Raw genomic sequence first — 114,094 nt, 5'->3', positions numbered from 1 at the left:
CTCGTTCTTGCCGATATCGACGTAATGCGGCTCGTAAGGCAGGCCGATCTCCTCCAGCGCGATCGAGATCTTCACGCCGTTGGGCGTCGCAGAGGAATAGAGCTGCAGGCGGTCGGGGTGCTTGGCCGGCCAGCGCTTGGCGATCGGAAAGGCGGACAGGTCGGTCATCGGGGGCTCCGGATGCGGATTGGCGCCGGACGGCGCAGTGGCGGGTGCGCAAGAATTAGGACCGTGACCCTTCAGGATCAATATGCCGGCAACCGCCCTGCCGTGCACGGACGGTCAACCAAAGCAATCCGCTTGAGCAGTTCCAGGAAAAGTGCATAGCGGTTTTCCGCCCGGAATTGCGTGAAAAAACTTAGAGCGGTGCGGCGGTTCCATCAAAGGCTGAACCCGCTCTAAGACTGAAGCGCGTTCCGGCGGATTGCGGTGTCCGTGTCAGATTGCCTGCGTCAGATCGCTTTGAAGGCCAGCACCGCATTGGTGCCGCCGAAGGCGAAACTGTTGCTGAGCGCGGCGCGCACCTTGCGCTCGCGCGCCACGTTCGGCGTCACGTCGAGATCGCATTCCGGGTCGGGCTCGCGGTAATTGGCGGTCGGCGGCACGATGCCGTCGCGGATCGCCATCACGCAGGCGATCATCTCCAGCCCGCCCGACGCGCCGAGGCAATGCGCGTGCATCGACTTGGTCGAGGAGACCGAGAGCGCGCGCGCATGCTCGCCGAAGACGCGCTTGATCGCCGCCGTCTCGATCTGGTCGTTGGCCTTGGTGCCGGTGCCGTGCGCGTTGAGATAGTCGACGTCCTCGGGATTGAGTCCGGCATCGACCAGGCAGAAGCGCATCGCCGCTTCCGGCCCCTCGACCGTAGGAGCGACGATGTCGGAGGCGTCGGCGGAAAGCCCGGCGCCGGCGATCTCGGCGAGGATGGTGGCGCCGCGCGCCATGGCATGGTCGTAGCTTTCCAGCACCGCCATGCCGGCGCCTTCGCCGAGCGACAGGCCCTGGCGATCGGCCGAGAACGGCCGGCAGGTGTCGGGCGAAAGCACCCTCAACGCTTCCCAGCCCTTGAGCACGCCCCATACCAGCGGCGCTTCGGCGCCGCCGGCGATCATGACGTCGGCGCGGCCGAGCCGGATCTGGTCGGCCGCCGAGGCTATGGCGTGATTGGCCGACGCGCAGGCCGAGGTAGCACCAAACACCGGGCCGCGCAGGCCGAGATTCATGCTGACCTGGCCGGCGGCCGCACCCGGCATCACCTTCGGCACGGTGAAGATGGCGGCGCGGTTGCGTCCCTCGATCAGGATCGCGCGGTAATTTTCCTCGATCGTTTCGAAGCCGGCGACGCCGACGCCGACGACAGCGCCCATGCGGTAGGTGTTGTCGGCATGGGCGACCAGCCCGGACTGTTGCATCGCCTCCCGCGCCGCGATCACCGCCAGCAGGCTGTAACGGTCCATCGATACGACTTGCTTGCGGTCGATGCCGTGATCGGGCAACGCCTTGATTTCGCAGCCGACCTTGACCTTCAGATCATGCAGGGAGGGATTCTCGATCGGCCCGATTCCCGAGCGGCCCTCGCGCATGGCGCTCCATATGGCCGGCACATCGTTGCCGAGCCCGCATATCCCGCCAATGCCGGTGATGACGACGCGCTTCAGCATGCAATCAGGCTTTTTTCGCGATCAATTCGCGAACCGCCTCGACCATGTCGCCGACGTTCTTGAGGTTGCTCCAGGCGTCGACCGTGTTCATCTCGATCTCGATGCCGTACTTTTCCTCGAGATCGAAGATGATCTCAGTCAGCTCCAGCGAGTGGATGCCAAGCGTGTTGAGATCGGTGCTGGTGGTGATTTCCTCACCGCCAGTCTCGGCATGGGCCTTGATCTTTTCGATGATTTCGGTCGTCAGCTGGTCAGCCATTCGGTTCCTTCCCCTGTCGTTTTCCGACGCCAACTGATCAGCGCCCCTTCGTCCCCGGATTCGCAAACGCCGTCATCCTTACCTCTCCAGGCATCGCGTGACCGCTCCAAGGTGGCTCCCTCTATAGAAACCGAAACGATGTCAAGCAACAAGCTATATATCGACAAAGCCACCGGAGTGCTTAACGTTGGCGCCGTGGACATGATCGACGATACCCTGGTTCCCCCGCCTGCCGCCCAACGTGTTGCCGGGCGAGGCAGGCTTTTCTGCGGCAAAAGCGGTGGCCGGACCCGCCTCCGGCGCCTCTATCAGGACGGATCGGCCAAGATTCGCATGCCGGCAGTGCATGGCGATCCGCTCGAGGCCGTGCTGATCAACACTGCCGGCGGTTTGACCGGCGGCGACCGGCTCGGCTGGGAGATCGAGGTCGGCGAGGGCGCCTCGGCCTCGATCACCACCCAGGCCTGCGAGAAAATCTATCGCGCCGCCTCCGATCGCGCCGAGACGACAGTCAGCCTGGATGTCGGCGCGGGCGGCCGGATCGCCTGGCTGCCGCAGGAAACCATCGTTTTCGACCAGGCCGCCTTTGCAAGGACGCTCGATGTGACGATTGCCGGGAGCGCCGAGGCGCTTTTGCTGGAAGCTACGCTGTTCGGCCGGCTGGCGATGGGCGAACGGACGGTCCGGGGCAATTTCCACGACCGCTGGCGGGTTTGGCAGGACGGCAGGCTTATCCATGCCGAGGATTTTCGCGTCGGGCCGGATATCGCAGCCGGCCTCCGGCGCCCGGCTGTGGCCGGCGGCTCAAGCGCAGTTGCAACCATGCTTCTCGTCTCTCCGCGTGCGGAAACCCTGCTGGAGCCGGCACGAGCGATCATCGGCGACCCGATGATCGGTGGTCCCGCTGTCAGTCACCGGGGCGGCGTCAGTTTCTGGAGCGTCGGGCAATCTGGCAAGCTTCTTGCGAGGCTCACCGCCGGCGACGGCTACCAGCTCCGCAAGCGGCTGGTTCCGCTCGTCGAACTGCTCAACGGGCAGGCTGGTCTGCCCAAATTATGGTCACTCTGACCTTCGAATACTTCGATCATGGATACTGGGAAGCCGCATGAATCTGACGCCGCGTGAAAAAGACAAGCTGCTGATCGCCATGGCGGCGATGGTGGCGCGCAAGCGGCTGGAGCGCGGCGTCAAGCTCAATCACCCCGAGGCGATCGCTTTAATCACCGACTTCGTTGTCGAAGGCGCCCGCGACGGCCGCTCGGTGGCCGAGTTGATGGAGGCCGGAGCGCATGTCGTCACCCGCGCTGAGGTCATGGACGGCATTGCCGAGATGATCCACGACGTCCAGGTCGAGGCGACGTTTCCCGACGGCACCAAGCTGGTGACCGTGCACGAACCGATCAGGTGAGGCCCATAAGGCGAAGAGAGGACCGATGCTGGAACTCAGGCCCAATTGCGAATGCTGCGACAAGGATCTGCCGCCGGAGGCGGCGGATGCCCGGATATGCACGTTCGAATGCACCTTCTGCGCCGACTGCGCGGAAAACGTGCTCGACGGCGTCTGCCCGAACTGCGGCGGCAATTTTGCGCCGCGGCCGATCCGGCCGGCGGCAAGGCTGGAGAAATACCCGGCATCGACCAACCGTGTGCTCAAGGCCGAGGGCTGCGGCCCCCGCAAGGCCGCGTAACCATTGCTAGATTGGAAGGCAGACCCATGATCTCCGCATCCACGAAACGCAACACACTCGCCGCGATCCTTTTTCTGGCCGCCGCGATGCCGGCCTATGCCCATGTCGGGGCCGGCACGACCTCTTCCTTCACGGCCGGCTTCATGCACCCGCTGTCCGGCCTCGATCATATGACGGTGATGATCGCGGTCGGTCTGTGGGCGGCGATGAAAGGCGGCAGGGCGGTGTGGGCATGGCCGCTCGCCTTCGTCGGCGTGATGCTGGCTGGCGCAGCTTTTGGCATGCTGCATGTGCCGGTGCCCTTCGTCGAGCCGGGTATCCTCGCTTCGGTCGTGGCGCTCGGCCTGCTGGTCGCGCTGGCGGTCGATCTGCCGGTCTCGGCGGGCGTCGCCATCATCGGCCTGTTCGCCCTGTTCCATGGCCATGCGCATGGCACCGAAGTGCCGGAGAATGCCGGCGGGCTCGAATATATGGCGGGTTTCGCCGTCGCCACGGCCCTTCTTCATACCGTCGGCATCGCGGTTGCGCTTGGGCTTGGGCTGCGCTTCCGGAGCATGATACGCGCCGCAGGCGCCGCCTGCGCGGCGGTCGGCGTCGGCCTTGCCTTCGGCATGCTGTGAGGCCGCGATGATGCCGGGCGAAATCATCACGGCCAAGGGCGAGATCGAGCTGAACGAGGGCCTGCCGACCGTCACGCTCAAGGTCGCCAACAGCGGCGACCGTCCGATCCAGGTCGGCAGCCATTATCATTTCTTCGAGACCAACGAGGCTCTGAAATTCGACCGCGAGCGCGCCCGCGGCATGCGGCTCGACATCGCCGCCGGCACGGCCATGCGCTTCGAGCCGGGCCAGGAACGCGACGTCACGCTGGTGCCGCTCGGCGGCAAGCGCGAGGTCTATGGGTTCCAGCAGAAGGTGATGGGCACGCTGTGAGGTCCGGCAAGCTGTGAGCTCTGGGGCGCTCAAATCACTTCGGAGGCTTGGCGGCCGCGTAGATGACGACCTTCCCCGGATTGTCGAACTCGACGGCGAGCACGTCCTCGGCTTGCACGCGCCGCGAATCGATGGCGTTGAAGAGCAGCGCGTTCGCTTCGATCTCCTGCCGCAGTTCCGCGACGTCGTCCTGATGCTGTTTCACCTTGTTCTCGATCGCCGGCGGCGGTCCGCCCTCGCTGCGCGCGGCATCCGTCAGGAAGACGATATCGACGGTGTCGAGCCTGGTCGTCTTGCGCACGGTGCCGATGTTCTCGCGCGTGCGGTCGATCGCGGTGATGACTTTGCCGGCTTCCGTCTTCGACAGCGCCTCTTCCTGCCGGACGTCGGAATCGACGATCGTCGAAGCCGGCTTGCTGCTGTCCAGCGGCTGCGCCGGAAGCGCCGCGCGCGGCAACGCGGCCGCGAGAAGCATGGCTATTGCCATAGCTGGAAACGCGCTTTTGACGCTCGCCGCCATCGCTCGCTCCTGACTGCGTTTCTGCTGGGGCGAAAAAAGCGAAACGTCCCTTGCTGGTCGGAGGTTCCCTCCGGCTCGCCGCCAGCGGACCCGGTGCCGGCCCGCCGGCGCTTGCCGAGCGGCTCTTCTTGGTCAGCTTGCCTTCTTGGTGATCAGGGTCAGCGCGCCATTGGGCTGCAGGCTGGCGGCGATCACCTGCGCCGAGCTTATCCCCTTGGCTTCGAGCGCGGACTTCACCTTGGGCGTCGCGTCGATCGATTTGCGCAAGGTCTGCAGGCCGGCGTCGCCGCGTTGCGCCACGATCTGGTTGACCTGCGTTTGCGTGTCCTTCGGCAGTTCGGTGATGTCGACGATGCTGACGCTCTCGATGGTCGGCGGTTTGGGCGCGGCGGGAGCAGGGGCTGCCGGCGCCGGGCTTGGCTGCGGCGCGGGCTGCTGCTGGGCGCTTGCGGCGCCCACCGTCATCAAGGCGGCGGCGGCAGCGAAAAATATCGTCTTGCGCATGGATATTCCTTCCATCGGTTTGGCAAACGGTCGTTTTGGGCTGACTCGGCCACCTCAACCGCCAAATGGGATCGGAAGGTGTCGCCCAGCGGGTCATTGCGTGACCATTGGATGGCGACAATGTGCGGCCGGCCTTCAATCAACTTTCATTTCGGGAGCAATCGCTGATGGCTAGAATTTCACGCGCCGCCTATGCGCAGATGTATGGTCCGACCGTCGGCGACAAGGTGCGGCTGGCCGACACCGAGCTCTTCATCGAGGTCGAGAAGGATTTCACCGTCCATGGCGAGGAAGTGAAGTTCGGCGGCGGCAAGGTCATCCGCGACGGCATGGGCCAGAGCCAGGTTTCTCGCGCGCAAGGCGCCGTCGACACGGTCATCACCAACGCGCTGGTCGTCGATGCGCTGACTGGCATCGTCAAGGCCGATATCGGCCTGAAGGACGGCCGCATCGCGGCCATAGGCAAGGCCGGCAATCCCGACACGCAGGATGGCGTCACCATCATCATCGGGCCGGGAACCGAGATCATCGCCGGCGAGGGCAAGATCCTGACTGCCGGCGGCTTCGACGCGCATATCCACTTCATCTGCCCGCAGCAGATCGAGGAAGCGCTGATGAGCGGCATCACCACCATGCTCGGCGGCGGCACCGGTCCGGCCCACGGCACTTTGGCCACCACCTGCACGCCCGGCCCCTGGCACATGGCGCGCATGATCCAGTCCTTCGACGCCTTCCCGATGAATATCGGCTTGTCCGGCAAGGGCAACGCCTCGCGGCCGGCAGCGCTGGAGGAGATGGTGCTTGCTGGCGCCTGCTCGCTGAAACTGCATGAGGACTGGGGCACGACGCCGGCCGCGATCGACTGCTGCCTGTCGGTCGCCGACGATTACGACGTGCAGGTGATGATCCACACCGACACGCTGAACGAGTCCGGCTTCGTCGAGAACACGGTGGCAGCCATCAAGGGTCGCACCATCCATGCCTTCCACACCGAGGGCGCCGGCGGCGGCCACGCGCCCGACATCATCAAGGTCTGCGGCCTGCCCAACGTCATCCCGTCATCGACCAACCCGACGCGGCCATACACCGTCAACACGCTGTCCGAGCATCTCGACATGCTGATGGTCTGCCATCATCTGTCGCCGTCGATCCCCGAGGACATCGCCTTTGCCGAAAGCCGTATCCGCAAGGAGACGATCGCGGCCGAGGACATCCTCCACGACATCGGCGCCTTCTCGATCATCTCCTCCGACAGCCAGGCCATGGGCCGCGTCGGCGAGGTGGCGATCCGCTGTTGGCAGACGGCCGACAAGATGAAGCGCCAGCGCGGCGCGCTGCCGCAGGAAACCGGCGACAACGACAATTTCCGCGTCCGCCGCTACATCGCCAAATACACGATCAATCCGGCCATCGCGCACGGCCTGTCGAAGGAGATCGGCTCGGTGACGGTCGGCAAGCGCGCCGATCTGGTACTGTGGAACCCGGCCTTCTTTGGCGTCAAGCCGGAGATGGTGCTGGTTGGCGGCTCGATCGCCGCCGCCCCGATGGGCGATCCCAACGCCTCGATCCCGACGCCGCAGCCGATGCACTACCGGCCGATGTTCGGCGCCTATGGCAAGGCGCTGACCAACTCCTCGGTCACCTTCGTCTCGAAGGCCGCCTTCGAGACCGGCCTGCAAGGCAGGCTTGGCGTGGAAAAGGCCATGGTCGCGGTCGAGAACACGCGCGGCGGCATCGGCAAGCATTCCATGGTGCTCAACGACGCCACGCCGCATGTCGAGGTCGACCCGGAAACCTATGAGGTCCGCGCCGACGGCGAGCTGCTGACCTGCGAGCCGGCGACCGTGCTGCCGATGGCGCAAAGGTATTTTCTGTTTTAGGGCCAAATCGGGCCTTCCGGTGAGCAGGCAAAATCCGTTGCGGCTGGAGTTTGGACCCTGCACTATGCGGTTGAGCAACTGCATAGCGGACAACCATGCCCACCGAAATCGCCTCTCCCCACGATATCTTCCCGCATATCCGCATCGTCATGGGCATGGTGATCGGCCTTGGCGTCACCCGGCTGTTGTCGGGAACGGCCCGCATCGTCCAGCATCCCGGCCAATACAAGCTCTATCCCGTCCATCTCGCCTGGGTCGGCTCGGTGCTCCTGATGCTGGTGCATTTCTGGTGGTGGGAGTTCGGTCTCTACGCCATCGAAAACTGGACCTTCGGCAAGTATCTTTTCATCATCTTCTACGCCATCATGCTGTTCCTGCTCTGCGCGCTGCTGTTTCCGGATTCGATGCTCGATTACACCAGCTACGAGGACTATTTCTATTCGCGCCGCGCCTGGTTCTTCGGCCTGCTTGGCGCGACCTATCTGCTCGACGTGATCGACACGCTGCTCAAGGGGCCGGAGCATTTCGCCCGCTTCGGCAGCGAATATCTGTTCCGCACGCCGGTCTTCGTCGCGCTCTGCATCGCGGCAATATTGGTCCGAGACCGCCGCTTCCACATCGCCTTCGTCGCGGCCGCGCTGATCTATCAGATATCCTTCATCCTGCGGCTCTTCGACACCATCGTCTGAGCGCCATTGGGCTTGACGTGGCGATGGGCTAGGGTTTCGGGAAAGGCAGGGTTCAACCATGTACAAGGCCGTCGGATCGCGAGGTTCCCGGGTCAGCCGCGTGCTCTGGATGCTCGAGGAGCTCGGGCAGCCCTATGAGTTCGTCGAGGTCAAGCTGCGCTCGCCGGAGGCTTATGCGCTGAATCCCTCCGGCAAGGTGCCGATCTTGATCGACGGCGCGCTGAAAATCACGGACTCGGCGGCGATCTGCGTCTATCTGGCGGACAAGCATGCCGATAAGGGCATGGGCGCCGATCCGGGCCTCGCCGGCCGCGCCGAGATGGATTCCTGGATGCATTTCGCCCAGAGCGAGCTCGAAGCGCCGCTGTGGAACAAGCTGCGCCACCGCTTCCTGCTACCCAAGGAGCTGCGGGTCGATGTCGGCCCTGCCGCCGCGCATGATTTCGCTTCCGAGGTGAAGGCGCTGGACCGACGGCTCGGCGACAAGCCCTTTGCGCTCGGCGACCGTTTTTCCGCGGTCGACGTCCTGCTCGGCGACATGGCCGGCTGGGCGCGCGCCGGCAGGTTCCCGATCGATTCCGATCGGGTCAATGCCTATTTCGATCGTGTTTTGCAGCGCCCGGCCCGAGCCCGCGCGCAGGCGAATGGAGGAGCCTTCACATGAAGCTCAACATCAATACCGACTTCACCAAGTTTCCGCGCGCCGTCTCGGTTCTCCCTGCCGGCGACGCATCGGTAGCCGCAGCCTACGACAAGGCAGTGCTGGCCCATGACGAACGGCATCTGCGCCGCCGTGCCATCGAGACGGCGGCAGGCGGCAGGGTGCTGGTCGACCTGCCCGAGCCGCTGGCGCTCGGCAATGGTGACCGGCTGGTGCTGGAAGATGGCCGGCAGCTCGAGATCGTCGCCGCCCCGGAAGAGGTCTACGACATCCGCGCCCGCGACGCCGTGCACCTCGCCGAGCTTGCCTGGCATATCGGCAACCGCCATCTCGCGGCGGCGATCGAGGCGGACCGCATCCTCATCCTGCGCGACCATGTCATCAAGGCGATGCTGGAAGGGCTGGGCGCCACCGTGAGCGAGGTTTTGATGCCGTTCAACCCTGTACGCGGCGCCTATTCCGGACATGGGCACGACCATAGCCATGATCACCATGGCCACGATCATCATGATCATAGCCACTCGCATGACCATCACCACCACGACGACCATCATCATCACCACCATGACTGACCAGCCGTCGCCCATAGCGCTGCTGCGGCTGATGGCCTGGCTGTCGCCGTCCTTTCCGGTCGGCGGTTTTTCCTACAGCCATGGCCTCGAACGCGCCGTGCATGACGGACTGATCGCTGATCGCCAGGATCTCGCCGACTGGCTGGAGACGCTGGTCGAGATGGGTTCCGGCTGGAACGATGCCGTGCTGTTCGCCGAAAGCTGGCGGCGCTCGCGTGACGGCGGCGATCTGACGGAAGTCGCAGCACTCGCCGAGGCGCTTGCCGGGTCGCAGGAGCGGCACATGGAAACCATGCTGCAGGGCGCGGCCTTCCTCAAGGCGGCTTCCGCCTGGCCGTGTCCCGCGCTGGAGCGCTTGCCGGCCGACTGCGCCTACTGCGTTGCCGTCGGCGCCGTTGCCGGGAGCAACGGCATCGGCCTCGCCGAGGCGCTGTCCGCCTTCCTGCAGGCCTTCTTCTCCAACCTCGTGCAGGCCGCGATCCGCCTCGGTGTGGTAGGGCAAGTCGACGCAATGGCACTGTTAGCCGGCTTTGAGTCTTTGGCTCTTGCGACGGCCGACCGCGCCGCGAATTCTTCGCTCGACGATCTCGGCGGCGCAGCCTTGATGTCCGACATCACGGCGATGAAGCACGAAACCCAATATTCGCGTCTGTTCCGTTCATGATCATCCTTGCCTTCATTCTCTCTTTCGTCCTGCTCCTGATCACCGCGCTGCATGTTTATTGGGGCATCGGCGGCATCTGGCCGGGCACGGATGCAAAATCCTGCGCTCACGCCGTCGTTGGTTTTCGCGGCGTCGACGAAATGCCCTCGCCGGTCGCGAGCTTGGCCGTCGCTGCGTGCCTGGCTCTCGCTACGTTGTGGCCGCTGGCGCTTGAAGGCGTCTTCGCGGCGCCGTTTCCCAAGGAAGGACTGGCAGCCACCGCATTGCTCATCGGCCTCGTCTTCCTTGGCCGCGGCGTCGCCGGCTTCACGCCCTGGTGGCGCAGGCTGGCGCCGGAGCAGCCTTTCGCTCGGCTCGACCAGCGCCTCTATTCGCCGCTCTGCCTGCTGATCGGGCTGGGCTTCGCAATCCTTGCAATCTCGGAGTTCCCGGCATGACTCAAGCCAACGGTCCCCTTCGCATCGGTATCGGCGGCCCCGTCGGCTCCGGCAAGACGACGCTCACCGAAAAGCTCTGCAAGGCGCTGCGCGATCAATTCTCGGTCGCTGTCGTCACCAACGACATCTACACCAAGGAAGACGCCATGATGCTGGCCCGCCTGCAGGCGTTGCCGGAGGAGCGCATCGTCGGCGTCGAGACCGGCGGCTGCCCGCACACGGCCATCCGAGAAGACGCCTCGATCAATTTGCGGGCGATTGCCGAGCTGAACAGGAAGTTTCCCGACCTCGACATCGTCTTCATCGAATCCGGCGGCGACAACCTCGCCGCCACCTTCTCGCCGGACCTCGCCGACCTGACGCTCTATGTCATATCGGTCTGCCAGGGCGAGGAAATACCGAGGAAGGGCGGCCCGGCCATCACCCGCTCGGATTTCCTGATCATCAACAAGAGCGATCTCGCGCCCTATGTGAACGTCAACCTCGACGTGATGGAGGCGGACGCCGCCCACATGCGCGGCAAGCGGCCGTTCGGCTTCACTGACCTGTCGCGCGGCAAGGGCCTCAAGGAGGTGATCGACTTCATCGTCGAGCATGGGGGGCTGCAATCCGCGCGGCCCGCCGCCTGACCGATCGTTTGGCCTGACCCACCAGTTTACGGTTGCTGGCCACGGCCATGCACGGCATTCTGGAGCAATTCCAGGAAAAGTGCGTAGCGGTTTTCCGTCCGGAATCGCTTAACGGCAGAACCGCCAAAACCGGAGGATTTTCGATGAGCGTCGCCCGCTTGCAGAAGGAAACCCTGACCAATCTTCCTTACTATGAGGAGCGGGTCGATCTCGCCGCCGCCTTCCGCTGGACGGCGCGGCTCAACATGCACGAGGCGGTGGCCAATCACTTTTCGCTGTCGGTCAACGAGGACGGCACCAAATTCCTGATGAACCCCAACCAGGTGCATTTCTCGCGCATCAAGGCGAGCGACTTGCTTTTGATCGACGCCAACGATCCCGAGACGCTCTCCGGCCCCAACGCGCCCGACCCGACTGCCTGGGGCCTGCACGGCGCCATCCACCGCAACGTGCCGCATGCGCGCTGCGCCATGCATGTGCATTCCATCCACGCCACCGTGCTTGCCTCGCTGGCGGACTCGACGTTGCCGCCGATCGACCAGAACTCGGCCATGTTCTTCAACCGCCATGTGGTGGATGCCAATTACGGTGGGTTGGCGTTCGAGGAAGAGGGCGAGCGCTGCTCGCAGCTTCTGACCGACCCCAAGGTCAAGGTGATGGTCATGGGCAATCACGGCGTGATGGTTATCGGCGACACCGTCGCCGACACTTTCAACCGCATGTTCTATTTCGAGCGCGCCGCCGAAACTTACATCAAGGCGCTGTGGACCGGCCGCCCGCTGCGCACGCTCTCCGATGCGATTGCCGAAAAGGCGGCAAGCGAGATGGACGACTATCCCGGCCAGGCCGAGCGCCATCTTTCCGAACTGAAGGCGATCCTCGACGAGGAAGAGCCTGTCTATAGGAACTGATGCTGGACTCCTTCCCTCTCCCCCGTTTTACGGGGAGAAGGTGCCGGCAGGCGGATGAGGGGCAGCGCCGGCGTTGGTCAATTCGCTCAGAGCCCCAATTGCGCTCGCAGCTCATCCGCGCTGTTGATCACGATCGCGCCGGGCGGTCCCTCCATCGGCGCTTCCGGCCAGAAGATCGTCTTCATGCCAGCAGCCAGTCCGGCCATGGCGCCGGTGCGGCTGTCGTCGACAGCGACCGCGTCGGCCGGATCGACGCCGGCGAGATAGGCGGCGCGCAGGAACGGTTCCGCATGCGGCTTGCCCAAGCGCACGTCGTTGCGGCTGACCGTGTGCATGCCGGGATAGACCAGACCGACCGCGCCGAGATTTGCGTCGACGATCAGCCGGTCGGAATTGGACACCACCGCCTGCTCGACGCCCAACGCGCGCAGTTCGTTGAACACCTCGATCGCGCCGGGCCGCGGCTTCAGCGTTTCGGCCATCGGCAGATAGTGGTCGTATTTGCGCACGATCCAGTCGTCGAAAGGCAGGTCGAGGCCGAACTGGTCGCGCAGCATTTCGTAGACCGGCCATGCCGCGATACCGAGCACCCGTTCGTGCAGATCGGTCGGCGGCGCGATGCCGACGCTGCGCAGCGCGGCCACGAGGGCGGCTTCGTGCAGCGGCTCGCTGTCGACCAGCGTTCCGTCCATGTCCCAGAAAACCGCTTTCGGCGTCATACAAGGCTCCTTTTGCCGATCCCCTTAATGCGTTTGCACGCCGAGATAAACCGTCCGGCCGGCAAATGGTTGAAGCAAGGGCGAATTGGTTCGTCCGTGACAGTTGCTTTGCGGCAAGCAATTGCTCTTTCGATAGACAATTGCGCATAGCCGCTTTCGCTGTAATCTATAGCGCCCGCTCACGTGCGGGCTGGGGAGGCAGGATGTGAACTCGCGACAGGAAACCGGCAACACCAGGTTGGACGACGCCGCGCGCGCCGGCTGGCTCTATTACGTCGCCGGCAACACCCAGGACCAGATCGCCGCCAAATTAGGCATTTCCAGGCAGACGGCGCAGCGGCTCGTGTCGCTGGCGATGTCGGAAGGCCTGATCAAGGTGCGCGTCGATCATCCGATCGCCAATTGCCTCGACCTTGCCGCGCGGCTGAAGTCGCGCTTCGCGCTCGATCTGGTCGAAGTGGTGCCGAGCGATCCGACCTCGTCCTCGACGACGACCGGCGTCGCCGAGGCGGCGGCGGCCGAGATCGAACGACGGCTGCGTTCGGCCGCGCCCATCGTCATGGCGATCGGCACCGGGCGCACGCTGAAGGCGGCGATCGAGCAGCTTCCGCCGATGGAGTGCCCGCAGCATAAGGTGGTGTCCTTGACCGGCAACATCTCGCCCGACGGCTCGGCCGCCTTCTACAACGTCATCTTCACCATGGCAGACCGCGTCAAGGCGCGCTCCTTCCCAATGCCGCTGCCCGTCATCGCCTCCTCGCCGGAAGAGCGCGACATGCTGCTCAGCCAACCGATGATCCAGCCGACGCTGGAGCTCGCCGCGGAAGCCGACGTCACTTTCGTCGGCATCGGCGATCTCGGCCCCAAGGCGCCGCTCTACGAGGACGGCTTCATTTCGGAAGCGGAGCTGAAGGCACTGCAAAAGGCCGGCGGCGTCGCCGAGATCGTCGGCTGGGTGTTCGACCGCGAAGGCCGCATGATCGAAGGCATCACCAACGACCGCGTGTCGTCCGCCGCCTTGCCGTCGCGCGAAAAATCGCTGGTCATCGCGCTGGCCATGGGCGAGCGCAAGCTGCCTGGCATCCTCGCCGCCGTGAACCGGCGGCTGGTCAACGGCCTCATCACCGATGAACGGACGGCCGCGGCATTGCTTGCTGGCGCATGAATTCGAGCCCCAGCTTCATCATGCAGCATCCGCCAAACGATGATTGTTGATAAAAAGAACCGCCTATCGGGAAGGACCGCGCGGATCGTTACCGTCGAGGAGGCCCATGTCGCGCTGTAGATGCGGCGACAGGTCTCGAACATCGACATAACCGCGCCTGCGGCTGGCGAACCATGAAAACTCCCGCGCCAGCAGCGAAATCCAGTTGGGTGCCGGGGTCGAAACGACTTTTTCCTGTATCGTGGTCATGATCGTCAGCCTTCGCCAAGCTTGAACTGGGTTGATCGTCGACCCCACATATCGGTCTGATCGGCCAGTGCTTCCAATCAAACGTCGATCATGACCCATAAAGAGGCCTTATGCCCGATCTCAGCGCCCGACAGTTTGCCCAACTTCCGCCGCTGCAGGCGATCCGCGTGTTCGAGGCCGTGGCCAGGCACCTTTCCTTCACCAAGGCCGCCGAGGAACTCGGCATGACGCAAGCCGCCGCGAGCTATCAGATCAAGCTGCTCGAGGAACGCATCGGCGCGCCCTTGTTCCTGCGCAGGCCCAAGCAGATCGAGCTGACCGAGCCCGGCCAGCGCCTGGCGCCGGCCGTCAGCGAGGCGTTTTCCCTGCTGAGCGGCGCCTACTCGGCCGCCCGCGCCGGCGCCGACGGCGTGCTTTGCGTTTCGACCCTGCTCACTTTCGCTTCGAACTGGCTGGCACAGCACCTGGGCTCCTTCCAGGTCGCGCATCCGTCGCTTGCCGTGCGCGTCGATACCTCGAACCGTGTCGTCGATTTCGCCCGCGAGGATATCGACATCGCCATCCGTTCCGGCGGCGGCAAATGGCCGGGCGTGGAAACGCATATGCTGTTCAAGGCCGACTTCACCCCGGTGCTGAGCCCCAGGCTCGCGGCGAGCATAGGCGGCGTCAAGGAGCCCGCCGACCTGCTCAAGCTCCCCATCCTCGATCCGGGCGATATCTGGTGGCAGGAATGGTTTGCGCTCGCGGGTCTGCCGGCCGAGGAACTCGCCAGCCGCCCCGGCACCAGCATGGGCGCGCAGGCCTACGAGGCCAATGCCGCCATGGCCGGCCACGGCGTGGCGATCCTGACCAGGGCGCTGTTCAAGAACGAGCTCGCCGACGGCCGGCTGGTCCAGCCCTTCGATCTGGTCGGCGACGACGGTCACGCCTACTGGCTGGTCTATCCCACGGCCCGACGCAACGTGCCGAAGATCCGCGCCTTCCGCGACTGGATCCTCGCCGAAATCGCCTGCCAGTAGACCGGCGTCCCTCAATCTTCGTTCCGAATGATCTGACCGCGTTCCCCGACAGGGTCACGTTGCGTCATTTCTGCTGCGCTGCAGCATCGATTCCGGCTTGACACAATTCACGCTAAGTGAGTAATTGCCCACAGCCAAGGCAAATGCTCATCTTGGTTTATGGGAGGAATTGATGAAACTTCGCACGCTCACCCTGGGCCTGTTGTCGGCCAGCGCCCTTGCTTTCGCCGCGCATGCCGAATCCATCACCATCGCCACCGTCAACAATGGCGACATGGTCCGCATGCAGAAGCTGACGGACGACTTCACCAAGGCTAACCCCGACATCCAGCTCAACTGGGTCACGCTTGAAGAGAACGTGCTGCGCGAGCGCGTCACCACCGACATCGCCACCAAAGGCGGCCAGTACGACGTCATGACCATCGGCACCTATGAGGTTCCGATCTGGGCCAAGCAGAGCTGGCTGCTGCCGCTCGACAAGCTCGGCGACGATTACGACGTCAAGGACATCATCCCGGCCATCGCCGGCGGCCTTTCGGTCGACGGCAAGCTCTATGCCGCGCCCTTCTACGGCGAGAGCTCCTTCGTCATGTACCGCAAGGACCTGATGGAGAAGGCCGGCCTCAAGATGCCCGACGCGCCGACCTGGGACTTCATCAAGCAGGCGGCCGACAAGATGACCGACCGCGCCAACGGCGTGAACGGCGTATGCCTGCGCGGCAAGGCCGGCTGGGGTGAGAACATGGCCTTCCTGACCGCCATGTCGAACTCCTTCGGCGCCCGCTGGTTCGACGAGAACTGGAAGCCGCAATTCGATCAGCCGGAATGGAAGAACACGCTGCAATTCTATGTCGACCTGATGAAGGCCGACGGTCCCGAGGGCGCTTCGTCCAACGGCTTCAACGAGAATCTGGCGCTGTTCCAGCAGGGCAAGTGCGGCATGTGGATCGACGCCACCGTCGCCGCGTCCTTCGTCTCCGATCCGAAGGCTTCGCAGGTCGCCGACAAGGTCGGCTATGCACTGGCGCCCGACACCGGCCTCGGCAAGCGCGGCAACTGGCTGTGGGCCTGGTCGCTGGCCATCCCCGCCGGCACCAAGAAGGCGGACGCCGCCGAGAAGTTCGTGTCCTGGGCAACCAGCAAGCACTATGCCGAGCTGGTGGCGTCGAAGGAAGGCTGGGCCAACGTTCCGCCCGGAACGCGCACCTCGCTCTACGCCAACCCTGAGTACCAGAAGGCCGCTCCCTTCGCGAAGATGACGCTGGACTCCATCAACGCCGCCGACCCGACGCATCCGACCGTCAAGCCGGTGCCCTATGTCGGCGTGCAATTCGTGGCCATTCCTGAATTCCAGGGCCTCGGCACCACCGTCGGCCAGCTCTTCTCGGCTGCCCTTGCAGGCCAGTCGAGCGTCGACGACGCGCTGAAGCAGGCCCAGGACGCGGCGACCGCCGCGATGACCGAAGGCGGCTATATCCAGTAAGGCTCCTCCCGGTGCCGAACGCCGGTAGCGCATCATGACCGGCATTGGCCGCCCGAAACCCAGTTCGGGCGGCCACCTTTGCAATCAGGAAATTTGGCACGACTCTGAAATCCGGCCGACTATTGGAGGGTGACCGTCATGGCTACTCAGCAAACCCGTTCGCTTGCCCGTTTCATGATGGCGCCATCGGTGATCCTGCTGTTCATCTGGATGATCGTGCCGCTGGTCTTTACGATCTGGTTCTCGTTCCTCCAGTACAACCCGCTCAATCCGATCCGCGACGGGTTCGTCTGGTTCTCCAACTACAAGCTCTTCTACTCCAATCCCGCCTTCCTGCAGTCGATCCTGAACACGCTGACCATCGTCGTCAGCGTGCTGGTCATCACGGTGATCGGCGGCATCCTTTTGGCGCTGCTCCTCGACCAGCCGATCTGGGGCCAGGGGTTCGTGCGCATTCTCGTCATCTCGCCGTTCTTCGTCATGCCGCCGGTCGCGGCACTGGTGTGGAAGAACATGATCATGCACCCGCAATACGGCGTCTTCGCCGATATTGCCCGCTTCTTCGGCGCCAACCCCATCGACTGGTTCGGGCAGCACCCGCTGACGGCGGTCATCCTCATCGTCGCCTGGCAGTGGCTGCCCTTCGCGACGCTGATCCTGCTCACCTCCCTGCAATCGCTCGACGGCGAGCAGAAAGAGGCGGCCGAGATGGACGGCGCCGGCTTCCTCAGCCGCTTCTGGTATCTGACGCTGCCGCACATGTCGCGCGCCATCACCGTCGTCATCCTGATCCAGACGATCTTCCTGCTCTCGATCTATGCCGAGATCCTGGTCACCACCAACGGCGGCCCGGGCTATGCCTCAACCAACCTGCCTTTCCTCGTCTACCAGAAGGCGCTGCTGGAGTTCAAAATCGGCCAGGCATCCGCCGGTGGCGTCATCGCGGTCATTCTCGCCAACATCGTCGCCTTCTTCGTCATGCGCGCCGTCGGCAAGAACCTGGACAAGTAAGGGGGAGACGATGCCACTTGCGCTGAACCACCCCCACTCCGCCCCGCTGCGCGGGACACCTCTCCCCGTGGCAGGGGGAGAGGAAAGGCCTGCATCGAAGCTGCGCCCTTCCTCTACCCCGTCGATCGGGGGAGAGGTGGTTTGCGCAGCGAACCGGAGTGGGGGTCGACCCTGCCGCCAACATCGCCGATACGGGAGGACCTGACTATGGCACGCGCAGTCACCACCCAGCACAAGACGATCGCCACCGCTGCGGCCTGGATCGTCGCGCTTTTGATCTTCTTCCCGATCCTTTACACGATCATCACCTCGTTCAAGTCAGAGCAGGAGGCGATCCAGGGCTTCGCCCTGATCCCGTCGGGCACCACGGAAAGCTATGCCGAAGTGCAGGCGCAGAGCGGCTATTTCAAGTTCTTCCTGAATTCGGTGATCCTGTCGGTCGGCTCGACCATCCTGGCTCTCGTCGTCGCGATACCGGCGGCGTGGTCGATGGCCTTCTCGCCGACCAAGCGCACCAAGGACATCCTGATGTGGATGCTCTCCACCAAGATGATGCCGGCCGTCGCCGTGCTGTTCCCGATCTACCTGATCTTCCGCGACACCGGCCTGCTCGATAGCCGCATCGGCCTCACCGTGATGCTGATGCTGATCAACCTGCCGATCGTGATCTGGATGCTCTACACCTACTTTCGCGAGATCCCGGGTGAGATCCTCGAAGCGGCGCGCATGGACGGCGCCTCGCTGTGGAACGAGATCATCTATGTGCTGACGCCGATGGCGGTCCCGGGCATTGCCTCGACCATGCTGTTGAACATCATCCTGGCCTGGAACGAAGCGTTCTGGACGATCCGGCTGACCACCACCGACGCAGCGCCGCTGACGGCCTTCATCAGTTCCTTCTCCAGCCCGCAAGGCCTGTTCTGGGCCAAGCTCTCGGCCGCCTCGACACTGGCGATCGCGCCGATCCTGATCATGGGCTGGTTCAGCCAGAAGCAGCTGGTGCGCGGCCTGACCTTTGGCGCCGTGAAGTAAGAGCCGCAAGCGGCGGACGACGAAATCCCCGGGAGGAAACCATGGGAAACATCACGCTCAAGAACGTCTCCAAGTCCTTCGGGTCGACGACGATCATTCCGAACATCGACCTCAATATCGAGGACGGCGAGTTCGTCGTGTTCGTCGGCCCGTCGGGTTGCGGCAAGTCCACGCTGCTCAGGCTGATCGCCGGCCTCGAGGACACCAGCGGCGGCACAATCAGCATCGACGGCCGCGACGTCACCCAGGAAGCGCCGGCCAAGCGCAAGCTTGCCATGGTTTTCCAGTCCTATGCGCTTTATCCGCACATGACGGTCGCCAAGAACATCGCCTTCCCGCTGAAGATGGCCGGCGAGGACCAGGCGACCATCGACAAGAAGGTCAAGGACGCCGCGCGCGTCTTGAACCTCACCAACTATCTCGAGCGTCGTCCGGGCCAGCTCTCCGGCGGCCAGCGCCAGCGCGTCGCCATCGGCCGCGCCATCGTACGCCAGCCTTCGGCCTTCCTGTTCGACGAGCCGCTGTCGAACCTCGACGCAGCGCTTCGCGGCACCATGCGGCTGGAGATCAGCGAGCTGCACCATCAGCTGAAGACGACGATGGTCTACGTCACCCACGACCAGGTCGAGGCCATGACCATGGCCGACAAGATCGTCGTGCTCAACGCCGGTAACATCGAGCAGGTCGGCTCGCCGATGGAGCTCTACCGCACGCCGAAGAACCTCTTCGTCGCCGGCTTCATCGGCTCGCCCAAGATGAACCTGATCGAAGGCGCGCCGGCCGACAAATACGGCGCCAAGACCATCGGCATCCGGCCCGAGCACATCAACATCTCGACCACGGCGGGCGACTGGAAGGCGACGGTCGGCGTTGCCGAGCATCTCGGTTCCGACACCTTCCTGCATGTCCAGACGGACGGCATCGGCACGATCAACGTGCGCGCCGACGGCGAGGTCGCGGTCAAGCATGGCGACACCGTCTATCTGACGCCCGACAAGAGCAAGCTCCATCGCTTCGGCGCCGACGGCAAGGCGCTGGCCCAGTGAGGACGGGACAGTGAGGCTGAAGGGCAAATCGGCGCTGATCACCGGATCGGCGCGCGGCATCGGCAGGGCCTTCGCCGAAGCCTATGCGCGCGAAGGCGCCACGGTGGCGATCGCCGACATCAACCTCGAAGCGGCGGAGGCGACGGCGAGGGATATCGGCTCAGCCGCCTACGCCGTCCGGCTCGACGTCACCGACCTGTCCTCGATCGAGGCCGCGGTGAAAGCGGTCGAGGCGAAGGCCGGCGGCTTGGACATCCTGATCAACAACGCCGCCCTGTTCGATCTGGCGCCGATCGTCGAGATCAGCCGGGCGAGCTACGACAAGCTGTTCTCCGTCAATGTCGCCGGCACGCTGTTCATGCTACAGGCCGCCGCGCGATCGATGATCGCGCGCGGGAAGGGCGGCAGGATCATCAACATGGCGAGCCAGGCCGGGCGCCGCGGCGAGCCGCTGGTCGCGGTCTATTGCGCCACCAAGGCCGCCGTCATTTCGCTGACCCAGTCGGCCGGGCTCGACCTGATCAGGCACCGCATCAACGTCAACGCCATCGCGCCGGGCGTCGTCGACGGCGAGCATTGGGATCACGTCGATGCGCTGTTCGCCAAATACGAGAACCGGCCGAAGGGCGAGAAGAAGCGCCTGGTCGGCGAGAGCGTGCCCTACGGCCGCATGGGCCGGGCGGAAGACCTGACCGGCATGGCGGTTTTCCTCGCCAGCGACGAGGCCGAATACATTGTCGCCCAGACCTACAATGTCGATGGCGGCCAATGGATGAGTTGAGGGGGAAGGCGCGTCTCCCTTCCTCCGGGAGCATGCGCCGAGGGGCAGGTGAGGGGCGGCACGGAGCAGCCGGCGCCGTCCCTCACCGCTCTCGCCGGGCGCGGGAAAAGACGGAATTGTCGGGCCGCGTATCGGCCAAAGGGTAAAGCAGATGACCGTGAAACTCTCTTCCTCGAACCTCGCAAAGCTCCCCGCCAAGGTTTCCGGCCCGAAATACGACCGCTCCTCTTTGAAAGCCGGCATCGTGCATTTCGGTGTCGGCAACTTCCACCGCTCTCACCAGGCCGTCTATCTCGACGACCTGTTCAATTCCGGGCTCGGCCATGACTGGGCGCTGATCGGCGCCGGCGTGTTCGAGGGCGAAAAAGTCGGGCGCTCGAAGCTGGAGGAGCAGGACTGGCTGACCACGGTGGTCGAGCAGGATTCTGGCCATATGAGCGCCCGCGTCACCGGCGCCATGATCGACTTCCTGATGCCAGGCCATGCTGAGGCGATCATCGAGCAGCTCGCCGACCCGGCGATCAAGATCGTGTCGCTGACTATCACCGAAGGCGGCTATTTCATCGACCCGGCTTCGGGCAAGTTCAACCCGGCCCATCCCGACATCGTCGCCGACGCGCAGGCTGGCGCTGCGCCGAAAACGGTGTTCGGCATCATCCTCGCCGGGCTGGTGCGCCGGCGCGCCGACGGCATCGTGCCGTTCACCGTCATGTCCTGCGACAACATACCCCACAATGGTCACGTCACCTCCGATGGCGTCATCGGCCTTGCGCGGTTGATCGAGGAGGATCTGGCCAACTGGGTGAGGGACAATGTCGCTTTCCCGAACGGCATGGTCGACCGCATCACGCCGGCCACCACCGACCGCGAGCGTGGTATCCTGGCGAGCGATTTCGGGCTTGAGGACAACTGGCCGGTCTTCTGCGAGCCGTTCAAGCAATGGGTGCTGGAGGATCATTTCACCGCCGGCCGGCCGCCGCTCGAAAAGGCCGGCGTGCAGTTCGTCAAGGATGTCTCGCCTTACGAGCTGATGAAGATCCGCATCCTCAATGGCGGCCATGCAGCAATCGCCTATCCCGCCGGGTTGATGGATATCCATTTCGTCCATGAGGCGATGCAGGAGCCGCTCGTGCGCGGCTTCCTCGCCAAGCTGGAGCGCGACGAGATCATCCCGACCGTGCCGCCGGTGCCGGACACCGTGCTGGAGGACTACTACCAGCTCATCGAGCGCCGCTTCTCCAATCCGAAGATCGGCGACACCATCCGCCGGCTTTGCCTCGACGGCTCCAACCGGCAGCCGAAATTCATCATCCCGACCATTGCCGACCGGCTGAAGGCGGGGGAGGGCGTCACAGGCTTGGCGCTGGAATCCGCGCTCTGGTGCCGCTACTGCTTCGGCACCACCGACAGCGGCGCCGTCATCGAGCCGAACGATCCGAGCTGGGACCGCATGCAGGCGACCGCGAAAGCGGCAAAGGACAAGCCCGGCGCCTGGCTTGCCATGGACGACATCTATGGTGATGTCGGCCGCTCGCCGGTTTTCACGCAAGCCTTTGCCCATGCGCTCGACGTGCTGTGGACGAATGGCGCGCGCGAGACCTTGACGCGCTATCTCGCCGGCAAGCTCTGAAGCCCCTGAAACCGGCATGACGCCCGAACTGGTCATCTTCGACTGCGACGGCGTCCTGGTCGACAGCGAGGCGCTCTCGGTCTCGGCGCTGCTCGGCATGATCGAGCTTGCCGGCGGAACGGTCAGCGAGGACGCGGCCTACGAGCACTTCCTCGGCAAGAGCATGAAAAGCGTGCGTGAGATCCTCGGCCGCGATTTCGGACTCGAGATCAGCGACCAGCATCTCACCGCCATGCGTGTCGAGCTGATGCGCAAGTTCCGCGAGGAGTTGAAGCCGATCCCCGGCATCAAGGAGGTTCTGCCGAGGCTCGACCTGCCCTGTTGCGTCGCCTCCTCCGGCACGCTGGAGCGCATCCGCTACGCGCTCGAGGTCACCGGCCTGCTGGGCTTGCTGGAGCCCAACCTGTTCAGCGCCGCCATGGTGAAGCGTGGCAAGCCGGCGCCGGATCTCTTCCTCCATGCCGCCGCCACCATGCGCGCAAAACCGCGCAAATGCCTGGTCATCGAGGACAGTCCGGCCGGTATCGCCGCGGCGCGGGCGGCGGGCATGCGCGTCTTTGCCTTCACCGGCGGCTCGCACGCGAACAACCCCGCTCTCAAGGCGCGGCTTGCGTCGACCGAACCGGACTTTATATTCGCTGACATGCTGCAATTGCCCGATCTGATTGCAGGCCTGGGAGCGAGAGTAAAAGCATCTTGACGACGAGTTTCGTTTGCGCGGTCGATGTCACCCGCTCTTTGCTCGGCCGACCGTCACCTCGACGAAATTCATATTGGGCGTGCCGATGAAGCCCGCCACGAACATGTTTTTGGGCTGGCGATAGATCTCGGCAGGCGAGCCGATCTGCTCGATCACGCCGTCCTTCAAGAGCACGATGCGGTCGGCGAGCGTCATCGCTTCGAGCTGGTCGTGCGTGACGTAGACGGTCGTGGTCTTCAGCGATTGGTGCAGCCTGGCGATCTCGACGCGCATATGGTTGCGCAGCTTGGCATCGAGATTGGACAGCGGCTCGTCGAACAGGAACACTTTCGGTGTCTTGATCATGGCGCGCGCGATCGCCACGCGCTGCTGCTGGCCGCCGGAAAGCTCGGTCGGCTTACGGCCGAGATAGGGCTCGAGCCCGAGCGTCCCGGAAACCGCCTCGACCCGTTTCTTGATCTGGCCAGCCGGCACCTTCTGCCGCTTGAGCCCGAAGGCGATGTTGTCGAAGATCGTCATATGCGGATAGAGCGCATAGTTTTGGAACACCATGGCGATGCCGCGGTCGCCTGGCTCGAGATCGTTCACCACCTTGCCGCCGATCGAAACCTCGCCGCCGCTGATGTCCTCCAGCCCGGCGAGCATCCTGAGCAAGGTCGACTTGCCGCAGCCGGACGGGCCTAGGAACACGACGAACTCATGCTCCTCGATCGCAAGGTTGAGGTCGCGGATGACGGTTGTGGCGCCATAGGCCTTGTCGACGTGGGAGCAAACGATCGCGGACATGGGTCAGCCCTTTTCGCCGGTGAGCAGGATTTGCAGCTTGACGTCTTGCGGGTTGCCCTTGGCCGCTCGCTCGAACGCCTTGATGCTGTCCGGGAAATCATAGGTGCCGGTGATCAGCGGCTTGAGGTCGACCTTGCCCGAGGCGATGAGCTGCAGGGCGCGGTCGAAGATGTTGGCGTAGCGGAACACGGTCTCGATGCGCACTTCCTTGGAAATCGCCGCCGGCACGTCGAGGCTGACCGGCTCGACTGGCAGCCCGACCAGCACCAGCGCGCCGCCGGGCCTCACGAGATCGAAAAGATTGGCGAAGGCCTTAGGGCTGCCGCTCGCCTCGAAGACGATGTCGGCGCCCCAGCCGTCGGTGGCTGTCCGCACCGCATCGACCAGCGACTGCTCGCCGATATTGACCGGCACGATGCCCGGATACTGCGCGGCGATCTTCAGCTTGGGTGCGGAGAAGTCGGAAATCAGCACTTTCGAGCAGCCGCCGGCGAGTGCAGCCAGCGCGATCATGATGCCGATCGGGCCGCAGCCGACGACGACGGCGACGTCGCCGGGCACAATGCGGGCACGCGCCGCCGCCTGCATGCCGATGGCGAAGGGCTCGACCATCGCGCCCTCGGCGAAGGAGACATTGTCCGGCAGTTTGTAGGTGAAGGCCGCCGGATGCACGGCGTAGGGCGCCAACACGCCATGCACCGGCGGCGTCGCCCAGAAGCGGACATCCGGGTCGACATTGTAGATGCCGAGTTTCGTTGCGCGCGACGCAAGGTTCGGCACGCCCGGCTCCATGCAGACGCGGTCGCCGACCTTCAGGCTCGTGACATTGGCGCCGATCTCGACGATCGTGCCTGACGCCTCGTGGCCGAGCACCATCGGCTGGCGAACGATATAGCTGCCGATCGCGCCATGCGTGTAATAATGCACGTCGCTGCCGCAGACGCCGACGGTGTGGATGGCGATCCTGACATCGTCCGGTCCGACATCCAGCGGCAGCGCGATCTCGCGCAGCGACAGTTCACCCTTTTTCTCAAGTACCAGTGCCTGCATCGGCTAATCCTCGCATCAAGTCTTTTTTTGCCGGAAAACGGAATTCAGGAAGCCGCTTAGCACGCCGAGGAACAGCAGCGGCGGCAGCGAGAGCAGCACGACCGAAGCGTTGAGGATGCCCCACGGCACGTTCATGCCTTGCTGCGACAGCTCCGAGGCGACGATCGGCAGGGTCTTGGCGTTGGAGCTCGACAGCATCAGCGCGATCAGGAACTCGTTCCAGACCAGCACGAAGCTGAAGGCGATGGCGCCGGCGAGCGAGCGCGCCGCGACGGGAAGCGCAATCCGCCAGAACACCGAATAGGCGCCGTAGCCGTCGACGAAGGCGGCTTCCTCGACCTCCTTGGGCACGCCCTGGAAGGCGGGGATCGCCAGCCACATGATCACCGAGATGGTGAGCAGCGAATAGGTGACGATGAGCGCCGGCAAAGTGTCGTAGAGACCGACCTGCAGCCAGATCACCATCAACGGGATGGCCACCGCCACTGGCGGCAGGAAGCGCAGCGACAGCACGAAGAACTGGATGTCGCCCGCCCAGCGGTTGGGATAGCGCGCCACAGCATAGGCCGCCGGCAGGCCGAGCGCGACGCCGATCAGCACGGCCGAGCCGCAGGCGACCACCGAGTTGTAGAGCCCGGTCATCACGCTGTCGCGGCCGAGGATGTAGGAGATGTTGGCAAGCGTCGGCGTGAACACCAGGCGCGGGACCCGCGTGATGATGTCGACATTGTTCTTCAGCGCGTTGAGCGCCGTCCAAACGAGCGGGAACACGGCCAGGAATCCGGCCAGCGCCAGTATGGCCTTGGCGATCAGGCGGCCCGGTCTCATCCGGTACTGCCTCATGCCTGCACCCGCTTCCACAGGAAGGTGAAGGTGATGACCGTCGCAATCATCATCAGCACGGCCATGGCCGAGGCGTAGGAGACCTTGCCGGACTCGATGAAGCCCTGCGAGAACGCGTACATGTCGAGCGTCTCGGTCGCCACGCCCGGCCCGCCGCGCGTCATCACATAGATGAGGTCGAAGGAGCGCAGCGACTCGATCATCTTGACGAACATCAGGCTGATCAGCGGCGCCTTGAGCATCGGCAAGGTGACATAGGCGTGGATCTGCCAGCGCTTCGCATGGTCGAGCCGCGCCGCCTCGATCGGCTGCGGCGGCAACGTCTCCAGGAGCTTCAGCACGATGACGGCGAAGAACAGGCCCCATTGCCAGACATCGACCGAGGAGACGGCGAAAAGCGCCGTCGAGGCCTTTGACAGCGGGTCGAAGATCAGCCCGCCGGTGACGAGCCGGTAGGGATAGGTGGCGATGCCGTAGAGCGGGTGATAGGCGAATTTCCACACGAAGGCCGCCGAGACGCGCGGCAGCAGCACCGGAATGATGAACAGCAGGCAGTAGACATTGCGCAGGCGTGGGCCGGCGACCTCGAACATCAGCACGCCGAGCCCTATCGCCACCGCCATCGTCGCCACGACGGTGACGATCTCCCATTTCACCGAAACCCAGACGGCGTTGAGGAAGCGGCGGTCGAGGAAGAGATCGGCGAAGTTCGACAACCAGATCCAGGAATAGCCCGACGCGCTCAGCTCGCGGTTCTGCAGGGCAATGACGATGGCATAGAGCGTCGGCACCATCGACAGCACGAGCAGGATGGCGAGCGTCGGAACGAGAAAGGTGACGGGCAGGGAAGAGCGTCGGCGCATTGCCTATCCTCGGGAATATCGCGGATACATTGGAATCGCTGGCGTGAGCCCGCGGCGCACGGGTCCCGGCATTCCGACGAATGCCGGCGACCGCGCGCCACGGGCGGGAGGATTACTTCTTCTTCACCAACTCGTTGGCGTAGGCATCGAGCTCGTTGAGGCCGCCCTTGATGTCGGTGCGGGTGCCGGTGACCAGCTCCTCGAGGATGATGCCCCAGCGGTCGCCGAGATCGGGCCAGCGCGGATCCTGCCAGAAGTTCACCGCCGTAACCTTGCCGGTGTCGGCCAGCGCCTGTCCGAGATCGGCGCCGTAGATGTCGGCGAATTCCTTGCTGGAGAGGATGCTGGTTCGATTGAGCTCGCCGAACTGGTGCGCGTCGAGCCTGCGCTTCTCGTTCTCCTTCGACGTTGCCCAGGCGATGAACAGGCCGGCGCATTTCTTCGAGGCGTCGTCTTGATTGGCCTTGGTGCCGATGGCGAGCCCATGGCCGTAGCCGCCGCCGGGCAGCGGCGATGGCGGCGGCAGGAAGCCGACCTTGCCGACGACCTGCGAGGTCTTCGGATCGACCGCCATGCCCGACAGCGGCGTCGATTCGACGAGGATGGCGACCTGGCCGGAGAGGAAGGCGCCGGTCGATTCATCCCAACTGCCGGTCTGCGTGCCGGGGGCCGAGTCCTTGAACAGCTTGAGATAGGTTTCGGTCGCCTTCACGGCGGCGTCCGAGTTGAAAGCCGGCTTGTCGCCGTCGAACCATTTGCCGCCATAGGCCTTGAAGAAGGGCATCCAGCGCCAGACATTGGCGCCCGAGCCGCGCGCGCCGCGCAGCGCGATGCCGTACATACCCTTGTCGGGATCGTTCAGCTTCGCAACATCGGCGATCAGCTCGTCCAACGTCTTCGGCGGCTGGATGCCGGCGGCCTCCAGCACGTCCTTGCGGTAGACCATCAGGTCGCCGCCGCCGGTCAGCGGCGCGAACCAGACCTTGCCGTCATAGGTGGCGACCTTCTGGCGGCCCGGATCGAAATCGGCGAAGTCGTACTCGGCCGGATAATAATCGGTCAGCGGCGCGATCCAGCCGGACGAGGCGAACAGCGCGACATTGGCTTCGTCGACATAGTAGACGTTGTAATTGCCTACGGTAGAGGCGTCGGCGCGCGACTTGGCCCGCCGGTCGTTCTCGTTCAGGTAGTCGATCTGGAAGCCGGCGCCGGAGAGCTTCTTGAACTCGTCCTTGGAGTCTTCCAGAAGCGTCAGCCCATCGCGCGGCTGCGCCAGCACCTTGACCGGCGCCGAGCAGATCGGCGCCTGCGCCAGCGCTGCGGTTGATACGGATGCGGTAAGCACGAACGCTGCGCCGAGGCTGGCAGCGAGCCGATTTGATTGCATTGATTTTTCTCCTCCAGAAACACTCGCAGGAAGCGGAGGTCCTCGGACTAAGCGACCCTCACCATCGCCCGGGCGACCTGCCACCCGTCGCCAAAATGAGGAGTTGGACAGGGCGAGACTAGAAGTCTTGTTGCGGCAAACCTGTACTTTTATGCATTGTGCGGCGCAAAAACTAGCGCAGACAGAGTCTGTCTGTCACACGAGTATCAGTGCCGTCGGGAGCAGCCGATTTCGACCTGATCAGGCCCGCAGCGCCAGCCGCTGCCGCGACAGCTTGCGATAGGATGACGGCGTCATCTTGTGCTTGCGCAGGAAGGCGCGGTTGAAGTTGGAGATGTTCATGTAGCCGACCTGGAAACAGATGTCGGTGATCGGGATGTCGGTATCGGCGAGCAGCTTGCAGGCCTGCCAAAGTCTCAGCTTGGCAAGGTGGTCGCTGAAGGAGTTGCCGGTGTTCTTCTGGAAGAAGCGCGAGAACGTGCTTTCGCTCATCCCGGCCAATGCGGCCACGTCCGGCAGCTTCAGGTCCTCGGCGAAATGCTGGAACAGATAGGTCAGCGAACGCTGGATGATGTCCAGCGACTCCGCGTCGAGAAGCGGTGAAAAGTCCGGCGACGACAAAAGCTGGTATTCGTCGGTCGTGGCCAGCAGGTCCAGCAGTTCGAGGAACAGGCGAAACCTTGCCAGCCCATGCACCTCTCCCATTCGTTCCATCAGTTCGGCGCCGTCGAGCGCCGTCTGGCCATGGAAGACCATGCCGCGCAGCGAGCGTTCGAGGAATGGCTCAAGCTCGCGCAGTTCCGGCAGCAGTCCGGCGGACCCGCGCAGCCGCTCGGGATCGAATTGCAGCACGATATCGCGGCCCTCGATCAGCTCGCCCGGCTGCACCGCCGTCACCCAGTCATGCGGCAGGCCGCCGCCGACGATCGTCAGATAGCCCGGTCCGAATTCGCCGATATGGTCGCCGACCAGCGCGACGCCGGACGATTTCCGCAACAGATGGATTTCGTATTCGGGATGGAAATTCCAGACATTGCGCTCCCAGGGATAGTCGTCCAGCCGCCACAGAAAACTGTCGCTCGCCTCGGTGACGATATGCTCGAAAGCGGGCACCGTTCTCGGTATCGCGGCCGTGTTCTTTCTGCGCCTGAACGGCATCCATTCCTCCGGGTTCGTTCCGCCGGCTCCGTGTCTTTGGGTAATCCGTAGCAGCCCTCGGCCGGCAAGTGAACGCGGGCGTCGGAGGCCGCAGCCGCCCGCTGGATCAATGGCTCGCCGCTCCTCCTCCCTTGCCAATATGTCGCATTTCGTTCACAAGACGACGCAAACGGCGCGAAACCGAAGGTTGCGCCGTTTTGCCGTGCGGCTTCCGGGATTGGTCCCGACGCGCCGCGATCTGAAAGAGCGGAAAATGTCTGCGATCGAAGCCGGCGCTCGCGCGCCGGAAAATCTTTGGCGTCAGGAAATCAGGACGACGCTGGCGCTCGCCTGGCCGATGGTGCTGACCAATCTCGGCCAGACCGCCATGACCGCGACCGACGTCATGATGATGGGCAGGCTGGGACCCGACACGCTGGCCGCCGGCGCGCTCGGTTCCAACCTCTATTTCATGCCGCTGATCTTCGGGCTCGGCTTGATGCTGGCGACATCGCCGATGATGGCGACCGAGCTCGGCCGTCGCCGCCATTCCGTGCGCGACCTGCGCCGCACCGTGCGCCAGGGCCTGTGGCTGGCGGTGCTCGTGTCGATCCCGATCTGGCTGTTCCTCTGGCACGGCGAAGAGGTGCTTTTGGCCATGGGTCAGAAGCCGGAGCTCGCGCATCAGGCCGGCATCTACCTGCACTGGCTGCAATGGGCGGTGCTGCCCTTCTACGGCTATATCGTGCTGCGCTCCTTCATCTCGGCGCTGGAGCGGCCGGGCTGGGCGCTGATCATCGTGTTCGTCGCGGTAGCCTGCAACGCCTTCTTCAACTGGGTGTTCATGTTCGGCAATCTCGGCGTATCGGCCATGGGCATCGCCGGATCGGGCCTTGCCACCTCGCTATCGAGCACCCTGATGTTTGCCGGCTTGGCGGCCGTCGTAGTGTTGGAGAAGAAGTTTCGTCGCTATCGCCTGTTCGGTCGCTTCTGGCGCTCCGACTGGCCGCGTTTCCGCGGCCTGCTCAGGCTCGGCCTGCCGATCGCCGGCATACTTGCCTTCGAGGTGACGATCTTCAACGCGGCAGCACTGCTGATGGGCCTGATCGACGCGGATTCGCTTGCCGCGCATGCCATCGCCATCCAAATCGCCTCGATCTCTTTCATGGTGCCGCTCGGCCTCAACCAGGCCGTGACCGTGCGGGTCGGCCTTGCGCATGGCGCCGGCAATCCGGAAGGCGTCTCGCGCGCCGGCTGGACCGCCTTTGTCATCGGCGTCTCCTTCATGGCGCTGATGGGCCTGGTGATGATCCTCTGGCCGCATGTCCTGATCAGCGCCTTCATCGACCTTGCCGATCCGGCCAACGCCAGAGTGATCACGCTTGCGGTGTCGTTCCTGGCGTTTGCGGCGTTGTTCCAGATTTTCGACGGCGCGCAGGCGGTGGCCGCCGGCATGCTGCGCGGCCTGCACGACACCAAGGTGCCGATGATCTATGCCGCGATCGGCTATTGGGGCGTCGGCCTGCCGCTCGGCGTGCTGCTCGCCTTCCATTTCGGCTTCCACGGCGTCGGCATCTGGATCGGCCTGGCGTCGGGCCTGGCCGTGGTGGCGGCGCTACTGCTCGCGCGCTGGCTGCGGCGCGATCGCATCGCGCCGGCGCTGTCGTTCAGTCATTAGACCCCAGCACAGGGATTTTGACCGGTCGGCTCTGTTTGCATTGGCAGGTGGCATGCCTTGGAGATTGGCCGAAACGCCCATCGCGATAGTCATTCTAGGGCGGAGCAGGAGCGAAGCTCCGTCGCGAAGACCCTAGAATCCATGCCGTTACCTTCGCCAAGGAGTGCAACGGAGCAAAAATTCTGCACCGTGGTGGCGCTTCCAAGTCACGGCATGGATTCTATGGTCTGCGCCGCGTCGCTTCGCTCCTTGCTCCGCCATAGAATGACGAGGTTGGGGCGGCTTCAATCAATCCCCGGCATTTGCGCTGATTTCACGGAAATGAACGGGGGGCCAATTGTGAACATTGCTGGCCACTTCGGTGACGGCCGCCCGCGCGGCCGCCGCGTCGGGTTGCCTGCTTCAGCCCTTCTTGATGGCCGGGCTGAACACCATCAGGCTCAGAATCTCGAACAGGACCTGGGCGCCGACATGAGCGGTGTTGGTGGTCGCGTCGTACTGCGGCGCCACCTCGACCACGTCCCCGCCAACGATGTTCAAGCCTTTCAGGCCGCGCAGCAGCTCGAGCACCTCGCGCGTCGTCAGCCCGCCGACCTCCGGCGTGCCGGTGCCAGGCGCGAAGGCCGGGTCGATGCTGTCGACGTCGAAAGAAATGTAGGTCGGACCGTCGCCGACTATTTTTCGCGCCTTTTCGATGACGGCGGGAATGCCGAGGCCGGTCACTTCCTCGGCATGGACCACCGTCATGCCGGATTCGTAGGTGAACTCCCACAGATATTCAGCCGAGCCGCGAATGCCGATCTGGATCGTGCGGGTGGGGTCGAGCACGCCGTCCAGCACCGCGTTGCGGAACGGTCCGCCGTGGTGGAACTTGGTCATGTCGAACAGGCCGCTGGTGTCGCAATGGGCGTCGATATGGATCATGCCGACCGGCGCCTTTTTGCCGACCGCCTTCAGGATCGGATGGCTGATCGAGTGGTCGCCGCCGACCGACAGCGGAATGACGCCGGCATCGACGATCTGGTTGGTGCGCTTTTCGATGTCCTCGTGGCTGATCTCCAGCCGGTAGCGGCTGCGGAACGGCGTGTCTCCGATATCGGCGACGCGAAGCTCATGCGTCGGCGCGCATTCCAGCACATGGTTGTAGGGGCCGATGCGCTCTATCGTGCGCAATGCGCGTGGCCCGAAGCGCGCGCCGGGCCGGTTGGTGACGCCGAGGTCCATCGGCACGCCGATCATCGCCACCTGCAGGTCGCCGAAATCCGGATTGTCGGCCGCTATCTGCCGGTAGGGCGCGGCAAGGAAGGTCGGGACGCCGGCATAGGGCGCCAGCCGGGTGCCGCTCTTCGAAAAGATCTTGTCGGCGACCTTGCGGAATTTCGGATCGAACATCTCGCCGCCATGGCTCTCGCCATATTTGCGGCGCAACGCTTCGAGCTTGCCGCGATCGTAACCCATGTCCGGATACTCCTGTCTCTTCTCTGCCGGAAGTGTCCGGTAGCCTATGCGAAAAATCAATCGCGTTCGGACCGCGGCGCTTGCCGCAGGCCGCCTCTTTTTGTCGGGCCAGCTTGCAAACCGGGCAGCGCTTGCAAAAATTCAATGCTATGAGGCAATCGGCTTAATGCATGTCGCCCAAAAGTGTGCAGCGGTTTTGGGAGAACGACATGCATCAAGGCAAGGACCAAAGCCCGGAAGAATGTCGCCTGAAGCGGTTTCCGCGCGACCCTTTCGGAGCAAGCAGCGAAGGCGGCAGCAGTATGGCAAAAACCGATATAGCCCGGCGCGTCTACAACCACACCTGGAAGCTCGACCCGATCGTCCGCAGCCTGTTGGACACCGACTTCTACAAGCTTCTGATGTTGCAGATGATCTGGGGCATGTATCCCAAGGTCGACGCCACCTTTACGCTGATCAACCGCACGACCTCGGTGCGCCTTGCCGACGAGATCGACGAAGGGGAACTCCGCGAGCAGCTCGACCATGCCCGCACCTTGCGCTTCTCCAAGAAGGAGATGATCTGGCTGGGCGGCAACACCTTCTATGGCCGCAAGCAGATCTTCGAGCCGGAATTCCTTGCTTGGCTGGAGGATTTCCGGCTGCCCGAATACGAGCTTGCCAGGCGCGACGGCCAGTTCGAACTCTCCTTCAGCGGCCCCTGGATGTATACGACGCTCTGGGAAATCCCGGCTTTGGCCATCATCAACGAATTGCGCTCCCGCGCCGCCCTGCGCTCCTTCGGCCCGTTCGCGCTCGACGTGCTCTACGCCCGCGCCAAGGCCAAGATGTGGGACAAGACCGAGCGGCTGAAGGCGTTGCCCGGCATCCGCATCTCCGATTTCGGCACGCGCCGCCGCCACTCCTTCCTGTGGCAGCGCTGGTGCGTCGAGGCGCTGAAGGAAGGCATCGGCGACGCCTTCACCGGCACCTCCAACGTGCTTTTGGCCATGGACAACGACCTCGAGGCGCTCGGCACCAACGCGCATGAATTGCCGATGGTGTTTGCGGCGCTCGCCAATTCCGAAAAGGAACTAAGAGAAGCGCCCTACAAGGTGCTGCAGGACTGGCAGCGCTACTATGGCGGCAATTTGTTGATCGTGCTGCCCGATACCTTCGGCACGGCTGCGTTCCTGCGCGACGCGCCGGACTGGATCGCCGACTGGACCGGCTTTCGCCCCGACAGCGCGCCGCCGATCGAAGGCGGCGAGAAGATCCTCTCCTGGTGGCGCGAGAAGGGCAAGGACCCGAAACAGAAGCTGCTCATCTTCTCCGACGGGCTCGAGGTCGAGACCATCGAGGAGACCTATCGTCACTTCAAGGGCAAAGTGCGCATGTCCTTCGGCTGGGGCACCAACCTCACGAACGATTTCGAAGGCTGCGCGCCGACCGAAACCAAGAGCCTCGACGCCATCTCGCTGGTCTGCAAGGTCAGCGAAGCCAATGGCCGGCCTGCGGTGAAGCTGTCGGACAACCCCGCCAAGGCGACGGGGGATGAGAAGGAGATCAAAAGGTATCTCAGGATTTTCGGCGAGAAGGATAGGGTGAGGCAGCTGGTCAAGGTGTGAAGGTCGCCACCAGTGACCTGTGCTGATCCGGCTTCGTCAATCGAGAAAGCGAGCCTGGATACGCCGAGTTCCTTCGCGCCCCCCTCTGTCCTGCCGGACATCTCCCCCTCAAGGGGGGAGATCATCTTGTCGTTTCCGCCTTCGCTAATCTCCGGCGTTGTAAGAGAGGCGCCGTCAGCGGAACTGCCAATCTCCCCCCTTGAGGGGGAGATGTCCGGCAGGACAGAGGGGGGCGCCGTAGAGCGCCAGCCTTCCAGGTTGGCTTTCTTAGCCACCGCCCTGGTCCTTCTCCCCACCCCCGCCGTCGCCCATGCCTCCGACCGAGGCCACGTGCTGCTTCTCCCGACCGGCTACTACATCGCCGGCGGCGCGCTTGCCGTGGCCGTCAGCTTCCTCGTCCTCGCGTTGCTCCCGCCCGCCGCCCTCGAGCGGGTCTGGCGCAGGCGTCTTTCCCTGTTCGCTTTCGGCGACAGCCCGCGCACCGTCGTCAGCCTGCTTTCCTTTGCCGGCTTCGCGCTTCTCGTCGCCGCTGGCCTGTTCGGCAGCCGCGACCCGCTCTCCAACCCGTTGCCGCTGGTGATCTGGACGCTGCTCTGGGCCGGTTTCACCTTATTGCAGGGCATATTCGGCGACCTCTGGTCCTGGTTCAATCCCTGGTATGGGCCTTGTCGCGTCGTAAGCCGGCTTGTCGGTAAACGCGGGGGCGAAACCCAGCCCTCGCGCCTGCCGCCACGGCTCGGTTTCTGGCCGGCCTTCGTGCTGTTCTTCGCCTTCGCCTGGTTCGAGCTGATCGACGCGGCGCCCGACGATCCGTCCCGCCTGGCCTATGCCGCCGGCGCCTATTGGCTGGTCAGCTTCATCGCCATCCTGCTCGTCGGTTACAGCGACTGGAGCCGGCGCGGCGAGTTCCTGACCATCTTCTTCTCCATGGTTGCCCGCTTCGCGCCTCTCCAGCGCGAAGAAGGCCGGCTCAGCCTTTGCTGGCCGGGCGCGAAGCTGCTCGCAGCCGAGCCGTTGCCGCTGAGCGGCATTGCTTTTCTCCTGCTGGCGCTGTCCTCGGTGTCCTTCGACGGCCTGTCGAAAACCTTCTTCTGGCTGGGCCTGTTCGGCCTCAACCCGCTGGAATTTCCCGGCCGCACCGCGTTGATCGGCATCGGCAGCTTCGGCCTCGTGCTGACGTTCTTTCTGCTCGTGGCCGTGTTCGCGCTTGCCGTCCTTCTCGGCCAGCGCCTTGCCGGCGATGCACAGCCGTTCGAAAAAGCCGCCGGCCTGCTGGTGTGGTCGATCGTGCCGATCGCGCTCGCCTATCACATCGCGCACTACCTCACCGCGCTGCTCGTCGACGGCCAATACGCGCTGGTCGTGCTATCCGATCCGTTCGCGCTTGGCTGGAACCTGTTCGGCACCGCCGACATGGAAGTCGAGGCGGGCGTCGTCGCCGGCGCCGAGTCCGCCTGGTGGCTGTGGAATTGCCAAGCCGGCGTCATCATTGTCGGCCATGTGCTGGCGGTGCTTGTCGCGCACGGCCTCGCCTGGCGGATGCATCCGCAAGCCTCTCGCGCGGCGCTCAGCCAGTTGCCGCTGACGCTTCTGATGATCGCCTACACGATCTTCGGCCTCTGGCTTCTTGCCACGCCGACGGCCGGGTGAGAGTGTCCAAGCGAAGCTCGCTTGCCAGGCCATGGCTTTGGTGATTTAGTTTGTACACATGCAATTTTCGCATCCTCCGATCAGGGAGGATCGAGCCGCCTTATCGCTGGTCAAGACTGAAAAAAACAGGGGAACGGACATGGCTGACAAGAACGGATTTTTCGACCTCTCCAAGACCACGCTTTCACGCCGCACCGCGCTGAAGGGCATGGCCGCCGGCGCCGGCCTCGCGCTGGCGCCGGGCTTCGTCCGCTACAGCCAGGCACAGAGCTCGGCGCCGATCAAGATCGGCTTCCAGCTGCACCGCACCGGCATCGGCGCCGCGTATGGCCGCTGGTACGAGAAGACGAGCGCCGCCGCCGTCAAGGCGATCAACGATGCCGGCGGCATCGGCGGCCGCAAGGTCGAGCTGGTGATCGAGGATGACGGCACCGATCCGGCGCGCGGCGCCGAGGTGGTCGGCAAGTTCGCCAAGCAGCACAAGACCGACATCGTCTTCGGCACGCTGTTCTCGCATGTCGTGATCGGCTCGGCGCCCGCCGCCGGCGAGAACAAGATCCCCTATTTCGTGGTCAGCGAAGGCCACCACGTCGCCTCGACCAAGCTCAACCGCTACGTCCTCCAGCCCGGCATCACCGACGTGAAGAGCCAGATCCAGTCGATGGCGCCGTGGATCGCGGCGAATGCCGGCAAGAAGGTAACGCAGATCTTCCCGGACTTCGCCTTCGGCTACGACCATCGCGACTACCTGCCGCCGGCGCTGAAGGCCCAAGGCGCCGACGTGATCGCACAGATCGCCATCCCGCCGACGGAGTCGTCCTTCACCAAATACTTCCCGCAGATCCCGGCCGAGACGGAAGTGATCTACCACGTCATGGTCGGTCCGGCGGTGCTCACCTTCGTCAAGGAGCTCGGCGAGTTCTATGGCTCGCAACGGCCGCAGCTCTTCGGCTTCATCGACTCGCTCGAAGCCGTCGACATCAACAGCCCCGGCCTCGAATTCCTCGACGGCAGCCATTTCTGGGAAGGCTCGCCGCGCTATGTGCAGCCTGACGATTCCGCCGCGCAAAAAGCCTACCGCGCCGCCGTCGGCATCGACGACAACGGCGCCGCCGTCGGTGATCCCAAGGACGTCTCCACCGCCGCCCACATGTTCGGCTGCTGGGAAACGCTCTATGTCGTCAAGAAGGCGATGGAGGATGCCGGCTACAAGGGACCGGAAGACCGCGCCAAGCTGGTCGAGGCCACCGAGGCGCTGAAGGAATTCGCCGAAGGCCCGGAGCATCCGCAGGGCCCAAAGACCTTCAATGGCAAGATCCACCAGTGTTTTGGCATCCAGAACATCTCCAAGGTCGAAGGCGGCAAGCTCAAGGTCGTCCACAAGACCAAGATCGAGGACGGCCTCTACGAGCCGGAAGGGGATTACACGACGCAGGCGCTGTGAGCGTCGCCATTTCAGCAAGCGTGAGCGCCAAGCCACCCCCCTCTGGCCTGCCGGCCATCTCCCCCTCAAGGGGGGAGATTGGACGTCGCCTCGGGTTTCGCCAATCGCAAAAGTCGCCGACAGGTGGGCACCGCCACACGAACTGCCAATCTCCCCCCTTGAGGGGGAGATGCCCGGCAGGGCAGAGGGGGGTGCTCTTGGCGCCAACCTGTGTGTAGTCCATGCACTTCGGACCCCACCTCCTCCTCGCCGCCCTCGAAGGCCTCGTCACGTCTGCCGTGCTGGCGCTGACGGCGCTTGGGCTGTCACTGGTGTTCGGCGTCATGCGCATCGTCAACGTCGCCCATGGCGAGTTCTTCATGCTGGGCGCGGTGCTTGCCTGGGCGATCTCGACGGCGATTTCGGGCCATCCGGCGATCGGTTTCGTCGCGGCGCTTGTGGTCGCGCCTTTGCTGGTCGGTCTGGTCGCGTTTCTTGCTGAATGGCTGGTGCTGCGCCGGCTCAACTACAATCCCGAAAGCACCATCGTCGCCACCATCGGCATGCTCTACATCATCCAGCAGCTGGCGCTGACCTTCTACGGTCCGGAGGCGCGCCCGGTCGAGCCGCCCTTCAACTACCGCATCCTCCTGCCGTGGTTCGGCTATTCCGGCTACAAGCTGTCGGTCGTTGCCGCCTCCGCCGTTCTGCTGGTGATCACACGGCTGGTGCTCACCCGCACTAAGATCGGCCTGATCATGCGCGCGACCCAATATGACCGCGAGACGGCGCAGGCCTTCGGCATTCCGGTCGAGCGCGTCTATGCCGGCGTGTTCGCCATCGGCGCCATGCTGGCGGCGATCGCCGCGGTGCTGATCGTGCCGATCAGCCAGGCGCATTACCTGATGGGGCAGGATCCGCTGCTCTTATCCTTCATCGTCGTCATCATCGGCGGCCTCGGCTCGCTGCGCGGCACCGTGGTTGCAGCCATCCTGATCGGCCTCTCCGACGGCATCATCTCGGTGTTCTTCTCGCCGACCTTGGCCAAGATCATCGCCACGCTGGTCGTCGCCATGGTGCTGGTGTTCAGGCCTCAAGGGTTGTTCGGGACGACGGCGCGATGACGGATGCTTCGCCGGCAAAGACCTACGCGCTGCATATCGGCGTCATCGCGCTTCTGTTCGTGCTGAACTTCGTCCTGCCAGACTATCATCAGGGGCTGTTCGCCCGCATCATGGCGCTGGCCGTCTTCGCCATGGGCTACAATCTGCTCTTCGGCTATGTCGGCCTGCTCAGCCTCGGCCACGCCATGTTCTTCTCCGCCGGTCTCTATGGTGCCGGGCTCACCGTCTACCATCTCGGCTGGGGCGTGCCGGAAGCCTTCGTCGCCGGCGTCGCCTGCGGCGCGCTGCTCGCTCTGGTCGTCGGCCTGCTCGCGTTGCGCACCTCGGGTGTGGCCTTCATGATCGTCACCATGATGTTCGCGCAGGTTTTTTACCTGCTGATCCTCTATTTCGCGGCCTGGACCGGAGGCGACCAGGGCCTCGTCATCCAGCAGGCGGCGCGCACCTTGAATCTCGGCGGCGCCGCGCTCGACCTGACCGACCCGACCGTGCGCTACATGAGCGCGCTGGCGCTGTCTCGTCTCGCTCACCGCTTGCCATCGTCCGCTCCCGCTTCGGCCGCGTGCTGGTCGCCATTCGCGAGAATGAGGAGCGCACCAAGATGCTGGGCTACGACACTGTCGCCAACAAGCTCGCTGCCGTCGTTGCCTCCGGCGCCATCTGCGCTGCGTCGGGTGCTGCCTATGCGCTGCTGTTCGGCTATATCGGATCGAGCTTCGCTTCGGTGCAGTATTCGATCCTGCCCTTGCTCTGGGTGCTGCTCGGCGGCGCCGCAACAGCGCTCGGGCCGCTCATCGGCACGCTGTTCATGTACTATGTCACCGACATCACCAGCGGCTTCACCTCCGCCTATCTTTTGATCGTCGGTATCGCGCTCATCCTGCTGGTGCTGTTTGCCCCGAAGGGTATTCTGGGGAGCATCCGCCAGCGCTGGCTCGGGTGGCTGCCGTGATGCCGCTGCTCACCACCAAGGGCCTGTCCCGAAACTTCGGTGGCCTGCGCGCCGTCGACGGCGTCGACTTCGCGCTGATGCCGGGCGAGATCCGCGCCATCATCGGCCCCAACGGCGCCGGCAAGACCACCTTCGTCAGCCTGCTCAGCGGCCGTATCCGTCCGTCTGCGGGCATGGTCGTCTTCGACGGCGCCGACATCACGACGATGCCCGCCTATCGAAGGGTGCGCCTGGGAGTCGCCTATACGTTCCAGATCACCAGCGTCTTCGCCAATCTCACCGCTTTCGACAATGTCGCGCTGCCGGTGCAGCGGACGCTGACCGACGGCCGCTCGAAGGGGCAGGTGAGAGCCGGTGTCATGGAAGCGTTGGAACGCACCGGCCTCGCCGATCGCGCCGGCACGCTGGCCGGGCAGTTGTCCTACGGCCACCAGCGCCTGCTCGAAGTCGCAATGGGTCTGGCGCTGAAGCCACGCCTGCTTATCCTCGACGAGCCGACGCAAGGTCTGGCCGACAGCGAGATCGACAATTTCATCGCGCTGGTGCGCGAGATCGCCAAAAATGCCACCGTGCTTCTCATCGAGCACAACATGCCCGTCGTCATGCAGCTTGCCGACCGCATCACCGTCTTCAATTCGGGAAAGATCCTCGCCGAAGGCACGCCGGAACAGATCCGCGCCAATGCCGAAGTCCAGGATGCCTATCTTGGAGCAACCCATGGCTGATCCAGGGTTGCTCATGATTTCCGGGCTCGACTGTTTTTATGGCGAAGTCCAGGTGCTCTATGGCCTCGACCTCGTGCTGAACAAGGGCGAGGTGCTTTGCCTGTTCGGCCGCAACGGCGCTGGCAAGACGACGACGCTGAAGGCGATCATGGGGCTGGTGCCTGCCGCGGCCGGTTCGATCAGGCTGGACGGCAAGGAATTGACCGGGCTCGCCGCGCATGACGTGCCGAAGGCCGGCGTCGCCTATGTGCCGCAGGGCAGGCGATTGTTTGCCGACATGACAGTGGCGGAAAACATCGAGATCGGTCTCATGGCGCGCGGCAAGGGCAAGGCCGTGCGTGAGAGGGTGCTCGACCTTTTCCCGTTGCTGCTCGAGCGGCTGAAGCAACGCTCCGGCACGCTCTCCGGCGGCGAGCAGCAGATGCTGGCCATGGCCCGCGCGCTCTGTCTGGAACCGCAGGTGCTATTGCTCGACGAGCCGACCGAAGGGCTGATGCCGTCGATGATCGCAAAAATCCGCGAGACGGTGGCGAAGCTGCGCGATCTCGGCGTTTCGACCATCCTGGTCGAGCAGCGCGTCGATGCCGTGCTGTCGGTGGCGGATCGCGTCTCCTTCATCGAGAACGGCCGCAACCGCGAGACGGTCGACGTCGAGGCGTTGCGTGCCGATCCGTCGGCGGTTCGGCGATACGTCGGCGTAGGTTGACGTGGGAAACTGTAGGGCGCCGTGACCCGACGTCAGGTTGGAATCTAACCATCCAGAGCGCCGACCGCTTTCGCGCGCACAAATGCCAGGCCGGCAATTGCGAGATCGCCGACCGCTATGCCGCGGAACGCGAAAGCTGTTCGCTCACTTGCGCCCTGGCGACCTGATACGTCGCCGCTGACCAAACCTGTCAGGTCGCCCGTAACGAGCTCGGGCCTTACCATCGGTTTGCTCATCTGCGCCTCTTGCGCCAAGTCGTCTATGACGATGCGATCGAAGACAGCCATGGTCTCAGGCAGCCAAGGCAAAGCCAGATCGGTCATGGTCGCGAAGACGCCGGCCTTCAGCCAACGCGCATCCAGAAACGGAACCGGCTCGGGTATCAAAGTGACTGTCGTCACCACGATGTCGGCCGACTCGACCGCCGCTCTGGCGGTATCGCTCGCCACTGCGGTCAGACCACGCGTCTCCGCCATCCGACACAATGCGTCACGATTGCCCGTGCCTCGACCAAAGGCGCGAATCTCCTGCAGCGGAAAAAGATCGGCCAGGACTTCGAGGTGACCGCGCGCCTGAACGCCGCATCCGATGAATGCGACGCACACTGAGTCGGCTCGAGCCAGACGCCTGGCCGCCACGGCGCTTAGGCCGGCCGTGCGCTTCGCAGTCACCCAATTGCCGTCGACCGCCGCAAGCGGCAGTCCCGTCTCGGCGTCGAGGAGGGTGATCAGCGAGTTCAGAGTTGCAAGTCCCCGCTCGGCGTTGCGGGGGTTGACCACCAGCGATTTGGTCGCCAGCACCCGGGGCTCGGTCGCGACACCGAGAGTTGCCATGATGTAGCGGTCGTCGCCCGGCAGCACCACCGCCTTCGGCGCACACCACACCTCGCCCCGCCTCTGACCGACGATCTGCCGCTCGATCTCGTCGACCACATCGGACGCCGAAATCGCCAGGCTATCCAGGAACTCGCCTGACAGATAGGGCAGGCTCTCGGCATGGATGGTCATCGTCACCCCAAGAATGACTTGGCTCGATACGCATTCCTCGGTTCAGCGTTCAATCGATCCCGCACCTCTCCTCGCTAATAGCAGAAATTGCCGACAGCGCATACACAAGCGCCATCGCTTCACCATTGGCTCAATGCCGGTGACGACTGACCGATCCCGGCTTCGAAGTCGGCGGCACCTGGCTCATCCGAAGAACAAAAATCCAGCGATCAAAAAGGTCGGGATCAGCACCAGCCCGGACCAGGCCATGTAGCCGAAGAAGCCGGGCATCTTGAAGCCGCGATGCCTGGCGATGGCAAAGACCATGAAGTTGGGCGCGTTGCCGATATAGGTGTTGGCGCCCATGAACACGGCGCCGGCCGAGATCGCGGCCAGCGTCGAGGCGGCGTCGGTCATCAGGTGTCTCGCGTCGCCGCCGGCAAGCTCGAAGAACACCAGATAGGTCGGCGCGTTGTCGAGGAAGGACGAGAGCGCGCCGGTCAGCCAGAAATAGGCGAGGTCGTTCGGCTGGCCGTCGGCGGAGGTGACGAGCGATACCAGCGGCGCCAACGCGCCGTCGACCCCGGCCCGCAGGATAGCGATGACCGGCACGATGCAGATGAAGATGCCGGCGAACAATTTCGCCACTTCGGCGATCGGCCCCCAGGTGAAGCCGTTCGCTTCTCTGTGGCTCTTGTACGAGACTTTTAGGGACAGGAAGGCCAGCGCCACGATGATGGCGTCGCGCGCCAGATTCTGCAGCTCGAGGCTGACGCCGAGGACCGGGATGCTGACGCCCGGCTTCCAGCTGGCGGAAAGCAGGATCGCGCCGATCACGCCGGCAAGCAGCGGCAGGTTTGCCAGCCCGCGCAGGCGCACCGTCGTGTCCGGCGTCGGGTCCTTGATCTTCGGCATGCCGGCCTCGCGGCGATGCAGGATGGTGTCGAGCGCCAGGAAGATGAGCAGCACCAGTCCACCGACGAACAGCGTGTCGGGCAGGATGTGTATCGTCGTCCAGAAAAAATCGACGCCGCGCAGGAAGCCGACGAACAGCGGCGGGTCGCCGAGCGGCGTCAGCGAGCCGCCGATGTTGGACACCAGGAAGATGAAGAAGATCACCACATGGGCGTTGAACGGCCGGTTGTCGTTGGCGCGCAGCATCGGCCGGATCAGGATCATCGAGGCGCCGGTCGTGCCGATCAGAGAAGCAAGGATCGCGCCGACAAGGAGCAGGCCGGCATTGGTGAGCGGCGTGCCGTGAATGTTGCCGGCAAGCAGGATGCCGCCGGAGATGGTATAGAGCGCGAACAACAGGATGATGAAGGACATGTATTCGGTGAGCAGCGTGTGCAGCACCGCTTCGCCCGCCGCCGGGATGCCGAAGGCGACCGCCAGAGGAACCACGACCAGCGCCGCCCAGGCGGCGGCGATCTTGCCGTAGTGATGTTCCCAGACATGATGGAAGAGCAGCGGTCCGGTCGCGATCGACAGCAGCAAGCCGGCAAAGGGCAGTGCCCACCAGAGCGACATCGCCGCGCCGGGCAACTCGTGAGCCTCGGCAGCGAAAGCCGGTTGCGCAAAGGCGACCACAGCTGCGGCAACCAGGCCCGCAGCCAACTCTTTCATCGATACCAAGAAGCCCCCTCGATGCCTCACAGACGGGTCAGTCCGACAAATGGTCTTCGAGCGTCACACCGGCTTCGCGCATGAGAGCGATCATCGCGTCGAGCGAGCCGCTGAGGTCGATGCCGCGGCAGGCGTCGAGCCGCACCGTGGTCTTGAAGCCTTGCTTTACCGCATCGAGGGCCGAGAAGGCGACGCAGTAGTCGGTGGCGAGCCCGACCAGGGTCAAGGTGTCGATGCCGCGTTCCTTGAGATAGCCGGCGAGCCCGGTCGGCGTCGTATGGTCGTTTTCGAAGAAGGCCGAATAGCTGTCGATCGCCGTCCGAAAACCCTTGCGGATCACCAGCTCGGCCTTGGTCCAGGCAAGCCCGGAATGGAAATCGGAACCGATGCTGCCCTGGATGCAGTGATCCGGCCAAAGCGTCTGCGGCCCGTAGGGCATCTCGATCGTCTCGAAGGGCTGCGAGCCTGGATGGCTGGAAGCGAAGCTCGAATGGCCGGCTGGATGCCAGTCCTGCGTCAGCACGACATGCTCGGTGCGTCGGATCAAATCGTTGACCAGCGGCACGATCTCGTCGCCGCCGGCAACCGCCAGCGCGCCGCCGGGGCAAAAATCGTTCTGCAGGTCGATGACGATGAGCGCTTCCTCGGCCATGGGGCTTCCTTTCGTTGCGGCTCCACCAGATGCCGCTGACGCGACCGGAGGCAGAACCTTGACCAGATGACCGGTGGCGTCAACCTCCTCCAGCATAACAAAGCTGTGGCGGGTGCTCGGGAAGCCTCTTCGGGAACCTCCGCTTTGACAATTGCGGCGAAGTTGATATCATTTGCATACGAATGAATTTGTCCGAGCCTGATGCTCGGCAGGTTCCCTCGGAAAGCCCTTTCTGGGAAGACAAAGCGTGATCCGTTACGCGAAACCCACCACGGTCGACGAGGCGCTCGCTCTGCTTGGCGAGGACCGTTGGCGCATCCTTGCCGGCGGCACGGATTTCTATCCGGCGCAGGGCGCAAAACCTTTTCGCGACAATGTCCTCGACATCAACGGTCTCACCGCGCTGCGCGGCGTCGCCGAGACGAATGATCATTGGCGGATCGGCGCCCGCACCACCTGGACCGACATCGTTCGCCATCCGCTGCCGGCGGCGTTCGATGCGCTGAAGGCGGCCGCACGCGAGGTCGGCTCCGTCCAGATACAGAATGTCGCTTCCGTCGCCGGCAATCTCTGCAATGCCTCGCCCGCCGCCGATGGCGTCCCGGCGCTTATGGTGCTCGAGGCGGAAGTCGAATTGCGATCGGCGAAAGCAATCCGCCATTTGCCGCTCGGTGACTTCATCCTCGGCAACCGCCGCACGGCGCTGCAGCCAGGCGAGATGGTTACTGCCATTCGTGTTCCGAAGCGCTCCGCCGTCGGCACGTCGGCCTTCGTCAAGCTCGGTGCCCGGCGCTATCTGGTCATCTCGATTGCCATGGTGGCGGCTCGCCTGGTGGTTGAGGATGGAGCGGTCGCCGATGCGGCCATCGCCGTCGGCGCCTGCTCCGCCGTCGCCCGCCGTCTTACCGGCGTCGAGGCGGCCCTGCGCGGGTGCCCGATCAACGAGGCGCTCGCCGACGCGGTCCTGTCCGCGCCGATCGACGAACTGTCGCCGATCGGCGATGTGCGCGGCAGCGCCGAATACCGGGAGCACGCCGCGCGCGAGATCGTTGCCCGCGCCGTGCGTGCCGCCCTCGGCCAGGATAGCGGCAAGGTGGCGGCATGAACGAAGCGCGGCCCGACATCGGCAAGGCCCGGCCGTCCACGAGCATGGCGCGAGCCGACATCGCCTTCGAGGTCAATGGCGCCGCCGTCAGCGTATCGGTGCCGCCGGTGCGGCGGCTGTCGCAGGTTTTGCGCGACGAGTTGCGGCTCACCGGCACCAAGGTCGGCTGCGACGCCGGCGACTGCGGCGCCTGCACCGTGCTGGTCGATGGCGAGCCGGTCTGCGCCTGCCTGGTGCCTGCCGCCTCGGTCTCCGGCGCTTCCGTCACCACGGTCGAGGGCCTCGGCAATGGCCGGCTCTCCGCCCTGCAGGCCTCGTTTCTGGAGCATGGCGCCGCGCAGTGCGGCATCTGCACGCCGGGTCTGCTGGTGGCAGCCAGCGCGCTGCTGGAGCACAATCCCGCGCCAAGCGAGGCCGAAACGCAGGATGCGCTGGGCGGCGTGCTCTGCCGCTGCACGGGATACCGAAAGATCATTGCCGCGGTCATGGATGCTGCGCGGCGCGAACCGTCGAAGGTCAGCGCCGCCCCTCATCCGCCTGCCGGCACCTTCTCCCCGTATAGTGACGGGGAGAAGGGAAGCGCTCCAACATCGGCGATCCCTCTCCCGTCCTTACGGGGAGAGGGTAAGGGTGAGGGGCAGCGCCAACTTCATGAGCTGGATCTCGACCTTGACCGTAGAATGCCGGCCACCGGCCGCGCCGTAGGCGCTTCGCCGATCCGCCTCGACGGCGAGCCGAAGGTTACCGGCGGCGAGAAGTTCGGCGGCGACTCTTTTCCGGCCGATGCGCTGGCCGTTCTCGTGGTCCGCTCGCCGCATTACCATGCCCGGTTCAGCTTCGGCGATGTTGAAGCCTGGGCCAAGTCTCATCCAGGCATCGCAGGCGTCTTCACTGCTGCCGACATTCCGGGCAAGAACTGCTTCGGCGTCATCGGCCCCTTTGCCGATCAGCCGGCTCTGGCCGAAGGCTTCGCCCGCTTCCGAGGCGAGGCGGTGGCGCTCGTGGCGGGTGAGCGCGAGGCGATCCTGGATCTCGACCTTAACGGTTTTCCTGTCGCCTGGACCGAACTGCCGCATGTCCTGCAGCCTCGCGAGGCGAAGGCCGACGATGCCTCGCCGATCCACAAGTATCGGCCGGCGAACGTGCTGACGTCGGGCTTTGTCGAGCGCGGCGATCCGGACGGCGCGCTTGCCGGCGCCGCCGTCACCGCGTCAGGCGCGATCGAGACCTCCTTTGTCGAGCACGCCTATATCGAGCCGGAAGCCGGCTACGCTTACTTGGACGGCGACACGCTCGTCGTCGTCGCCTGCACGCAGGCGCCCTATATGGACCGCGATGACACGGCCAAGGTGCTCGGCCTGCCGGTCGAGAAGGTGCGCATCGTTCCGACCGCTACCGGCGGCGGCTTCGGCTCCAAGCTCGATGTTTCGCTGCAGCCTCTTATCGGCCTGGTGGCAATGAAGATGGGACGGCCGGCGGCACTCGCCTACACGCGCAATGAGTCGATGATGTCGACCACCAAGCGCCACCCAGCCGAGATGCAGGCGACCATCGGGACCGATGCCGCGGGCCGCGTCACCGGCATGGTGTTTACGGGCGATTTCAACACCGGCGCTTACGCCAGTTGGGGCCCGACGGTCGCCAATCGCGTGCCGGTGCACGCCTCAGGCCCCTATCTGACGCCGAACTATCGGGCGACGGGCTACGCCATCCACACCAACGGCCCGATCGCCGGCGCCTTCCGCGGTTTCGGCGTGCCGCAGGCGACGATCATGCAGGAAACGCTCTACGACGAGCTCGCCGGCAAGCTCGGCATGGACCGGCTCGACTTCCGCCTGAAGAACTGCCTTCGTAACGGATGCGAAACGGTGACGGGCCAACTCCTGGAGTCGGGCGTCGGCATCGGGGAATGCCTGGAGCAGCTGCGTCCGCATTGGGCGCGCGCGCTTGCCGAGGCTGAGACATTCAACGCCGCCAACACGGAGAAAAAACGCGGCGTCGGCGTCGCCTCCTGCTGGTATGGCTGCGGCAACACCTCGCTGCCCAATCCCTCGACCATCAAGGTCGGCATCTCGGTCGATGGCGACGTCGTCCTGCATCAGGGCGCGGTCGATATCGGCCAAGGCTCGAACACGGTCATCGCTCAGATCTGCGCCGACGCGCTCGGCCTGCCGCTGGACAAATTCCGGCTGGAGAGCGCCGATACCGCCATCACGCCGGACGCCGGCAAGACATCGGCCTCGCGCCAGACTTTTGTGACCGGCAAGGCCGCCGAGAAGGCCGGTCGCGCGCTGCGCGAAAAAATCCTGCGCTTCGCCAATGTCTCCGGCCAGGCGACGATCGCGCTCGACGGCGCAAACGTCTCCATCCGGGAGGGCGAGGCAACGCGCCGTATCGATCTCGCGACGCTGAAAGCCGATGCCGACGGTTTGGTCTTCGTGGCCGAAGAGACCTACGACCCGCCGACGCTGCCGCTCGACGCCAAGGGCCAGGGCAAGCCCTACGCCGTCTATGGCTATGGCGCGCAGATCGCCGAGCTCGAGGTTGATCTCAAGCTGGGCACCGTGAAGCTGATCAAGATCACCGCCGCGCATGATGTCGGCAAGGCGATCAATCCGCTCCTGGTCGAGGGCCAGATCGAGGGCGGCATCGCGCAAGGCATCGGCATGGCGCTGATGGAGGAGTATATCCCCGGCCGCACCGAGAACCTGCACGATTACCTCATCCCGACCATCGGCGACGTGCCGCCGATCGAACACATACTGGTCGAGGTTCCGGATCCGGAAGGACCCTTCGGCGCCAAGGGGCTGGGCGAGCATGTGCTGATCCCGACCGCGCCGGCGATCCTCAACGCCATCCGCCATGCCGCAGGCGTCCTGGTCACCAAGGTGCCGGCGACGCCCACCCGCGTCCTGGCGGCGATCCGCGACAAGGAGGCGCGCCAATGAGCGAGCTTGCCGAACGTTTCGAAACCCACGATCCCGGCGAGAAGCAGGTGGCGGAAAAGATCCGCTGCGATGCCTGTCCGGTCATGTGCTACATCGCCGACGGCCGCACCGGCGCCTGCGACCGCTACGGCAATGTCGGCGGCCGCATCGTGCGCATGGACCCGCTGACCATCCTCGACCACGCGGCCGAGACCGGCGGCGCGGTCGTGCCTTTCGTTGCCGAGGGCGAAGAGTGGGGCGGCGAGCTGGTCAACACCGGCCGGCGCTTCGTCACGGCGATCGGCGCCGGCACCACCTATCCGGACTATAAGCCGGCGCCCTTCATCGTCAGCCAGGAGGTCGAGGGTGTCGATCTCGTCACCGTCGTCACCGAAGGCATCTTCTCCTACTGCGGCGTCAAGGTGAAGATCGACACCGATCGCCACATCGGCGACGAGACGGCGACCGTGCGGTCGGAAGGCGAGGCGATCGGCCATGTGACGACAGGCGAATACGGCTCGCAGATGCTGTCGCTCGGCGGTGTCCATCACCTGACCGGCGGCTCGAAGTCGGAGGGACGCGCCACCTGCGATGCACTGCTCAATCTCTGCAACAGGAAGCCGGTCGAGCTCACCATCGATGGCGGCGCGACAGTCGTCGTCGAAGCCGGCAAGGCGCCGGTCATCGACGGCAAGGTCGAGCGCCGCATGCGCGTCGGCTGCGGCTCGGCCACCATCGGCATGTTCGCCACGCAATGGCGCGGCCTTGTCGACGAGGTGGTGGTGGTGGACGACCACATCACCGGCGTCGTCTCCGAGCATCAGGCCGGCAAGGTGCTGGGCTGGGAGGATACCGGGATAAAGATCATCGGCCGGCGTTCGACGCCGGGCCGTTATTTCAAGGTGTCGGAACCCGGCCTCGGCTGGGGCGGCACCACGATCTCTGACCCGCTGTCGATCCTCGGCGACTGGAACGCCAAGAAGGGCGCACGCCCCGGCCTGTCGCTCATGATGGTTTCGACCACCGGCGAGCAGTTCGCCTATTACGAGCTCGACGACCAGCTGAAGCCGATCGAGAAGCCGTTTCCGGAGCGGCTGCAGAAATCCGTCGGCTTGATCGAGGACAATTGCGAGCCGGCGCTTTGCACGGTGCTGTTCGTCGGCGGCGCCGGCGGCTCGCTGCGCGCCGGCGTCACCGAAAACCCGGTCAACCTCACCCGCTCGGTGCAGGGCCTGAGGACCTATGTGACAGTGGGCGGCGCGCCGGTCTATGTCTGGCCGGGCGGCGGCATCACGCTGATGGTCGACGTCACCCGCGTGCCGGAGGGCGCCTTCGGCTATGTTCCGACCCCGGCGCTGGTCGCGCCGATCGAATTCACCATGCGCCGCGACGACTATGTCCGGCTCGGCGGCTATGAGAGCGAGATCCGCAGCGTCGAGGATATCCTCGCCAAGGGCGGCGAATACCTCAATCCGCGCAGCAATGCCGGCGCGCCGGCAGGCAATCCCTGGCCGCCGCTGGCGCAGTTGCGCCGTGGCCGGGCCAACGGAGCCGGCTGATGAACGGCCCGCAGGCGCATTGGCTTGCCGACGGCAGGCGGCTTCACCTCAACCATGGGCCAATCGATCTTGTTGTCGAGGCTTTCGGCGAGACGGGTGAGTGCCGCGCCGCTTACGCGCAGGCCGTGTCGCGCTTCCAGACGATCCTGACCGAGCTGGTCGAGGAACTTCCCGAATTGCGCCGTCCCGCGTCCTCTATCCCGCGCGCTTTCGTTGGTGCAACGGCGCGGCGCATGGAGGTTGCGGTCGCGCCGCTGGCGGAAAGCTTCATCACGCCGATGGCCGCCGTCGCCGGTTCGGTAGCCGACGAAATTCTGGCAGCGCTGGTTGCCGGGCGGCGGCTCGATCGCGCCTACGTCAACAATGGCGGCGACAGCGCCATCCACCTTGGCAAGGGCGAGACGATGACGCTGGCGATAGCCGGCACCGGGCATGGCATGGCCGACCGCATCACCATCCACGCCGAGGATGGCGTGCGCGGTGTTGCCACCAGCGGCTGGCGCGGCCGATCTTTTTCGCTGGGCATAGCGGATGCCGTCACCGTGCTTGCGCGGACCGGCGCCGAGGCGGATGCCGCGGCGACACTCATCGCCAACGCCGTCGACCTGCCCGGGCATCCGGCGATCCGTCGCGTGCCGGCGCGCGATCTGGCGCCCGACAGCGATCTCGGCGGCCGGCCGGTGACACAGGGCGTCGGTGCGCTTGCATCTGGCGAGGTGGGCCAGGCGCTGGACAACGGCCTTGCCGTCGCCGAAGATTTTCGCCGGCGCGGCCTGATTGCCGCGTCGGCGCTGTTCCTCGCGGGCCAGTCCCGCATCAGTGGTTCCGTGGCGCTCGCCGCGCCCAACAAACATAAAGCGAAGGAAACTGCCCATGCCTGAATTTCCGATCCGCAAGATTGCGGTGCTGACCGAGGAGATCTTCCACGATGGCGGACCGGTGACCAAGGAGCCGCGCCTTCGTGCGGCTGCCCTCGCCGTGGTCAAGAACCCCTTTGCCGGCCGCTATGTCGAGGATTTGCAAGGTGCGTCGGAGGACCTGAAGCCGCTCGGTCTCCTGCTGTCCGACAGACTGATAGCCGCGCTCGGCGGCGACGTGAAGAAGATCGACGGCTACGGCAAGGGCGCCATCGTAGGTTCCGCCGGCGAGCTGGAGCACGGCGCGCTGTGGCATGTGCCGGGCGGTTATGCAATGCGCGAGAGGCTGGGCGACGCCAAGGCGATCGTGCCGTCGGCCAAGAAGGTCGGCGCCTTCGGCGCGCGGCTCGACGTGCCGCTCGGCCACATCAACGCCGCCTATGTCCGCAGCCATTTCGACGCGATGGAGGTCGGCGTCAGCGACGGCCCGCGTCCCGACGAAATCCTGTTCTGCCTCGCCATGACCTGCGGCCCGCGCGTCCACAACCGCATGGGCGGTCTCGCTGCCGAGGACATCAAGGCATGGGACGGCTTGAGATGAGTGGCGAGGACAATCTGCTGCGGCTCGTCGAAGCCGAAGAGCCGGACGAAAACAACTACCATCTGCAGGACCAGGTCGGCTTCATCCTGCGCAAGGCGCATCAGCGCCATGTCTCGATCTTTGCCGCTCACATCGGCGATCTGACGCCGCCGCAATTCGCGGCTTTAGCCAAGCTCTACGATATCGGCGAGACCTCGCAAAACCAGCTCGGAACGCTGATCGCGATGGATGCCGCCACGGTGAAAGGCGTCATCGACCGGCTGAAAGCGCGCGGGCTGGTCGAGCTCTCCAAGCACGAGGTCGACAAGCGGCGCCTGCTGGTCAATCTGACGCCGGAAGGCCGCGAGGCGATCGAGCGGCTGATCCCGCTTGCCCGCACCATCACCGAGGAGACTCTTGCGCCCCTGACGGCCAAGGAAGCCACGACGTTCCTGCGGCTGCTGGCGAAGCTTGCGTGAACGGGTGCCGGCGATCCGTCGCGCCCCCTCTGGCGGTGCGGTGCGCGATGGGAGGCCGCATCCAGGATGTCAGCCCGCAGGACTAGAGGCGGTTTTCGGACGACATCATGCTCTATCTCTTTGATTTAGAGCCGGATTCAGATTTCGGATCGACTCGATCCGAAATCATCCGGCTCTAGTGACGGTGCGGGAGACCGGCCTGATGTGGGCGAACGTGCTGCGGGCGTTCCAGGTCGGGAAAGCTCTTGCGAGCGACAGGTCGCCGTCGAGTTGGACGCGGTCGTCGCGGGTGGCCTGAGCCCAGGTAAGCTGTCCGGCATGCCATTTGACGAAGGCTTCGGCTTCCGCCGTGACGTAGAGGTCCTCGTCGAGGGCGGGATTCGTCTTGCAGATCTCGGTGTCTCCAAGCTCGATAAGTAGCCAATAGCGCTCACGGCGCGGGCGGCCGGTGAAGTCGAAACGGATGACGACGCGTCGATCCGGGAGCCGGTCCCGGCGGAGCGCATTGCACATCGACCACAGGGCCACAAAGGGGTCGAGATGCTGGGGGGCGATCTCGAGCCAATGCGCGCCCCATTCGCCGAGCGATTGGCAGACCGCGAAGAGGTCGTGGCCGGCGAATGTGAGCTCGTAGTGGCGCCCGCGCCCGTCGGGCTTGGGTGCCGACTCGACGACACCGACCGATTCGAGCTGCCTGAGCCGTTCCGAGAGCAGCGTACGGGAGAGTCCGGGCGCGCCCTCCAGGATCTCGCTGAAGCTTCCGCAGCCAAGATACAGGTTGCGGATGATCAGCGGTGTCCAGCGCTCGGCGAAAATCTCGGCGCCGCGCGCGATGGGGCAGTATTGGCCGTACGTTCTCACGCCGCCAGTTTTCCACGCCCGCCGTCGGCTGTGAAGTCCAGATTCTTGACTATACGGCAGCGGTCCGTGGTGGTCCGATATAGCCTTCCTTCGAGAGAGGAGGACACGACAATGACAACCATGATCGCAGACGTCGGCCACCGGAGCCAGGAAACAGGCGTCGCGGAGATCGGCGATTTCCGGGGCAGGCTGATCAGTGCCGACCAAGCCGACTACGACACCACCCGCGCCGTGTGGAACGGCGCCATCGACCGGCGCCCGCGCCTGATCGCCCGATGCATCGGGACCTCCGACGTGATCGCGGCCGTGCGTTTCGCCCGCGGCCACGATCTGGAGATCGCCATACGGGGTGGAGGCCACAATGTGGCGGGCACCGCCGTTTGCGACGACGGCATCGTCGTCGACCTCTCGGCGATGCGGGGCGTGCGGGTCGATCCCGCAAACCGCCGGGCCTGGGTACAGGGTGGCGCGCTGTGGGGCGATGTCGACCACGAGACGCAGGCGTACGGTCTCGCCACCACTGGCGGAATCGTGAGCCACACTGGAGTCGCCGGACTCACCCTCGGCGGTGGCGTCGGCTGGCTGATGCGCAAGCATGGCCTCACGGTCGACAACCTCGTCGCCGTCGATCTCGTGACGGCCGACGGCGAGCTGCTGCGGGCATCCGAGGACGAGCACCCCGACCTGTTCTGGGCGCTCAGAGGCGGCGGCGGCAATTTCGGCGTGGTCACCTCGTTCGAGTTCCGTCTCCACGCCGTCGGGCCGACCGTTCTGGCCGGGCCCATCCTTTGGGACGCGAACGACGCCGGGGACGTCCTCCGCTTCTACCGCGACTTCGTCCGCGATGCTCCCTGCGAGCTCGGCACGGTCGTGAGGTTCGGTACCGCCCCGCCGCTGCCCGTCATCCTTGAGGAGCTACATTGGCGCCCCATGATGATCGTGGGTAGCTGCTACGCCGGGCCGATAGAAGACGGTGAGAAGACGCTCCGGCCGCTCCGCGCATTCCGGTCCCCCCTCCTCGACCTGGTCGGGCCCAAGCCGTACGCGGTATTCCAGAGCGCGCTCGACTCGACCGTCGTCCACGGCTGGAACTACTACTGGAAGTCCACCCATCTACCCGAGCTCCGCGACGACCTCATCGACGTGATCGCCGGGCATGCGTTCTCCGCTTCGTCGCCACGGTCCTACGTGGCGATGTTCCATCTGAAGGGGGCGGTGAGCCGGGTGGCCGAGGGCGAGACGGCGTTCGGGAACCGCCAGGCGTCGCACGCGATCACCCTTGATGCGGTGTGGCGGCCCGGCGAGGACTATGGCGACCGGGATACCGCCTGGACGAAGAGGTTTTTCGCCGCCCTCGGACACTTCCGCGAAGGCGTTTACGTCAACTTCCTCGGCGGGGACGAAGATCCGGACCGGGTCCGCGAGGCGTACGGCGACTCTGTGTACGACCGGCTGGTGGACGTGAAGACCACATACGACCCCGACAACGTCTTCCACCACAACCAGAACATCCGCCCGGTTTGAGGGACGGTGCAGGCGGTTCCGGCGCGGCCGATGTTAATATGCGGGGTAGTGTTGCAGATGGGTGCGCCACTGCCGGAGGCGCCAGGGCGGCGCGTCTCGTCCGGGCTAGTGCTCGAGCAAAGCCCTGACCGCGACAACGAGCGATCCGCTCAGTTGCGTCTTCGGCAGCAGCAGGCGCGAGCCGATGAAAACCCTGATGACACGACCGGCTGGGTGAGAATGCCCCTCCTTGATCCCGCGCATGATCCTCGTTCTGTGCAAACTCGGCCGCTTCCGCGACGCCGTTAGCCGAGAGACCCCCCGAACATCTCGCTGGCCTGCTCCGCCGTGTAGTAGCCGAGCCGGACATCCTCGGCGACCAGCGTCGGATCGCGCTCGCGCGGGTCGCCATAGCCGCCGCCGCCCGGCGTGCCGACGCGCACGCGGTCGCCTGCCTTGAGGGCGATGTCCTGTTCCTTGGAAAGGTGCGGCGGCACATGCGCTTCGCCGCCCCGGAACACGGTCACGCTGTTCGGCGCGCCGTCCCTGCCGCCGAGCGCGCCCTGCGGCCCGAAACGGCCATGGTCCATGACGAAGGACGCGCGGGCTTCACCTCGCAGGATCTCCACCTCATAGGCCAGCCCGAAGCCGCCGCGATGCCTGCCGGCGCCGCCCGAGCCTTCGCGCAGCGCGTAGTGACGGTAGAGCACCGGAAAGGCCTGCTCCATGATCTCGACCGGCGGCGACTTCGAAATGCCGATGGTCGAGCAGCCATTGTTCAAGCCGTCATGGCCGGCATTGCCGCCATAGCCGCCGCCCGAGATCTGGTACATGACGTAGTCGCGCCCGCGCGCCGGGTCGTTGCCGCCGAGCGCGAAATTGCCGCTGGATCCGGCGGGCGCCGCTGTCACCTTCTCCGGCAGCGCCTGAACCATGGCCGCGAACACTGCTTCGGCGATGCGCTGCGACACCTCCGCCGCGCAGCCCGAGACCGGGCGCGGATATTTCGCATCGAGGAAAGTGCCTTCCGGCCGCTTGACGTTCAGCGGCTCGAAGGCGCCGGCGCTGATCGGCACTTCCGGAAAAATATGCCGCATGGCGAGATAGACCGACGACAAGGTCGTCGCCAGCACGCTGTTCATCGGCCCGGCGCAGGGTTTCGAGGAGCCGGCAAAATCGAAGGTGAGCGTGTCGCCTTTCTTCTCGACGGCGAGATTGACGGTCAGCGGCTCGTTCACCACCCCGTCGGAATCGACGAAAGCCTGCGAGCGGTAGACGCCGTCGGGTATGACGGCTATCGAGGCGCGCATCTGCTCGGCGGCGCGGCTGCGCAGCTCGGCGATCGCCTTCACGACAGTTTCGTCACCGTAACGATCGAGTATCTCATTGAGTCTGTCCTGGCCGATCAAGAGTGCTGCCGCCTGCGCGCGGATGTCGCCGATGCGCTGGTCGGCGACGCGGATGTTGGAGCAGATGATGGCGTAGATCTCGGGATCGAGCACGCCCTTCTTGAACAGTTTCACCGGCGGCAGGCGCAGGCCTTCCTGCTCGACCGCTGTGGCCGATGCCGAGAACCCGCCTGGCACCGAGCCGCCGATGTCCGGCCAATGCCCGGTGTTGGAAAGCCAGCAGAAAATCTTGCCGGCCCGATAGACCGGCATGACGAAGCGCACATCCATCAGATGCGTGCCGCCGAGATAGGGGTCGTTGACGATGTAGATGTCGCCGGGCTCCGGCGTCAGGCAACGGCCGTCGGCGATCATCTCGATCACCGTCTTGGTCGAATATTGCATGACGCCGACGAACACCGGCAGGCCCTGGCTGCCTTGCGCGATCAGCGAGCCGTCGACCGCCGAATAGATGCCGTCCGAGCGGTCGTTGGCCTCGGCGATGACCGGCGAGAAAGCCGCGCGGGAAAACGTCAGGTCCATTTCATCGCAGACCTGCTGCAGCGCGGCCTGCAGCACCGAAAGCGTGATCGTGTCGAGCTTTGCCCCTTCGAACGCTGGCATGTTCAGGCCTCGCCGATGTCGATGATGATGTTGCCGTCGGCGTCCGATCGCGCCCGGTCGCCGGGTTCGAGCACCGTGGTGGCGTCCATCTGTTCGAGGATCGCCGGCCCCTCTACTGTTGCGTCGAGTGGCAGTTTTTCGCGAGAGTAGACTGGCGTGTCGTGCCAGCTGCCGTGATACCAGACCGGCCGGATTTCGCGCAGCGCCTCCTCGAGCGTCGCCGCGCGCCCTGCCGGGTCGATCAGCCGCGATAGGTCGATCTGCGGCCGCACCCCGGTGACCGAGGTGTTGAGGTTGACGAGATTGGCGCGGATCTCCGGCAGCTCTACCTTGAAGCGAGCGAAATAGGCCTTTTCGAACAGAAGCTGCAGCGTTTCTCGTGAAACCGAGGACGACGGCAGCGGCACGTTGATGATGTGCGTCTGGCCGACGAACTGCATGTCGGCCGAATGGGTGACGCGGATCGCGTTCGGCTTCACCGCTTCCTTGGCGATCAGCGCGTCGCCTTCATTCCGGTGGCGTTCCAATACCTCGCGAAGCTTTGTTTCGTCGAGACCTGCGACCGGCTGGTTGATTGTGTTGACGAAGTCATGCCGCAAATCGGCGACGACGCAGCCGAGCGCGTTGGTGATGCCCGGGCGCGCCGGCACCAGCACCCTGGGCAGGCCGAGCTCGCGAGCGAGCGCCGTCGCGTGCAGCGGCCCGGCGCCGCCGAAGGCGAACAGCGCGAAGTCGCGCGGGTCGTGGCCGCGCGACACCGAAACCATGCGGATGGCGCCCGCCATCTTCATGTTGGCGAGTCTCAGCACCGCGCCCGCCGCCTCGACGCCGGAAAGGCCGGTGCGCTCGCCGATCTTGTCCTCGAAGATCGCGGTTACCCGCTCGACAGTGACAGGGTGGTCGACGGCGAGCAGCTTCTTCGGCGCCAACCGGCCCAGCACCAGATTGGCGTCGGTGATGGTCGGATCCGTGCCGCCGCGCCCGTAGCAGATCGGGCCGGGATTGGCGCCGGCGCTTTCCGGGCCGATCTGGATCAGCCCGGCCGCGTCGACGCGCGCGATCGAGCCGCCGCCGGCGCCGACGGTGTGTACGGCCACCATCGGCACATGGATCGGCATCGCATACTCGATCTCGATCTCGTTCGACACGGCGGGCTCGGCATTGCGGATCAGCGCCACGTCGGTCGAGGTGCCGCCCATGTCGTAGGTGACGAGGTTGCCGAAGCCGGCGCGCTTTCCCGTATAGGCGGCGGCGATCACGCCCGACGCCGGGCCGGACATCACGGTCTTCGCCGATTCCAGCGTGACGAAGCGGGCCGAGATCATGCCGCCATTGCCGTTCATGATCAGGAAGTCGCGGGCATAGCCCTTGGCCGCCAGCTCCTTGCGCAGCCGCTCGACATAGCGCTCCAGGATAGGCTGCACCGAGGCGTTGACCGAAGCCGTCACGCCGCGCTCGAACTCGCGCGCCTCCGAAAGCAGCGCATGGCCGGTGGTGATGTGGCCGTTCGGCCAGAGCTCCGCCGCAATCTCGGCCGCGCGCCGCTCGTGCGAAGGGTTGGCATAGGAATGCAGGAAATGGATGACGAGCGATTCGCAGCCGGCGTCGAGCAGCTTCTTCACCGCATAGCGCATCTCGGTCTCGTCGAGCGCCACGCGCACCGCGCCGGACGCCTCGACCCGCTCCGACACTTCGAGCCTGAGATCCCGCGGAATGACCGGCACGAAGGTGCCCGTCATACCATAGGCCTGCGGCCGCGTTCGCCGGCCAAGCTCGATCACGTCGCGGAAGCCGCGGGTGGTGATCATGCCGGTTCGTGCCAGCCGGCGCTCCAGCACCGCGTTGGTGGTGGTCGTCGTTCCGTGCACGATGAGGTCGATGCCGTCGACCGGAAAGCCGGTGGCGCCAAGCGCGGCCACCACGCCAAAGGCCTGATTTTCCACCGTGGTTGGCGTCTTGGCGATATGCACCTTGCCGCCCGCCTTGCCGTCGATCAAGAGCAGGTCGGTGAAGGTTCCGCCGACATCGATGCCGGCAACGACGCTTCCCGCCGACGCCGAAAATTTCTCATTCATTGCCGAAACCCGAAATGCCAGGACTACGGATATGCCTCGGTTTGGAAAGGCGTTTTACGCCGCCATCTTGACCTGAAGATCATTTGTATACTAATAAATTCCCGACACAAGAGCTTACCGCTTGGCAGTGTGCAAAGGGCGCGCCGGAACCTGATCGTTCGGGCGCGCAAGAGAAAGTTTGGCGCCAGCGCCTTTGAGCATGGCCCGGAAAGTTGGGTTTGATGAACACGACATCCGCGTTGAATATTGCCGGCGCCAGGCCGCTGCAGTTCCCGATCCCGGCCAATGTCTATGCCGAGACCGTGGTGTCGGTGAAGCACTACACCGATCGTCTGTTCTCGTTCCGCATCACCCGCCCGCAGTCGCTGCGCTTCCGCTCCGGCGAGTTCGTCATGATCGGCCTGCCCAATGCCGAGAAGCCGATCTTCCGCGCCTATTCGGTCGCGAGCCCGGCCTGGGACGACGAGCTCGAATTCTTCTCGATCAAGGTGCCGGATGGTCCGCTGACCTCCGAGCTGCAGAAGATTCAGGTCGGCGACACCGTCATCATGCGCCAGAAGTCGACCGGCACGCTGGTGCTGGACGCGCTGACGCCCGCCAAGCGCGTCTTCATGATCTCGACCGGCACCGGCATCGCGCCCTTCGCCAGCCTGCTGCGCGATCCCGACACCTATGAAAAATTCGACCAGGTCATCCTCACCCACACCTGCCGCGACAATGCCGAGCTCACCTACGGCCAGGAATTGGTGGCGGCACTCGAGACCGACCCGCTGATCGGCGAGCTGACCGGCGGCCGCGTCACGCTCTACAATTCGACCACGCGGGAAGAGTCGGCGCGCATGGGCCGCATCACCGCGCTGATCGGCTCCGGCAAGTTCTATTCCGATCTCGGCATCGACAAGCTCAACCCCGAGACCGACCGCATCATGATCTGCGGCTCGATGCACATGCTGAAGGACGTCAAGGAACTCGCCGAAAGCCTCGGCTTCCAGGAAGGCTCGCTCAGCCATCCGGCCACCTTCGTCGTCGAGCGCGCCTTTGTCGGCTGAGGCGCGCCGCAGCCGCCAGCTCTGTTGGAGGCGTCTGAGATTAGCGACGACATTCGAGCTTCGTCATTCTAGGGCGGAGCAAGGAGCGGAGCGACGCGCGCAGACCCTAGAATCCATTCCGCGATGCTAAGGTGTTGCAGCGGTTACAGAATTCTGCGCCGTTGCGCTCTGCGGCTGAGGTCACGGAATGGATACTCGGGTCAAGCCCGAGTATGACGAAGGGATGGCGCTTCGGCCAATCTCCAACGCCGGGAGCGCCCACTCAGTATGATGTTTTGACCGTACGGTCAAAAATCTGCTGCCTGAGCGGCCTTTTTCCGCTATGACCCTTTGAAAGACTCGTGAAGCGTCGCTTCACGGGCTATCTTCATGCGCGTCGCCCGAACGACAGCATGAAGGCATAAGGCGCACGTCGCTGAAATGAAAGGGCAGGAGATGAGCAGCACCATCCGCGAGGCCGGCGCAGGCGCCGGTGCGTCCAAGGTTATGCCGCTGCCGGCGCGCGCCGCCGCGAACACGTCGATGCCGCTGGAGCACGGCATTGCCCGCAACCCCGGCATGAAGCTCGATCTCGGCTTCCTGGAATCGATGCGCAGCGTCAACCGCTCGGCGCTTGAGCGCCGTGTCGCCACGCTCACCAAGCGGCGCTCGATCAAGGCCGACAACCAGGCTGCCTGGCTGCTGCGGGCGATTGCCTGCATGGACCTCACCACGCTGAACTCCAACGACACCGACGAGCGCGTGCGCCGGCTCTGCGCCAAGGCGATCAACCCGCTGCGCAAGGATATTCTCGAGGGGCTCGGCATCGCCGGCGAAACCATCCGTCCGGCGGCGGTCTGCGTCTACCATCCCTTCGTCGCTACCGCGGTCGACGCGGTGCGCGGCACGGGCATCCATGTCGCCGCCGTGTCCACTGCATTCCCGCATGGGCTTGCGCCGCTCTCGACCCGCCTGCAGGAGATCGAGGCTTCGGTGCGTGGCGGCGCCGACGAGATCGACGTCGTCATCCCGCGCGGCCTGGTTTACGGCGCCAGATGGCGCGAGCTGTTCAACGAGATCGTCGCCATGCGCGCGGCCTGCGGCGATGCCCATCTCAAGGTCATTCTCGGCACCGGCGACCTCGCCACGCTGCGCAACGTCATGCTCGCCTCCATGGTGGCGATGATGGCGGGCGCCGATTTCATAAAAACCTCCACCGGCAAGGAAAGCGTCAACGCCACGCTTCCGGTCGGCCTCGCCATGGTGCGCGCCATCCGCGCCTATTTCGAGGAGACCGGCTATCTGATCGGTTTCAAGCCGGCCGGCGGCATTTCGACCGCAAAGGTTTCTCTCGACTGGCTGGTGCTGATGAAGGAAGAGCTCGGCCGGCCCTGGCTCGAGCCGGAGTTGTTCCGCTTCGGCGCCTCCAGCCTGCTCACAGACATCGAACGCCAGTTAGAGCACCACCTGACCGGCCATTATTCGGCCAACCACCGCCACGCGATGGCTTGAGCTCCCACCCTCCCCCTTGTGGGGAGGGTCGCCGCAAAGCGGCGGGGTGGGGGTCGAAGAATCAGATCAGCCTGACCAATGCACCAAACCATTAGCCATTTTCCCCCACCCCGATCGGCTCTGCCGATCGACCCTCCCCACAAGGGGAGGGTAAAGGAGGCGCCCCATGAACATCCTCGAACGCTATCACGCCATGGAATACGGCCCGGCGCCGGAAGCCCGCAACGAGGCCGATGCCTGGTTGGCCTCGCGCGATTTCGCAAAAGCGCTGTTCATCGACGGCGCCTGGAAGGCGGCGGCAAACGGCAAGACTTTCGACACCAGCGAGCCGTCCTCCGGCAAGCTGCTCGCCAAGATCTCGGATGCGGGCGCCGCCGACATCGACGCCGCGGTTACGGCCGCCGCCAAGGCGCTGCCGAAATGGTCGGCGACTTCGGGCTATCAACGCGCGAAAGTGCTTTACGCCATCGGCCGCGCCATGCAGCGCCACCAGCGCCTGTTCGCCGTGCTGGAATCGATCGACAACGGCAAGCCGATCCGCGAGAGCCGCGACATCGACGTGCCGTTGGCCATCCGTCACTTCATCCACCATGCCGGCTGGGCGCAGACGCTCGAAAAGGATTTTCCCGATCACAAGCCGGTCGGCGTCGTCGGCCAGGTCATTCCGTGGAATTTCCCGCTGCTGATGCTGGCCTGGAAGATCGCGCCGGCGCTCGCCGCCGGCTGCACGGTGGTGCTGAAGCCGGCCGAGTTCACCCCGCTCACCGCCATCCTCTTTGCCGAGATCTGCGAACGCGCAGGGGTGCCGAAAGGCGTCGTCAACATCGTCCAGGGCGGGCCTGAGGCGGGTGCCGCCATCGTCAATCATCCGGGCGTCCAGAAGATCGCCTTCACCGGCTCTTCCGAGGTCGGCAAGATCATCCGCAAGGCAACCGCAGGATCGGGCAAGAAGCTTTCGCTGGAGCTCGGCGGCAAGTCGGCCTTCGTCGTTTTCGAGGACGCCGATCTCGACAGCGCGGTCGAGGGGCTGGTCGACGGCATCTGGTTCAACCAGGGCCAGGTGTGCTGCGCCGGCTCGCGGCTGCTGGTGCAGGAGGGCATCGCCGAGGCCTTCATCGCCAAGGTCAAGGTCAGGATGAGCCGGCTGCGCGTCGGCAGCCCGCTCGACAAGAACACCGATATCGGCCCGCTGGTCGACCGTACCCAGCTCGATCGCGTCAGGGGTCTGATCGCCGAGGGCGCGAAGCAGGGCGCTGTCTGCTGGCAGCCGGACGCCGCCCTGCCGACGACAGGCTACTATCACTTGCCGACGCTGGCGACTTCTGTTGCGCCGGCTAATATCCTGGCGCAGGAGGAGGTGTTCGGACCGGTGCTGGCGACGATGAGCTTCCGCAATACCGAGGAAGCGATCGAACTTGCCAACAACACGCGCTACGGCCTCGCCGCCTCGGTGTGGAGCGAGAACATCAACCTCGCTTTGCATGTAGCGCCGCAGCTGAAGGCCGGCGTGGTGTGGGTCAACGGCACCAATATGTTCGACGCCGCCTGCGGCTTCGGCGGCTATCGCGAAAGCGGCTTCGGCCGCGAAGGCGGGCGCGAGGGCATGTTCGAATATCTTGCAGCAAAGCTGCCCGTCGGGCCGGCCATCAAGCCGACGGCGGCCAGCTCCGCTCAGCCGGTTGAGCAGGCCGACGGCGCGTCCATCGACCGCACGGCCAAGCTGTTCATCGGCGGCAAGCAGGTGCGGCCGGACGGCAACTACTCGCTCGCCGTCGCGACCGCCAAGGGCAAGCTCGCCGGCGAAGCCGGGCTCGGCAACCGCAAGGACATCCGCGATGCAGTTTCTGCTGCCCGCGCGTGCAAGGCCTGGCCGGACGCGACGACCTTCAACCGCAGCCAGGTGCTCTACTATTTCGCGGAAAACCTGTCCGGCCGCGCCGATGAATTTGCCGCGCGTCTCGTTGAGCTCACCGGCGTCACCGCCAAGGCCGCGCGGGAGGAAGTGGACCTCTCCATCGAGCGGCTGTTCCTCTATGCCGGCCTCACCGACAAGTTCGAGGGCCGCGTCCACCAGCCCCCGGCTCGCGTCGTCACGCTGGCGCTGCATGAGCCGGTGGGCGTCGTCGGGATCGTCGCGCCGGACAATCAGCCGCTGCTCGGTTTCGTCTCGCTGGTGGCGCCGGCGCTCGCCATGGGCAACACCGTGGTGGCCGTCCCGTCCGAACGCTATCCGCTTTTAGCCACCGACCTCTACCAGGTGATCGAATATTCCGACATTCCGGCCGGCGCCATCAACATCGTCACCGGCCGCAGCGCCGAGCTTGCCGGCGTGCTGGCCAAGCATGATGACGTCGACGGGCTCTGGGTGTTCGCCGATGCCGAAACCTGCGCCAAGGCGGAGGCCGACTCCATCGGCAACCTCAAGCGCGTCTGGACCGGCAATGGCCGCAGCCTCGACTGGACCTCGAGCGAAGCCGCTGGCGAGGCATTGCTCCGCCGCGCCATCGAGGTCAAGAACGTCTGGGTGCCTTACGGCGACTGAATTCGCGACACCCGATGGTCGCGTTTGCCGCAGGCTTTGCGGGCTTCAGGCGAGCCGCTTCAAGCCAACGACAGTTTCGAGCTTGTGGTGGGGATGGCCAAACTGCCGAGGTTCGCGCCGCCCCTCATTGCCCTGCCGGGCATCCTCTCCCCGTATAGTGACGGGGAGAAAGGGCTGACCGCAGCGCTAGCTCCCTTCTTGCAACGCCAGCGATTGGCGAAACCGACGATGGGAGCGCCCCTCTCCCCGTCACTATACGGGGAGAGGATGCCGGCAGGCAGGTGAGGGGCGGCGCCTGAACTCGGAAAGGGGCGGCGGGGCAAATTCGAAACCCGAAGCGATTGCCTGTTCCAGGCTTGACGCGTCGTCACGTGTTCTTTAACCAGAAAAACAATTGGCCTGGCAATAATCAGTCAGGCGGCAGGCTCGCCTGGCACATTGCATCCCGTCCGGCCGTCAGTAAGAAAGCTTGCAATACCAGGAGGGAACAATGGCGGATCTGGCTGGCAAGGTGGTCGTCGTCACCGCGGCGGCGCAGGGTATCGGGCGCGCGAGCGCGCTGGCCTTCGCCAAAGCGGGCGCCACCGTTCATGCCACCGACATCAACGAGCAGCTTTTGGCTGAACTGGGCAAGACACCCGGCATCAAGACCCGCAAGCTCGACGTGCTCAACGATGCGGCCGTCACCTCGGCTTTCGCCCAGATCGGCCCGGTCGATGTGCTGTTCAATTGCGCCGGCTTCGTCCATGCGGGCTCGATCCTCGAAATGACGGATGCCGATCTCGACTTCGCTTTGAATCTCAATGTCCGCTCGATGATCCGCACCATCCGCGCCGTGCTGCCCGGCATGCTGGAGCGCGGCGACGGCTCGATCATCAACATGGCGTCACTGGCGAGCTCGCAGAAAGGTGTGCCGAACCGCTTCGTCTACGGCCTGACCAAGGCGGCGGTCGTCGGCCTCACCAAGGCAGTCGCGGCCGACTATGTCGCCAAAGGCATCCGCTGCAACGCCATCTGCCCGGGTACCGTCGAGAGCCCGTCGCTGCAGGACCGCATGCACGCGCAGGGCGACTACGAAGCGGCGCGTGCGGCCTTCATCGCCCGCCAGCCGATGGGAAGGCTTGGCACGCCTGAGGAGATCGCCGATCTCGCCGTCTATCTGGCTGGCGCGACCTATACGTCGGGACAGGCCTACAATATCGACGGCGGCTGGTCGATCTGACGTCCGTTCGGAAAGATCGCGGCGGTTCGGGACGTGTTGGCGGGCGAACAGGAAGATCGGATCGGGCCTCCGCGTTTGTCGGAAGCATCGATCAGTCTGAAAAAATCCTGCCTCCCGGCCGCTGACGCGGTGTCTGTGCTTGCCGCAGGCAAGGTCGGTGGGTACGGTCCGCCCGATTTTCGCATGAGCCGTCGTCGCGGCGGAGAGTTTTGCAAAACGGCCTTTGGCCGCAAGGTGGAGAACTAAAGATGAAGTTGCTGCGCTATGGCGAGGTGGGGAGCGAACGTCCCGGCCTGCTCGATCAGGATGGCACGATCCGCGACCTTTCGGCTTACGTTGCCGACATCGCCGGCACGACGCTCCATCCGGCGTCGCTGGAGATGCTCTCGAAGCTCGATCCGAAATCGCTGCCGGCAGTTTCCGGTAGCCCACGCATCGGCGCCTGCGTCGCCGGCACGGGCAAATTCATCTGCATCGGCCTCAACTATTCCGACCACGCCGCCGAGACCGGCGCCACCGTGCCGCCGGAGCCGATCATCTTCATGAAGGCAAGCTCGGCCATCGTCGGGCCGGACGACGACGTGCTCATCCCGCGCGGTTCGGTCAAGACCGACTGGGAAGTCGAGCTCGGCGTCGTCATCGGCAAGACGGCGAAGTACGTCAGCGAGGACGATGCGCTGGATTATGTTGCCGGCTATTGCGTCGCGCATGACGTGTCCGAGCGCGCCTTCCAGGCCGAGCGCCAGGGCCAGTGGACCAAGGGCAAGTCCTGCGACACGTTCGGCCCGATCGGCCCCTGGCTGGTGACCAAGGACGAGATCGCCGACCCGCAGAACCTCAAGATGTGGCTGACCGTCAACGGCAGGACCATGCAGAACGGCTCGACCAAGACCATGGTCTACGGCGTCAAATATCTGGTCTCCTATCTCAGCCAGTTCATGTCGCTGCAGCCTGGCGACATCATCTCCACCGGCACCCCGCCCGGCGTAGGGCTGGGCATGAAGCCGCCGGTGTTCCTGAAGCCCGGCGACGTCGTCGAGCTCGGCATCGAAGGCATGGGCCAGCAGAAGCAGACGTTCAAGGCGGACGAGTAGGGCCGACTCCCCCTTCTCCCCTTGTGGGAGAAGGTGGCCGCGAAGCGGCCGGATGAGGGGTGTTGGACGGAGTGAGGCGTCGCAGACTTAAGCGCTTGAGATCCTTTAATTTTCTGATGTCGCGTTCTGTCGCGCACCCCTCATCCGTCTCGGCGCTGCGCGCCGATCCACCTTCTCCCACAAGGGGAGAAGGGGAAGCCGGCGCTACTTCAACACCTTCCCATCCACCCCAAACCTATACGTCTTCGCCGGATCCGGTGTCGCATAGAGCGTGGCGCCCGGCTCGGCATTGTAGACGCCGAAGATGCGCACCGTCAGCATCCCTGCCTTCTCGCAGTCGAGATAGAGGTTGGTGTCGGCGCCGAGATGCTCGGCGTGCACCACCGTGCCCTTCCAGGCGCCGGATTTGGCATCGACGGTCAGATGTTCCGGCCGCACGCCGACGGTCTTGGCCGTCTCGCCCAGCTTGGCGCCGTCGATGAAGTTCATCTTCGGCGAGCCGATGAAGCCGGCGACGAAATCATTGGCCGGCGAATTGTAGAGCTCCATCGGGCTGCCGATCTGCTCGATCCGCCCCGCATTGAGCACGACGATCTTGTCGGCCAGCGTCATCGCCTCGACCTGGTCGTGGGTGACGTAGATCATCGTCGCCTTCAGCCGCCGGTGCAGCTGTGCGATCTCCAGACGGGTGTTGACGCGCAGCGCCGCGTCGAGGTTCGACAGCGGCTCGTCGAAGAGAAAGAGCTTCGGCTCGCGCACCACGGCGCGGCCGATGGCAACGCGCTGGCGCTGGCCGCCCGAAAGCTCCGCCGGACGCCGCTCGAGATAGGGCTCGAGCGACAGCATGGCGGAGGCGATCTTGATGCGGCGGTCGATCTCGGCCGAAGGCGTTCCGGCCTGCTTCAGGCCGAGCCCCATGTTGTTCTTCACCGTCAGGTGCGGATAGAGCGCGTAGGTCTGGAACACCATGGCGATGCCGCGTTTTGCGGGCGGCGTGACCGAGACATCGTCGCCGTCGATCAGCACGCGGCCTGAGGTCGAATCCTCCAGGCCGGCGATGACCCTGAGCAGCGTCGACTTTCCGCAGCCGGACGGGCCGACGAAGACGACGAACTCGCCGTCGTTGACCTCGAGGTCGATGCCCTTCAGCACCTCGACCGGCCCAAAAGCCTTCTTCACATTCTCGATGTTCAGCGAGCCCACGGCTTCGTCCTTGTTCTAGAGTTTGATTGGGGCGCCGGTGCGCACGCTCTCGTCGGCGGCTAGGCACACGGCGAGCGATTTCACCGCGTCGTCCATGTGGCGGGTCAGATCGATGTCCTCGCGGATGGCCTTGAGCAGGAAGGCCTGTTCGAGGTCGCAGAGCTCCTGGTGGCCGGGCTCGCCTTCCATCGACAGCAGCTCGTCCTCCTTGGCGAACTTGCCATCCGCTCCGGTCGCGGCGCTGTGCAGGCGGATGGTCGAGGTCTTGGTGTGGGTGTCGATGTCGTCGGACTTCACGCCCTCCTTCATCACGATCGACACGCAGCCGTTTGGAGACATCACGTCCTTCACGAAGAAGGCGGTCTCCGAGATCATCGGACCCCAGCCGGCCTCGTACCAGCCGACCGAGCCGTCCTCGAACAGCACCTGCAGATGGCCGTAATTGTACATCGAGGGCGCGATCTCATCGGATAGCCGCACGCCCATGCCGCGCACCTCGACGGGTCTCGCATCGGTGATCTGCAGCATCACGTCGAGATAATGCACGCCGCAGTCGACGATCGGCGAGGTCGTCTGCATCAGCTGCTTGTGCGTCCCCCAGCTGTGGCCGGAGGACTGCTGGTTGAGGTTCATGCGGAAGACGTAGGGGCCGCCGAGCTTGCGCGCCTCGGCGATCAGCCGCATCCAGGACGGATGGTGGCGCAGGATGTAGCCGATCACCAGTTTTTTGCCGTTGGCCTTGGCCGCGTCGACGACGCGTTTTGCGTCGGCAACCGTCGTTGCCAGCGGCTTCTCGACAAAGACATGGCAGCCGGCCTCGAACGCCCGCACCGCGTAGTCGGCATGGCTGTCGGAATAGGTGGCGATCGCAGCGACGTCGGGTTTCTCGTCGCGCAGCGCATCCTCGAAGGAGCGCCTGATGCCGTATCCGGCAAGCCCGTCCGGCAGCGGCACATCCGAGCGATTGATCAAAGCCGCGATCTCGAAGCCCGGATTGTTGTGATAGGCCAGCGCATGGCTGCGGCCCATATTGCCGAGGCCGGCGACGACGACGCGAAGGGATTTAGCCATTTCAATCTGCCTTTTCTTGGCTGCGGGCCTTGAGAGCCACCATCACTTGTGGTCCACATTCCTCCGCAACACGCAAAGCTGCTTGTTCACTTTCGCACCGGGATAAGAGCCCGAAGCCATAAGCAACGACCCCGTCCGTGATGAGCGAAAGCCTCTGACCGTCAGGCAACTGATGCTCAAGGTTCAGCGCCTGGGTGAACGCCTTCGACTGCTCGTCTTCCTCCAGCGAATTCACGCGCCAACGAATGTGGCAGTTGTGCTCTTTCGGCCGGCGCTCCGGTCCGAACCGCGTAAACCAGACGGCGGCGTTGAGGTAGAACTGTGGCTCCCAGGCAGACCTCTGCAGGTTCAGCACGCAGATCGTCTCTGACCACTCCCGGTAGAAATTCGTGGCGCGAACGCCTCGAAATCCATAGCGGCTCGCTGTCTCGGCGAGAGCCTGAGCGATAATATCTCGACCGTCGCTCACTTCACCGCTCCCGACGTGATGCCGCGGATCAACTGCCGCGAGAAGATGACGTAGAGGATCAGCACCGGCAGGATCGCCAGCGAGAGCGCCGCCAGGATCGCGTTCCAGTTGGTGACGAACTGGCCGAGGAAAAGCTGCGCGCCGAGCGTCACCGTCTTGGTCTCTTCCGATGGCGCCAGGATCAGCGGGAACCAGAGATCGTTCCAGATCGGGATCATGGTGAAGACGGCGACGGTCGCCATCGACGGGCGCACCAGCGGCAGCACCAGCCGGAAGAAGATCGTGTATTCCGACAGCCCGTCGATGCGCCCGGCGTTCTTCAGATCGTCGGATACCTGCTTCATGAATTCCGACAGGATGAAGATGGCCAAAGGCAGCCCTTGCGCGGTGTAGACCAGGATCAGCGCCGTCAGCGTGTTGACCAGCCCTGTCGCCACCATCAGCTGCAGGATGGCGACGGTGCCGAGGCGGATCGGGATCATGATGCCGAGCGCCAGGTAAAGTCCCATCATCGTGTTGCCGCGAAAGCGGTATTCCGACAGCGCGAAGGCGGCCATCGCGCCGAACAAAAGCACGAAGAACAGCGAAGCGACGGTGACGACAAGGCTGTTCTGGAAATAGTGGAAAAAATCGCCCTGGCCGAACACGGTGCTGTAGCCGATCAGGTCGAAGGTCTTCGGCGTCGGCGGCGTCAGCGGCGCGCCGAAGATGCCCGCGCGCGACTTGAAGGAATTCATGATCACCAGGATCACCGGGAACAGCGCGATCACCGTGTAGGTCAAAAGGACCGCGTGGGCGCCGATGGTGCGGGGAAGCGAACGGGTAGCGGTGCTCATGGCTCCCCCTCAGAACTGGTAGCGACGCAGGCGCGTCTGGACGAGGAACAGGTAGATGCAGACGCCGGCGAGGATGATCAGGAACATCATGGTCGCGATCGCCGCGCCCATATTGGGGTCGCCGACCTGCAGCTGGAAGCCGAAGAAGGCGCGGTAGAGGAAGGTGCCGAGGATGTCGGTCGAATAGTTCGGTCCGGCCAGCGCCCCTTGCGCGGTGTAGATCAGATCGAAGGCATTGAAATTGCCGACGAAGGTCAGGATCGAGATGATGCCGATCGAAGGCAGGATCAGCGGCAGCTTGATCTTCCAGAACTGCGCCATGCCGGTGATGCCGTCGCATTCGGCGGCCTCGATCACCTCATCGGGGATCGACAGCAGCGCGGCATAGATCAGCATCATCGGGATGCCGACGAACTGCCAGACCGAGACCAGGCTGAGCGCGGTCAGCGCATATTGCTCCTTACCGAGCCACGGCGTGAACAGGCTCTTCAGCCCGACGAAGTCGAGCAGATGCGGCGCAACGCCCCAGATCGGCGACAGGATCAGCTTCCAGGCGAAGCCGACGATGACGAAGGACAGGATGGTCGGCACGAAGATCGCCGTGCGGTAGAAGGCGGCGAATCTGAGCCTCGGGCTGGAGAGAAGTGCTGCCAGCAGGACGCCGATCGGGTTCTGCACCAGCATGTGGATGATGAAGAACCAGACATTGTTCCTCAGCGCGTTCCAGAAGTTCACCGACCAGTTGGGGTCGCCGAACAGCGTGCGGAAATTGCCGAGACCAACGAACACCTGGCTCTGCTCGATGTTGCGGAACAAGGACAGCTGGAGGGTGCCGAACAGCGGCAGGATCATGACCGCCGTGTAGACGAGCACCGCCGGCGCCAGGAAGACGCCGATATGCCAGCGGATCGGTTTCTTGGGTCGTGTTTGTGCGGCCATGAGTTCGGTCCCCGCCGTCTCTCGGTTCCAGGTCGATGAATGCTTAGCTGATGCCTCGATGCACGGCCTGATTGTTCCCCTTCACGGGCGGACAAGGCCAGCGACAGTGCGGCTTCGTCTTCCCCGCAAAGTGAGGGTAAGACCGAGAGGCGGCGCCGACAATCGCTATCTAAGAACTGTCCGAATACCGGCCGGGCAGGCGCCCGGCCGGTTCGATGGCAAAAATTACTTCGCCGGCTTGTACCAGCTGTCGAGGCCGTCCTGCAGCTTCTTGGCCGCGGCTTCCGGCGTGTCGGTGCCGTTGATCACATTGGCCGATTCGACCCAGGTCTCGTTCTCGAGGTTCGGCGTGCCGCGCGACAGGATCTGATAGGTCGAGCGGATCGTCGACTTGCACTTGCCGCGCCAGGAGACGAATTCCTGCGCCAGCGGGTCCTCCATCTTCACCGGCGTGCTGTTCAGGCTGAAGAAGCCCGGCAGCGCGTTGGCGTAGATGGTGGCGAAGTCCGGCGAGGCGACCCATTCCAGGAACTTCTTGGCTTCTTCCGGATGCTTCGACGCCGCATTCAGGCCCATGCCGATATCGGTATGGTCGGAGATGTAGCAGGTGTCGCCGGCCTTCTGCACCGGCGGCGGGAAGGCGCCCATCTTGAACTGCGCCTGCGTGTTGAACAGGCCGATCTCCCACGAGCCAGCCGGGTAGATGGCGGCGCGGCCGAGCGTGAACAGGTTCTGGCTGTCCGGATAGGTCTGAGCCTCGAAGCCGTCGCCGAGATAGGGCTTCCACTTGGCCAGTTCCTTGTAGGGCTCGACCCAGTCGGCATCGGTCAGCTTCTGCTCACCCTTGATCAGGGCTGCGCGGCCGTCCTCGCCCTTCCAGTAGTTCGGGCCGATATTCTGGTAGCCCATGGTCGCGGCTTCCCAGAGGTCCTTGGTGCCCATTGCCATCGGAATGTAGGTGCCGTCCGCCTTGATCTTGTCGAGCACGGCGTAGAACTCTTCGTTGGTGGTCGGCACCTTGAGGCCGAGCTTGTCGAAGGCGTCCTTGTTGTAGATGAAGCCGTGGATGACCGAAGCCATCGGCACGCAGAAGCTCGACTTGCCGTCGTCGGTCTGCCAGGCGGCCTTGGCGACGGGCGAGAAGTTGTCCATGCCGGGCAGCGACGAAAGGTCGGCGAGGTTGCCCTTCTTGAACAGCTCCAGCGACTTGTCGAACGGGCGGCAGGTGATCAGGTCGCCCGCCGAGCCGGCGGTGAGCTTGGCGCCGAGGGCTGCGTCATATTCAGTCGGCGCCGAGGGCGCGAACACCACCTTGATGCCGGGGTTCTTGGCCTCGAAGGCCGGGATCAGCTTGTCCTTCCAGATGGTCAGGTCGTCGCCGCGCCAGCTCTCGATGTTGAGCGTTACGTCTTCGGCGAGAGCCATCCCGGTGCTGCCGAGGATGCTCGTGCCGAGCAGCAGTGCCGTCAGTAGTTTGGTCGTCATGTTCAGTCTCCCTGTTGACCTTTTTCAGGTTCGGTTCTGATGAGAACTGGGGCTAGCGCCGCTTGCTCCCCTCGATCGCGGAAAGCGCCGGCCTGAGCTTCTGGCCAGCTCCTTCCAGTATCTTCTCGGCCGCGTCGGCGTTGGCAGCGCCGGCGGCGAGCAGAATGGCAGTCTTGACGCCGCCGCCGCTCTCTTCGAGCAGCCGCGCCGCGTCGTCCCGGTCGCGCCCGGTGATGGCGGCGACCATGCGTACCGCGCGGTCGCGCAGCTTGATGTTGTCGGCGGTGAGGTTGACCATGTAGCCGTCATGGACATGGCCGAGATGGATGGCGGCGAGCGTCGACAGCATGTTGAGCGCGATCTTCTGCGCGGTTCCCGCGCCCATGCGCGTCGAGCCGGCGATCAGCTCCGGCGGCGTTTCGAGCAGGATGGCGACGTCGGCCCGTTCGAACAGCGGCGCGCCTTTGTTGTTGGCGATCGCGATCGTCGCGGCGCCCCGGCGCCGGGCGTCGCCGATCGCCTGGACGGCATAGGGTGTCGAGCCGCTGGCCGAGATGGCGATCAGGCAGTCGCCCTTGCCGATATCGGCGCTTGCCACGGCCGCCGCGGCTTCCTCGGTGTCGTCTTCCGGTCCGCCGGCAAGCGTGTGGAACGCCTCGTCGCCGCCGGCGATCAGGATGGCGATGCGGTCGCGCGCGATGCCGAATGTGCCTGGAAGCTCCAGAGCGTCGGCAACAGCCATTAGGCCGGAACTGCCGGCCGCCGCGTAGGCGAGCCTGCCGCCGCTCTTCAATTGTCTTGCGATGAGCTCGGCTGCCTCGGCAATGGCCGGAATGGCGCCGTGCACGGCCTTGGCGGCCTCGATCTGCGCGTTGGCGAGGAACGAAAGGATGGCATCCGGGGCCTGAACATCCAGCCCCTCGGCATTTTGATGAAGCGCTTCCGTGCGCGTCTCGGCCATCCGCTTTCCTCCAACTGAAGGGAACAATACCAAAAAAATACCACTTGTCCACATCCATTAATGGATTTCGCCGCTTGGAATTGTATCGCCGGCAAATTTCAGTGATTTTTCAATAAAATGCGCCTTAATCTTTTTTGAACGAAAATTAACGCTTGGCTATTGGTATTTTATTGGTATTATCCTGCCCGAGGAGAAATCGCGTGAAATTCGTGCTTGGCATCGATGGCGGCGGCACCAGCTGCAGGGCGGCCCTTGCGACCGCCGACGGCGCTGTCGTTGGCCGTGCCAAAAGCGGCGCGGCCAACATCCGCACCGATCTTACCGGCGCGCGCGCCAACATCGTCGACGCGGCCAGGCAGGCATTCCTCGCCGCCGGCAAGGATCCGGAGCTGATCCCTGAGACGCCTGCCATTCTGGGTCTCGCCGGCGCCAATGTCGGCACCTACAGGCAGCAGCTGGAAGCAATCCTGCCCTTCAGCAAAAGCCGCGTCGAGACCGATGCCGAGATCGCGCTCGAAGGCGCGGTCGGTTCCGGCGACGGCGCCATGGCCATTCTCGGCACCGGCACCGCCTATATGGCGCGTAAGGCGGGCAAGTCACGCGCCATCGGCGGCTGGGGCTTCCAGGTCGGCGACCAGGGCAGCGGCGCCCGCATTGGCCGTGATCTGCTCGAGCAGACGCTGCTAGCCTATGACGGCATCCGCCCCGGTTCGCCGCTGACGGACGCCATGCTTGCCGTCTTCCGCAACAATCCCGAGGACGTGGTCGAATTCACCACCAACGCCAAGCCTGGCGACTTCGGCGGCTTCGCGCCAAAAGTCTTCGAGCATGCCGAAAAGGGCGACCTCGTCGCCAACTGGATCCTCGACAAGGCGGTTGCCGACGTCGAGGCCTCGCTCGGTGCGCTCGATCTTGCGGACGACGCTCCGCTCTGCCTGCTCGGCGGCTTGGCGGCGCTCTACGCGCCGCGTCTTTCCGCACGCTATCGGGCGCTTCTGAAAGCCCCGCTTGACGATGCGCTTGGCGGCGCGGTGCAGATGGCGGTGCGCATCTTCGCCGGCAAGTCGGGGGCTGACCGATGAGCGCCGCCGACCAGATTTTCGCCATGCTAAAGGAGTCGTCGCAAAGCGGAGCGCCGCTCTACCTGCAGCTCCGGAAAAGCATCGAGGAAGCGGTCAATCGCGGCCTGATCGGCCCGGGCGACGCGCTGCCGTCCGAGCGCGATATCGCCAGCAAGGCCGACATCTCGCGCGTCACCGTGCGCAAGGCGGTGCAGGATCTGGTCAAGGGCGGCATCCTCGTCCAGCGCCATGGCTCCGGCACCTTCGTCGCGCCGCGCATGGAGCGCGTCGAGCAATCGCTGTCGAGGCTCACCTCCTTCACCGAGGACATGGCACGCCGCGGCATGGTTGTGCGCTCGGCCTGGCTCGACCGCGGCCTCTATGCGCCCTCGCCGGACGAGATGATGGTGCTCGGCCTGTCGTCGAGCGAGCTGGTGGCGCGCGTGGCGCGCCTGCGCATCGCCAACGACACGCCGCTGGCGATCGAGCGCGCCGCAATTTCGGCGAGCGTGCTGCCCGACCCCGAGGCGATCGGCTCCTCGCTCTACGCGGCGCTGGAATTGACCGGCAACCGCCCGGTACGGGCGGTGCAGCGCATCTCGGCCGCCAATCTCGGCGATGGTGATGCGCGCCTGCTGGAAGTGCCGCCCGGGGTTGCCGGGCTGCACATCGAACGTATTTCCTATCTGGCGAGCGGCAAGGTGATCGAGTTCACCCGCTCGATATACAGGGGCGACGCCTATGACTTCGTCGCGGAACTCCGGCTGACCGGGCCGGGAGAGGAGATCCGGCCATGAGCGCAACCGCCACCCATATGCGGCGCGAGATCGAGGAGATCCCGCAGGCCACCGCCCGCCTGCTGGATGGCTCGGCCAAGATGCTTGCCGAAGCCGGCCGCGGCCTTCGCGAGCGCGATCCGCATTTCGTCGTCACCGTGGCGCGCGGCTCGTCCGATCATGCCGCCACTTTCATGAAATATGCTGTCGAGCTGACGGCCGGCCTTGCCGTCGCTTCGGTCGGCCCGTCGATCGCCTCCATCTACGGCGCGAAGCTCAGGCTGCGCGGCTCGGCTTGCCTCGCGATCTCGCAGTCGGGCAAGAGCCCCGACATCGTCGCCATGGCCGAAACGGCAAGGACGGGCGGCGCGCTGACCGTCGCCATCACCAACACCGCCGACTCGCCGCTGGCGCGCGCCTCCGACTATGCCATCGACATCCTCGCCGGGCCTGAGCGCAGCGTCGCGGCCACCAAGACCTTCGTCAATTCGGCCGTCGCCGCCTTGGCGCTGATGGCGCACAGCACCGGCGATGAGCCGCTGCTTTCAGCACTTGCCCGCCTGCCCGAACATTTCGAAAAGGCGATCGCTTGCGACTGGATGGCGCTGGCGGCGGCGCTTGAGACCCCGCAGTCGCTGTTCATCCTCGGCCGCGGCCCGTCCTTCGCGATTGCCAGCGAGGCGGCGCTGAAGTTCAAGGAGACCTGCGCCATGCATGCCGAGGCCTACAGCGCGGCGGAAGTCATGCATGGGCCACTGGCGCTGGTCGGGCCGGGCTTTCCGGTCCTGGCGCTCGCCGCCCGCGACGCGTCGGAGCCTTCGGTGGCCGAGGCCGCCGACAGCTTGGCGGCCAAGGGCGCGGCGGCTTTCGTCACCTCCGACAAGGCAAGGAGCGCCAAGCTGCTGCCGCATGTCGCGACCGGCCATCCGCTGACCGATCCGCTGCCGCTGATCGTGTCCTTCTACGGCTTTGTCGAGGCCTTCGCCCGCCATCGCGGCCTCGATCCGGATGCGCCGCGCAACCTGCGCAAGGTGACGGAAACCGTATGAGCGACCGTTTCGCCCTCACCGGTGCCCGCATCTTCGACGGTGCCGACTGGCACGAAGACGCGGCTCTCCTCGTCAAGGACGGTCTTGTCGAGGCCATCCTGCCCCTTGGCGCCGTTCCGTCCGGGGTATCCAAAGTCGAGACCGGCGGCCGCCTGCTGGTCCCCGGCTTTGTCGACATCCAGGTCAATGGCGGCGGCGGCGTCATGCTCAACGACCATCCCGATGTCGCCTCGATCGAGACCATCTGCCGGGCGCATGCGCCCTTCGGCACCACGGCGCTGCTGCCGACGCTGATCACCGACACGCCGGCGATCACCGCCGCAGCGGTCGCCGCCGGCGCCGAGGCAGCGCGGAAGAACGTGCCGGGTTTCCTCGGCCTGCATCTCGAAGGGCCGCATCTGTCCGTCGCGCGCAAGGGCGCGCATGATCCGGCTCTGATCCGGCCGATGACCGACGCCGACCAGGCCGCGCTGGTCGCCGCGCGCCGGGATCTGCCGGTCCTGCTCACCACGATTGCGCCGGAATCGGTCGAGCCGGGCCGCGTCACGGCGCTGGCCAAGGCCGGCACCGTCGTCAGCCTCGGCCATTCCGACACCGACTATGCCACGGCAACGGCCTTCGCCGAGGCCGGTGCCACCGTCGTCACGCATCTCTTCAATGCCATGAGCCAGATCGGCAATCGCGAGCCGGGGCTGGCCGGCGCCGCCATAGACACCGGCAATTTCTACGCCGGCATCATCGCCGACGGCATCCATGTCCATCCCGGCACGATGACGCTCGCGCTCAATGCCAAGAAGGGTCCGGGCAAGATCCTGCTGGTCACCGACGCCATGGCGACGATCGGCACCGACATGACCTCCTTCACGCTGAACGGCCGCACCATCTATCGCAAGGACGGGAGTCTCAGGCTTGCCGACGGCACGCTGGCCGGTGCCGACCTCGACATGATTTCCGCCGTGCGCTTCGTCCATCGTGTGATCGGGCTCGATCTCGACGAGGCGCTCCGCATGGCCTCGCTCTATCCGGCGCAAGCGATCGGCCAGGCGCACCGGCTCGGCCGCTTCGCCAACGGCACCGCCGCCGACATTGTCGGGCTGTCGGAGGATCTGGATGTAAAGAGCGTCTGGATCGGCGGCGAGAAGGTGTTTTCCGCCTGAGCCTATTCCTTCGTCATCCTCGGGCTTGACCCGAGGATCCATGCCGTGAGCTCTGCCGTAGAGCGCAACGGTGCAGAATTCTATAACCGTTGCAATGCCTTAGCGTCACGGAATGGATCCTAGGGTCTGCGCCGCGTCGCTTCGCTCCTTGCTTCGCCCTAGGATGACGACGCAGTATTATTAGCCGGCTTTGGCATATATATCCTTATACGTCTCGCGCAAAACGTTCTTCTGCACCTTGCCCATCGTGTTGCGCGGCAGTTCATCAACGAAGATCACCTGCTTCGGATGCTTGTATTTCGCCAGCCGCCCGGCGATGGCGCCGGCAATGTCGGCGGCGCTGATCGCCGATCCCGGCCTGCGCACCACGACCGCCGTGACGCCTTCGCCGAAATCCGGATGGGCGACGCCGATCACTGCGCTTTCGCCGACGCCTTCAAGCGCGTCGATCTCGCTCTCGATTTCCTTCGGATAGACGTTGTAGCCGCCCGAGATGATCAGGTCCTTGCCGCGACCGACGATGTGGACATAGCCGTCGGCGTCGATCAGCCCGAGATCGCCGGTGATGAAGAACCCGTCGCCGCGGAACTCGGCTTTGGTCTTCTCCGACATCCGCCAGTAGCCGGCAAAGACGTTCGGTCCCTTCACCTCGATCATGCCGATCTCGCCCTGGGCCAGCGGCTTGGCCGTCTCGGGATCGGCGATGCGCAAGGAGACGCCGGGCAGGGGAAAGCCGACTGTGCCGGCGCGCCGCTCGCCGTCATAGGGGTTGGACGTGTTCATGTTGGTTTCGGTCATGCCGTAGCGCTCGAGGATGGCGTGGCCGGTGCGCTCGCGCCAGGCATTGTGCGTCTCGGCAAGCAGCGGCGCCGAGCCGGAGATGAACAGCCGCATGTGGCTCGCCACAGCCTTCGTCAGGCCCTCCTGCTGCAAAAGCCGCACATAGAAGGTCGGCACGCCCATCAGCGCGGTCGCGCGCGGCAGAAGCGAGATGACACGGGCGGGATCGAATTTCTGCTCGAATAACATCTTGGCGCCGGCCATCAGGATGACGTTGGTGGCGACGAACAGGCCGTGCGTGTGGAAGATCGGCAGCGAGTGGATCAGCACGTCGTCGGCGCCGAAGCGCCAGTGCTCGGTGAGCACGCGCGCGTTGGAGGCGAGGTTCTCGTGGCTGAGCATGGCGCCCTTGGATCGGCCGGTCGTGCCCGAGGTATAGAGGATGGCGGCAAGATCGTCCGGACCGCGCGCTACATTCGCAAAATCCTCCGGCTGCACCTTGGCGCGATCCGCGAGCGTGCCCCGCCCATCGCGGCCAAGCGTCGGCGTCGCGGCGCCCACCGACGCGGCAAGCGATTGGATATCGCCTGCCTTTTCCGGATCGCAGACGACCAGCCGCGGTTCCGCGTCGCGGAAGAAATAGTCGAGCTCCGGCAACGTATAGGCGGTGTTGAGCGGCAGGAAGACGGCGCCGGCGCGCAGACAGGCGAGATACAGCAGCAGCGCTTCCGGCGTCTTCTCCACCTGCACGGCGACGCGATCTCCGGGCTGGACGCCCGTTTCGACAAGCGCACGCGCAAATTGCCCGGACCGCGCCAGCATGTCGCCATAGGAGATCGAACGTCCGTTATCGGTCTCCATTAACATTTGGCCAGGCGCCGGCATGCTGGCGCGGAAAGCGTCGAACAGGTGGTTGGTCATGGTCATTCCCTGGCCTCGTTGCCGATGACATTCGATGCATCGGCCTAAAGCATGTCTCCCGAAAGTGGGAACCGGTTTCGGGACAAAGACATGCGTAAAATCAAAAAACTAAAGCGCAGCGAATCTGAAAGATCGCGACGCGCTTTAGCCAGAGCGAATACCAGATTTGCCGGCGATGGGCAGCTACATGGACGGCTGTTTGCGGCCGCGCGAAACCTTGCCCGAGCCGGCCTTCGGACCGTAGCCCTCGTTAAAGCGCGCCATGCACATCTCCGCCGTCAGCCGGTAGTGGCTGAGCAAGGCTTCGACCGCGCCGTCGGCATCGCCGTCCAGCGTGTGCTCGGCGATCGTCCGGTGCTCGCCGAGGTCGTCCCGTTCGGAGCCCGGACCGCGCTGCGAGATCAGCCGGTAGCGGGAGGCCTGGTCGGAAAGCTGGTCGCAAAAGCCGATCAGCCAGTGCGACCGGCATGCCGAGATCAGCGCGCGGTGGAAGGCGCGGTGCAGCTTCTCCCATTCCGGATTGTTGGTTGCCGGTTCGCTTGGCTGGCGCCGCTCGGCGCGCGCCAGCCGGTGCAGGGCGAGCACCAGCTGTTCTTCCCACTCGGCCGTGCGGTGCGCTATGGATTCGCGCAACGCGCGTTCCTCCAGCCAGCAGCGCGTGCGGGTCAGCTCCTCCAGCTCGGCCGCGCTCACCGGCATCAGGAAGAAGCCGCGCTGGTCATGGCGGCCGAGCAGGCCCTCGGCGGCGAGGCGGTTGAGCGCTTCGCGTACCGGCGAGGCGCCGGCGCCATAGCGGGAAACGACCCATTCGACGCGCAGCTTGCCCTCGGCTTCCAAAGCTCCACGCAGCAGGTCCTCGCGGAGCTGATGGTAGACCGAACTGGCCAGCGTGCTCTTGGCACCCTTGCCTTGGCCCGTATCGGCATTTCCGTATGTCAATCGAACTCCCATTGCTTGCCCCTGTTTTGCCAGGGCCCCTCGGCGAAGCAATTTCCCGTACATGTATCATACAGTCGGGCATTGCCGCCTCAAAGCGGAAGATGATGATACTCGACTTTTAGACAAGGGGGCGGTCTATTATCGAGTAAAGTAAAATCCGCCTACGATTTTTATGGCCAACAAGATATATTGAACAACGGTTCAATAGCGCGATTGGAGTGTGCAACCTCCGCTAGAAGAGCTGCGTCGCATACTTTAATTGGCGGCCTTGTCGGCTGCGGAGCGGATTGCCTCTATATTTGCCCGATACGCTTCGACGGTGCCGCCTTTGAAGATGGCCGCCCCCGCCACCAGCACGTCGGCGCCGGCGGCGGTCACCAGCGGCGCTGTTTCCGGCGAGACGCCGCCGTCGATCTCGATGCGGATCGGGCGGTTGCCGATCAGCGCTTTGACGCGTTTCACCTTGTCGACGATGGCCGGGATGAACGCCTGGCCGCCGAAACCGGGATTGACGGTCATGAGCAGGATGAGGTCGAGCCGGTCGAGCACATATTCGATCGCCGTTTCCGGCGTCGCCGGGTTGAGCGAGACGCCGGCCTTCTTGCCGAGGCCCTTGATGGTCTGCAGCGAACGGTCGAGATGCGGGCCGGCCTCGGCATGCACGGTCATGCCGTCGCAGCCGGCCTCGGCGAAGGCAGCCAGATAGGGGTCGGCCGGCGCGATCATCAGATGGCAGTCGAAGAAGGTTTTTGTCCGGTTGCGGATCGCCTTGATCACCGATGGGCCGAAGGTGATGTTGGGCACGAAATGACCGTCCATCACGTCGAGATGGATCCAGTCGGCGCCGGCGGCCGCGACCGCCTCGACCTCGTCGCCGAGCTTCGAGAAATCCGACGCCAGCACCGACGGCGCGATCAGGGTCTTCTTGCTCATGAAAGGCCTCTCCCGGCATCCACGTCGGCGCGCTGGGCCGCGCGCCTTCCATGCGGGTCTGCCTAGACCATCGTCCAGCCAAGGGGAAGCATGTTTTCCGCATCGGTCGGCAGGCGCACAGGAACGCGGCTGGGACGCGGGAAAATAACAACCCGCCGGATTGCTCCGGCGGGTTCGCGATGTGGCCGCAGCTCCGTTACTGAAGGTTGTTGGTCGCCGGGTTCCGTTGCAATCTTGGTCGGTCCCTTGGCACCAGCTGCTGCAGGATGTTCGGATTGAGCAGCAGGTTCGGATCGATCTCCAGGCCTGGCCGCCTGCGGATCGGGAAGCAGTCCGGATACCGTCCGGTCGTCCCGACCGGGCAGCGCCGCCTGACGATCGGCTGGCAAATGCCGTCGATCATCTGCGAGCCCGGAGCGCATTCAGCGTCTTCGAACGTGCCGCACCTGCCTTCTATCACCTCGGTGCCGCGCGGGCATACACAGGCGCCACGCTTGTTGAGGATCTGGCCGCGGATGGAGCACGCTTGCGGCTTCTTGACCGGCGCGCAGACCTTACCCCTCACCTCCATTCCCCTCGGGCAGACGCAATCACCGTCGGCATTGCGCACCTGGCCGCGAATCCGGCACTGGCTGGGCGGCTGCCTGTCGGGCGCGCAGGCCTTGGCGACGCGGTCGAGATGCGTGCCCTTCGGGCAGACGCAGCCATTTGAAGTCGGCACGGCGCCACGGATCGTGCATTTCGGCGGAACGACCTGGCAGACGCCGTTCACCAGCTCGCCACGCCGGCACACGCAATTGCCGTCCTGGTCGCGGTATTGGCCGGGACGCAGCGTGCACTGCGGCTCCTGCGGCTGCTCGCCCCGTACGCATTTGCCGTTTTCCAGCTCGGTGCCGCGCGGACAAACGCAGCGCCCATCCTCGGTCCGGATCTGGCCCTTGAGCAGGACGCAGCGTTGCGGTACTGGCAGCGGCAGAAGCTGGGTGCCGCCGCCGGAGCACTGGCCGTTCCGGAAGCTGGTGCCCTCCGGGCAGGCGCAGCGGCCGGCCGAGTTGAGCACCATGCCGGCCGAGCATTGGGTCTTCGCTTCACGCTTGATGGTGAAGGGGTGGCAGGCATAGGCCTTGCCGCGATCGCCCTGTGCGTTGGTCGGGGCGCGCGACAGCACGTCGCTGCCGCCCTGCACCGGCGTGTTCGGCGAGAGCACGCCGACGCAGTTCTGCCCGCTGACCGCGCCCTGCAGTTTGGCAAGGTCGGGAAGGACCACGCTGACATGGTGCGTGTGGCTTTCACCGGCGCCAAGCGTCAGCTTGGCGATGCAGGATGCCGGCAGCGTCGTCGGTTCCGGCGAGCAGCCGAAGGGCGGATCGATCGAGGCGATCGGAACGCCTTCCAGGCGGCCAACGCCGTCCAGACCGACCGCATCGCCGATGCGGACCGGGCCGGAGAAGGCGTTTGGCCCATCGTTCGCGATAGTGATCTCGAACGAGCAGGGCGCGCCCGGCTGGCACTCGGCATCGCCGGTCTTCTCGACGCGGATGGTCGAGGCGCCGCCGCCCTTGGCGTAGGCCTGGCCGATCGGATAGACGATATCGTCGCCCGGCGCCGGCCCATAGGAGCCGCGCGCGCAGTTCTCGAACGCGCCATTGGCGCTCACCGTCACGTCGAAATGCCGGCTGGTTCCGGGCGTCATGACCGCGCCGGGAATCTGGCACGACAGCGTGTTGGCAGGCACCGGCCCGCAGCTCCAGTCAGCGCCGTCGGGGGTCACGGTCTGGATGGCTGCCGGCATACCGCCCGATATAAGCGTGGCGGCATCATTGACCCGCACCAGACCGGTGGGGGCGGCGGTGCCGGCGTTGCTGACGGTGATCCGGCAGGAAATCGCCGCGGCACCGGCGAGCGAGCCCTCGCATATTTTGGTGATGCGCAGGCCGGGCTGGCCGCCGTTCGGATGGCGGATGCGCTCGGTCGCGCAGGCCTTGTTGTTGGCGAGGTCGGCCTCGCCGGGGATGGCCTTCACCTCGGCGCAATTCTCGACGCTATCCGGCCGGTAGTTTGCCGGCATCACCGCCTTGACGACGATCGGCGTCGAAGCGCCCGGAGGCAGCGAGATGCCGGCATTGTCGCAGCGGAACTGGCCGGGGCCGTTCGGTCCGCAGGTCCATGGCGGGCTCGGCCCGAAGGTCGAGGAGGTCGGCGCGCCGCCGGGATAGGTGTCGATCACCGTCAGCGGCCCGTTATAGGTGTTGGTGCCGTTGTTGATGATGTCGATCACGAAATAGCAGACACCCTCCAGCGTGCAGACCGGGACGCGGGCGCGCTTCTTCAGGATCAGGTCGACCTTCTTCTCGACCGGAGGCTGGCACCGCGGGTCGCGATCGCCACGACGGCAGATCGGGATCGAGGCGCAGCCGCGGTCGTTCTGCTGGCTGCCGAACAGCGGCTTGCCGCTGGCCTGGTAATCATAGGCGGCGCAGTTGCGCAGCACGCCGCCCTGCCAGCCGCCGGCCGGCTTGAAGCCGAGCTTGAGGTTGACGGAGGCGCCGGGGTTGAGCGTGGTCACCGGATGGGTGCAGGTCATCGGCGTCATTGCGGGCGCGCAGACCCAGGGCGGATTCGGTCCTGAAGTGACCACCGAGCCCGCCGGCAGCGTCACCTCGTCGAGCACGATCTTGCCGTTGTAGGGCCCGTCGCCGACATTGGTGACCGTGATGGTGAAATCGCAGCCGCCGGCCATCGTGCAACGCGGCACCTCGGCCCACTTCTCGACCTTGAGGTCGGGCTGCTTTTCAGGCGGGCATCTGAGGTCGCGCGGAATGACGATGTCGATCGTCTGCGTGCAGCAGAGCCCCCAGCCTTCCTTCGGCCCGGCATAGGTGTCGATGCCGGTGACGACGAGATGGATGGCATCGCCGGGCGAGGCGCCGATGATCTTCCAGTTCAGCACGCCGCCGCCCGCAGGCACCTGTTGCGTGTCGGGAACGATGGTGATGCCGGGCGTCGTCGTCGACACCTGCACCCACTTGCCGCCCATCTCCGGGCCGACCGGCATGTGGTAGATGAAGGCGCCGCCGCCGGGCACGCAGTCGACCGTGCCGCGCTCGACCTTGAAGCATTCCTTGCCGGGAGGCGGAGGCGGCGGGTTGCATTTGCTCAGGTCGATCTTGATCGAAGTCTTCACGCCAGTGAGGAAATCGCCGTCGTCGGGCTTGTCCGGATCCTGTGACGGGATCGTGGTTGCCGGACCACCCCTGAGGGCCACTTTCATCTCGCCCTGGTTGTCGACCGTCGCCGGTGCGGGAAAGGCGGCATGGTCTATCTTGGCCGCAATCCGGAAGGTGATCACGCGTTCGTTGGCAGGACCGACGCCGTCGAGGTTGGAGGCGCTGATCCGGAAATTGGAGACGGTCGTCGTATCGTCCGGGCCGGCCGATGTGCTGATCGAAGCGGCGGGCAGCGGTCCGCCGGAAGCGCTCGTGCCGTCGCCGACGACGTCGACGCTGACGATCTGCAGGCCGTGCGGCAGCTGGTCCCTGAAGTCGAGCCTTGTCGCTTTCAAGAGGGCCGCCACGCTTGGCCGGTCGAAGTCCTGCGGGTCGCCGTGGATGCCGAAGCTCAGGACATATTCGACGGTATCGCAGCTTCTCTGGCCGCCTATCTTGGTGAAGAAGGGCACGATTCGCCCGAGTTCCGGATTGATGCCGCGCTGTTCAGGAGCGGATTCCGGATTGGCGGCCGCGGCCGGAGCCTTGTCTTGGGCGAGCGCCGGCAGCGCCGGCGTCATGGCGACCGCGATACCGGCCGCCATCAGCCAGCGCGCGCCGCGCCTGGCGTATGACAGGGGTTTCATGATCGTCTCCATGACGGTTTTGCGCGAAGCGAAGCGGGAAAGGGCGAGATCGTTCATCTGCCCCTCCTCGGCGCTTCGCAGCTGACGGCCGGCGTTCTGAGCGGCAGCGTCATCTTGCAGCAAGGATAGTAACCGCCCTTGTCCCGGTCGGACTTCCGGTAGAAGCAGAGCCCGACATTGACGGTTTCGCCCGGATTATGGCCGGTGATGTCGATCGTGTAGGGCTTGCCCGGCGCGTGCGATATGGGTGAGGTCACCCCGACGCCCGGCGTCTTGGACAGAGCCTTGATCGAATCGCCGCCGAAGCCGGCCGGGTCTTTGAGATAGAGATCGGCCTGAAGCCCGCGAGGCGTGCAGAAATACTGGACGTCCTCGACATCGATGCAGGGCGGCAGGTTGCCGGGCGGCGGGAAATCAGGCGGATAGAAGGGAGGCAGGTAGCCGCCGCCGGGGATGTCCTCATAATAGCCGGCACGGCCTTCGCAAGGGCGCCAGACCCTGACGTCGCCGACATGGCCTTCGACGTCCGGGTCTTCGAAATAGCCGTCGAAGTCGACGAACCATGAGCCGAAGGGCGGCACGTTGGCCGGCTTGACCAGCGCGCTCGGCGTGAGCTGCACGCCATGCACGGCAAGCGGGCCGCCGGCGGCGAGCCGCTCGGCAAGCTCCGGATTGTCGCGCAATTTGTCGCCGGTGTTGACGACAGTGTCGGTGCAAACGCTGGTGTCCAGATTGCCCTCGGCATCGTAGCGGTATTGCAGGTCGACGCCGCCGGCCGACTGGCGGTTGCCCTGCGGGAAGCCGATCGCGTATTCCTGCGGCACTTCCACCCAGACCGATTCGGTCGCCGGATCGTCCGGGTCCTCGCGCTGGTAGCGGATGACCTCGCCTTTGCCGGATGAGGCGAAGCCGCTGTAGTCATAGCGGTTCTCGATCGGGCCGCGCTGGGCGAGATACAGGAAGCCCTTGTTGTCGAAGGCGATATCGGTGACGGCATAGTCCTGGTCGGCCTTGACCGTCAGCTCCCAGCGCGGATCGCCGGCAAAGCTTCCGTCGCTCGCAATGCCGACCGACCAGATCTCCGCCTTCTCGCCGACGGAATAGTAGAGCCGGCCGCCATGATAGGAGATCGCCCAGACGCGGCGCTCGTCCTGGGTATAGCCCCAGGTCTTCGGGTCTTGGCTGTCGAAAGCGGCGGCATGGATGTCCATCACGGCGCCGTCATCGGCGACCGGCGCAAGGCCATGTGCCGGACGTCGGGCGACGCCATGGTCGAAGCTGTCGATCAGATTGCCGTCGGGGTCCATGCGGTGGATCAGGCCGGTATCGAGATCGGAGGCGAAGAACTCTCGGTGGATGGGATCGAAGGCGAGATTGGCGATGCCGGGCCCGCTGTTGGTGTCGATGTCGGCGAATTTCGAGACCGCGCCGGTGATGCCGTCGACCTTCCAGATCGTGCCTGGACCGCCGCCGTTCTCGATGCCGAACTGGCCGTCCATGAAGGTCGCACTGGCGGTGCCGCGGCGCTGCCGCTCGGGGCGGCCGTCATCGTCGGCATCCGGCGTGACGATCTCGATGCCATGCAGCGAGGTCGCCGCCGCATAGAGGTTGGGGATGCCCGACGGCACGCCATCGCGCACGCCGTCGTCATAGGTAAGGCCGAACACCTCGCCGATCTGGCCGGCCGTCACCTCGAAAGGCGGCGGCGTGTAGACGAGCTGGCCGGAGGCCGGGCCGCCGAGACGCGAGACGTCGAAAATCCGCAACGAGGCCTGCGATGTGTCGATGAAGGTTTCGTCGACCGGATCGACGCCGGGCGGTAAACCTTGCTCGAAATCGGGGATGACAGTGCCGGGGAAGCCGGTCACAGCCATCGAGCCGGGATAGATGATCCGGGTTTCCTGGGCCTGTGACGCGCCGCCGAGCCAAAGGCCAGCGGACAACGCCAGGGCAAGAATTCCACCGGTTGTCGTTATTGCACGCCGCAAACCGCCGGCGCGAGAAGTCACGAACGAGCCGCGGTCGCAAGACATTGAACTCCCCCCGAAGCCGTCGGAAGAACCCTCCGTGGTCGCCGCGCAAATCAGGCTAAGGCGCGGCGTTCCGGCTCGTTCGTCCTTGATAGAATTGTCTATTTTCCGCTTGATGACGATACGCCGGCTGCCTGGCAGGGTCAACGGAATCAGCCGAAAGCCCAGCGCATCGACCTCGTCCCGGAGACGGTGGTCGCGTTGAGCTCGTGTTGCTCCCGGAGACCGCGGAGCCTCTGGGTTTCGGGTCATAGAGGGGCCTCCTTTCCGCCCGCACCATGCGGTGCCTGGTCGTCAGTCGCGGGCTGACGCGGAAAGGTTCAAAGCGGGAGATGTTTCGGGGAGGAGCTGTCCTGGCCGCCTGGGAGGATCACCAGATCCACTCGCCCTTGCCGAGCACGGATACCGCCTCGACGATGCGGGTGAAGCTCGATCGCGCCCGGCCGACCGTGTGCCTCGCCCTCAGATAGCCATGCACCAGCCCCGGCTCCTCGAACCACCAGGCTCTCCCGCCGGCCGCGACGACGTGGTCACGATAGGCCTCGCCGTCGGAGGATAGCGGATCGCATTGCGCGGTGATCAGCACTGTGGGCGGCAGGTAGGCGAAATCGGCATCGGCGAGTGGGTAGAGTGTGATATCGCCGGTCTGGTCCACGCCGCCGGTACGGATATGCTTGTAGAACTCGATATCGCGCGCCGTCAGCATCGGCGCCTCGGCATGCGTCACATAGGAGCCCTTCGAACGATCGCCGAAAAGGCCCGCATAGATCAGCACCTGGCCGATCGGCTTTTTCTTGTGGCCGCGCGTGGCATGAGCAACCGCGGCGCAGAGATTGCCGCCGGCGCTGTCGCCGCAAAGCACGACCGGGCAGTCGTAGGTCCTGGCCGCCCATTCGAACGCGTCCATGACGTCATCGAAGGCGGCCGGATGCAGATGCTCCGGCGCCAGCCGGTAGTCGACCGAGGTAACGTCATAGCCGGTGCGGGCGCAAAGCTCGGCGCAGACATCGTCATGGCTGTCCAGCCCGCCAAGGATGAAGCCGCCGCCATGGACATAAAGCACCATGGCGGCTCCGTTCGGTTCCGTGTTGCGGTAGATGCGGATCGGGATGCTGTTGGTCGGCGTGGCTATTGCCGTCGTTTCCGTCGTTACGCCTTGCGGATAGCCGGCGAAGAATTCCCGGCACATCCGGTCGTAGATCGCCCGTTGCTCGGCGATCGTGTAGTCGATCGTGTCAGGCGGACAATAGGAATTGGTCTTGTCGATGAAGGCCCAGGTCTCGGCGTCGATCAATTTTCTGTAGTCGGTCATAGTATTTGGACCGACTTTGGAGGTCGAGCCTGGGCACCCCCCTCTGGCCTGCCGGCCATCTCCCCCGCAAGGGGGGAGATTGGCAGTTTCGTCGACGGCACTTCTCCTTCAACGTCGGCGATTGGCGAAAGCGACGGCGACATCCGATCTCCCTTGCGGGGGAGATGCCCGGTCCACCCTCCGTAGCTGCAGCGCAGCTGCTGCGAAGGACGGGCAGGGCAGAGGGGGGTGCGAAGGAACGCCATCGTCTGTGAGACTACTTCCCCTTCCACACCGGCTCGCGCTTTTCGGCGAACGCCCGGAACCCTTCCAGATTGTCCTCCGAGCCATAGAGGATATCGACCGTCGGCAGCTGGCGGCGGGTCACCTTGTTCATCGCGTCCTGGAAGGTCAGCGCTTCCGCCACGCGCGCCGTCTCCTTGATCGCCGCGAAGACCAGCGGCGGGCCGCTGGCCAGCAGCCTGGCGATCTCCCAGACGCGGTCCTCGAGCTTCTCCTTGGGCAGCACCTCGTTGACCAGGCCCCAGCGATGCGCTTCCGCCACATCCATCCAGCGGCCGGTGAGCAGAAGGTCCATGGCGACATGATAGGGGATGCGCTTGGGCAGCTTGATGGTGGCTGCGTCGGCCAGCGTGCCGGCACGGATCTCGGGCAGCGCGAAGGAGGAATGGTCGGAGGCGTAGATGAGATCGCAGGACAGCGCCAGCTCGAAGCCGCCGCCCACCGCCATGCCGTTGACGCAGGCGATCACCGGCTTGTTCAAGTCGCGCAGTTCCTGCAGCCCGGCGAAGCCGCCGACGCCGTAGTCGCCGTCGACCGCGTCGCCCGCCGCTGCCGCCTTCAAGTCCCAGCCGGCGCTGAAGAACTTGTCGCCGGCGGTCTTGACGATGGCGACGCGCAAGGCGGGGTCGTCGCGGAACGCCTTGAACGTCTCGCCCATCAGCCGCGAGGTCTTCAAGTCGATGGCGTTGGCTTTCGGCCGGTCGAGCGCGACTTCCAGGATGGTGCCTTCGCGGCGGGTGGTTATGACGTCAGCCATTCTTCTTTTCTCCAAGCACCAGCAGGGTGTCGGCGATCCACGCGCCCTTGCCTTCGGCGCAGACGATCAGCGGGTTGATGTCCAGCTCCTCGATCTCGCCTTCATTCTTCTGGACGAAGTCGGCAATGCCGGCGATGGCGTCGATGGCGGCCGCGACGTCGGCCTTCGGCCGGCCGCGATAGCCTTCGAGCAGCGGATAGAGCCTCAATCCACGCAATGCCGCCTCGATGTCGTCGCGCGTCGCCGGCAGCATGAGCGTCACGCTGTCGCGCAACAGCTCGACCAGCACGCCGCCGGTGCCGAGCGTCATCACGGCGCCGAACATAGGATCGCGGGTGAAGCCGACGATCAGCTCGGCGACGCCGTCGCGTACCATGCGCTCGGCATAGAGGCCGGTGCCGAGCGGCAGCAGGTCATGCGCCGCGTTGCTGACGGATTCGGCGTCCTTGAGGTTCAGCCGCACCGCGCCGACTTCCGACTTGTGCGTCACGCCCAGCGCCTTCAGTGCCACCGGGAAGCCGAGCGCCATCGACGAGATCACCGCCTCGACCGCGTTGGAAGCGCGCTCGCCTGTCGGCACCGGCAGGCCGGCCTTGATCAGCCTGTCCTTGGCCTCGGCCTCGTCGGGTGTGACATGGTCGCCATCGGTCGCGCCAGCCGCCGTGGTGTCGACCGGCTGCGCCGCGGGCTCGCGCCAGGCCCAGCCGATGAAGGCCGCCGCCTGGGCGGCGTCCATGGCTTCCGAAATGCCGAACAGTGGCACCATGCCGCGCGCCATCAGCCCGGCGGTGTATTCCTCCGGCAGGTTCTCGGGCAGCGACGACACGATCGCGCCTTGCGCCCTGTTGGTCTTCAGCGCCGCCTCGAAAGCGCGCAGCGTCGCCCACCAATCGGTGTCCGAGCAGCGGTCGGGGCGCGGGAAGTCGAGCACCAGCATGTTGAGGTCGAAGCCGCCCGACACCATGGCGGTGAAGGTGGCCGTCATCGCCGGCTCGTTGTTCCAGATGAAGGTGTGGTAGTCGAGCGGATTGGCGACCGCGACCAGGGGCCCGAGCGTCGATTTGACATGGGCGCGATGCTCGGCGCTCAGCGTCGGGAAATGCACCCAACGGCCTTCCGCGCTGTCGGCCATGACGGAGGCTTCGCCGCCCGAGCAGCTCATCGATGAGAGTTTGTAGCCGGGCAGCGGTCCGGTGATGTGCAAGAGCTTCAGCGCCTCGATGAAGGCCGGAATCGAATCGACGCGCGCGATGCCGAGCCGCTTCAGGAAGGCGCCGGAGGCGGCGTCTGAGCCGGCAAGCGAGGCGGTATGCGAGACAGTCGCCTGCCGCGCCTGTTCGGAGCGGCCGACCTTCATGGCGATGATCGGCTTCTTCAGCTCGCGGGCTCGGGCGGCCAACCTCTCGAAGCCGGCTACCGAGTCGAACGCCTCGATGTGCAGACCGAGCGAGGTGACGCGCTCGTCCTCGATCAGGCCGAGTGCCATTTCCGAAAGGCCGGTCTGCGCCTGGTTGCCGGCCGTCATCAGGAAGGCGATCGGCAGGCCGCGCTTCTGCATCGTCATGTTGATGGCGATGTTGGAGGACTGTGTGATGATGGCGGCGCCCTTGCCGCCGTCGGCCAGCCTGATGCCGCCGTGCTGGTCGGGCCAAAGCAGCGCGCCGTCAGCATAGTTGATCAGGCCATAGCAGTTCGGGCCGATGATCGGCATCTCGCCGGCGGCGGCGACGAGCTCCGCCTGCAGCCGCTCGCCATCCTCGTCATAGGCCTCGGTCTCGAGGAAACCGGCGGCAAAGCAGACGGCTCCGCCGGCGCCGCGCTCGGCCAGCGCCTTGACGACTTCGATGGTGAGATGCCGGTTGACGCCGACAAAAGCGGCGTCCGGCGCCCCGGGAAGGTCGGCGACGGAGCGATAAGCCTTGCGGCCGGCGACCTCGTCCTTGGTCGGATGCACCGGCCAGATCTCGCCGGCAAAGCCCATCTTGATCGATTGCGCGACGACGGCGGCGGCCTGCGCACCGCCGAACACGGCGATCGATTTCGGGCGCAGGAGACGTTCGAGTTTATGCATGGTCATCTTTTCGTTTGAGCGCGATCTTTTCCCAAAACCGGATCCCGATTTTTGGCGATCATGCTCTAACCCCGAACGGACGCAGCAACGCCCGCGAAATAATATGTCGCTGAATCTCCGAAGTGCCTTCCCAGATGCGCTCGACGCGGGCGTCGCGCCAGATGCGCTCCAGCGGCAGGTCGTCCATCAGCCCCATGCCGCCATGGATTTGGATCGCTTCGTCGGCAACGAAAGCCAGCATCTCGGTGGCCTTCAGCTTGGCCATCGCCATGTCCTGATCGGTGACGGTGCCCTGATCGTACTTCCAGCCGGCCTCGAACACCATCAGGTCGGCGGCCTTCAGCTCCGTCGCCATGTCGGCGAGCTTGAAGGACACCCCCTGGAACTTGCCGATCTGCTGGCCGAACTGCTGGCGCTGCGCGGCATATTCGATGGCGTGCGAAAGCGCGCGCTCGGCGCGGCCGAGGCAGGTGGCGCCGACCTGCAGGCGCGTGGCGCCGAGCCAGGAATTCGCCACCTCGAAGCCCTTGTGCACTTCGCCCAGGATTTGGCTCGCCGGCAGCCGGCAGTCGTCGAACTCGAGGATCGAGTTGGTGTAGCCGCGATGCGAGACGTTGCGGTAGCCGTCGCGCACCGTGAAACCCTTGGTGCCCTTGTCGACGAAGAAGGCGGTGATCTTCTTGCGCTTGCCGCGCGGCGAATCCTCTTCGCCGGAAGCCATGAAACAAATCGCGAAATCGGCAAGGTCGGCATGGGAGATAAAATGCTTGGTGCCGTTGAGCACCCAGTCCGAACCGTCCTGCACGGCGGTCGCCTTCATGCCGCGCAGGTCCGAGCCGGCGCCCGGCTCCGTCATCGCCAGGCAGTCCCATTTCTCGCCGCGGATGCAGGGGAAGAGATATTTCTCGCGCTGCTCCGGCGTGCCGGCGAGCAGGATGTTGGAGGGCCGCGCCACGCAGGTCCAGTGCAGCGCATAGTTAGCGCGGCCAAGCTCCTTCTCGTAGAGCAGCCAGCTGACCGTATCGAGACCGGCGCCGCCGACGTCGGCCGGCATGTTGGCGGCGTAAAGGCCGGCCGCGATCGCCTTGGCCTTCAGTTCGTCGATCAACTCGCGGCGCAGTTCGCCGGTGCGCTCCACCTCGCGCTCATGCGGGTAAAGCTCGTTCTCGACGAAGGCACGCGTCGTCTCGACGATGAGCTTTTGTTCTTCCGAAAGCCCGAAATGCATCGCCTCAGCCCTTCTTCTTGCTCTTCTTCGCCTTGTCGGCTTTTGCAGGCTTCACGGCTTTTGCCGGCTTGGCGGCCTTCTTCGCCGGCTTGTCGGCCTTCACCTTCTCCGTTGCCTTGGTGGCCGGCTTCGCCGCCAGCTTGGCGAGTTGTTTCGTATAATCCTTGTGCAGCGCGCCGGCACCCCAGCCCTTGCCCTTGTTCTGCTTCGACAGCGCTTCCATGATCGCGACCAGATTGTCGTCGCGGATCTTTTCCAGCTCGCGGATCGACAGGCCATTCGCCTGCTCGTCCGATTGCGTGGCGATCAGGTCGACCAGCTCGTCGTTGAACTCCGGCACGTCCATCAGCTTGGTCCACGGCCATTTCAGGCAGGGCCCGAACTGCGCCATGAAGTGGCGCATGCCGGCCTCGCCGCCGGCGACGCGATAGACCTGGAACATGCCCATCTGCGCCCAGCGCAGGCCGAATGAGTAACGCATGATGTCGTCGAGTTCCTCGACGGTGCAGATGCCGTCCTTGACCAGCCACAGCGCCTCGCGCCAGGCCGCTTCCAAGAGGCGGTCGCCGACGAAGGCCTCGATCTCCTTGCGCACCACCACCGGCTTCATGCCGATCGAGGCGTAGAGTTCCCTGGCGACCTCGATCGCCTCCGGAAAAGTCCGCTGGCCGCCGACGATCTCGACCAGCGGCAAGAGATAGACCGGGTTGAATGGGTGGCCGACCACCAGCCGTTCCGGATGCTTCTTCATCGCCACCTGCATGTCGGTCGGCTTGATGCCGGAGGTCGACGAGCCGACGATGGCATTGGCCGGCGCATGCAGGTCGATCTCGGCCAGCACCTTGTGCTTGAGGTCGAGCCGCTCCGGCACGCTCTCCTGGATGAAATCGGCGTCAGCCACCGCTTCGGCGATCGTCTTGGCGAAGGTGAGCTTGCCTTCCCTGGGCAGGCCGCCGGGCAGCATCTGCTTGTAGGCGCGCCGCGCGCCCTTCATCACTTCGCTGACCTTGCGCGACGCCTCGGGGTCCGGATCGAAGATCGACACGTCGATGCCGTTCAAGAGCAGGCGCGCCACCCAGCCGGCGCCGATCACGCCGCCGCCGATGGCGGCCGCCTTGTTGATGATGCTCATGCTCAGGCTCCGGTTCTTGTCTTGGCTGTTTCTGGATCGGTAAGCGGCACGCGCTCGCCGGCGCGGATCACTGTCGGGTCGTAGGCCTTGCGCGCGAAGACTTCGAGCACGAAGGGCCGGAAGAACTCGACCGGCAGCGTGTCGTAGTCGGGGTCGAAGCTCGACTGGTCCCAGCGCTCGCAGAACTGGTCGCAGTCATCGAAATAGAGATGGCCGGCAAAGCGGTCGCGGGCATGCCGGTTGCCGCCGAGATGATGCGCGTAATAGAGGCGCTGGAAGTCGCCGTGCTTTTCCACTACCCAGGTGCATTGCTCGCGCACGAAAGGCTTCAGGATCGTCGCGGCATATTCGTCGTGGTTGTAGGGCGCATAGATGTCGCCGATGTCGTGCAGCAGCGCCGCGACGATCCAGTCTATGTCGGCGCCGTCGCGCCAGGCGCGCGTCGCCGCCTGCAGCGAATGGCCGAGCCGGGTGATCTTGTAGCCGGATAAACCCTCATCGAGCTGCACGAGGGCGTCGAGCAGCCGATCGCCGGTCCTGGCGGCATAGTCGATCTCGTGGGCGGTCAGGAATTCGTAGTCTTGCCTGTCGCCATCCTTCATCGCGGTGAATTTGACGGTAGCCATTTTTTGACTCCCTTCAAATCACGCTGCGATCGGCGCCCGCTTCGTCAGGTTGAGCTTCTTGCGCACTTCCTCCGGCCCGAGCACGCGCGCGCCGAGATTGGTGACGATGCTCGCGGCACGTTCGACGAGCTGCGCGTTGGTCGCGAGCACACCCTTGTCGAGCCACAGATTGTCCTCCAGGCCGACGCGGACATTGCCGCCGGCCAGCACGGCGGCCGCGGCATAGGCCATCTGGTTGCGGCCGATCGAGAAGGCCGACCAGTTCCAGGTCGACGGCACGTTGTTGACCATCGCCATGAAGGTGTTGAGGTCGTCCGGCGCGCCCCACGGCACGCCCATGCAGAGCTGCACCAGCGCATCCGCGTTCAGAACCTTTTCCTCGACCAGCTGCTTGGCGAACCACAGATGCCCGGTGTCGAAGGCCTCGATCTCGGGCTTCACGCCCAGCGCCGTCATCATGCCGCCCATGGCGCGCAGCATGCCGGGCGTGTTCGTCATGACATAGTCGGCCTCGGCGAAGTTCATCGTGCCGCAGTCCAGCGTGCAGATCTCAGGCAGGCACTGACGCACATGTTCCATGCGGTTGGTGGCGCCGCCCATGTCGGTGCCTTTTTCGTTGAGCGGCAGCGGCGCCTCGGGCGAGCCGAACACCATGTCGCCGCCCATTCCTGCGGTGAGGTTCAGCACCACGTCGACGTTTGCCTCGCGGATACGCTCGGTCACTTCGCGGTAGAGATGCACGTCGCGCCTGGGCTTGCCGGTCTCGGGGTCGCGCACATGGCAATGGACGATCGCCGCACCAGCTTTGGCCGCATCGATCGCCGAATCGGCGATCTGCTTGGGCGAGCGCGGCACATGCGGGCTGCGATCCTGCGTGCCGCCGGAGCCGGTCACGGCACAGGTAATGAAGACCTCACGGTTCATCGCGAGCGGCATGGTCTTTCCTCCCAAATTCGATCAGCCATGCATGTCGCCCAAAAGTGGGAACCGATTTTGGGATAACGACATGCACCGAAACTAATCCAAGAATGACTCACTTGCCGGAAACTGTTTTGCGTTTTACGAAGTTCTCATGATCAAAAACGAAAAGCCGATCATCTTTCGGCCCGAGCGCGAGCCGCTCAAGGTGACGTTCCTGGTGTTCTCGGGCTCGTCGATCATGTGCGTGGCCTCGGCGGTCGACCCGTTGCGCGCCGCCAACCGCATCTCCGGCGAGACACTGTTCGATTTCAAGCTGGTCTCGGTCACCGGCGAGGCGCCGGTCACTACCTGCGGCCTGCCGGTCGCCGTCAGCGGCCGCTTCGATGCGGCCGAGCCGACCGACATGCTGGTCGTCGTCGCCGGCTTCGGCACGCAGAACTACGCCACGTCGGCGCTGCTTGCCGGCTTGCGGAGGGCGGCGCGTGCGGCCCGCGCCTGCGGCGGTGTCGAGGCCGGCACCTGGCTGGTGGCGCGGGCCGGCCTGCTCGAAGGCCGCAGCGCCACCACGCATTGGGAAGACATGGAGGATTTCTCCGCCGCCTTTCCGGGCGTCGACGTGCGGCCGGACCGCTATGTCATCGACGGGCCGGTCTTCACCTCGGGCGGCGCCTCGCCGACCTTCGACCTGATGCTGCATCTGGTTCGAACCCGGCTCGGCATGGCCGCCGCGCTCGATGTGGCGAGCGTCTTCATCTACGACCAGGCGCGCGCCGCGACCGACGCGCAGCCGCTGGTCTCGCTCGGCCGGCTCGACGGCTACGATCCCCGGCTCGCCCAGGCAATCCGGCTGATGGAAGCGCATGTCGACGAGCCGCTCACCATCGACGCGGTCGCAAAGCGCGCCGGCGTGACGGCGCGAACGCTGGAGAGCATTTTCCGCAAGTCGATCGGCGAGACGCCCGGCGCCTATTATCTGCGGCTGCGCCTCAGCGCCGCCCGGCGCCTGGTGGTCGATACCCGCATCGCCATGGCCGACATTGCCGGGCGCACCGGCTTTTCCTCCGCAGCCGCATTCTCCAGGGCGTTTTCCAGGGCTTTCGGCGAGGCGCCGGTCAGGCTGCGGCGCGGCTGATTATCCAGTCGGTCGCCGCCGCAAGATCGTCGATAACAGCCGTGGGCGCCGGATCGAAGCGCGTCTCGTCATTCGGGCGGTATTTGCCGGTACGCACGAGCAGCGCCGCGCCAAGGCCGGCACTGAGCCCGCCGGCGACATCGCTCTCCGCATCGTCGCCGACCATCACCGCATCGGCCGCCGTGCAGTTCAGACCGGCGAGCGCCGAGAGGAAGAAATCCGGCGACGGCTTGCCGAGCACGACAGGACTTCGCCCGCTGGCGAATTCGAGCGCTGCGACGAAGGCGCCGGTGTCGAGGCTGAGCAGGCCGTCGGCATCCTTGAAGGTGCGGTTGATGGCAAGCGCGACGAAATCGGCGCCGGCAACCAGCTCGCGGAAGGCGCGGTTGAGACTGGCATGATCGAAGGCCTCGCCGGCATCGCCGACGACGACGGCGCGCCCGCTGCCGCCCTCCAGTCCGGAAAACTCGACCTCCAAATCGGGATGGACGAGCAAATGCGGCTGGCGGCCATGCTTGCGCAGCCACTCGACGGCGGCGCGCGCCGGCGTCAGCAACTCTTCATCCGCAACCTCAATGCCCATGGCGGCAAGCTGCGCGATGATTGCGCCGCGTGGCGAACGTGTCGTGTTGCTGACGAAACGGAGTAACAGGCCTGCGTTGCGCAGGCGCTCGATGGCTGCCGCAGCGCCTGTTATCGGGGTGTCGCCGTCGTAGACGACACCCAGAAGATCGAGCAGCACCGCGCGTATCATCGGTTAAGGATGGAGAAACAGTCTCCGTTCGTCAAACCAAGGAAGAATCAGGCCTGGAAACAGGCCATGGAAGAATCAGGCGGCGTCGCGGCCTTCGCGAACAATGCGCGAGCGCATGCTCTTGGCCAGCGCCGTCTCCAACCGCGCGGCGACCGCGCGATCCCATTCGTTTGTCTTGCGGCCGCCGTCTTTCGAATGCGGCAGCGCCATCAGCCGATCGATGATCGAACCAGCCTCGCCGGGCGAGAGCAGGGCGTCGATTTCGCGTTCGTGCTGCATACGTTTCGCCTCCTTCGTTCCTTCCCGCCACGTGTCCACAATATAGGAGATCCGTGACGGCTGTTTGAAGGCAAGAGCGGGGCGATTGAGGGGCAGCGCGGGGCAAAACCTTGTCCTCGCCCGGAACCGGGGAGGTTCATCGTTTCACGGGATGCGGAACTGCTCTATCTATTTGTTTTTGAGGCGTTTCGGACGGAAGACCGTTGCACACTTTCCCCGAAACTGATGACGCCGCATCCGGCAACTGTCGAAGTCGGCGCCGCCCCTCATCCCCCTGCCGGGACCTTCTCCCCGTATAGTGACGGGGAGAAGGAGGCTGGCCGCGACGTCGGCGGCCGTCTTGCAACGTTGGCGATTGGCGAAACCGTCGATGACAGCGTCCCTCTCCCCGTCACTATACGGGGAGAGGATGCCGGCAGGCAGGTGAGGGGCAGCGCCGACGCTGAAGGACTTCTCCTCGCCGAGAAGCAAGCGAAGGCTGAAATCAGTGGAAGCGCACTATCCCTCAGACGTATCTGTTGACGATGTTTTCGAGCAGCTCCTGCCGGCCTGAGCGCGGCTGCGGCTCGATCTTTTTCTTCACCACGCGCTCGGCGATCTCTTCCAGCGTGCGCTTGCCGGAAAGCATCGCCTTGCCTTCTGCCGTGTTCCAGCCGGCATAGCGTTCGGCGAGCGGAGCGGACAGCGCCTTGTCCTCGATCATCTTCGCCGCCGCCTTGAGGCCGCGCGCGCAGGCATCCATGCCGCCGATATGGCCGATCAGCAGGTCCTCCGGGTCGAGCGACTGGCGCCTGAGCTTGGCGTCGAAATTGGTGCCGCCGGTCTTGAAGCCGCCGCCCTGCAGGATCTGGTAGTAGGCCAACGCCATTTCCGGCACGTTGTTGGGGAACTGGTCGGTGTCCCAGCCCGACTGGTAGTCGTTGCGGTTCATGTCGATCGAGCCGAAGATGCCGAGCGCATTGGCCAAGGCCAGCTCGTGCTCGAAGGAATGGCCGGCGAGGATCGCATGGCCCTGCTCGATGTTGAGCTTGACCTCCTTCTCCAGCCCGAAACGCTTGAGGAAGCCGTAGACGGTCGCGACATCGTAATCATACTGGTGTTTTGTCGGCTCCTGCGGCTTCGGCTCGATCAGGATCGTGCCCTTGAAGCCTATTTTGTGCTTGTAGTCGACGACGAGGTTGAGGAAGCGGCCGGCCTGCTCCTGCTCGCGCGCAAGATCGGTGTTGAGCAGCGTCTCATAGCCTTCGCGCCCGCCCCACAGCACGTAGTTCTCGCCCTTCAGCCGCTTGGTGACGTCGATGCAGCTCTTCACCGTCGCCGCCGCATAGGCGAATACGTCCGGATCGGGATTGGTGGCAGCACCCGCCATGAAGCGGCGATGCGAGAACATGTTCGCCGTGCCCCAGAGCAGCTTGACGCCGGTTTGTTTCATCTTGGCCGAAAAATAGTCGGCGATCTCGTCGAGGCGCGCGGCGCTTTCCGAAAAGTCCTTGCCCTCGGGGCGGACATCGGCGTCGTGGAAGCAGAAATAGGGGATGCCGAGCAGCGAGAACATCTCGAAGGCGACATCGGCCTTGAGCTTCGCCAGCTCCATCGTGTCGACGCTGCCGGCCTTGGCGAACCACGGGCGGTCGAAGGTCTGGCCGCCGAACGGATCGCCGCCCTGCCAGGCAAAGGAATGCCAGTAGGCGACAGCGAAGCGCAGATGGTCTTCCAGCCGCTTCCCGGCCACCACTTCGTCCGGGTTGTAGAACCGGTAGGCGAGCGGATTGGTCGAATCCGGCCCCTCATACTTGATTGTCTTGATGTCGCCGAAAAAGCCGCTGCTCATGGTTTCCTTCCTCTCCAAGTGCTTCCGCCCGATTACCTCAGGCGTAATTGGTTTCGCTCTTCCCTTGGGCGAAAAACGTCATGTCGAAACGATCCAACGAAGGATGAAGACAATGACCGACCTCAACACGATCGCCCGCAACTACATCACCGCCTGGAACGAGAGCGATGCGGCGCGCCGCAAGGCCCTGCTCGAGGCAGCCTTCACCCGCGACGTCAGCTATCGCGACCCGGTCATGCAGGGCGATGGCCATGCGGGCATCGCCGCGCTGATCGACGGCGTCCAGCAGCGCTTCGCCGGCTTCCGGTTCTCGCTGAAGGGCCAGCCGGATGGGTTCGCCGACCGCATCCGCTTTTCGTGGAACCTGGGGCCAGAGGGCGCAGAATCCGTCATCGAAGGCACCGACATCGGCGTCATCGAGAACGGCCGCCTGAAGAGCGTCACCGGCTTCCTCGACAAGGTGCCGGCGCAGTGAGGACAACTGGGGAGGGGAGGTGCGAGGCACCCCCCTCTGTCCTGCCGGACATCTCCCCCTCAAGGGGGGAGATCGGATGTCGCTCCGGCTTTCGCCAATCCCCAGCGTTGCAGGAAAGAGCGGGGCGTCCCAACTGCCAATCTCCCCCTTGAGGGGGAGATGCCCGGCAGGGCAGAGGGGGTGCCTCGCGCCGTCCCATGCGACTACGGGGTGCCTCGCGCATACTCACGCAGTAACAGCCCTGATCGCCGGATAGAGCGCCCGATAGCGCTGATAGGCATCTGCAAAAGCGCCGCCAAGCCCGGCGTCCGGCTCGATCGTGGCGTCGGTCGCCGGCGCGGTGCAGACGGCAAGCGGATCGGCGTCAGTCGCGGCGATCAGGCCGAGCCGCGCCGCGCCGAAGGCGGCGCCGAAATCGCCGTCGGCCGGAATGTCGATCGGCACCTGCAACGCGGTGGCGATCGCCTTCAGCCAGTAGCGCGAGCGCGAGCCGCCGCCGATCGCCGTCACTCGGGTCAGCGTCGTGCCGGCCATCTTCAGCGCTTCGAGACTGTCGCGGAAGGCAAACGCCACGCCTTCGAGCACGGCCTGGGTCAGCGCGGCCCGGCTCGATTGGTGGGCGAGGCCGGTGAAGGATCCGCGGATGGCGGAATCATTGTGCGGCGTGCGCTCGCCGGAGAGATAGGGCAGGAAAGAAACGCCCGTCGGCGCCTTGAGCTTGTCGCCGAGCTCCCCGGTCAGGTCGCCGGCGCCTTTGCCGGTGATCTCCGACAGCCAGTTGAGCGAATCGGTGGCCGAGAGGATCACGCCCATCTGGTGCCAGGTGGCGGGCAGCGCATGGCAGAAGGTATGCACCGCGCTTTCCGGATTGGGCAGATAGGAGGCGTTGGCAGCAAAGAGTACGCCGGACGTGCCGAGAGAGACGAAAGCGTGGCCGGCGCGAACCGTGCCCATGCCGCAGGCCGAGGCCGCGTTGTCGCCGGCGCCGCCGGCAACCGGGATGCCGGCCGCAACGCCCCATTTCGAAGCAAGTTCGCCACGCAAGGCGCCGGCCTTCGCCGTGCCTTCGGTGAGCGACGGCATCTGTCTTTCGTCGAGCGACGTCGCGTCGAGCAATTCCGGCGACCAGCGGCGCTTGCCGACGTCGAGCCAGGACGTGCCGGCCGAGTCCGACATTTCCGAAATGTGCTCGCCGGTCAGCCAGAGCCGCAGGAAATCCTTGGGCAGAAGCACCTTGGCAACCCTGGCGAAGATTGCCGGTTCGTTGTTCTTCACCCAGGCGAGTTTCGGCGCCGTGAAGCCGGGGAAGACGATGTTGCCGGTGAGCTTGCGGAAGCGCGGGTCGGCGTCGAGCGCTGCAGCCTCGACATGGCTGCGCGTGTCGTTCCACAGGATGCAGGGGCGCAGCACCTTGTCCGAGGCATCGAGCAGGGTAGCGCCATGCATTTGGCCGGAAAGGCCGATGCCTTTGACGGCCGCCAGTTCCTTCGGATGGGAAGCCCTGAGCTCGACGATCGCCGTCTCGCAGGCCTCGATCCAATGCGCTGGCGTCTGCTCGGACCAGCCGGGATGCGGGCGCGAGACATCGAGTGAGCCATGGCCGGAGCCGATGACTTTCTGCCCGGCATCGATCAGTAGCGCCTTCACGCCCGAGGTGCCCAGGTCGAGGCCGAGATACATGATTTCCTCCCACTGCCATTAATTTTTTCGGATCTCGAAAAAATCTGGCTTGGCCAGTTCTTATGACAAGATCCGCCTCGGGTCAATTCTCCGACAAATCGGCCGCGCGTCGCGAGAACAGCGCCGACAGCGGGCTCTCCGGCCGCGCCAGTTGGCGCTCGGCGGTCAAGGCCCGTGCCAGTGCGCCATCACCGGCGCGAAGCGCGGCCTCGATCAGCGTCAGGTCGATCACGTCGCGTTGCGCGTGGCTGCCGCCGAAGCGATGGGCAATCGAGCGGATCGGCCGGATCAGGCGCACGGATTCGGTGTAGCTGCCTTCGCCGAACTCCTTGATCGCCAACGTCAAGGGATGGCCGACGTCGCGGGTAAAGGCGGCATTGTCGTCGCTGCCATTCATCGCTTCGCGCTGCGCCTCGAGCAAGGTCCGCGCCGGCGCCTCCAGCCCCGCGCCGACAAAGGCCATCATCGCATGCGCGTCGTTGAAGGCATAATTGCCGGCGGCGGCCTTCGGCATCCAGTTCGCGGCAAGTACCGCCCAGCGGTCGCCGACATCGACGCCGCCGAGATGGAGGCGCCATAGGATCGCCGAGGCATCGACCATGTTGAGCGCCAATGTGGAGCGGTCGCCGTAGATCGGCCCGTCATAGAGTTTGAGCACCTCGTCGGTCTCGCCGAGGTCGTAGTGGAAAAGCGCCAAATGCCACCAATTGTGGATCTTGAGGAAGCTGTCCTTCGTCCACGCCTGCGGGTTGGCGCGCATCCAGGCTATGCCGTCCCTTTGCCGGCTCTGCATTTCCATGACATGCGCGACCGCGTGCTGCGCCCACCCGTCGCGCGGCTCGATCGCGATCGCCTGCCGGCCGAAGGATTCTGCGCGGGCATAGTCGCCCATCTCCTCCAGCCCGAAGGCCTGCATGCCGAGAACGGCATGGTAGCCCGGCATGCCCTTTTTCCAGGCCGGCAGCGCCCGGCCGATGCGGTCGCGCAGCATACGGGCATTGCCTGTGAAGAAGTCGATCTGGTGTCCCACCTGCAGCGCCACCGCGTCGAGCGGCTCGTCGATCGCGATATCCTCGAGGATGCGAGCGGCCTCATGCCAACGGCCCTCGGCGAGATGGCCGAGGGCGCACACATGCGCCTGTTCGCGCGTTGTGCCGGCAAGCGGCAGCGCCGCAGCATGACACGATCGCGCGACAGTCATTGCCTCGCGCTCGGTGGCGAGGCCGAACAGGTAGCCTTTGAACACATGCGCCATCACGAAGCCGGGGTCGCCGGCGATCGCACGGTCGATAGAGCCGACCGGGTCGCCGATGAAGCATTGCAACTCGTGGACGGCTCTGGCGTAGGACGAAAACCCGGCTTCGGTCGCGCCCGAATAAGCCAGGCCGAATGCATCCGTTAGCGCCATGCCATGTCCTCGTCTTCGCCTGTTGAAGACGATCCTAGAACATCGATCGCCGACCCGCCAACCGGAGTGAGCGGTCTCGGCGGTGAACCCGTCTCTGCCTCAATTCCCCGAGCGCACCGCCACCGTGGCGATGCCGGCGCCGACCAGCAGCGTCCCGCCGGTGCGGTTGAAGATGCGGATCGCCTTCGGGTTGCGCACGATCGCGCGGGCCCTGGATGCCACCAGCGCATAGCCGAAGGCGTTGCAGAAGGCGAGTGCCAGGAAAGTCGTCTCGAAGATCAGCATCTGCGTCCAGAAATCGGCGTGCCGGTCGAGGAACTGCGGCAGGAAGGCGACGAAAAACGTGATGCTCTTGGGGTTGAGCGCGGTGACCAGCCAGGCATGCGCCATCATCCTTGCCGCCGACACCGCATCGGTGCGCGGCTCGGCCTTCAGCGCGCCACCGGCGCGGAAGAGTTTGATGCCGAGATAGATCAGATAGCCGGCGCCGATAATCTTGAGCACGGTAAACACGGTGGCCGAGGCCGCGAGCAGCGCGCCGATGCCGAGCATCGACAGCGTCATGGCGGTGAAGTCGCCGAGCGCGACGCCGACCGCCATCGGCAGCGCGGTGCGCCAGCCCTGGCCCAGCGCATAGGAGACGACCAGGAGGATCGTCGGACCCGGGATGACGAGAAGAATGGTGGAGGCGGCGGCAAAGGCAGCCCAGTTTTCGAAGGACATTTCCTACTCCTTGAGCGCAAAGAACAGGATAAATCCTGGGGTTGTCGCGATTGTAAAGAGGGCAATCGGGAAAATCTTCGGCGCTGGCCCGGCGTCTTCCTTCGGCGAAGTAACGGGCTGTTAGGGTTAAGCCCGGCCTTCGGCCTTTCACGCTTTTTCAACCATGAATGATGAAAATGCCCGCCATTCGGCCGGACCGTGCTTCCCGCCGACAGCGTAGGGTCTGGTGCATGCGCGAGTTGCCGCAAAGTCTGACGCCGCCTTCGAACGGCGACACAATCGAAACCGAAATTTCCCGCCGCTCCATGCTTTCCGGCATGGGCGCCATGGCGCTGCTCGGCATCGCCGGCTGCAGCACCACCGACACGCTCGACCTGCCGCAATTGCAGCTCGACGACACGGTGACAGGTTCCGTCCACCCGATGCGCCCGGCGATCAGCGTCGACAAGAACATCACCGGCCCGGACGTGATGTATGCGTCCCTCACCGATGGTGGCTTCCAGGTGCCCGCCGTGCCATGGCAGAAGGTCAAGCCGGAGTTTCGCCGCCAGATCGTCGTCGACAAGACCGGCGAGGCGCCCGGCACCATCGTCGTCCATCTCAAGGAACGCATGCTCTATCTGGTCCAGCCGGGCGGCGACGCCATCCGCTACGGCGTCGGCATCGGCAAGGACGGTTTCCGCTGGTCGGGCCGCGCCAACATACAGTATGGCCGCGAATGGCCGGTCTGGACGCCGCCGCCGGAAATGATCCAGCGCAAGCCGGAGCTGGTGAAATGGCAGGGCGGCCAGCCCGGCGGCCTCACCAATCCGCTCGGCGCCCGCGCGCTCTACATCTACCAGGACGGCAAGGACACCGGTTACCGCATCCACGGCTCGCCCGAATGGTGGAGCATCGGCCAGGCGATGTCGTCGGGCTGCGTGCGCCTGATCAACCAGGATATCATCGACCTCTACAACCGCGTCTCGAAGAAGAACCCGGTCGTCGTCGTCTGATCAGTTTTCTTCCGTTGCGCGATGCCGCAAGACGGGCGAAGGTGCCCTGAAACACGTCGCTCGGGAGAAGAAGATCATGGCCGGAACTTTCGTCATCGCGCAGGGCGGCGGCCCGACCGCCGTCATCAACCAGACGGTCGTCGGCGCCACGCTGGAGATCCGCAAGCGGCATCCCGGCGCCAAGGTCCTGGGCTCGATCCATGGCGTGCGCGGCATCCGCGACGGCAACTATGTCGACCTCTCCGCCATCCCCGAAAACCAGCTGCGGCTGATCGCCGGCACGCCGAGCGCCGCCCTCGGCTCGACCCGCGACAAGCCTGACGCCGCTTATTGCGAGGTCATCCTCAACGGCCTGAAGAAGGCCGGCGCCGACGCCTTCATCTATATCGGCGGCAACGACACCTCCGGCACCCAGCAAATCCTGACCGATGCCGCCGGCGGCACGATGGCTTTCGTGCATGCGCCGAAGACCATCGACAACGACCTCGAGGAGAACGACCACACGCCGGGCTTCATTTCGGCCGCCGAATTCGTCGCCGGCGCTTTTCTGTCCGTCGATCTCGATTTCCGCGCGCTGCCCGGCATCTATGTCGGCATCGTCATGGGCCGGCATGCCGGCTTCCTGACCGCCGCCGCGGCCGCCTGGCAGCTCGATCCCGACAGCGGCCCGCATCTGGTCTATGTACCGGAGCGCGCCTTTTCCGCCGAACGCTTTATCGACGATGTCCGCAAGACGCTCGACCGCCACAAGCGCTGCATCGTCGCCGTCTCGGAAGGCGTCAGCACCGCCGACGGCAAGGCGCTGGTCGAAAGCCTGGTGCCACCGGAAAAGCTCGAGCGCGACCAGCATGGCAACGTCAAATTGTCGGGCAGCGACCTGCCGGCGGCGCTCGAGCGCGCGCTGGCCGAAGGCCTGCCGGGCAAGCGGGCGCGTGTCGATGCGTTGGGTTACATGCCGCGCGGCTATGTCGGCGCGATCAGTGCCGTCGACGCCAAGGAAGCCTTCGATGCCGGCGCCTTCGCGGTTGCCGTCGCCGAGGAAGGCGGCGGCTCGGTGGCGCTGCAATTTGATGGAACGAAGACCGTGCTGAAGAAGGTGCCGCTCAAGGCGGTCGCCGGCAAGACGCGTCACATGCCGGACGATTTCATGAAGCCCGACGTCAATCAGCTGTCAGAGGCCGGCATGGCCTATCTGAAGCGGCTGGTGCCGGAAAAGTACAAGGTCGGAAAGCCCTTCGTCTGATGGGCGAGCTTGCGGTGGGCGACTGGTTCGGCACGGCCATTGTCGACACCAGGACGACGATGCTGACTGAGCCGTTCGTGCATGATTTCGTGCGCGCCAACATCTGGCATTTGAAGGGCCGCGACGCCGACCTGCTGGTCGACACCGGCATGGGCATCTGCCCGCTGGCGCCCGAGATCGATACGCCGGCGGGGAAGCCGCTGATTGTCGTGGCCACCCATATCCATCTCGACCATGTCGGCTCGCTGCACGAATTCCCGCTGCGTATGGGGCCGAAGGTCAGCGCAGCGCAGTTTGACAGCATGGATGATGCCGTCACCTATGCCTACATGTTCCACAATCTCGACGGCGCCGTGTCCAAATTGCCGGCGCCCGACTGGAAGGCGACTGACTACGGGATTCCCTCGGCGCCACTGACCCGCACGCTCGACGAGGGCGATGTGGTCGATCTCGGCGACCGAAAATTCCGCGTGCTGCATCTGCCGGGACATTCGCCGGATTCGATCGCGCTTTTCGACGAGGCCGACGGCCTGTTCTTCGCCGGCGACGCCATTTATGACGGCATGCTGATCGACGATCTGCCGGATTCGGACCGTGCTGCCTATTGCCGCACCATGCAGCGGCTGCTCGACCTGCCGATACGCATCGGCCATGGCGGCCATGGCCCGAGTTTCAACGGCCAGCGCATGCGCGAGATCGCCTCCGCCTATCTGCGCCGGAGAGAGCGCTTCGTGAGCGCTCTCTGAATTAAATCTTCGTAAGGTCGCCTCAAAACCCTAATTCGGGCCATTCCTCACCCTAGATGCATGGCTGTCGATCCGGCCGGCTGCCTGCACGGCGAGACAGGCAATCCCGGTCGTCGACACGCCGACGGGTGCGTGCTTCACGAACCGCCCCGCGGCGCCGGATCAACTCTCGCCCGGACAGAACGACCATGTCACCTATCAGCATTCTTCGCAGACATCGCGTCGCGGCCCTGCTGGGCGCTGCGCTGATCATCTCTCCCGTCGTGGTTTCCTTTGCGCAAAACGCCGGCAATGCCGGCCTGAGCAACGTGGTCGCGACGACACAGACGCCGGTCGCCGGCATTACCGCCCCGAACGGCTCGTTCGCGCCGGTTGTCGCCACCGCCAAGCCGGCTGTCGTGACGGTCACGACCGTCATGAAGGCGCAGGCCGGCCCGACGGGCGACGGCTCGCCCTTCGACGGCAATTCGCCCTTCGACCAGTATTTCCAGCAGTTCTTCGGCGACCAGGGCATCCCGGCGCCCAAGACGCCGCCGCAGCAGCAATCGCCGCGGCAGGAGGCTTTGGGCTCCGGCTTCATCGTCGGCGCGGATGGCAGCATCGTTACCAACAACCACGTCGTCGACGGCGCGACCTCGATCAAGGTGACGCTGGACGACGGCACCGAGCTTCCCGCCAAGCTCGTCGGCCACGACGCCAAGAACGATCTGGCGGTGCTCAAGGTCAAGGCGAGCAAGCCGCTGCCGACCGTCAAATGGGGCGATTCCGACAAGCTGATGACCGGCGACCAGGTGCTGGCGATTGGCAATCCGTTCGGCATCGGCACCACGGTTACCGCCGGTATCGTCTCGGCGCGCGGCCGCGACCTGCATAGTGGGCCGTTCGACGATTTCATCCAGATCGACGCGCCGATCAACCACGGCAACTCCGGCGGTCCGCTGGTCGACGTCAGCGGCAATGTCATCGGCATCGACACCGCGATCTTTTCGCCCAACGGCGGCAGCGTCGGCGTCGGCTTCGCCATCCCGTCCAACCAGGCCCAAAAGGTCGTCGCCAAGCTGATGAAGGGCGGCGATATCGAATACGGCTATCTCGGCGTGCAGATCCAGCCTGTCACGCAGGATGTCGCGAGCGCCATCGGCCTCGATCATCCGGGCGGCGCGCTGGTCGCCCAGGTCACCGATGGGTCGCCGGCGGCCAAGGCCGGCATCGAGACCGGAGACGTGATCACCGGCTTCGGCGGCCAGGAAATCAAGGATCCGAAGGACCTGTCGCGCGCCGTCGCCGACGTTTCGCCTGGCGCCAAGGAGACGCTGAGTGTCTGGCGCAACGGCAAGGCCATGCAGATCTCCGCCGATGTCGGCCGCAACACCGAAGACGCGCAGACCGCCTCCAATGGCGAGGAGGGCAAGCCGTCCACCGAACAGGGCTTGCGCGTGCCGTCGCTTGGTCTTGGCCTGACCGATATCACGCCCGACATCCGCCAGCAGCTGAACCTTGCCGACAACCAGCGTGGCGCCGTCGTCGAGCGTGTCAACCCGGACAAGGCGGCGTCGTCCGCCGGCATCGAGCCGGGCGATGTCATCGTCGCCGTCGACCGCACGCCGGTAAAAAGCGCCAGGCAGGCAAACCAGGCGATCGCCGAGGCCGGCAAGTCCGGCAAGAAGTCGGTGCTGCTGCTGGTCGATCGCGGCGACGCGCAGATATTCGTCGCCGTGCCTTTCGCCGCCGGCTGAGGCCGACAACGCCCTGCCGGCACGGAACAATTCCAGGAAAAGTGCGTCGCGGTTTTCCGTCCGGAATTGCGCGGAGAAAGAAACCTGGAGCGGATCAGCGATCCTATCAAACCGCTCCAGGCGGCAGGCCATCCGCCAAGATTTCTATTGCCCGCCGGGGCGTCTTCGAGAACAGTGCCGGGATCGATCAAACCAATTGCGAGTGGTATCTCGATGGTTACCCGCGGCTTCTTTTCCGGACGGCGTCCTCCATCGGACACCGATGCGCGCATCCCGCCGGGGCAATATCTGGAACAGGGTTTTCCGGTTCTCTCGGCAGGGCCTACCCCGCGTGTGCGTACCGAGGACTGGTCCTTCACGCTCAAGCACGGGCCGAAGCCGATCAAGAAATGGAACTGGGCCGAATTCAACGCCCTGCCGCAGGGCAAGATGACCCGCGACATCCATTGCGTGACGGCCTGGACCAAGTTCAACACGCCCTGGCAGGGCGTGCTGATCGACGACGTTCTTGCCGATGCCGGGATCGCGCCGCCGACCGCCTTCACGCTGGCGCTGTCCTTCGACGGCTATTCCACCAATGTGCCGACCAGGGACCTTGTCACCGGCAAGGCGATGGTGGCGCTGCTTTACGAGGGCAAGCCGATAACCCCCGATCATGGCGGGCCGGCGCGGCTCTTGGTGCCGCATCTCTATTTCTGGAAGTCGGCCAAATGGGTGAACGGGCTGCAGTTCACCGAGCGCGACGAGCCGGGTTTCTGGGAGCTGCGCGGCTATCACATGTATGGCGACCCCTGGCGCGAGCAGCGCTATTCAAGCGATCCGTGAAGGGGCGATCCGTGAGGGGCCGATCCCTGAGGGGCGACCCATGAGCGCCGAACCGCGGCCGCAATCGCCGTGGCAGGCGGCCACGATCACCCGCATCGAAAAGCGCACGCCGCGCGTCACCAGCTTCTGGTTCCGGCCGTCGCGGCCATTCGTCCATCTGGCGGGGCAGCATGTCGACATCAGGCTGACGGCGCCGGATGGCTATCAGGCGCGCCGGTCCTATTCCATCGCCTCCGCGCCGGAGGCAGGCGCGGGCATCGAGCTGGCGATCGAGCGGCTCGACGATGGCGAGGTTTCGCCTTTCTTCCACGATGTGGCGGAGGTCGGCGACGAGATCGAATTGCGCGGACCGCTTGGCGGCCACTTCATCTGGGAGGCGAGCGACGGCGGGCCGATCCTTCTGGTCGGCGGCGGCTCGGGCGTGGTGCCGCTGATGGCGATGGTGCGCCACCGCACTTTGCAAAAATCGGCCGCGCCGATCGCGCTGGTGTTTTCGGCGAGGGTCTGGGACGAGGTGATCTTCCGCGACGAGTTGATCGGTCTTGACGACCGCCGCGATGGCTTCGATCTGGTGCTGACGCTGACGCGCGAGCAGGCCAGACGGCCGGCGGATTATTCGCGCCGCATCGATGTCGCGATGGTCATGCAGGCCATCGAACGGCTGCCGAAGCCGCCTGCGCTTGCCTTCGTCTGCGGCTCGAACGCGTTCGTGTCCGCGGCCGCTCAGGCGCTGATCGATGCTGGCGTTCCGGCGGAGATCATCCGCACCGAACGCTACGGGGTGTGAACGCTCGCTCGCTGTCTCAACCAGACCAAATCGGGCTTCGCCTGCTCCAGCCGGCCATCTGGGAGCGCCTTTTTTCTGTTCGCAGCCGGCTTGGAACGGTGCCGGCAACGCTTCCGAATCGGCTCACGATCAGCCCTCGAAATGGTAAACGGTATCGAAAAGTGACTATTAGGAGGTCCTAAAATCGAACCGAACGGTTCGTTTCTGTTGACGGTGCGTGCAAGACGGGGTGAACATTGGCAGTCGGATACGTTTGGTGAGCCAAACGACGGAATGAAGTAACCAGCTGATTTAAAAGAGGAAAAATCCAATTGTAGGAACGGGTGGTACAATTTCAAGGTGTAGATTCATGGTCCAGCCGGAACAACTTCGTGATTGGAATCCAGCAGCCGGCTTACCCACATGGCGCCTGTCCGAACGACGCGATTTTCACCTCCCAAGACACGCCGCTAGACGGACGGAAAAAAGATACTGGAGTACCAAAAATGAAAAAGATTGTTCTTGCCGCCGCCCTTTTGGCCATTTCCGGCAGCGCCTTCGCTGCTAGCGACAATTACGGTTCCAACGGCGCCAACCAGCCGGCTGCCGCGGTCGACACGTCCTATACGGCTTCGACCCAGAAGTCGGAACCGGCTGCCCAGAAGCCTGCCCAGGGCGCTGACCGCAACCTGTTCGGCAACAACTAACTGCCGAACCGCGGCCATGATCCGCTGAGGGGCCATGGCCGACAGGGATGGACGGCGGGGTTGCCCGCCGCCTCCACGGAATTCAGGATATTCAGGAGTACTAAAATGAAGAAGATCGTTCTTGCCGCCGCGGCCGCCGTTCTGGCCCTGTCCAGCACCGCTTTCGCGGCCAGCGACAACTACGGCTCCAACGGCGCCGACCAGCCGGCTGCCGCGGTCGACACCACGCGCACCTCGTCGACCAGCACCGACTCGCCGGTCTACAAGCTGTTGAACTCGTCCAACGACGCGCACAAGTCGGCCCCCCAGGGCAGCGACCGCAACCTGTTCGGCCGCTAGACCGTGATGGCGTTTCGTTGAATCGCCATCCCGATCTAACTCTTTGCTGGAGCGTGATCTTTCTCCGAAAACCGGGTCCCACTTTTCGGGATCATGCTCTAACGGCCGCAAACAGTTGAATGAAAAAGAGCGGCGGGCCAGGCCCGCCGCTCTTTGTTTGCCGGGTAGCTCCTGACGGAACGAGGAAGACCTCAAGCCGCCTTCGCCTCCTCGCGCTGCAGCGTGAAGGAGTGGCCATCCGCGTCGAAGATATGTAGGTCGCCGGCGCTGGCGTTCAGCCGCAAGGTCTCGCCGCGCTTGACCTCGACATTGCCCGGCAGCTTGGCCACCAGCGGCAGGTCGGCGCGGCCGATATCGACATAGACGAGCTGCACCTCGCCGAGCTGCTCGATATAGTCGACCTTGCCTTCGAACAAGTAGTCCTGCCCGGTGGCGATCGCGAGATCCTCAGGCCGCACGCCGAAGCTCACCGCCGCGCCGTTCGTCGAAGCGGGCGTTGCGATCGGCACCGTCGCCTTGCGATCGCCGACATGGCTGACCACGGTCGGATTGCCGGCCTTCTCGATCTTCGCCGGCAGGATGTTCATGGCCGGCGAGCCGATGAACTGGGCGACGAACAGGTTGCCCGGCCGCTTGTAGAGCTCCATCGGCGTGCCGACCTGCTCGACAACGCCTTCCTTCAACACCACGATGCGGTCCGCCAGCGTCATCGCCTCGACCTGGTCGTGCGTGACGTAGATCATCGTCGTGTTCGGCATCGATTCCTTCAGCTTGGCGATCTCGATGCGAGTGGCGACCCGCAGGGCCGCGTCGAGGTTGGACAGCGGCTCGTCGAACAGGAACACCTTCGGATTGCGCACGATGGCGCGGCCGATGGCGACGCGCTGGCGCTGGCCGCCCGACATCGCCTTGGGCAGACGGTCGAGATATTTGGTGAGCTGCAGGATCTCTGCCGCCTGGCGCACGCGCTTGTCGATCTCGGCCTTGCTTTCCTTGCCGATCTTCATCGAGAAGGCCATGTTATCGTAGACCGTCATATGCGGGTAGAGCGCATAGGACTGGAACACCATGGCGATGCCCCGCTTCGACGGCGGCACGTCGTTCACCACCTCGCCATCGATCTGGAGCACGCCGGACGTGATCTCCTCCAGGCCGGCGATCGACCTCAGCAAAGTCGACTTGCCGCAGCCCGACGGCCCGACAAAGACGATGAATTCGCCCGATTTGATGTCGAGGTCGATGCCGTGGAGAATGTTGAGGTTGCCGTATGATTTCTTCACCTGGTTCAGCGTGACATCGGCCATGGTTTCCTCCTCCCAGTGATTGTCCGTTCTAAAACTCAGTCGATACGCCCGAACCAGGCGCCATAGCCGCCGAGGCGGATGGGCCCGGTGCCAGTCTGTCCCGAAAAGCCATGCCCGGGCAAGGGCTGCAGCGAGCCTTTGCCGAGATCGACCTCGGCAGGCCTGCCGCCGAGGTTGAAGACGCAGGCGATGCGCTCATTGCCTTCGCGTCGCGTGAAGGCGACGGTATCGCCGTCGCTTTCGATGAAGTCGATGTCGCCCTTGCCCATCGCCGGATGCTGGCGGCGGAAGGCGAGGAAGCGCCGGTAGTGCTCAAGCAGCGAGTTCGGATCGCCCTGCTGCACGTTCACCGCCTGCGAAAGATGCTTGCCCGGCACCGGCAGCCAGGGCTTGGCGCCGGAGAAGCCGCCATTCTTGGCCGCCGCTTCCCACACCATCGGCGTGCGGCAGCCGTCGCGGCCCTTGAATTCCGGCCAGAAACGGATGCCGTAGGGGTCCTGCAGGTCCTCGAATTTGAGTTCCGCCTCGCCGAGGCCGAGCTCCTCGCCCTGATAGATGCAGACCGAGCCGCGCAGCGACATCAGCAGCGCCGAGATCACCTTGAGGTAAGCGGTCGGGTCGGCCTCGTTGGCGGCCCAGCGTGAGGCCACCCGCATCACGTCATGATTGGAGAAAGCCCAGCAGGACCAGCCGTCGCTGGCGACCCGGCCAAAGGCCTCCAGCACCGCGCGCACCTTGGCGGCGCTGATCTTTTCCGGCGCCAGGAAGTCGAAGGAATAGCACATATGCACGCGCTTGCCGTCGGCGGTATAGGCGGCCACCACTTCCAGCCCGCGCTGCGAGTCGCCGACCTCGCCGACGGCGGCCTGCGCCGGATATTCGTCGAGCAGCGCGCGGAAACGCTCGAGAAAACCGAGGTTTTCCGGCCGGCTCTTGTCGTAGATATGGTCCTGGTAGTTGTAGGGGTTGACCGCCGGCGCCGTCTGGTCGTTGCGCTCTTCCGGCGGCAGCGGCGGATTGTCCTCCAGCCCCTGGCTGTGGAAGTAGAAATTGATGGTGTCGAGGCGAAAGCCGTCGACGCCGCGCTCCAGCCAGAAGCGGGTGATGTCGAGCAGCGCGTCCTGGACTTCTGCGTTGTGGAAGTTGAGGTCGGGCTGCTCGGCCAGGAAATTGTGCATGTAATATTGCTGGCGGCTGGTGTCCCACTGCCAGGCCGAGCCGCCGAAGATCGACAGCCAGTTGTTGGGCGGCGTGCCGTCGGGCTTGGCATCCGCCCATACATACCAGTCGGCTTTTGGATTGGCGCGGCTCGAGCGGCTTTCCTTGAACCAGGGGTGGATGTCGGCGGTATGCGACAGCACCTCGTCGATCATCACCTTGAGGCCGAGGCGATGCGCTTCCGCCACCAGCGCATCGAAATCGGCGAGCGTGCCGAACATCGGGTCGACGTCGCAATAGTCCGATACGTCGTAGCCGAAATCCTTCATCGGCGATTTGAAGAACGGCGAGATCCAGATGGCGTCGACGCCGAGCGAGGCGATGTAGGGCAACCGCCGCACAATGCCTTTCAGGTCGCCGATGCCGTCGCCATTCGAGTCCTGGTAGGAACGCGGATAGATCTGGTAGATCACCGCGCCCCGCCACCAGTCGCGGTCGACGGCGGGGTCCGGTCTCGAAGTCGCCTTCAAAGCCGATTGCATTGTCTCAACCTCCTTTCACCGAGCCGGCAAGCAGCCCGCGAACGAAATAGCGTTGCAGCGAGAAGAACACGATCAGCGGCACGATGATGGTCACGAAGGCCGATGTCGTGAGAATCTCCCAGTCGCCGCCGCGCGAGCCGAGCAGCGCGTTGAGCTTGGCCGTCAGCACGATCTGATCGGCCTCGGTACCGAGGAAAACCATCGCCACCAAGAGATCGTTCCATACCCACAGGAACTGGAAGATGGCGAAGGATGCGAGCACCGGGAAGGAGAGCGGCAGCACGATCTTGACGAAGATCTCGAAGTCGCTGGCGCCGTCGATGCGGGCCGATTCCATGATCTCGCGCGGCAGGCCGGCAATGTAGCTCCTGAGCAGATAGATGGCGAAGGGCAGGCCGAAGCCGGTATGCGCCAGCCAGATGCCGAGATAGGTCTTGGACGGCACGCCGAAGAAGCTGCCGACGCCATTGTAGAGTTTCAACAGCGGGATCAGCGACATCTGCAGCGGCACGACCAGCAGGCCGATGATGACGGCGATCAGCAGCGCCCGGCCGGGAAAGCGCATCCAGGCCAGCGCGTAAGCCGCGAAGGCCGCGATCAGGATCGGAATGACCGTCGAGGGAATGGTCACCGTCAGCGAGTTCATGAAGGAGCGGCCGATGCCTTCCGAGAACAGCACCGTCCGGTAATTGTCGGTGGTGAATTTCGGCGGCGCCGAGGAGGCAAAATAGACGCGCTGGCCGCGCTCGCCCTCGAAGGCTTTCGGCGAGGACAGGGCAAAGCTGCCGTCGGCGTTGACCTGCAGGGTGACGCCGTCGCCGAGATCGGCCGCCGTGCCGGCGGGATACTGCATCGGCGCCGACGACTTGACGCCGAAGGCGCTGATGTCGCGCTTGGCGCCGTCGCCGAAGATGTTGCCCTCGATGACGTATTTGCCGTCCTTCTGCACCTGCGCGGAGGCGGCCGGCAGCCGCCCGGCCTCGGTCTGGCTGGAGCTGGCGAAGGAATTCCACCAGCCGGACGCAATGATCTGGTCCTTGTCGCGCAGCGACGAGACGAGGATGCCGAGCGTAGGCACGGTCCAGATCGCCACGAAGACGAGCACGGCGATATGGACGCCGAAGCGGCTGGCGAAGGACTTTCCGGTCTTGGCGGTCATCTCAATGCCCTCCCGTCTCTTTGTTGGCCTGGCGGATGTTCCAGACCATGATCGGAATGACGGCGATCATGATGATGATGGCGATAGTTGCGCCGCGGCCGAAGTCGCCGCCGCCGCGGAACATCCAGTCGAACATCAGGTTCGCCAGCACCTGGCTGTTCCACTGGCCGTTGGTCATGGTCAGCACGATGTCGAACACCTTCAGCACCAGGATGGTGATGGTGGTCCACACCACGGCGATCGTGCCCCAGATCTGCGGCACCATGATCTTCCAGAAGATCTGGAACGGATTGGCGCCGTCGATGACCGCGGCTTCCAGCGTTTCCTCCGGAATGCCGCGCAGCGCCGACGACAGGATCACCATGGCAAAGCCGGTCTGGATCCAGATCAGGATGACCATCAGGAAGAAGTTGTTCCAGAAGGGCAGCGATATCCACACCTGCGGCTGGCCGCCGAAATATTGGATGATGGCGTTGAGCAGGCCGATCTGGACCTGGCCTTCGCCGCGATATTCGTAGATGAATTTCCAGATCACGCTGGCGCCGACGAAGGAGATCGCCAGCGGCAGGAAGATCAGGCTCTTGGCGATCGTGCCCCACCAGATCTTGTCGGTGAGCACGGCGATGATCAGTCCGAGGAAGGTGCAGG

General features: G+C 64.8%; 103 protein-coding genes and 2 pseudogenes (2 of these 105 cut by a window edge). 56 read left to right on the top strand and 49 right to left on the bottom strand.

Going from position 1 to position 114,094, the window contains the following annotated elements:
* The 3 genes from EJ071_RS02915 to EJ071_RS02905 all read right to left on the bottom strand — a co-directional run.
* Positions 1–168, bottom strand: partial view of a glutathione binding-like protein gene (locus tag EJ071_RS02915; RefSeq protein WP_126096745.1) — the 5' portion only. The gene continues 537 nt to the left of window position 1, outside the view; 168 of the gene's 705 nt are visible here — the first part of the coding sequence; its start codon is at positions 166–168; the stop codon falls past the left edge of the window.
* A 284-nt stretch (positions 169–452) separates the two neighbouring features.
* Entirely contained in the window at positions 453–1,661 is a 1,209-nt protein-coding gene (locus EJ071_RS02910) for a beta-ketoacyl-[acyl-carrier-protein] synthase family protein (protein ID WP_126096744.1), read from the bottom strand.
* A 4-nt stretch (positions 1,662–1,665) separates the two neighbouring features.
* Positions 1,666–1,920, bottom strand: a complete 255-nt coding sequence (locus tag EJ071_RS02905; RefSeq protein ID WP_059188710.1) for an acyl carrier protein — start codon at positions 1,918–1,920, stop codon at positions 1,666–1,668.
* Between the two features lie 201 nt (positions 1,921–2,121).
* Here EJ071_RS02905 and EJ071_RS02900 point away from each other — a divergent pair, with 201 nt between their 5' ends.
* Genes EJ071_RS02900 through EJ071_RS02880 form a run of 5 tightly spaced genes read left to right on the top strand, consistent with a single transcriptional unit; the run spans position 2,122 to position 4,541 of the window.
* Positions 2,122–2,988, top strand: a complete 867-nt coding sequence (locus EJ071_RS02900) for an urease accessory protein UreD (RefSeq protein WP_126102456.1) — start codon at positions 2,122–2,124, stop codon at positions 2,986–2,988.
* A gap of 37 nt (positions 2,989–3,025) precedes the next feature.
* A complete protein-coding gene (locus EJ071_RS02895; protein WP_126096743.1) occupies positions 3,026–3,328 on the top strand; it encodes an urease subunit gamma in 303 nt (100 codons plus the stop codon).
* 25 nt (positions 3,329–3,353) lie between these two features.
* Positions 3,354–3,608, top strand: a complete 255-nt coding sequence (locus EJ071_RS02890) for a DUF1272 domain-containing protein (RefSeq protein WP_126096742.1) — start codon at positions 3,354–3,356, stop codon at positions 3,606–3,608.
* 26 nt (positions 3,609–3,634) lie between these two features.
* The gene (locus EJ071_RS02885; protein ID WP_126096741.1) at positions 3,635–4,228 is read left to right on the top strand and encodes a HupE/UreJ family protein; all 594 of its coding nucleotides are present in this window, start codon (positions 3,635–3,637) and stop codon (positions 4,226–4,228) included.
* Between the two features lie 7 nt (positions 4,229–4,235).
* Positions 4,236–4,541, top strand: coding sequence for an urease subunit beta (locus EJ071_RS02880; RefSeq protein ID WP_126096740.1), 306 nt, complete (start codon positions 4,236–4,238; stop codon positions 4,539–4,541).
* 34 nt (positions 4,542–4,575) lie between these two features.
* On the opposite strand, the gene EJ071_RS02875 is transcribed toward EJ071_RS02880, so the two are convergent.
* Positions 4,576–5,061 (bottom strand): hypothetical protein, encoded by a 486-nt coding sequence (locus EJ071_RS02875; protein WP_126096739.1) that lies wholly within the window; start codon positions 5,059–5,061, stop codon positions 4,576–4,578.
* A 132-nt stretch (positions 5,062–5,193) separates the two neighbouring features.
* Positions 5,194–5,565: a hypothetical protein gene (locus tag EJ071_RS02870; protein ID WP_126096738.1), complete on the bottom strand. Its 372-nt coding sequence runs from the start codon at positions 5,563–5,565 to the stop codon at positions 5,194–5,196.
* Between the two features lie 164 nt (positions 5,566–5,729).
* Here EJ071_RS02870 and ureC point away from each other — a divergent pair, with 164 nt between their 5' ends.
* The 8 genes from ureC (at position 5,730) to EJ071_RS02830 (ending at position 12,008) form a co-directional block, all read left to right on the top strand.
* Positions 5,730–7,445 (top strand): urease subunit alpha, encoded by a 1,716-nt coding sequence (ureC, locus tag EJ071_RS02865; protein ID WP_189521521.1) that lies wholly within the window; start codon positions 5,730–5,732, stop codon positions 7,443–7,445.
* 95 nt (positions 7,446–7,540) lie between these two features.
* Positions 7,541–8,134 carry a hypothetical protein gene (locus EJ071_RS02860; protein WP_126096736.1) on the top strand — a complete coding sequence of 198 codons (594 nt, stop codon included), beginning with the start codon at positions 7,541–7,543 and terminating at the stop codon, positions 8,132–8,134.
* Between the two features lie 58 nt (positions 8,135–8,192).
* Positions 8,193–8,798 (top strand): glutathione S-transferase family protein, encoded by a 606-nt coding sequence (locus EJ071_RS02855; protein ID WP_126096735.1) that lies wholly within the window; start codon positions 8,193–8,195, stop codon positions 8,796–8,798.
* On the top strand, positions 8,795–9,367 hold the full coding sequence (gene ureE, locus EJ071_RS02850; protein ID WP_126096734.1) for an urease accessory protein UreE: 573 nt from the start codon (positions 8,795–8,797) through the stop codon (positions 9,365–9,367). The genes EJ071_RS02855 and ureE overlap by 4 nt, the downstream gene beginning before the upstream one ends.
* Entirely contained in the window at positions 9,360–10,031 is a 672-nt protein-coding gene (locus EJ071_RS02845) for an urease accessory protein UreF (RefSeq protein ID WP_126102455.1), read from the top strand. Before ureE ends, EJ071_RS02845 begins: the two co-directional genes overlap by 8 nt.
* A complete protein-coding gene (locus EJ071_RS02840) occupies positions 10,028–10,468 on the top strand; it encodes a DUF3995 domain-containing protein (RefSeq protein WP_126096733.1) in 441 nt (146 codons plus the stop codon). Before EJ071_RS02845 ends, EJ071_RS02840 begins: the two co-directional genes overlap by 4 nt.
* Positions 10,465–11,097 carry an urease accessory protein UreG gene (ureG, locus tag EJ071_RS02835; protein ID WP_126096732.1) on the top strand — a complete coding sequence of 211 codons (633 nt, stop codon included), beginning with the start codon at positions 10,465–10,467 and terminating at the stop codon, positions 11,095–11,097. The genes EJ071_RS02840 and ureG overlap by 4 nt, the downstream gene beginning before the upstream one ends.
* 143 nt (positions 11,098–11,240) lie before the next feature.
* Entirely contained in the window at positions 11,241–12,008 is a 768-nt protein-coding gene (locus tag EJ071_RS02830) for a class II aldolase and adducin N-terminal domain-containing protein (RefSeq protein WP_126096731.1), read from the top strand.
* Between the two features lie 86 nt (positions 12,009–12,094).
* Here the strand turns inward: EJ071_RS02830 and EJ071_RS02825 are convergent, their stop codons facing one another.
* Positions 12,095–12,727, bottom strand: coding sequence for an HAD family phosphatase (locus EJ071_RS02825; protein WP_126096730.1), 633 nt, complete (start codon positions 12,725–12,727; stop codon positions 12,095–12,097).
* 205 nt (positions 12,728–12,932) lie between these two features.
* Between EJ071_RS02825 and EJ071_RS02820 the strand changes: the two genes are divergently transcribed.
* Complete coding sequence (locus tag EJ071_RS02820; RefSeq protein ID WP_126096729.1) at positions 12,933–13,892, top strand: sugar-binding transcriptional regulator; 960 nt, start codon at positions 12,933–12,935, stop codon at positions 13,890–13,892.
* Positions 13,893–13,955: 63 nt separating this feature from the next.
* Here EJ071_RS02820 and EJ071_RS02815 read toward each other — a convergent pair whose 3' ends face one another.
* Positions 13,956–14,141 carry a hypothetical protein gene (locus EJ071_RS02815; protein WP_126096728.1) on the bottom strand — a complete coding sequence of 62 codons (186 nt, stop codon included), beginning with the start codon at positions 14,139–14,141 and terminating at the stop codon, positions 13,956–13,958.
* 110 nt (positions 14,142–14,251) lie between these two features.
* On the opposite strand from EJ071_RS02815, the gene gcvA reads away from it, so the two are divergent.
* From gcvA to EJ071_RS02775, 8 genes are all read left to right on the top strand, one after another.
* Positions 14,252–15,160, top strand: a complete 909-nt coding sequence (gene gcvA / locus EJ071_RS02810; RefSeq protein WP_126096727.1) for a transcriptional regulator GcvA — start codon at positions 14,252–14,254, stop codon at positions 15,158–15,160.
* Positions 15,161–15,332: 172 nt separating this feature from the next.
* Complete coding sequence (locus tag EJ071_RS02805) at positions 15,333–16,643, top strand: sugar ABC transporter substrate-binding protein (protein WP_126096726.1); 1,311 nt, start codon at positions 15,333–15,335, stop codon at positions 16,641–16,643.
* A 138-nt stretch (positions 16,644–16,781) separates the two neighbouring features.
* Complete coding sequence (locus EJ071_RS02800; protein ID WP_126096725.1) at positions 16,782–17,654, top strand: sugar ABC transporter permease; 873 nt, start codon at positions 16,782–16,784, stop codon at positions 17,652–17,654.
* Positions 17,655–17,861: 207 nt separating this feature from the next.
* A complete protein-coding gene (locus tag EJ071_RS02795) occupies positions 17,862–18,686 on the top strand; it encodes a carbohydrate ABC transporter permease (RefSeq protein ID WP_126086439.1) in 825 nt (274 codons plus the stop codon).
* Positions 18,687–18,727: 41 nt separating this feature from the next.
* Positions 18,728–19,732 (top strand): ABC transporter ATP-binding protein, encoded by a 1,005-nt coding sequence (locus EJ071_RS02790; RefSeq protein ID WP_126096724.1) that lies wholly within the window; start codon positions 18,728–18,730, stop codon positions 19,730–19,732.
* 10 nt (positions 19,733–19,742) lie between these two features.
* The gene (locus tag EJ071_RS02785; RefSeq protein ID WP_126096723.1) at positions 19,743–20,513 is read left to right on the top strand and encodes an L-iditol 2-dehydrogenase; all 771 of its coding nucleotides are present in this window, start codon (positions 19,743–19,745) and stop codon (positions 20,511–20,513) included.
* 151 nt (positions 20,514–20,664) lie between these two features.
* Positions 20,665–22,143: a mannitol dehydrogenase family protein gene (locus EJ071_RS02780; RefSeq protein ID WP_126096722.1), complete on the top strand. Its 1,479-nt coding sequence runs from the start codon at positions 20,665–20,667 to the stop codon at positions 22,141–22,143.
* A gap of 16 nt (positions 22,144–22,159) precedes the next feature.
* Positions 22,160–22,843: an HAD family hydrolase gene (locus tag EJ071_RS02775; RefSeq protein WP_126096721.1), complete on the top strand. Its 684-nt coding sequence runs from the start codon at positions 22,160–22,162 to the stop codon at positions 22,841–22,843.
* A gap of 42 nt (positions 22,844–22,885) precedes the next feature.
* On the opposite strand, the pseudogene EJ071_RS02770 reads toward EJ071_RS02775, so the two are convergent.
* The 6 genes and pseudogenes from EJ071_RS02770 to EJ071_RS02745 form a co-directional block, all read right to left on the bottom strand.
* Positions 22,886–23,629: pseudogene (locus tag EJ071_RS02770) on the bottom strand (ATP-binding cassette domain-containing protein); the annotation flags it as partial.
* Positions 23,630–23,632: 3 nt separating this feature from the next.
* Positions 23,633–24,679, bottom strand: a complete 1,047-nt coding sequence (locus EJ071_RS02765) for an NAD(P)-dependent alcohol dehydrogenase (RefSeq protein WP_126096720.1) — start codon at positions 24,677–24,679, stop codon at positions 23,633–23,635.
* A gap of 15 nt (positions 24,680–24,694) precedes the next feature.
* Positions 24,695–25,507, bottom strand: coding sequence for a carbohydrate ABC transporter permease (locus EJ071_RS02760; RefSeq protein ID WP_126096719.1), 813 nt, complete (start codon positions 25,505–25,507; stop codon positions 24,695–24,697).
* An 11-nt stretch (positions 25,508–25,518) separates the two neighbouring features.
* On the bottom strand, positions 25,519–26,385 hold the full coding sequence (locus EJ071_RS02755) for a sugar ABC transporter permease (protein WP_126096718.1): 867 nt from the start codon (positions 26,383–26,385) through the stop codon (positions 25,519–25,521).
* A gap of 112 nt (positions 26,386–26,497) precedes the next feature.
* Positions 26,498–27,772: an extracellular solute-binding protein gene (locus EJ071_RS02750; protein WP_126096717.1), complete on the bottom strand. Its 1,275-nt coding sequence runs from the start codon at positions 27,770–27,772 to the stop codon at positions 26,498–26,500.
* A 240-nt stretch (positions 27,773–28,012) separates the two neighbouring features.
* Positions 28,013–28,930 (bottom strand): AraC family transcriptional regulator, encoded by a 918-nt coding sequence (locus EJ071_RS02745; RefSeq protein WP_126096716.1) that lies wholly within the window; start codon positions 28,928–28,930, stop codon positions 28,013–28,015.
* 253 nt (positions 28,931–29,183) lie between these two features.
* On the opposite strand from EJ071_RS02745, the gene EJ071_RS02740 reads away from it, so the two are divergent.
* The gene (locus tag EJ071_RS02740) at positions 29,184–30,587 is read left to right on the top strand and encodes an MATE family efflux transporter (protein ID WP_126096715.1); all 1,404 of its coding nucleotides are present in this window, start codon (positions 29,184–29,186) and stop codon (positions 30,585–30,587) included.
* Positions 30,588–30,989: 402 nt separating this feature from the next.
* On the opposite strand, the gene speB is transcribed toward EJ071_RS02740, so the two are convergent.
* On the bottom strand, positions 30,990–32,045 hold the full coding sequence (gene speB / locus EJ071_RS02735; protein ID WP_126096714.1) for an agmatinase: 1,056 nt from the start codon (positions 32,043–32,045) through the stop codon (positions 30,990–30,992).
* Between the two features lie 302 nt (positions 32,046–32,347).
* Between speB and pncB the strand changes: the two genes are divergently transcribed.
* The 7 genes and pseudogenes from pncB to EJ071_RS02695 all read left to right on the top strand — a co-directional run bounded on the left by pncB (position 32,348) and on the right by EJ071_RS02695 (position 40,232).
* Positions 32,348–33,652 carry a nicotinate phosphoribosyltransferase gene (pncB, locus tag EJ071_RS02730; RefSeq protein WP_126096713.1) on the top strand — a complete coding sequence of 435 codons (1,305 nt, stop codon included), beginning with the start codon at positions 32,348–32,350 and terminating at the stop codon, positions 33,650–33,652.
* Between the two features lie 210 nt (positions 33,653–33,862).
* Positions 33,863–35,302, top strand: coding sequence for a hypothetical protein (locus EJ071_RS02725; RefSeq protein ID WP_126102454.1), 1,440 nt, complete (start codon positions 33,863–33,865; stop codon positions 35,300–35,302).
* A gap of 139 nt (positions 35,303–35,441) precedes the next feature.
* Complete coding sequence (locus EJ071_RS02720) at positions 35,442–36,746, top strand: ABC transporter substrate-binding protein (RefSeq protein WP_126096712.1); 1,305 nt, start codon at positions 35,442–35,444, stop codon at positions 36,744–36,746.
* A gap of 221 nt (positions 36,747–36,967) precedes the next feature.
* Positions 36,968–37,849, top strand: coding sequence for a branched-chain amino acid ABC transporter permease (locus EJ071_RS02710; RefSeq protein ID WP_126096711.1), 882 nt, complete (start codon positions 36,968–36,970; stop codon positions 37,847–37,849).
* Positions 37,846–38,801: pseudogene (locus EJ071_RS02705) on the top strand (branched-chain amino acid ABC transporter permease). Before EJ071_RS02710 ends, EJ071_RS02705 begins: the two are co-directional and overlap by 4 nt.
* Positions 38,798–39,526 carry an ABC transporter ATP-binding protein gene (locus EJ071_RS02700; protein ID WP_126096710.1) on the top strand — a complete coding sequence of 243 codons (729 nt, stop codon included), beginning with the start codon at positions 38,798–38,800 and terminating at the stop codon, positions 39,524–39,526. Before EJ071_RS02705 ends, EJ071_RS02700 begins: the two are co-directional and overlap by 4 nt.
* Positions 39,519–40,232, top strand: a complete 714-nt coding sequence (locus EJ071_RS02695; protein WP_189521401.1) for an ABC transporter ATP-binding protein — start codon at positions 39,519–39,521, stop codon at positions 40,230–40,232. Before EJ071_RS02700 ends, EJ071_RS02695 begins: the two co-directional genes overlap by 8 nt.
* 44 nt (positions 40,233–40,276) lie before the next feature.
* Here EJ071_RS02695 and EJ071_RS02690 read toward each other — a convergent pair whose 3' ends face one another.
* The 3 genes from EJ071_RS02690 to pncA all read right to left on the bottom strand — a co-directional run bounded on the left by EJ071_RS02690 (position 40,277) and on the right by pncA (position 43,496).
* Complete coding sequence (locus EJ071_RS02690) at positions 40,277–41,239, bottom strand: ornithine cyclodeaminase family protein (RefSeq protein WP_126096708.1); 963 nt, start codon at positions 41,237–41,239, stop codon at positions 40,277–40,279.
* Positions 41,240–41,422: 183 nt separating this feature from the next.
* Complete coding sequence (locus EJ071_RS02685; protein WP_126096707.1) at positions 41,423–42,844, bottom strand: sodium:proton antiporter; 1,422 nt, start codon at positions 42,842–42,844, stop codon at positions 41,423–41,425.
* A gap of 37 nt (positions 42,845–42,881) precedes the next feature.
* Positions 42,882–43,496: a bifunctional nicotinamidase/pyrazinamidase gene (gene pncA, locus EJ071_RS02680; RefSeq protein WP_126096706.1), complete on the bottom strand. Its 615-nt coding sequence runs from the start codon at positions 43,494–43,496 to the stop codon at positions 42,882–42,884.
* A 247-nt stretch (positions 43,497–43,743) separates the two neighbouring features.
* On the opposite strand from pncA, the gene EJ071_RS02675 reads away from it, so the two are divergent.
* From EJ071_RS02675 to EJ071_RS02650, 6 genes are read left to right on the top strand one after another with little or no spacing between them, the layout of a single operon-like run.
* On the top strand, positions 43,744–44,601 hold the full coding sequence (locus tag EJ071_RS02675) for a xanthine dehydrogenase family protein subunit M (RefSeq protein WP_126096705.1): 858 nt from the start codon (positions 43,744–43,746) through the stop codon (positions 44,599–44,601).
* Complete coding sequence (locus EJ071_RS02670; protein WP_126096704.1) at positions 44,598–47,549, top strand: molybdopterin-dependent oxidoreductase; 2,952 nt, start codon at positions 44,598–44,600, stop codon at positions 47,547–47,549. The genes EJ071_RS02675 and EJ071_RS02670 overlap by 4 nt, the downstream gene beginning before the upstream one ends.
* Positions 47,546–49,087 carry a 6-hydroxynicotinate reductase gene (locus EJ071_RS02665; protein ID WP_126096703.1) on the top strand — a complete coding sequence of 514 codons (1,542 nt, stop codon included), beginning with the start codon at positions 47,546–47,548 and terminating at the stop codon, positions 49,085–49,087. The genes EJ071_RS02670 and EJ071_RS02665 overlap by 4 nt, the downstream gene beginning before the upstream one ends.
* Positions 49,087–49,968: a UPF0280 family protein gene (locus tag EJ071_RS02660; protein ID WP_126096702.1), complete on the top strand. Its 882-nt coding sequence runs from the start codon at positions 49,087–49,089 to the stop codon at positions 49,966–49,968. Before EJ071_RS02665 ends, EJ071_RS02660 begins: the two co-directional genes overlap by 1 nt.
* Positions 49,961–50,545, top strand: a complete 585-nt coding sequence (locus EJ071_RS02655; RefSeq protein ID WP_126096701.1) for an amino acid synthesis family protein — start codon at positions 49,961–49,963, stop codon at positions 50,543–50,545. Before EJ071_RS02660 ends, EJ071_RS02655 begins: the two co-directional genes overlap by 8 nt.
* Positions 50,542–51,003 (top strand): MarR family transcriptional regulator, encoded by a 462-nt coding sequence (locus EJ071_RS02650; RefSeq protein ID WP_126102453.1) that lies wholly within the window; start codon positions 50,542–50,544, stop codon positions 51,001–51,003. The genes EJ071_RS02655 and EJ071_RS02650 overlap by 4 nt, the downstream gene beginning before the upstream one ends.
* Before the next feature lie 165 nt (positions 51,004–51,168).
* Here the strand turns inward: EJ071_RS02650 and EJ071_RS02645 are convergent, their stop codons facing one another.
* Positions 51,169–51,864 carry a helix-turn-helix domain-containing protein gene (locus EJ071_RS02645; protein ID WP_126096700.1) on the bottom strand — a complete coding sequence of 232 codons (696 nt, stop codon included), beginning with the start codon at positions 51,862–51,864 and terminating at the stop codon, positions 51,169–51,171.
* A gap of 111 nt (positions 51,865–51,975) precedes the next feature.
* Between EJ071_RS02645 and EJ071_RS02640 the strand changes: the two genes are divergently transcribed.
* Positions 51,976–53,388, top strand: coding sequence for an FAD-binding oxidoreductase (locus tag EJ071_RS02640; RefSeq protein WP_126096699.1), 1,413 nt, complete (start codon positions 51,976–51,978; stop codon positions 53,386–53,388).
* A gap of 284 nt (positions 53,389–53,672) precedes the next feature.
* Here EJ071_RS02640 and EJ071_RS02635 read toward each other — a convergent pair whose 3' ends face one another.
* Together EJ071_RS02635 and EJ071_RS02630 are read right to left on the bottom strand one after the other, a co-directional pair.
* Complete coding sequence (locus EJ071_RS02635; protein WP_126096698.1) at positions 53,673–55,379, bottom strand: hydantoinase B/oxoprolinase family protein; 1,707 nt, start codon at positions 55,377–55,379, stop codon at positions 53,673–53,675.
* A 2-nt stretch (positions 55,380–55,381) separates the two neighbouring features.
* Positions 55,382–57,454, bottom strand: a complete 2,073-nt coding sequence (locus EJ071_RS02630) for a hydantoinase/oxoprolinase family protein (protein ID WP_126096697.1) — start codon at positions 57,452–57,454, stop codon at positions 55,382–55,384.
* Between the two features lie 221 nt (positions 57,455–57,675).
* On the opposite strand from EJ071_RS02630, the gene EJ071_RS02625 reads away from it, so the two are divergent.
* From EJ071_RS02625 to EJ071_RS02600, 5 genes are all read left to right on the top strand, one after another.
* The gene (locus tag EJ071_RS02625; protein ID WP_126096696.1) at positions 57,676–58,503 is read left to right on the top strand and encodes a ferredoxin--NADP reductase; all 828 of its coding nucleotides are present in this window, start codon (positions 57,676–57,678) and stop codon (positions 58,501–58,503) included.
* A 435-nt stretch (positions 58,504–58,938) separates the two neighbouring features.
* Positions 58,939–59,994 (top strand): deoxyribose-phosphate aldolase, encoded by a 1,056-nt coding sequence (deoC, locus tag EJ071_RS02620; protein WP_126096695.1) that lies wholly within the window; start codon positions 58,939–58,941, stop codon positions 59,992–59,994.
* 166 nt (positions 59,995–60,160) lie between these two features.
* A complete protein-coding gene (locus tag EJ071_RS02615; protein WP_126096694.1) occupies positions 60,161–62,536 on the top strand; it encodes an aldehyde dehydrogenase family protein in 2,376 nt (791 codons plus the stop codon).
* Between the two features lie 490 nt (positions 62,537–63,026).
* Positions 63,027–63,758 (top strand): SDR family oxidoreductase, encoded by a 732-nt coding sequence (locus EJ071_RS02605; RefSeq protein ID WP_126096693.1) that lies wholly within the window; start codon positions 63,027–63,029, stop codon positions 63,756–63,758.
* Positions 63,759–64,006: 248 nt separating this feature from the next.
* On the top strand, positions 64,007–64,852 hold the full coding sequence (locus EJ071_RS02600; protein WP_126096692.1) for a fumarylacetoacetate hydrolase family protein: 846 nt from the start codon (positions 64,007–64,009) through the stop codon (positions 64,850–64,852).
* A gap of 204 nt (positions 64,853–65,056) precedes the next feature.
* Here the strand turns inward: EJ071_RS02600 and EJ071_RS02595 are convergent, their stop codons facing one another.
* The 7 genes from EJ071_RS02595 to EJ071_RS02565 form a co-directional block, all read right to left on the bottom strand.
* Positions 65,057–66,055 (bottom strand): ABC transporter ATP-binding protein, encoded by a 999-nt coding sequence (locus EJ071_RS02595; RefSeq protein ID WP_126096691.1) that lies wholly within the window; start codon positions 66,053–66,055, stop codon positions 65,057–65,059.
* 15 nt (positions 66,056–66,070) lie between these two features.
* Positions 66,071–67,126: a Gfo/Idh/MocA family oxidoreductase gene (locus EJ071_RS02590; RefSeq protein WP_126096690.1), complete on the bottom strand. Its 1,056-nt coding sequence runs from the start codon at positions 67,124–67,126 to the stop codon at positions 66,071–66,073.
* Position 67,127: 1 nt separating this feature from the next.
* The gene (locus tag EJ071_RS02585; RefSeq protein WP_126096689.1) at positions 67,128–67,595 is read right to left on the bottom strand and encodes a DUF4304 domain-containing protein; all 468 of its coding nucleotides are present in this window, start codon (positions 67,593–67,595) and stop codon (positions 67,128–67,130) included.
* Positions 67,592–68,431 carry a carbohydrate ABC transporter permease gene (locus EJ071_RS02580; protein ID WP_126096688.1) on the bottom strand — a complete coding sequence of 280 codons (840 nt, stop codon included), beginning with the start codon at positions 68,429–68,431 and terminating at the stop codon, positions 67,592–67,594. Before EJ071_RS02580 ends, EJ071_RS02585 begins: the two co-directional genes overlap by 4 nt.
* Positions 68,432–68,440: 9 nt before the next feature.
* Positions 68,441–69,370, bottom strand: a complete 930-nt coding sequence (locus EJ071_RS02575; protein ID WP_126096687.1) for a sugar ABC transporter permease — start codon at positions 69,368–69,370, stop codon at positions 68,441–68,443.
* A gap of 225 nt (positions 69,371–69,595) precedes the next feature.
* Positions 69,596–70,855, bottom strand: coding sequence for an ABC transporter substrate-binding protein (locus tag EJ071_RS02570; RefSeq protein WP_126096686.1), 1,260 nt, complete (start codon positions 70,853–70,855; stop codon positions 69,596–69,598).
* Positions 70,856–70,907: 52 nt separating this feature from the next.
* On the bottom strand, positions 70,908–71,816 hold the full coding sequence (locus EJ071_RS02565; RefSeq protein ID WP_126096685.1) for an N-acetylmuramic acid 6-phosphate etherase: 909 nt from the start codon (positions 71,814–71,816) through the stop codon (positions 70,908–70,910).
* Between the two features lie 200 nt (positions 71,817–72,016).
* Between EJ071_RS02565 and EJ071_RS02560 the strand changes: the two genes are divergently transcribed.
* The 4 genes from EJ071_RS02560 to nagA are packed head-to-tail and all read left to right on the top strand — an operon-like array spanning position 72,017 to position 75,859.
* Entirely contained in the window at positions 72,017–72,898 is an 882-nt protein-coding gene (locus EJ071_RS02560) for an N-acetylglucosamine kinase (RefSeq protein ID WP_126096684.1), read from the top strand.
* Positions 72,895–73,674, top strand: coding sequence for a GntR family transcriptional regulator (locus tag EJ071_RS02555; RefSeq protein ID WP_059187808.1), 780 nt, complete (start codon positions 72,895–72,897; stop codon positions 73,672–73,674). The genes EJ071_RS02560 and EJ071_RS02555 overlap by 4 nt, the downstream gene beginning before the upstream one ends.
* A complete protein-coding gene (locus EJ071_RS02550) occupies positions 73,671–74,702 on the top strand; it encodes an SIS domain-containing protein (protein ID WP_126096683.1) in 1,032 nt (343 codons plus the stop codon). Before EJ071_RS02555 ends, EJ071_RS02550 begins: the two co-directional genes overlap by 4 nt.
* Entirely contained in the window at positions 74,699–75,859 is a 1,161-nt protein-coding gene (gene nagA / locus EJ071_RS02545; protein ID WP_126096682.1) for an N-acetylglucosamine-6-phosphate deacetylase, read from the top strand. Before EJ071_RS02550 ends, nagA begins: the two co-directional genes overlap by 4 nt.
* A gap of 180 nt (positions 75,860–76,039) precedes the next feature.
* Here the strand turns inward: nagA and EJ071_RS02540 are convergent, their stop codons facing one another.
* The 12 genes from EJ071_RS02540 to EJ071_RS02480 form a co-directional block, all read right to left on the bottom strand.
* The gene (locus tag EJ071_RS02540; protein ID WP_126102451.1) at positions 76,040–77,560 is read right to left on the bottom strand and encodes a malonyl-CoA synthase; all 1,521 of its coding nucleotides are present in this window, start codon (positions 77,558–77,560) and stop codon (positions 76,040–76,042) included.
* Positions 77,561–77,743: 183 nt separating this feature from the next.
* Entirely contained in the window at positions 77,744–78,499 is a 756-nt protein-coding gene (locus EJ071_RS02535) for a GntR family transcriptional regulator (RefSeq protein WP_245460157.1), read from the bottom strand.
* A gap of 255 nt (positions 78,500–78,754) precedes the next feature.
* On the bottom strand, positions 78,755–79,432 hold the full coding sequence (rpe, locus tag EJ071_RS02530) for a ribulose-phosphate 3-epimerase (protein WP_126096680.1): 678 nt from the start codon (positions 79,430–79,432) through the stop codon (positions 78,755–78,757).
* Between the two features lie 196 nt (positions 79,433–79,628).
* The gene (locus tag EJ071_RS02525) at positions 79,629–83,342 is read right to left on the bottom strand and encodes a hypothetical protein (RefSeq protein WP_126096679.1); all 3,714 of its coding nucleotides are present in this window, start codon (positions 83,340–83,342) and stop codon (positions 79,629–79,631) included.
* Positions 83,339–85,318 carry a hypothetical protein gene (locus EJ071_RS02520; protein ID WP_126096678.1) on the bottom strand — a complete coding sequence of 660 codons (1,980 nt, stop codon included), beginning with the start codon at positions 85,316–85,318 and terminating at the stop codon, positions 83,339–83,341. Before EJ071_RS02520 ends, EJ071_RS02525 begins: the two co-directional genes overlap by 4 nt.
* 367 nt (positions 85,319–85,685) lie before the next feature.
* Complete coding sequence (locus tag EJ071_RS02515) at positions 85,686–86,627, bottom strand: alpha/beta hydrolase (RefSeq protein WP_126096677.1); 942 nt, start codon at positions 86,625–86,627, stop codon at positions 85,686–85,688.
* A gap of 256 nt (positions 86,628–86,883) precedes the next feature.
* Positions 86,884–87,666, bottom strand: coding sequence for a carnitinyl-CoA dehydratase (locus EJ071_RS02505; protein ID WP_126096675.1), 783 nt, complete (start codon positions 87,664–87,666; stop codon positions 86,884–86,886).
* On the bottom strand, positions 87,659–89,737 hold the full coding sequence (locus EJ071_RS02500) for an acetate--CoA ligase family protein (protein ID WP_126096674.1): 2,079 nt from the start codon (positions 89,735–89,737) through the stop codon (positions 87,659–87,661). Before EJ071_RS02500 ends, EJ071_RS02505 begins: the two co-directional genes overlap by 8 nt.
* A gap of 58 nt (positions 89,738–89,795) precedes the next feature.
* Positions 89,796–90,965, bottom strand: a complete 1,170-nt coding sequence (locus tag EJ071_RS02495; RefSeq protein WP_126096673.1) for an acyl-CoA dehydrogenase — start codon at positions 90,963–90,965, stop codon at positions 89,796–89,798.
* 4 nt (positions 90,966–90,969) lie between these two features.
* Positions 90,970–92,097 carry a carnitine 3-dehydrogenase gene (locus EJ071_RS02490; protein WP_126096672.1) on the bottom strand — a complete coding sequence of 376 codons (1,128 nt, stop codon included), beginning with the start codon at positions 92,095–92,097 and terminating at the stop codon, positions 90,970–90,972.
* Between the two features lie 2 nt (positions 92,098–92,099).
* Positions 92,100–92,723, bottom strand: coding sequence for an HD domain-containing protein (locus EJ071_RS02485; protein ID WP_126096671.1), 624 nt, complete (start codon positions 92,721–92,723; stop codon positions 92,100–92,102).
* Positions 92,724–92,741: 18 nt separating this feature from the next.
* Complete coding sequence (locus tag EJ071_RS02480) at positions 92,742–93,659, bottom strand: 3-keto-5-aminohexanoate cleavage protein (RefSeq protein WP_126096670.1); 918 nt, start codon at positions 93,657–93,659, stop codon at positions 92,742–92,744.
* Positions 93,660–93,795: 136 nt separating this feature from the next.
* Between EJ071_RS02480 and EJ071_RS02475 the strand changes: the two genes are divergently transcribed.
* Positions 93,796–94,776, top strand: coding sequence for a GlxA family transcriptional regulator (locus EJ071_RS02475; protein ID WP_126096669.1), 981 nt, complete (start codon positions 93,796–93,798; stop codon positions 94,774–94,776).
* On the opposite strand, the gene EJ071_RS02470 is transcribed toward EJ071_RS02475, so the two are convergent.
* The 3 genes from EJ071_RS02470 to xylA all read right to left on the bottom strand — a co-directional run bounded on the left by EJ071_RS02470 (position 94,757) and on the right by xylA (position 97,640).
* Positions 94,757–95,518 (bottom strand): TIGR01458 family HAD-type hydrolase, encoded by a 762-nt coding sequence (locus EJ071_RS02470; protein ID WP_348628132.1) that lies wholly within the window; start codon positions 95,516–95,518, stop codon positions 94,757–94,759. The genes EJ071_RS02475 and EJ071_RS02470 overlap by 20 nt on opposite strands.
* Before the next feature lie 87 nt (positions 95,519–95,605).
* Complete coding sequence (locus tag EJ071_RS02465; protein ID WP_126096667.1) at positions 95,606–95,809, bottom strand: hypothetical protein; 204 nt, start codon at positions 95,807–95,809, stop codon at positions 95,606–95,608.
* 505 nt (positions 95,810–96,314) lie between these two features.
* On the bottom strand, positions 96,315–97,640 hold the full coding sequence (gene xylA / locus EJ071_RS02455) for a xylose isomerase (protein WP_126096665.1): 1,326 nt from the start codon (positions 97,638–97,640) through the stop codon (positions 96,315–96,317).
* Positions 97,641–97,752: 112 nt separating this feature from the next.
* On the opposite strand from xylA, the gene EJ071_RS02450 reads away from it, so the two are divergent.
* Entirely contained in the window at positions 97,753–98,115 is a 363-nt protein-coding gene (locus EJ071_RS02450; RefSeq protein WP_126096664.1) for a nuclear transport factor 2 family protein, read from the top strand.
* A gap of 225 nt (positions 98,116–98,340) precedes the next feature.
* Here the strand turns inward: EJ071_RS02450 and xylB are convergent, their stop codons facing one another.
* The 3 genes from xylB to EJ071_RS02435 form a co-directional block, all read right to left on the bottom strand.
* Positions 98,341–99,795, bottom strand: coding sequence for a xylulokinase (gene xylB / locus EJ071_RS02445; protein ID WP_126096663.1), 1,455 nt, complete (start codon positions 99,793–99,795; stop codon positions 98,341–98,343).
* A gap of 82 nt (positions 99,796–99,877) precedes the next feature.
* Positions 99,878–101,203 (bottom strand): tetratricopeptide repeat protein, encoded by a 1,326-nt coding sequence (locus tag EJ071_RS02440; protein WP_126096662.1) that lies wholly within the window; start codon positions 101,201–101,203, stop codon positions 99,878–99,880.
* A gap of 99 nt (positions 101,204–101,302) precedes the next feature.
* Positions 101,303–101,926, bottom strand: a complete 624-nt coding sequence (locus EJ071_RS02435; RefSeq protein WP_126096661.1) for a LysE family translocator — start codon at positions 101,924–101,926, stop codon at positions 101,303–101,305.
* Between the two features lie 230 nt (positions 101,927–102,156).
* On the opposite strand from EJ071_RS02435, the gene EJ071_RS02430 reads away from it, so the two are divergent.
* The 8 genes from EJ071_RS02430 (at position 102,157) to EJ071_RS02395 (ending at position 109,283) form a co-directional block, all read left to right on the top strand.
* Positions 102,157–102,921, top strand: a complete 765-nt coding sequence (locus tag EJ071_RS02430) for a L,D-transpeptidase (protein WP_126096660.1) — start codon at positions 102,157–102,159, stop codon at positions 102,919–102,921.
* Positions 102,922–102,997: 76 nt separating this feature from the next.
* Positions 102,998–104,164 (top strand): diphosphate--fructose-6-phosphate 1-phosphotransferase, encoded by a 1,167-nt coding sequence (locus EJ071_RS02425; RefSeq protein ID WP_126096659.1) that lies wholly within the window; start codon positions 102,998–103,000, stop codon positions 104,162–104,164.
* Positions 104,164–104,910, top strand: coding sequence for an MBL fold metallo-hydrolase (locus EJ071_RS02420; protein WP_126096658.1), 747 nt, complete (start codon positions 104,164–104,166; stop codon positions 104,908–104,910). Before EJ071_RS02425 ends, EJ071_RS02420 begins: the two co-directional genes overlap by 1 nt.
* Before the next feature lie 188 nt (positions 104,911–105,098).
* Positions 105,099–106,646, top strand: a complete 1,548-nt coding sequence (locus EJ071_RS02415; RefSeq protein ID WP_126096657.1) for a DegQ family serine endoprotease — start codon at positions 105,099–105,101, stop codon at positions 106,644–106,646.
* A 213-nt stretch (positions 106,647–106,859) separates the two neighbouring features.
* The gene (locus tag EJ071_RS02410) at positions 106,860–107,471 is read left to right on the top strand and encodes a molybdopterin-dependent oxidoreductase (RefSeq protein ID WP_126096656.1); all 612 of its coding nucleotides are present in this window, start codon (positions 106,860–106,862) and stop codon (positions 107,469–107,471) included.
* Between the two features lie 40 nt (positions 107,472–107,511).
* Entirely contained in the window at positions 107,512–108,258 is a 747-nt protein-coding gene (locus EJ071_RS02405) for a ferredoxin reductase (RefSeq protein WP_126096655.1), read from the top strand.
* A gap of 485 nt (positions 108,259–108,743) precedes the next feature.
* Positions 108,744–108,944: a DUF680 domain-containing protein gene (locus EJ071_RS02400; protein ID WP_126096654.1), complete on the top strand. Its 201-nt coding sequence runs from the start codon at positions 108,744–108,746 to the stop codon at positions 108,942–108,944.
* A gap of 105 nt (positions 108,945–109,049) precedes the next feature.
* Positions 109,050–109,283: a DUF680 domain-containing protein gene (locus tag EJ071_RS02395; protein WP_126096653.1), complete on the top strand. Its 234-nt coding sequence runs from the start codon at positions 109,050–109,052 to the stop codon at positions 109,281–109,283.
* 191 nt (positions 109,284–109,474) lie between these two features.
* Here the strand turns inward: EJ071_RS02395 and ugpC are convergent, their stop codons facing one another.
* The 4 genes in view from ugpC to EJ071_RS02375 are tightly spaced (at most 35 nt apart) and all read right to left on the bottom strand, a layout consistent with a single transcriptional unit that may run on beyond the window.
* Positions 109,475–110,587 (bottom strand): sn-glycerol-3-phosphate ABC transporter ATP-binding protein UgpC, encoded by a 1,113-nt coding sequence (gene ugpC, locus EJ071_RS02390; protein ID WP_126096652.1) that lies wholly within the window; start codon positions 110,585–110,587, stop codon positions 109,475–109,477.
* A 35-nt stretch (positions 110,588–110,622) separates the two neighbouring features.
* On the bottom strand, positions 110,623–112,287 hold the full coding sequence (locus EJ071_RS02385; RefSeq protein ID WP_126096651.1) for an alpha-glucosidase: 1,665 nt from the start codon (positions 112,285–112,287) through the stop codon (positions 110,623–110,625).
* 4 nt (positions 112,288–112,291) lie between these two features.
* Entirely contained in the window at positions 112,292–113,446 is a 1,155-nt protein-coding gene (locus EJ071_RS02380; RefSeq protein WP_126096650.1) for a carbohydrate ABC transporter permease, read from the bottom strand.
* A 1-nt stretch (position 113,447) separates the two neighbouring features.
* A protein-coding gene (locus EJ071_RS02375) for a sugar ABC transporter permease (RefSeq protein WP_126096649.1) crosses the window boundary here: on the bottom strand, positions 113,448–114,094 show its 3' portion. Its footprint extends 367 nt past the window's final position; 647 of the gene's 1,014 nt are visible here — the last part of the coding sequence; the start codon falls outside the window, past its right edge; its stop codon occupies positions 113,448–113,450.

The sequence above is a fragment of the Mesorhizobium sp. M1B.F.Ca.ET.045.04.1.1 genome (genome assembly GCF_003952465.1).
In the GTDB taxonomy this organism is placed as follows: Bacteria; Pseudomonadota; Alphaproteobacteria; order Rhizobiales; family Rhizobiaceae; genus Mesorhizobium; species Mesorhizobium shonense.
This window is presented reverse-complemented; position numbering and strand designations above follow the sequence as displayed.

Coding starts and splice junctions, on each gene's coding strand:
- gcvA (WP_126096727.1), top strand. CDS start 14,252: ATGCCCGATCTCAGCGCCCGACAGTTTGCCCAACTTCCGCCGCTGCAG.
- EJ071_RS02495 (WP_126096673.1), bottom strand. CDS start 90,965: ATGCATTTCGGGCTTTCGGAAGAACAAAAGCTCATCGTCGAGACGACG.
- EJ071_RS02795 (WP_126086439.1), top strand. CDS start 17,862: ATGGCACGCGCAGTCACCACCCAGCACAAGACGATCGCCACCGCTGCG.
- pncB (WP_126096713.1), top strand. CDS start 32,348: ATGGCAAAAACCGATATAGCCCGGCGCGTCTACAACCACACCTGGAAG.
- EJ071_RS02670 (WP_126096704.1), top strand. CDS start 44,598: ATGAACGAAGCGCGGCCCGACATCGGCAAGGCCCGGCCGTCCACGAGC.
- EJ071_RS02780 (WP_126096722.1), top strand. CDS start 20,665: ATGACCGTGAAACTCTCTTCCTCGAACCTCGCAAAGCTCCCCGCCAAG.
- EJ071_RS02430 (WP_126096660.1), top strand. CDS start 102,157: ATGCGCGAGTTGCCGCAAAGTCTGACGCCGCCTTCGAACGGCGACACA.
- EJ071_RS02420 (WP_126096658.1), top strand. CDS start 104,164: ATGGGCGAGCTTGCGGTGGGCGACTGGTTCGGCACGGCCATTGTCGAC.
- EJ071_RS02405 (WP_126096655.1), top strand. CDS start 107,512: ATGAGCGCCGAACCGCGGCCGCAATCGCCGTGGCAGGCGGCCACGATC.
- EJ071_RS02740 (WP_126096715.1), top strand. CDS start 29,184: ATGTCTGCGATCGAAGCCGGCGCTCGCGCGCCGGAAAATCTTTGGCGT.
- EJ071_RS02435 (WP_126096661.1), bottom strand. CDS start 101,926: ATGTCCTTCGAAAACTGGGCTGCCTTTGCCGCCGCCTCCACCATTCTT.
- EJ071_RS02440 (WP_126096662.1), bottom strand. CDS start 101,203: ATGGCGCTAACGGATGCATTCGGCCTGGCTTATTCGGGCGCGACCGAA.
- EJ071_RS02525 (WP_126096679.1), bottom strand. CDS start 83,342: ATGAACGATCTCGCCCTTTCCCGCTTCGCTTCGCGCAAAACCGTCATG.
- EJ071_RS02640 (WP_126096699.1), top strand. CDS start 51,976: ATGACAACCATGATCGCAGACGTCGGCCACCGGAGCCAGGAAACAGGC.
- EJ071_RS02765 (WP_126096720.1), bottom strand. CDS start 24,679: ATGCAGGCACTGGTACTTGAGAAAAAGGGTGAACTGTCGCTGCGCGAG.
- EJ071_RS02400 (WP_126096654.1), top strand. CDS start 108,744: ATGAAAAAGATTGTTCTTGCCGCCGCCCTTTTGGCCATTTCCGGCAGC.
- EJ071_RS02745 (WP_126096716.1), bottom strand. CDS start 28,930: ATGCCGTTCAGGCGCAGAAAGAACACGGCCGCGATACCGAGAACGGTG.
- ureE (WP_126096734.1), top strand. CDS start 8,795: ATGAAGCTCAACATCAATACCGACTTCACCAAGTTTCCGCGCGCCGTC.
- EJ071_RS02565 (WP_126096685.1), bottom strand. CDS start 71,816: ATGGCCGAGACGCGCACGGAAGCGCTTCATCAAAATGCCGAGGGGCTG.
- EJ071_RS02615 (WP_126096694.1), top strand. CDS start 60,161: ATGAACATCCTCGAACGCTATCACGCCATGGAATACGGCCCGGCGCCG.
- EJ071_RS02840 (WP_126096733.1), top strand. CDS start 10,028: ATGATCATCCTTGCCTTCATTCTCTCTTTCGTCCTGCTCCTGATCACC.
- EJ071_RS02880 (WP_126096740.1), top strand. CDS start 4,236: ATGATGCCGGGCGAAATCATCACGGCCAAGGGCGAGATCGAGCTGAAC.
- xylA (WP_126096665.1), bottom strand. CDS start 97,640: ATGAGCAGCGGCTTTTTCGGCGACATCAAGACAATCAAGTATGAGGGG.
- rpe (WP_126096680.1), bottom strand. CDS start 79,432: ATGAGCAAGAAGACCCTGATCGCGCCGTCGGTGCTGGCGTCGGATTTC.
- EJ071_RS02625 (WP_126096696.1), top strand. CDS start 57,676: ATGAACACGACATCCGCGTTGAATATTGCCGGCGCCAGGCCGCTGCAG.
- EJ071_RS02665 (WP_126096703.1), top strand. CDS start 47,546: ATGAGCGAGCTTGCCGAACGTTTCGAAACCCACGATCCCGGCGAGAAG.
- EJ071_RS02580 (WP_126096688.1), bottom strand. CDS start 68,431: ATGAGCACCGCTACCCGTTCGCTTCCCCGCACCATCGGCGCCCACGCG.
- EJ071_RS02890 (WP_126096742.1), top strand. CDS start 3,354: ATGCTGGAACTCAGGCCCAATTGCGAATGCTGCGACAAGGATCTGCCG.
- EJ071_RS02800 (WP_126096725.1), top strand. CDS start 16,782: ATGGCTACTCAGCAAACCCGTTCGCTTGCCCGTTTCATGATGGCGCCA.
- EJ071_RS02450 (WP_126096664.1), top strand. CDS start 97,753: ATGACCGACCTCAACACGATCGCCCGCAACTACATCACCGCCTGGAAC.
- EJ071_RS02425 (WP_126096659.1), top strand. CDS start 102,998: ATGGCCGGAACTTTCGTCATCGCGCAGGGCGGCGGCCCGACCGCCGTC.
- EJ071_RS02755 (WP_126096718.1), bottom strand. CDS start 26,385: ATGCGCCGACGCTCTTCCCTGCCCGTCACCTTTCTCGTTCCGACGCTC.
- EJ071_RS02555 (WP_059187808.1), top strand. CDS start 72,895: ATGAGCGCCGCCGACCAGATTTTCGCCATGCTAAAGGAGTCGTCGCAA.
- EJ071_RS02520 (WP_126096678.1), bottom strand. CDS start 85,318: ATGTCTTGCGACCGCGGCTCGTTCGTGACTTCTCGCGCCGGCGGTTTG.
- EJ071_RS02830 (WP_126096731.1), top strand. CDS start 11,241: ATGAGCGTCGCCCGCTTGCAGAAGGAAACCCTGACCAATCTTCCTTAC.
- EJ071_RS02575 (WP_126096687.1), bottom strand. CDS start 69,370: ATGGCCGCACAAACACGACCCAAGAAACCGATCCGCTGGCATATCGGC.
- EJ071_RS02815 (WP_126096728.1), bottom strand. CDS start 14,141: ATGACCACGATACAGGAAAAAGTCGTTTCGACCCCGGCACCCAACTGG.
- EJ071_RS02710 (WP_126096711.1), top strand. CDS start 36,968: ATGCACTTCGGACCCCACCTCCTCCTCGCCGCCCTCGAAGGCCTCGTC.
- EJ071_RS02465 (WP_126096667.1), bottom strand. CDS start 95,809: ATGCAGCACGAACGCGAAATCGACGCCCTGCTCTCGCCCGGCGAGGCT.
- speB (WP_126096714.1), bottom strand. CDS start 32,045: ATGGGTTACGATCGCGGCAAGCTCGAAGCGTTGCGCCGCAAATATGGC.
- EJ071_RS02630 (WP_126096697.1), bottom strand. CDS start 57,454: ATGAATGAGAAATTTTCGGCGTCGGCGGGAAGCGTCGTTGCCGGCATC.
- EJ071_RS02775 (WP_126096721.1), top strand. CDS start 22,160: ATGACGCCCGAACTGGTCATCTTCGACTGCGACGGCGTCCTGGTCGAC.
- EJ071_RS02650 (WP_126102453.1), top strand. CDS start 50,542: ATGAGTGGCGAGGACAATCTGCTGCGGCTCGTCGAAGCCGAAGAGCCG.
- EJ071_RS02385 (WP_126096651.1), bottom strand. CDS start 112,287: ATGCAATCGGCTTTGAAGGCGACTTCGAGACCGGACCCCGCCGTCGAC.
- EJ071_RS02570 (WP_126096686.1), bottom strand. CDS start 70,855: ATGACGACCAAACTACTGACGGCACTGCTGCTCGGCACGAGCATCCTC.
- EJ071_RS02695 (WP_189521401.1), top strand. CDS start 39,519: ATGGCTGATCCAGGGTTGCTCATGATTTCCGGGCTCGACTGTTTTTAT.
- EJ071_RS02490 (WP_126096672.1), bottom strand. CDS start 92,097: ATGAGCATCATCAACAAGGCGGCCGCCATCGGCGGCGGCGTGATCGGC.
- EJ071_RS02870 (WP_126096738.1), bottom strand. CDS start 5,565: ATGCGCAAGACGATATTTTTCGCTGCCGCCGCCGCCTTGATGACGGTG.
- EJ071_RS02550 (WP_126096683.1), top strand. CDS start 73,671: ATGAGCGCAACCGCCACCCATATGCGGCGCGAGATCGAGGAGATCCCG.
- EJ071_RS02895 (WP_126096743.1), top strand. CDS start 3,026: ATGAATCTGACGCCGCGTGAAAAAGACAAGCTGCTGATCGCCATGGCG.
- EJ071_RS02475 (WP_126096669.1), top strand. CDS start 93,796: ATGATCAAAAACGAAAAGCCGATCATCTTTCGGCCCGAGCGCGAGCCG.
- EJ071_RS02825 (WP_126096730.1), bottom strand. CDS start 12,727: ATGACGCCGAAAGCGGTTTTCTGGGACATGGACGGAACGCTGGTCGAC.
- EJ071_RS02885 (WP_126096741.1), top strand. CDS start 3,635: ATGATCTCCGCATCCACGAAACGCAACACACTCGCCGCGATCCTTTTT.
- EJ071_RS02720 (WP_126096712.1), top strand. CDS start 35,442: ATGGCTGACAAGAACGGATTTTTCGACCTCTCCAAGACCACGCTTTCA.
- EJ071_RS02910 (WP_126096744.1), bottom strand. CDS start 1,661: ATGCTGAAGCGCGTCGTCATCACCGGCATTGGCGGGATATGCGGGCTC.
- EJ071_RS02500 (WP_126096674.1), bottom strand. CDS start 89,737: ATGCATAAACTCGAACGTCTCCTGCGCCCGAAATCGATCGCCGTGTTC.
- EJ071_RS02480 (WP_126096670.1), bottom strand. CDS start 93,659: ATGCCGCTCGCGATGAACCGTGAGGTCTTCATTACCTGTGCCGTGACC.
- xylB (WP_126096663.1), bottom strand. CDS start 99,795: ATGTATCTCGGCCTCGACCTGGGCACCTCGGGCGTGAAGGCGCTACTG.
- deoC (WP_126096695.1), top strand. CDS start 58,939: ATGAGCAGCACCATCCGCGAGGCCGGCGCAGGCGCCGGTGCGTCCAAG.
- EJ071_RS02805 (WP_126096726.1), top strand. CDS start 15,333: ATGAAACTTCGCACGCTCACCCTGGGCCTGTTGTCGGCCAGCGCCCTT.
- pncA (WP_126096706.1), bottom strand. CDS start 43,496: ATGGCCGAGGAAGCGCTCATCGTCATCGACCTGCAGAACGATTTTTGC.
- EJ071_RS02590 (WP_126096690.1), bottom strand. CDS start 67,126: ATGGCTAAATCCCTTCGCGTCGTCGTCGCCGGCCTCGGCAATATGGGC.
- EJ071_RS02725 (WP_126102454.1), top strand. CDS start 33,863: ATGTCCGGCAGGACAGAGGGGGGCGCCGTAGAGCGCCAGCCTTCCAGG.
- EJ071_RS02660 (WP_126096702.1), top strand. CDS start 49,087: ATGAACGGCCCGCAGGCGCATTGGCTTGCCGACGGCAGGCGGCTTCAC.
- EJ071_RS02855 (WP_126096735.1), top strand. CDS start 8,193: ATGTACAAGGCCGTCGGATCGCGAGGTTCCCGGGTCAGCCGCGTGCTC.
- EJ071_RS02485 (WP_126096671.1), bottom strand. CDS start 92,723: ATGGCTACCGTCAAATTCACCGCGATGAAGGATGGCGACAGGCAAGAC.
- EJ071_RS02790 (WP_126096724.1), top strand. CDS start 18,728: ATGGGAAACATCACGCTCAAGAACGTCTCCAAGTCCTTCGGGTCGACG.
- nagA (WP_126096682.1), top strand. CDS start 74,699: ATGAGCGACCGTTTCGCCCTCACCGGTGCCCGCATCTTCGACGGTGCC.
- EJ071_RS02600 (WP_126096692.1), top strand. CDS start 64,007: ATGAAGTTGCTGCGCTATGGCGAGGTGGGGAGCGAACGTCCCGGCCTG.
- EJ071_RS02505 (WP_126096675.1), bottom strand. CDS start 87,666: ATGGCTGACGTCATAACCACCCGCCGCGAAGGCACCATCCTGGAAGTC.
- EJ071_RS02905 (WP_059188710.1), bottom strand. CDS start 1,920: ATGGCTGACCAGCTGACGACCGAAATCATCGAAAAGATCAAGGCCCAT.
- EJ071_RS02655 (WP_126096701.1), top strand. CDS start 49,961: ATGCCTGAATTTCCGATCCGCAAGATTGCGGTGCTGACCGAGGAGATC.
- EJ071_RS02540 (WP_126102451.1), bottom strand. CDS start 77,560: ATGACCAACCACCTGTTCGACGCTTTCCGCGCCAGCATGCCGGCGCCT.
- EJ071_RS02380 (WP_126096650.1), bottom strand. CDS start 113,446: ATGACCGCCAAGACCGGAAAGTCCTTCGCCAGCCGCTTCGGCGTCCAT.
- EJ071_RS02395 (WP_126096653.1), top strand. CDS start 109,050: ATGAAGAAGATCGTTCTTGCCGCCGCGGCCGCCGTTCTGGCCCTGTCC.
- EJ071_RS02860 (WP_126096736.1), top strand. CDS start 7,541: ATGCCCACCGAAATCGCCTCTCCCCACGATATCTTCCCGCATATCCGC.
- ugpC (WP_126096652.1), bottom strand. CDS start 110,587: ATGGCCGATGTCACGCTGAACCAGGTGAAGAAATCATACGGCAACCTC.
- EJ071_RS02515 (WP_126096677.1), bottom strand. CDS start 86,627: ATGACCGACTACAGAAAATTGATCGACGCCGAGACCTGGGCCTTCATC.
- EJ071_RS02900 (WP_126102456.1), top strand. CDS start 2,122: ATGATCGACGATACCCTGGTTCCCCCGCCTGCCGCCCAACGTGTTGCC.
- EJ071_RS02845 (WP_126102455.1), top strand. CDS start 9,360: ATGACTGACCAGCCGTCGCCCATAGCGCTGCTGCGGCTGATGGCCTGG.
- EJ071_RS02605 (WP_126096693.1), top strand. CDS start 63,027: ATGGCGGATCTGGCTGGCAAGGTGGTCGTCGTCACCGCGGCGGCGCAG.
- EJ071_RS02415 (WP_126096657.1), top strand. CDS start 105,099: ATGTCACCTATCAGCATTCTTCGCAGACATCGCGTCGCGGCCCTGCTG.
- ureG (WP_126096732.1), top strand. CDS start 10,465: ATGACTCAAGCCAACGGTCCCCTTCGCATCGGTATCGGCGGCCCCGTC.
- EJ071_RS02635 (WP_126096698.1), bottom strand. CDS start 55,379: ATGCCAGCGTTCGAAGGGGCAAAGCTCGACACGATCACGCTTTCGGTG.
- EJ071_RS02875 (WP_126096739.1), bottom strand. CDS start 5,061: ATGGCGGCGAGCGTCAAAAGCGCGTTTCCAGCTATGGCAATAGCCATG.
- EJ071_RS02690 (WP_126096708.1), bottom strand. CDS start 41,239: ATGACCATCCATGCCGAGAGCCTGCCCTATCTGTCAGGCGAGTTCCTG.
- EJ071_RS02760 (WP_126096719.1), bottom strand. CDS start 25,507: ATGAGACCGGGCCGCCTGATCGCCAAGGCCATACTGGCGCTGGCCGGA.
- EJ071_RS02750 (WP_126096717.1), bottom strand. CDS start 27,772: ATGCAATCAAATCGGCTCGCTGCCAGCCTCGGCGCAGCGTTCGTGCTT.
- EJ071_RS02685 (WP_126096707.1), bottom strand. CDS start 42,844: ATGAAAGAGTTGGCTGCGGGCCTGGTTGCCGCAGCTGTGGTCGCCTTT.
- EJ071_RS02410 (WP_126096656.1), top strand. CDS start 106,860: ATGGTTACCCGCGGCTTCTTTTCCGGACGGCGTCCTCCATCGGACACC.